This window comes from Duganella sp. Dugasp78, assembly GCF_059491455.1.
In genome coordinates this window covers 229904-340686 of sequence record NZ_CP168506.1, presented here as the reverse complement: position 1 = coordinate 340686, position 110783 = coordinate 229904, and the positions used below count along the sequence as shown (strand labels likewise).

At 63.8% G+C, this 110783-nt stretch carries 115 protein-coding genes and 1 other RNA gene (2 of these 116 running past the window's edge); 69 read left to right on the top strand and 47 right to left on the bottom strand.

Features of this window, described 5'->3' with window-relative positions; genetic code table 11:
- Positions 1–666, bottom strand: partial view of a glutamine--tRNA ligase/YqeY domain fusion protein gene (locus ACEN9O_RS01575; protein ID WP_495615912.1) — the 5' end (the start) only. 1101 nt of this gene lie to the left of the window's left edge; 666 of the gene's 1767 nt are visible here — the first part of the coding sequence; its start codon is at positions 664–666; the stop codon falls past the left edge of the window.
- Between the two features lie 167 nt (positions 667–833).
- Between ACEN9O_RS01575 and ACEN9O_RS01570 the strand changes: the two genes are divergently transcribed.
- From ACEN9O_RS01570 to ACEN9O_RS01555, 4 genes are read left to right on the top strand one after another with little or no spacing between them, the layout of a single operon-like run.
- Positions 834–1127 (top strand): DnaJ domain-containing protein, encoded by a 294-nt coding sequence (locus ACEN9O_RS01570; protein WP_117015446.1) that lies wholly within the window; start codon positions 834–836, stop codon positions 1125–1127.
- A 26-nt stretch (positions 1128–1153) separates the two neighbouring features.
- Positions 1154–1657, top strand: coding sequence for a hypothetical protein (locus ACEN9O_RS01565; protein ID WP_495615911.1), 504 nt, complete (start codon positions 1154–1156; stop codon positions 1655–1657).
- A 2-nt stretch (positions 1658–1659) separates the two neighbouring features.
- Positions 1660–2436, top strand: a complete 777-nt coding sequence (locus ACEN9O_RS01560; RefSeq protein ID WP_070267567.1) for a hypothetical protein — start codon at positions 1660–1662, stop codon at positions 2434–2436.
- Between the two features lie 14 nt (positions 2437–2450).
- A complete protein-coding gene (locus ACEN9O_RS01555) occupies positions 2451–3323 on the top strand; it encodes a hypothetical protein (RefSeq protein WP_495615910.1) in 873 nt (290 codons plus the stop codon).
- 111 nt (positions 3324–3434) lie between these two features.
- Here the strand turns inward: ACEN9O_RS01555 and ACEN9O_RS01550 are convergent, their stop codons facing one another.
- Positions 3435–4322 (bottom strand): LysR family transcriptional regulator, encoded by an 888-nt coding sequence (locus tag ACEN9O_RS01550; protein WP_495615909.1) that lies wholly within the window; start codon positions 4320–4322, stop codon positions 3435–3437.
- A gap of 99 nt (positions 4323–4421) precedes the next feature.
- On the opposite strand from ACEN9O_RS01550, the gene ACEN9O_RS01545 reads away from it, so the two are divergent.
- Positions 4422–5672 (top strand): MFS transporter, encoded by a 1251-nt coding sequence (locus tag ACEN9O_RS01545; protein WP_495615908.1) that lies wholly within the window; start codon positions 4422–4424, stop codon positions 5670–5672.
- On the opposite strand, the gene ACEN9O_RS01540 is transcribed toward ACEN9O_RS01545, so the two are convergent.
- Complete coding sequence (locus ACEN9O_RS01540) at positions 5673–6326, bottom strand: hypothetical protein (RefSeq protein WP_495615907.1); 654 nt, start codon at positions 6324–6326, stop codon at positions 5673–5675.
- Between the two features lie 119 nt (positions 6327–6445).
- On the opposite strand from ACEN9O_RS01540, the gene ACEN9O_RS01535 reads away from it, so the two are divergent.
- Positions 6446–7204, top strand: coding sequence for a DUF1223 domain-containing protein (locus ACEN9O_RS01535; RefSeq protein ID WP_495615906.1), 759 nt, complete (start codon positions 6446–6448; stop codon positions 7202–7204).
- Positions 7205–7333: 129 nt separating this feature from the next.
- Positions 7334–7669: a hypothetical protein gene (locus tag ACEN9O_RS01530; RefSeq protein ID WP_495615905.1), complete on the top strand. Its 336-nt coding sequence runs from the start codon at positions 7334–7336 to the stop codon at positions 7667–7669.
- A gap of 34 nt (positions 7670–7703) precedes the next feature.
- Here the strand turns inward: ACEN9O_RS01530 and ACEN9O_RS01525 are convergent, their stop codons facing one another.
- From ACEN9O_RS01525 to ACEN9O_RS01515, 3 genes are read right to left on the bottom strand one after another with little or no spacing between them, the layout of a single operon-like run.
- Positions 7704–8480, bottom strand: coding sequence for a hypothetical protein (locus tag ACEN9O_RS01525; protein ID WP_495615904.1), 777 nt, complete (start codon positions 8478–8480; stop codon positions 7704–7706).
- Entirely contained in the window at positions 8480–9709 is a 1230-nt protein-coding gene (locus tag ACEN9O_RS01520; RefSeq protein WP_495615903.1) for a CaiB/BaiF CoA transferase family protein, read from the bottom strand. Before ACEN9O_RS01520 ends, ACEN9O_RS01525 begins: the two co-directional genes overlap by 1 nt.
- A gap of 36 nt (positions 9710–9745) precedes the next feature.
- The gene (locus ACEN9O_RS01515) at positions 9746–10483 is read right to left on the bottom strand and encodes a M48 family metalloprotease (protein ID WP_495615902.1); all 738 of its coding nucleotides are present in this window, start codon (positions 10481–10483) and stop codon (positions 9746–9748) included.
- A gap of 83 nt (positions 10484–10566) precedes the next feature.
- On the opposite strand from ACEN9O_RS01515, the gene ugpQ reads away from it, so the two are divergent.
- The 6 genes from ugpQ to ACEN9O_RS01485 all read left to right on the top strand — a co-directional run bounded on the left by ugpQ (position 10567) and on the right by ACEN9O_RS01485 (position 18290).
- Positions 10567–11319, top strand: a complete 753-nt coding sequence (gene ugpQ / locus ACEN9O_RS01510; RefSeq protein WP_495615901.1) for a glycerophosphodiester phosphodiesterase — start codon at positions 10567–10569, stop codon at positions 11317–11319.
- A 67-nt stretch (positions 11320–11386) separates the two neighbouring features.
- A complete protein-coding gene (gene alaS / locus ACEN9O_RS01505; RefSeq protein WP_495615900.1) occupies positions 11387–13996 on the top strand; it encodes an alanine--tRNA ligase in 2610 nt (869 codons plus the stop codon).
- Between the two features lie 201 nt (positions 13997–14197).
- A complete protein-coding gene (locus ACEN9O_RS01500; protein ID WP_008445984.1) occupies positions 14198–14455 on the top strand; it encodes a sulfurtransferase TusA family protein in 258 nt (85 codons plus the stop codon).
- Between the two features lie 175 nt (positions 14456–14630).
- A complete protein-coding gene (locus ACEN9O_RS01495) occupies positions 14631–15380 on the top strand; it encodes an electron transfer flavoprotein subunit beta/FixA family protein (RefSeq protein WP_495615899.1) in 750 nt (249 codons plus the stop codon).
- 10 nt (positions 15381–15390) lie between these two features.
- The gene (locus tag ACEN9O_RS01490; protein ID WP_495615898.1) at positions 15391–16323 is read left to right on the top strand and encodes an electron transfer flavoprotein subunit alpha/FixB family protein; all 933 of its coding nucleotides are present in this window, start codon (positions 15391–15393) and stop codon (positions 16321–16323) included.
- A 176-nt stretch (positions 16324–16499) separates the two neighbouring features.
- Positions 16500–18290 carry an acyl-CoA dehydrogenase gene (locus ACEN9O_RS01485; protein ID WP_495615897.1) on the top strand — a complete coding sequence of 597 codons (1791 nt, stop codon included), beginning with the start codon at positions 16500–16502 and terminating at the stop codon, positions 18288–18290.
- Between the two features lie 119 nt (positions 18291–18409).
- Here ACEN9O_RS01485 and ACEN9O_RS01480 read toward each other — a convergent pair whose 3' ends face one another.
- The 3 genes from ACEN9O_RS01480 to ACEN9O_RS01470 all read right to left on the bottom strand — a co-directional run bounded on the left by ACEN9O_RS01480 (position 18410) and on the right by ACEN9O_RS01470 (position 20525).
- Positions 18410–19408 (bottom strand): proline dehydrogenase family protein, encoded by a 999-nt coding sequence (locus ACEN9O_RS01480; protein ID WP_495615896.1) that lies wholly within the window; start codon positions 19406–19408, stop codon positions 18410–18412.
- A gap of 82 nt (positions 19409–19490) precedes the next feature.
- On the bottom strand, positions 19491–20078 hold the full coding sequence (locus tag ACEN9O_RS01475; RefSeq protein ID WP_495615895.1) for an outer membrane lipoprotein: 588 nt from the start codon (positions 20076–20078) through the stop codon (positions 19491–19493).
- An 18-nt stretch (positions 20079–20096) separates the two neighbouring features.
- Positions 20097–20525 carry a TM2 domain-containing protein gene (locus tag ACEN9O_RS01470; protein WP_495615894.1) on the bottom strand — a complete coding sequence of 143 codons (429 nt, stop codon included), beginning with the start codon at positions 20523–20525 and terminating at the stop codon, positions 20097–20099.
- 218 nt (positions 20526–20743) lie between these two features.
- Between ACEN9O_RS01470 and rpsP the strand changes: the two genes are divergently transcribed.
- From rpsP to ACEN9O_RS01420, 10 genes are all read left to right on the top strand, one after another.
- The gene (rpsP, locus tag ACEN9O_RS01465; RefSeq protein ID WP_008446017.1) at positions 20744–20989 is read left to right on the top strand and encodes a 30S ribosomal protein S16; all 246 of its coding nucleotides are present in this window, start codon (positions 20744–20746) and stop codon (positions 20987–20989) included.
- 14 nt (positions 20990–21003) lie between these two features.
- Positions 21004–21564, top strand: coding sequence for a ribosome maturation factor RimM (rimM, locus tag ACEN9O_RS01460; protein WP_495615893.1), 561 nt, complete (start codon positions 21004–21006; stop codon positions 21562–21564).
- A gap of 21 nt (positions 21565–21585) precedes the next feature.
- Positions 21586–22332: a tRNA (guanosine(37)-N1)-methyltransferase TrmD gene (gene trmD / locus ACEN9O_RS01455; RefSeq protein ID WP_495615892.1), complete on the top strand. Its 747-nt coding sequence runs from the start codon at positions 21586–21588 to the stop codon at positions 22330–22332.
- Between the two features lie 113 nt (positions 22333–22445).
- Entirely contained in the window at positions 22446–22832 is a 387-nt protein-coding gene (rplS, locus tag ACEN9O_RS01450; RefSeq protein WP_008446022.1) for a 50S ribosomal protein L19, read from the top strand.
- Positions 22833–22963: 131 nt separating this feature from the next.
- A complete protein-coding gene (locus ACEN9O_RS01445) occupies positions 22964–23632 on the top strand; it encodes a CoA pyrophosphatase (RefSeq protein WP_495615891.1) in 669 nt (222 codons plus the stop codon).
- 56 nt (positions 23633–23688) lie between these two features.
- On the top strand, positions 23689–24657 hold the full coding sequence (locus tag ACEN9O_RS01440; protein WP_495615890.1) for a CobD/CbiB family protein: 969 nt from the start codon (positions 23689–23691) through the stop codon (positions 24655–24657).
- A gap of 223 nt (positions 24658–24880) precedes the next feature.
- Positions 24881–25216 carry a DUF3579 domain-containing protein gene (locus ACEN9O_RS01435; RefSeq protein ID WP_495615889.1) on the top strand — a complete coding sequence of 112 codons (336 nt, stop codon included), beginning with the start codon at positions 24881–24883 and terminating at the stop codon, positions 25214–25216.
- Positions 25217–25399: 183 nt separating this feature from the next.
- Complete coding sequence (locus ACEN9O_RS01430; RefSeq protein WP_495615888.1) at positions 25400–28150, top strand: M16 family metallopeptidase; 2751 nt, start codon at positions 25400–25402, stop codon at positions 28148–28150.
- Positions 28151–28201: 51 nt separating this feature from the next.
- The gene (locus tag ACEN9O_RS01425) at positions 28202–28753 is read left to right on the top strand and encodes a hypothetical protein (RefSeq protein WP_495615887.1); all 552 of its coding nucleotides are present in this window, start codon (positions 28202–28204) and stop codon (positions 28751–28753) included.
- A gap of 119 nt (positions 28754–28872) precedes the next feature.
- Entirely contained in the window at positions 28873–29148 is a 276-nt protein-coding gene (locus ACEN9O_RS01420; protein WP_495615886.1) for an acylphosphatase, read from the top strand.
- Between the two features lies 1 nt (position 29149).
- On the opposite strand, the gene ACEN9O_RS01415 is transcribed toward ACEN9O_RS01420, so the two are convergent.
- From ACEN9O_RS01415 to ACEN9O_RS01405, 3 genes are all read right to left on the bottom strand, one after another.
- Complete coding sequence (locus tag ACEN9O_RS01415) at positions 29150–30124, bottom strand: cupin-like domain-containing protein (protein WP_495615885.1); 975 nt, start codon at positions 30122–30124, stop codon at positions 29150–29152.
- Between the two features lie 81 nt (positions 30125–30205).
- Positions 30206–32947, bottom strand: coding sequence for a TonB-dependent receptor (locus ACEN9O_RS01410; RefSeq protein WP_495615884.1), 2742 nt, complete (start codon positions 32945–32947; stop codon positions 30206–30208).
- Positions 32948–33045: 98 nt separating this feature from the next.
- A complete protein-coding gene (locus tag ACEN9O_RS01405; protein ID WP_495615883.1) occupies positions 33046–33231 on the bottom strand; it encodes a hypothetical protein in 186 nt (61 codons plus the stop codon).
- A 132-nt stretch (positions 33232–33363) separates the two neighbouring features.
- On the opposite strand from ACEN9O_RS01405, the gene ACEN9O_RS01400 reads away from it, so the two are divergent.
- Positions 33364–34104 (top strand): GntR family transcriptional regulator, encoded by a 741-nt coding sequence (locus ACEN9O_RS01400; protein ID WP_495615882.1) that lies wholly within the window; start codon positions 33364–33366, stop codon positions 34102–34104.
- 13 nt (positions 34105–34117) lie between these two features.
- Complete coding sequence (locus tag ACEN9O_RS01395) at positions 34118–35413, top strand: glycoside hydrolase family 18 protein (RefSeq protein WP_495615881.1); 1296 nt, start codon at positions 34118–34120, stop codon at positions 35411–35413.
- Between the two features lie 119 nt (positions 35414–35532).
- Here the strand turns inward: ACEN9O_RS01395 and ACEN9O_RS01390 are convergent, their stop codons facing one another.
- The 11 genes from ACEN9O_RS01390 to ACEN9O_RS01340 form a co-directional block, all read right to left on the bottom strand.
- Positions 35533–36837 (bottom strand): hypothetical protein, encoded by a 1305-nt coding sequence (locus ACEN9O_RS01390; protein WP_495615880.1) that lies wholly within the window; start codon positions 36835–36837, stop codon positions 35533–35535.
- Positions 36838–36942: 105 nt separating this feature from the next.
- The gene (locus tag ACEN9O_RS01385) at positions 36943–38061 is read right to left on the bottom strand and encodes an ABC transporter ATP-binding protein (protein WP_495615879.1); all 1119 of its coding nucleotides are present in this window, start codon (positions 38059–38061) and stop codon (positions 36943–36945) included.
- Positions 38062–38065: 4 nt separating this feature from the next.
- Complete coding sequence (locus tag ACEN9O_RS01380; RefSeq protein WP_495615878.1) at positions 38066–39367, bottom strand: MFS transporter; 1302 nt, start codon at positions 39365–39367, stop codon at positions 38066–38068.
- Between the two features lie 96 nt (positions 39368–39463).
- Entirely contained in the window at positions 39464–40960 is a 1497-nt protein-coding gene (nagZ, locus tag ACEN9O_RS01375; RefSeq protein ID WP_495615877.1) for a beta-N-acetylhexosaminidase, read from the bottom strand.
- On the bottom strand, positions 40957–41763 hold the full coding sequence (locus ACEN9O_RS01370) for a carbohydrate ABC transporter permease (protein WP_495615876.1): 807 nt from the start codon (positions 41761–41763) through the stop codon (positions 40957–40959). The genes nagZ and ACEN9O_RS01370 overlap by 4 nt, the downstream gene beginning before the upstream one ends.
- The gene (locus ACEN9O_RS01365; RefSeq protein ID WP_495615875.1) at positions 41760–42611 is read right to left on the bottom strand and encodes a carbohydrate ABC transporter permease; all 852 of its coding nucleotides are present in this window, start codon (positions 42609–42611) and stop codon (positions 41760–41762) included. The genes ACEN9O_RS01370 and ACEN9O_RS01365 overlap by 4 nt, the downstream gene beginning before the upstream one ends.
- 130 nt (positions 42612–42741) lie before the next feature.
- Positions 42742–43956 carry an ABC transporter substrate-binding protein gene (locus ACEN9O_RS01360; protein WP_495615874.1) on the bottom strand — a complete coding sequence of 405 codons (1215 nt, stop codon included), beginning with the start codon at positions 43954–43956 and terminating at the stop codon, positions 42742–42744.
- A 127-nt stretch (positions 43957–44083) separates the two neighbouring features.
- Positions 44084–45097, bottom strand: coding sequence for an SIS domain-containing protein (locus ACEN9O_RS01355; protein ID WP_495615873.1), 1014 nt, complete (start codon positions 45095–45097; stop codon positions 44084–44086).
- Positions 45098–45102: 5 nt separating this feature from the next.
- On the bottom strand, positions 45103–46200 hold the full coding sequence (nagA, locus tag ACEN9O_RS01350; protein ID WP_495615872.1) for an N-acetylglucosamine-6-phosphate deacetylase: 1098 nt from the start codon (positions 46198–46200) through the stop codon (positions 45103–45105).
- A complete protein-coding gene (locus ACEN9O_RS01345) occupies positions 46197–46931 on the bottom strand; it encodes a GntR family transcriptional regulator (RefSeq protein ID WP_495615871.1) in 735 nt (244 codons plus the stop codon). The genes nagA and ACEN9O_RS01345 overlap by 4 nt, the downstream gene beginning before the upstream one ends.
- Before the next feature lie 4 nt (positions 46932–46935).
- A complete protein-coding gene (locus ACEN9O_RS01340) occupies positions 46936–47805 on the bottom strand; it encodes a glucosamine kinase nucleotide-binding domain-containing protein (RefSeq protein ID WP_495615870.1) in 870 nt (289 codons plus the stop codon).
- Between the two features lie 276 nt (positions 47806–48081).
- Here ACEN9O_RS01340 and ACEN9O_RS01335 point away from each other — a divergent pair, with 276 nt between their 5' ends.
- On the top strand, positions 48082–48351 hold the full coding sequence (locus ACEN9O_RS01335) for a hypothetical protein (RefSeq protein ID WP_495615869.1): 270 nt from the start codon (positions 48082–48084) through the stop codon (positions 48349–48351).
- 121 nt (positions 48352–48472) lie between these two features.
- Here the strand turns inward: ACEN9O_RS01335 and ACEN9O_RS01330 are convergent, their stop codons facing one another.
- The gene (locus ACEN9O_RS01330; RefSeq protein ID WP_495615868.1) at positions 48473–49816 is read right to left on the bottom strand and encodes a GIN domain-containing protein; all 1344 of its coding nucleotides are present in this window, start codon (positions 49814–49816) and stop codon (positions 48473–48475) included.
- Positions 49817–50032: 216 nt separating this feature from the next.
- On the opposite strand from ACEN9O_RS01330, the gene ACEN9O_RS01325 reads away from it, so the two are divergent.
- From ACEN9O_RS01325 to ACEN9O_RS01280, 10 genes are all read left to right on the top strand, one after another.
- Positions 50033–50218, top strand: a complete 186-nt coding sequence (locus ACEN9O_RS01325) for a hypothetical protein (RefSeq protein ID WP_117015534.1) — start codon at positions 50033–50035, stop codon at positions 50216–50218.
- The gene (locus ACEN9O_RS01320) at positions 50218–50733 is read left to right on the top strand and encodes a hypothetical protein (protein WP_495615867.1); all 516 of its coding nucleotides are present in this window, start codon (positions 50218–50220) and stop codon (positions 50731–50733) included. Before ACEN9O_RS01325 ends, ACEN9O_RS01320 begins: the two co-directional genes overlap by 1 nt.
- An 18-nt stretch (positions 50734–50751) precedes the next feature.
- Positions 50752–52449, top strand: a complete 1698-nt coding sequence (locus tag ACEN9O_RS01315; protein ID WP_495615866.1) for an AAA family ATPase — start codon at positions 50752–50754, stop codon at positions 52447–52449.
- 1 nt (position 52450) lies between these two features.
- Positions 52451–53101 (top strand): general secretion pathway protein GspB, encoded by a 651-nt coding sequence (locus tag ACEN9O_RS01310; RefSeq protein WP_495615865.1) that lies wholly within the window; start codon positions 52451–52453, stop codon positions 53099–53101.
- Between the two features lie 69 nt (positions 53102–53170).
- A complete protein-coding gene (locus ACEN9O_RS01305; RefSeq protein WP_495615864.1) occupies positions 53171–53365 on the top strand; it encodes a hypothetical protein in 195 nt (64 codons plus the stop codon).
- A 70-nt stretch (positions 53366–53435) separates the two neighbouring features.
- The gene (gene mobB / locus ACEN9O_RS01300) at positions 53436–53981 is read left to right on the top strand and encodes a molybdopterin-guanine dinucleotide biosynthesis protein B (protein WP_495615863.1); all 546 of its coding nucleotides are present in this window, start codon (positions 53436–53438) and stop codon (positions 53979–53981) included.
- A 53-nt stretch (positions 53982–54034) separates the two neighbouring features.
- Positions 54035–54235: a YjfB family protein gene (locus tag ACEN9O_RS01295; protein ID WP_161093236.1), complete on the top strand. Its 201-nt coding sequence runs from the start codon at positions 54035–54037 to the stop codon at positions 54233–54235.
- Positions 54236–54536: 301 nt separating this feature from the next.
- Positions 54537–54809, top strand: a complete 273-nt coding sequence (locus ACEN9O_RS01290; RefSeq protein WP_020705445.1) for a BufA1 family periplasmic bufferin-type metallophore — start codon at positions 54537–54539, stop codon at positions 54807–54809.
- A gap of 23 nt (positions 54810–54832) precedes the next feature.
- A complete protein-coding gene (gene bufB / locus ACEN9O_RS01285) occupies positions 54833–56485 on the top strand; it encodes an MNIO family bufferin maturase (RefSeq protein ID WP_495615862.1) in 1653 nt (550 codons plus the stop codon).
- Between the two features lie 30 nt (positions 56486–56515).
- On the top strand, positions 56516–56980 hold the full coding sequence (locus tag ACEN9O_RS01280) for a DoxX family protein (protein ID WP_495615861.1): 465 nt from the start codon (positions 56516–56518) through the stop codon (positions 56978–56980).
- On the opposite strand, the gene ACEN9O_RS01275 is transcribed toward ACEN9O_RS01280, so the two are convergent.
- Together ACEN9O_RS01275 and ACEN9O_RS01270 are read right to left on the bottom strand one after the other, a co-directional pair.
- Complete coding sequence (locus ACEN9O_RS01275; RefSeq protein WP_495615860.1) at positions 56977–57267, bottom strand: hypothetical protein; 291 nt, start codon at positions 57265–57267, stop codon at positions 56977–56979. The genes ACEN9O_RS01280 and ACEN9O_RS01275 overlap by 4 nt on opposite strands.
- Positions 57268–57420: 153 nt before the next feature.
- The gene (locus ACEN9O_RS01270) at positions 57421–57639 is read right to left on the bottom strand and encodes an RNA-binding S4 domain-containing protein (protein ID WP_495615859.1); all 219 of its coding nucleotides are present in this window, start codon (positions 57637–57639) and stop codon (positions 57421–57423) included.
- A 191-nt stretch (positions 57640–57830) separates the two neighbouring features.
- Between ACEN9O_RS01270 and ACEN9O_RS01265 the strand changes: the two genes are divergently transcribed.
- A complete protein-coding gene (locus tag ACEN9O_RS01265; protein ID WP_495615858.1) occupies positions 57831–58751 on the top strand; it encodes a hypothetical protein in 921 nt (306 codons plus the stop codon).
- A 108-nt stretch (positions 58752–58859) separates the two neighbouring features.
- Here ACEN9O_RS01265 and fumC read toward each other — a convergent pair whose 3' ends face one another.
- Positions 58860–60257: a class II fumarate hydratase gene (gene fumC, locus ACEN9O_RS01260; RefSeq protein ID WP_495615857.1), complete on the bottom strand. Its 1398-nt coding sequence runs from the start codon at positions 60255–60257 to the stop codon at positions 58860–58862.
- 154 nt (positions 60258–60411) lie between these two features.
- Here fumC and ACEN9O_RS01255 point away from each other — a divergent pair, with 154 nt between their 5' ends.
- Both ACEN9O_RS01255 and ACEN9O_RS01250 read left to right on the top strand, forming a co-directional pair.
- On the top strand, positions 60412–61875 hold the full coding sequence (locus tag ACEN9O_RS01255) for a type IV pilus assembly protein FimV (RefSeq protein WP_495615856.1): 1464 nt from the start codon (positions 60412–60414) through the stop codon (positions 61873–61875).
- Between the two features lie 90 nt (positions 61876–61965).
- On the top strand, positions 61966–63192 hold the full coding sequence (locus ACEN9O_RS01250; RefSeq protein WP_495615855.1) for an aspartate aminotransferase type Ic: 1227 nt from the start codon (positions 61966–61968) through the stop codon (positions 63190–63192).
- Between the two features lie 56 nt (positions 63193–63248).
- Here the strand turns inward: ACEN9O_RS01250 and ACEN9O_RS01245 are convergent, their stop codons facing one another.
- Together ACEN9O_RS01245 and ACEN9O_RS01240 are read right to left on the bottom strand one after the other, a co-directional pair.
- Entirely contained in the window at positions 63249–63527 is a 279-nt protein-coding gene (locus ACEN9O_RS01245) for a flagellar protein FliT (protein WP_495615854.1), read from the bottom strand.
- A 151-nt stretch (positions 63528–63678) separates the two neighbouring features.
- Complete coding sequence (locus tag ACEN9O_RS01240; protein ID WP_495615853.1) at positions 63679–64506, bottom strand: HDOD domain-containing protein; 828 nt, start codon at positions 64504–64506, stop codon at positions 63679–63681.
- Between the two features lie 231 nt (positions 64507–64737).
- Here ACEN9O_RS01240 and ACEN9O_RS01235 point away from each other — a divergent pair, with 231 nt between their 5' ends.
- The 3 genes from ACEN9O_RS01235 (at position 64738) to ACEN9O_RS01225 (ending at position 67747) form a co-directional block, all read left to right on the top strand.
- Positions 64738–66774: a M13 family metallopeptidase gene (locus ACEN9O_RS01235; RefSeq protein ID WP_495615852.1), complete on the top strand. Its 2037-nt coding sequence runs from the start codon at positions 64738–64740 to the stop codon at positions 66772–66774.
- A gap of 42 nt (positions 66775–66816) precedes the next feature.
- Complete coding sequence (locus ACEN9O_RS01230; protein WP_495615851.1) at positions 66817–67437, top strand: class I SAM-dependent methyltransferase; 621 nt, start codon at positions 66817–66819, stop codon at positions 67435–67437.
- Positions 67438–67555: 118 nt separating this feature from the next.
- The gene (locus tag ACEN9O_RS01225; protein ID WP_495615850.1) at positions 67556–67747 is read left to right on the top strand and encodes a CsbD family protein; all 192 of its coding nucleotides are present in this window, start codon (positions 67556–67558) and stop codon (positions 67745–67747) included.
- Between the two features lie 213 nt (positions 67748–67960).
- On the opposite strand, the gene ACEN9O_RS01220 is transcribed toward ACEN9O_RS01225, so the two are convergent.
- Both ACEN9O_RS01220 and ACEN9O_RS01215 read right to left on the bottom strand, forming a co-directional pair.
- Positions 67961–70174, bottom strand: a complete 2214-nt coding sequence (locus ACEN9O_RS01220) for a S9 family peptidase (protein ID WP_495615849.1) — start codon at positions 70172–70174, stop codon at positions 67961–67963.
- A 131-nt stretch (positions 70175–70305) separates the two neighbouring features.
- Positions 70306–71715 (bottom strand): MATE family efflux transporter, encoded by a 1410-nt coding sequence (locus ACEN9O_RS01215; RefSeq protein WP_495615848.1) that lies wholly within the window; start codon positions 71713–71715, stop codon positions 70306–70308.
- Between the two features lie 176 nt (positions 71716–71891).
- Between ACEN9O_RS01215 and ACEN9O_RS01210 the strand changes: the two genes are divergently transcribed.
- The 4 genes from ACEN9O_RS01210 (at position 71892) to ACEN9O_RS01195 (ending at position 74266) form a co-directional block, all read left to right on the top strand.
- Positions 71892–72566 carry a beta/gamma crystallin family protein gene (locus tag ACEN9O_RS01210; protein ID WP_495615847.1) on the top strand — a complete coding sequence of 225 codons (675 nt, stop codon included), beginning with the start codon at positions 71892–71894 and terminating at the stop codon, positions 72564–72566.
- 49 nt (positions 72567–72615) lie between these two features.
- The gene (locus ACEN9O_RS01205) at positions 72616–72951 is read left to right on the top strand and encodes a beta/gamma crystallin-related protein (RefSeq protein WP_495615846.1); all 336 of its coding nucleotides are present in this window, start codon (positions 72616–72618) and stop codon (positions 72949–72951) included.
- A 67-nt stretch (positions 72952–73018) separates the two neighbouring features.
- Positions 73019–73954, top strand: coding sequence for a DnaJ C-terminal domain-containing protein (locus ACEN9O_RS01200; RefSeq protein WP_495618411.1), 936 nt, complete (start codon positions 73019–73021; stop codon positions 73952–73954).
- 3 nt (positions 73955–73957) lie between these two features.
- A complete protein-coding gene (locus ACEN9O_RS01195) occupies positions 73958–74266 on the top strand; it encodes a chaperone modulator CbpM (RefSeq protein ID WP_495615845.1) in 309 nt (102 codons plus the stop codon).
- On the opposite strand, the gene ACEN9O_RS01190 is transcribed toward ACEN9O_RS01195, so the two are convergent.
- Positions 74244–75176 carry a LysR family transcriptional regulator gene (locus ACEN9O_RS01190; protein ID WP_495615844.1) on the bottom strand — a complete coding sequence of 311 codons (933 nt, stop codon included), beginning with the start codon at positions 75174–75176 and terminating at the stop codon, positions 74244–74246. The two genes, ACEN9O_RS01195 and ACEN9O_RS01190, sit on opposite strands and share 23 nt — an antisense overlap.
- A 128-nt stretch (positions 75177–75304) precedes the next feature.
- On the opposite strand from ACEN9O_RS01190, the gene ACEN9O_RS01185 reads away from it, so the two are divergent.
- From ACEN9O_RS01185 to ACEN9O_RS01170, 4 genes are all read left to right on the top strand, one after another.
- On the top strand, positions 75305–75916 hold the full coding sequence (locus ACEN9O_RS01185) for an FMN-dependent NADH-azoreductase (protein WP_495615843.1): 612 nt from the start codon (positions 75305–75307) through the stop codon (positions 75914–75916).
- A gap of 202 nt (positions 75917–76118) precedes the next feature.
- Positions 76119–77006, top strand: a complete 888-nt coding sequence (locus ACEN9O_RS01180; RefSeq protein WP_495615842.1) for a cysteine hydrolase family protein — start codon at positions 76119–76121, stop codon at positions 77004–77006.
- Positions 77003–78196, top strand: a complete 1194-nt coding sequence (gene pncB / locus ACEN9O_RS01175; RefSeq protein ID WP_495615841.1) for a nicotinate phosphoribosyltransferase — start codon at positions 77003–77005, stop codon at positions 78194–78196. Before ACEN9O_RS01180 ends, pncB begins: the two co-directional genes overlap by 4 nt.
- A gap of 1 nt (position 78197) precedes the next feature.
- Positions 78198–80483 (top strand): putative bifunctional diguanylate cyclase/phosphodiesterase, encoded by a 2286-nt coding sequence (locus tag ACEN9O_RS01170; RefSeq protein ID WP_495615840.1) that lies wholly within the window; start codon positions 78198–78200, stop codon positions 80481–80483.
- On the opposite strand, the gene ACEN9O_RS01165 is transcribed toward ACEN9O_RS01170, so the two are convergent.
- From ACEN9O_RS01165 to ACEN9O_RS01155, 3 genes are read right to left on the bottom strand one after another with little or no spacing between them, the layout of a single operon-like run.
- Positions 80484–80786 carry a hypothetical protein gene (locus ACEN9O_RS01165; protein WP_495615839.1) on the bottom strand — a complete coding sequence of 101 codons (303 nt, stop codon included), beginning with the start codon at positions 80784–80786 and terminating at the stop codon, positions 80484–80486.
- A 39-nt stretch (positions 80787–80825) separates the two neighbouring features.
- Positions 80826–81125, bottom strand: a complete 300-nt coding sequence (locus ACEN9O_RS01160) for an antibiotic biosynthesis monooxygenase family protein (protein ID WP_495615838.1) — start codon at positions 81123–81125, stop codon at positions 80826–80828.
- 25 nt (positions 81126–81150) lie between these two features.
- Complete coding sequence (locus tag ACEN9O_RS01155) at positions 81151–81789, bottom strand: TetR/AcrR family transcriptional regulator (protein ID WP_495615837.1); 639 nt, start codon at positions 81787–81789, stop codon at positions 81151–81153.
- A 188-nt stretch (positions 81790–81977) separates the two neighbouring features.
- Here ACEN9O_RS01155 and ACEN9O_RS01150 point away from each other — a divergent pair, with 188 nt between their 5' ends.
- From ACEN9O_RS01150 to ACEN9O_RS01125, 6 genes are all read left to right on the top strand, one after another.
- Positions 81978–82265 carry a hypothetical protein gene (locus ACEN9O_RS01150; RefSeq protein ID WP_495615836.1) on the top strand — a complete coding sequence of 96 codons (288 nt, stop codon included), beginning with the start codon at positions 81978–81980 and terminating at the stop codon, positions 82263–82265.
- A gap of 224 nt (positions 82266–82489) precedes the next feature.
- Positions 82490–82849, top strand: a transfer-messenger RNA (tmRNA) gene (gene ssrA / locus ACEN9O_RS01145).
- A 472-nt stretch (positions 82850–83321) separates the two neighbouring features.
- On the top strand, positions 83322–84341 hold the full coding sequence (locus tag ACEN9O_RS01140) for a hypothetical protein (protein ID WP_495615835.1): 1020 nt from the start codon (positions 83322–83324) through the stop codon (positions 84339–84341).
- Positions 84334–85662 (top strand): hypothetical protein, encoded by a 1329-nt coding sequence (locus ACEN9O_RS01135; protein ID WP_495615834.1) that lies wholly within the window; start codon positions 84334–84336, stop codon positions 85660–85662. Before ACEN9O_RS01140 ends, ACEN9O_RS01135 begins: the two co-directional genes overlap by 8 nt.
- A gap of 179 nt (positions 85663–85841) precedes the next feature.
- Complete coding sequence (locus tag ACEN9O_RS01130) at positions 85842–86951, top strand: DegT/DnrJ/EryC1/StrS family aminotransferase (RefSeq protein ID WP_495615833.1); 1110 nt, start codon at positions 85842–85844, stop codon at positions 86949–86951.
- 196 nt (positions 86952–87147) lie between these two features.
- The gene (locus ACEN9O_RS01125; protein ID WP_495615832.1) at positions 87148–87984 is read left to right on the top strand and encodes a nucleoid-associated protein; all 837 of its coding nucleotides are present in this window, start codon (positions 87148–87150) and stop codon (positions 87982–87984) included.
- 18 nt (positions 87985–88002) lie between these two features.
- Here ACEN9O_RS01125 and ACEN9O_RS01120 read toward each other — a convergent pair.
- Positions 88003–89261, bottom strand: a protein-coding gene (locus ACEN9O_RS01120; protein ID WP_495613664.1) for an IS3 family transposase whose coding sequence is annotated in 2 segments (ribosomal slippage) — positions 88003–88913 and positions 88913–89261 — 1260 coding nt in all. Because the reading frame shifts where the segments join, the coding sequence is not laid out codon by codon here.
- Positions 89262–89310: 49 nt separating this feature from the next.
- Between ACEN9O_RS01120 and ACEN9O_RS01115 the strand changes: the two genes are divergently transcribed.
- From ACEN9O_RS01115 to ACEN9O_RS01105, 3 genes are all read left to right on the top strand, one after another.
- Positions 89311–89712 (top strand): nucleoid-associated protein, encoded by a 402-nt coding sequence (locus tag ACEN9O_RS01115; protein WP_495615831.1) that lies wholly within the window; start codon positions 89311–89313, stop codon positions 89710–89712.
- A complete protein-coding gene (locus tag ACEN9O_RS01110; protein ID WP_495615830.1) occupies positions 89712–90929 on the top strand; it encodes a hypothetical protein in 1218 nt (405 codons plus the stop codon). The genes ACEN9O_RS01115 and ACEN9O_RS01110 overlap by 1 nt, the downstream gene beginning before the upstream one ends.
- Before the next feature lie 255 nt (positions 90930–91184).
- The gene (locus ACEN9O_RS01105; protein WP_495615829.1) at positions 91185–91913 is read left to right on the top strand and encodes a DegT/DnrJ/EryC1/StrS family aminotransferase; all 729 of its coding nucleotides are present in this window, start codon (positions 91185–91187) and stop codon (positions 91911–91913) included.
- Positions 91914–91917: 4 nt separating this feature from the next.
- Here the strand turns inward: ACEN9O_RS01105 and ACEN9O_RS01100 are convergent, their stop codons facing one another.
- Together ACEN9O_RS01100 and ACEN9O_RS01095 are read right to left on the bottom strand one after the other, a co-directional pair.
- Positions 91918–92382, bottom strand: a complete 465-nt coding sequence (locus ACEN9O_RS01100) for a carboxymuconolactone decarboxylase family protein (protein ID WP_495615828.1) — start codon at positions 92380–92382, stop codon at positions 91918–91920.
- 99 nt (positions 92383–92481) lie between these two features.
- Complete coding sequence (locus tag ACEN9O_RS01095) at positions 92482–93369, bottom strand: RNA polymerase sigma-70 factor (RefSeq protein ID WP_495615827.1); 888 nt, start codon at positions 93367–93369, stop codon at positions 92482–92484.
- Positions 93370–93602: 233 nt separating this feature from the next.
- Between ACEN9O_RS01095 and ACEN9O_RS01090 the strand changes: the two genes are divergently transcribed.
- Genes ACEN9O_RS01090 through ACEN9O_RS01045 form a run of 10 tightly spaced genes read left to right on the top strand, consistent with a single transcriptional unit; the run spans position 93603 to position 101047 of the window.
- Positions 93603–94736, top strand: coding sequence for a sigma-54 interaction domain-containing protein (locus ACEN9O_RS01090; protein ID WP_495615826.1), 1134 nt, complete (start codon positions 93603–93605; stop codon positions 94734–94736).
- On the top strand, positions 94736–95386 hold the full coding sequence (gene ccmA, locus ACEN9O_RS01085) for a cytochrome c biogenesis heme-transporting ATPase CcmA (RefSeq protein WP_495615825.1): 651 nt from the start codon (positions 94736–94738) through the stop codon (positions 95384–95386). Before ACEN9O_RS01090 ends, ccmA begins: the two co-directional genes overlap by 1 nt.
- Positions 95380–96048 (top strand): heme exporter protein CcmB, encoded by a 669-nt coding sequence (ccmB, locus tag ACEN9O_RS01080; RefSeq protein ID WP_495615824.1) that lies wholly within the window; start codon positions 95380–95382, stop codon positions 96046–96048. The genes ccmA and ccmB overlap by 7 nt, the downstream gene beginning before the upstream one ends.
- Positions 96049–96076: 28 nt before the next feature.
- Positions 96077–96853, top strand: a complete 777-nt coding sequence (gene ccmC / locus ACEN9O_RS01075) for a heme ABC transporter permease CcmC (protein ID WP_495618410.1) — start codon at positions 96077–96079, stop codon at positions 96851–96853.
- Positions 96850–97017 (top strand): heme exporter protein CcmD, encoded by a 168-nt coding sequence (ccmD, locus tag ACEN9O_RS01070; RefSeq protein ID WP_495615823.1) that lies wholly within the window; start codon positions 96850–96852, stop codon positions 97015–97017. The genes ccmC and ccmD overlap by 4 nt, the downstream gene beginning before the upstream one ends.
- The gene (ccmE, locus tag ACEN9O_RS01065) at positions 97014–97457 is read left to right on the top strand and encodes a cytochrome c maturation protein CcmE (RefSeq protein WP_495615822.1); all 444 of its coding nucleotides are present in this window, start codon (positions 97014–97016) and stop codon (positions 97455–97457) included. Before ccmD ends, ccmE begins: the two co-directional genes overlap by 4 nt.
- Entirely contained in the window at positions 97454–99427 is a 1974-nt protein-coding gene (locus ACEN9O_RS01060) for a heme lyase CcmF/NrfE family subunit (protein WP_495615821.1), read from the top strand. Before ccmE ends, ACEN9O_RS01060 begins: the two co-directional genes overlap by 4 nt.
- Before the next feature lie 12 nt (positions 99428–99439).
- Positions 99440–99967, top strand: coding sequence for a DsbE family thiol:disulfide interchange protein (locus tag ACEN9O_RS01055; RefSeq protein ID WP_495615820.1), 528 nt, complete (start codon positions 99440–99442; stop codon positions 99965–99967).
- Entirely contained in the window at positions 99960–100379 is a 420-nt protein-coding gene (locus ACEN9O_RS01050) for a cytochrome c-type biogenesis protein (RefSeq protein WP_495615819.1), read from the top strand. The genes ACEN9O_RS01055 and ACEN9O_RS01050 overlap by 8 nt, the downstream gene beginning before the upstream one ends.
- Positions 100376–101047 (top strand): tetratricopeptide repeat protein, encoded by a 672-nt coding sequence (locus ACEN9O_RS01045; protein WP_495615818.1) that lies wholly within the window; start codon positions 100376–100378, stop codon positions 101045–101047. The genes ACEN9O_RS01050 and ACEN9O_RS01045 overlap by 4 nt, the downstream gene beginning before the upstream one ends.
- A 24-nt stretch (positions 101048–101071) precedes the next feature.
- Here the strand turns inward: ACEN9O_RS01045 and ACEN9O_RS01040 are convergent, their stop codons facing one another.
- The 9 genes from ACEN9O_RS01040 to ACEN9O_RS01000 all read right to left on the bottom strand — a co-directional run.
- Positions 101072–101620: an FxDxF family PEP-CTERM protein gene (locus ACEN9O_RS01040; protein ID WP_495615817.1), complete on the bottom strand. Its 549-nt coding sequence runs from the start codon at positions 101618–101620 to the stop codon at positions 101072–101074.
- A 305-nt stretch (positions 101621–101925) separates the two neighbouring features.
- The gene (locus ACEN9O_RS01035; protein ID WP_495615816.1) at positions 101926–102642 is read right to left on the bottom strand and encodes a lectin; all 717 of its coding nucleotides are present in this window, start codon (positions 102640–102642) and stop codon (positions 101926–101928) included.
- A 2-nt stretch (positions 102643–102644) separates the two neighbouring features.
- The gene (locus ACEN9O_RS01030; protein ID WP_495615815.1) at positions 102645–103124 is read right to left on the bottom strand and encodes a c-type cytochrome; all 480 of its coding nucleotides are present in this window, start codon (positions 103122–103124) and stop codon (positions 102645–102647) included.
- A gap of 46 nt (positions 103125–103170) precedes the next feature.
- A complete protein-coding gene (locus ACEN9O_RS01025) occupies positions 103171–103761 on the bottom strand; it encodes a peroxiredoxin (RefSeq protein ID WP_495615814.1) in 591 nt (196 codons plus the stop codon).
- A 24-nt stretch (positions 103762–103785) separates the two neighbouring features.
- Positions 103786–104337 carry a c-type cytochrome gene (locus ACEN9O_RS01020; protein WP_495615813.1) on the bottom strand — a complete coding sequence of 184 codons (552 nt, stop codon included), beginning with the start codon at positions 104335–104337 and terminating at the stop codon, positions 103786–103788.
- A gap of 81 nt (positions 104338–104418) precedes the next feature.
- Positions 104419–104796: a hypothetical protein gene (locus ACEN9O_RS01015; protein WP_495615812.1), complete on the bottom strand. Its 378-nt coding sequence runs from the start codon at positions 104794–104796 to the stop codon at positions 104419–104421.
- A 7-nt stretch (positions 104797–104803) separates the two neighbouring features.
- Positions 104804–106261: a DUF1501 domain-containing protein gene (locus ACEN9O_RS01010; protein WP_495615811.1), complete on the bottom strand. Its 1458-nt coding sequence runs from the start codon at positions 106259–106261 to the stop codon at positions 104804–104806.
- 23 nt (positions 106262–106284) lie between these two features.
- Positions 106285–108594 (bottom strand): DUF1549 and DUF1553 domain-containing protein, encoded by a 2310-nt coding sequence (locus ACEN9O_RS01005; RefSeq protein ID WP_495615810.1) that lies wholly within the window; start codon positions 108592–108594, stop codon positions 106285–106287.
- A 193-nt stretch (positions 108595–108787) separates the two neighbouring features.
- On the bottom strand, positions 108788–110783 hold the 3' portion of the coding sequence (locus ACEN9O_RS01000; protein WP_495615809.1) for a TonB-dependent receptor. The gene runs 791 nt beyond the window's last position; 1996 of the gene's 2787 nt are visible here — the last part of the coding sequence; its start codon lies beyond the right edge, outside the window; its stop codon occupies positions 108788–108790.

Below are 110783 nucleotides of genomic sequence, written 5' to 3'. Positions count from 1 at the left end.
CACGTGGTGGGCGTGGCGGATGCGGTAGATGGCCGGGTCGCGCAGGTTCATGTTCGGCGAGGACATCGCGTCTGCGCTGGTCTTGGCGCGCAGGATGTGCTCGCCGTCGGCGTATTTGCCGGCCCTCATGTCGCGGAAGATCTGCAGCGATTCGGCGGCCGGACGGTCGCGGAACGGCGAATTCTTGCCCGGGGTGTTGAAATTGCCGCGGTTGGCCGCCATCTCGTCGGCCGACTGGCTGTCGACGTAGGCGTAGCCTTGCTCGATCAGGTACTCGGCCATCGCGTACAGCTGGTCGAAGTAGTCGGAGGCGTAGTGCAGGTGGTGCTCGACGCCGCCGTTGGCGGCCGGGTAGTCGTAGTCAAAGCCCAGCCATTTGACGCTGTCGATGATGGTGTCGACGTATTCCTGCTCTTCCTTGGCCGGGTTGGTGTCGTCGAAGCGCAGGTTGCAGCGGCCCTGGTAGTCGCGCGCCAGGCCGAAGTTCAGGCAGATCGATTTGGCGTGGCCGATGTGCAGGTAGCCGTTCGGCTCCGGCGGGAAGCGGGTGATCACGCTCGGCATCCCCGGGCGCACGTGGGTGCCGGCCGCCAGGTCGGATTCGACGATGGCGCGCAGGAAATTGGAGGTCAGGACGGGCGCTGGGCTGTTTTTGTCGTTGCTCATCTGAAAAGTTGGCTTTGCAAAAGTTCGAGTGAAGGGCATTTTACCGTATCCCCTCTATGACAGCGGCGAAAATGCTGCATTGCGGCGGGGGCACTGGGATTTTGCCTACCCGGCACAGGTATAATTCGTCTTTAATTGTTTCGGCATCACGGCCCGGAGTTTCCAAAATGGAAAATTACTACAACACGCTGGGTATCGCGCCTAACGCCACCGACGACGAGATCAAGAAGGTGTACCGCTCGCTGGCGATGCGCTTCCACCCGGACCGCAACCAGGCGCCCGGCGCGGAGGCGCGCTTCAAGGCCATCACCAAGGCCTATGAAATCCTGTCCGATCCGGTCAAGCGCGAGGAATACAACCAGAGCGTGAACCACCGCATCATCATCGACCCGGAAGCGGAAGCGTACCAGTTGTGGCGTTCGGTGTTCAACCTGCATGGCACCGTGCTGCCACCGGCCTGAGCCGGTCACACTACAGAAAGCAAGCAATGTCTAGAAAAGTACACCCTGAGTTCGCCTATCAATCGCGCGAGCTCGAAGGCCAGATCGAGGGCATCCTGGGCGACCCTCCCGACCGCAAGAACTACCAGCGCATGATAGACGCGCTGGTCTCCGAGTACGCCAGCGGCGGCGGCATCGAGGATGTCAACATGCTGGCCTTCGCGCTGGTCGACCACCTGGAGTTCAACAACCCGAAAGGCCTGCTGGCCGAGGCGGAAGACTACGAGTTCGGCGACGCCGGCCGCGTGTTCGCCATGGCCTCGTGCAAGGGGGAGGAAGCGGCGCGCATGTACGCGGCGCTGGAAGAGAATCTGCCGGACCTGGCGCGCCAGGCCATCATCACCGCTTTCCTGTACAAGCATCCGCGCAAGTGGGACGACGACGACCAGTCGCTGGACCAGTTGTCGGCCAACGACGACGGCGACGACGTCGAGGACGAAGACCAGGCGACCGACGACTTCGCCCAGATGTTCGATCAGGATGGAGACTGACCATGACTGAAAAAAGTAATCTGCCGGCGCTGAGCAAGCAAGTGACCGAGCTGGTGCTTGCCGGTTCGCTGAGCCACGCCGAACAAGCCTTCGCCGAGGCGGCCGACCAGTTCGGCGACCTGGCGGTGGTGGAAGTGCTCAACAACATTCCGCCGCAAGTGACGGCGCTGCACATGGCCGGCTTCGACGGCGGCAAGATGTCGCTGGCGACCCTGCTGGTGCCGCCCAAGGCCTGGGCCGACAGCCTGGCCTTCTTTGCCGCCACCTGGCCGGACGACCTGATCGAGGACGATCCCGAGCGCATCGCCGAGTCGTTGTTCGCGCACATCCACGGCGTGGTGTTTTCCACCGACGACGAAGAGCGCCGCAACGAGCTGCTGGCGGCCGCCTCGGCCACTGACCACGGTTCGACCGCGTTCGCCATCCTGTTCTCGATGGCGCCGAAGGAAATCCTGGAAGTGGCCGGCGAGATCATCTCCAAGGGCCCGTACCTGACCGGCCAGACCTCGTCCGACAACGACGTGGTTCCGCTGGCGATCGCGCTGGCGCAGGCCTCGGAAGACGGCTGGGACCGCGCGCTGTTCGAGCTGTTCCCGGAGTTCCGCCACAGCGCCGACCTGGCCGACGCCGAATTCAGCGACGACCCGGACGACGAGCCGACCTTCCTGCAGCGCTCCACCAAGGAATTGCTGTACCGCTTGCGCAAGCAGGTACCGTCCACGCGCAGCGCCGCCAAGCCTGGTTCGCGCCGCAGCCTGGGCACCGGCATTTTCTCGTGATGGATAACTGATACATGCTGCCAGCAATTGTCGTAGAAAATTTACCGCGCCTGACCCGCGCCATCCAGCAACTGGCGGCCCATCCCGACGATGACGCCGCCTACGCGCTGGCCGATGAACTGACCGGCATCACCGCCATGGTGGCCGAGAAGTTCACCAACGACCGCACCGCCGACGGCATCCAGAAAGCCATGCAGCTGACGGTGGGCGGCGTGTCGCTGGGCCTGGACCACGCGCTGATGCACGAGGGCGACCTCGCGGCACTGGACTTCCTGGTCGAGCACGGCGCCGAGCACGCGTTCCAGATCGGCTTCCGGATGATCAAGGAGCTGTCGGCCTTGCCGGAGGACGCGCTGGTCGGGGAGTACGATACCGATCCGGTGTATGCGGCACGGCGCCTGCGCGACCTGTTCATCGATTTGTGCCAGACCGATCCGAACCAGAACTGGAACGGCCTGGAGCGCTATGAAGTGCTGCTCAAGCAGCGCAAGGAAGTGCAGGCCGTGGTGCGCCTGGCCGGCTGGCTGCGCCGCCACAACAGCGAAGGCCCGGTCAGCGACACCGACCTCAACGCCGAGGGCGTGATCGCGCTGGCCATCATCTTCGCCATCGAAGGCGGCGGCCGCGTGGTGGCGCGCACCGGGCAGAAGGAGTTCGAGCGCTTCGTCAAGTCGGTGCGCAAGGCCAAGCCGGATTACGAGGAGGGCTGGGCCGCGCTGGTGGCCAAGGTGCCGGTGCAGCATCATCCGGTGCTGCTGGACCGCATCGCCAGCTACCGCAACAGCTGCACGGTGATCCAGAACATCAAAGGCCGCACGGCGATGAAAACGCTGTTTGCGGAACTGGAAAACTACGCCGGCTCCGAGCTCGACGCCGACTACAGCTGATACCGCGTCATTCCCCCCATTGGGGGAAATGACTTCCCGCGCACGCGGGAACCCATGCTGACTTGGTGTCGCCAGCGTTCTATGGATTCCCGCTTTCGCGGGAATGACGGCTCAGGCGGCCTCGGTCGCCACCGCGACGAAGGCCGCCACCAGCGGCGAGCTTTCGTCCTTGCGCTGCGCCAGCAGCAGCGTGGTGTTGGCTTCCGGATCGGCCAGTGGCCGGTAGCAGACGCCGCCCATGTGGATGATGTCGAACGAGCGCGGCAGCACCGAGATGCCGCAGCCGGCCGCCACCAGGCCGATGATGGTCGATGCTTCGTTGGCCTCCATCGCGATCGTCGGCATGAAGCCGGCAGCCCGGCACAACCGGAAAATCTGATGGTAGATTCCGGTGCCGGCCGTCTTTGGATACATCACGAACGGCAGGCCTTGCAGGTCGCTGATGGCGACCGCTTTCTTCTTCGCCAAGGGATGGCCCAGCGGCAGCACCAGCGTCAGCGGGTCGTGCCGCAGCACCGTCATGGCGACCGCGTCGGTCACCGCCACTTCCGGCGGGCGCACCAATCCCAGATCCAGTTCCCGCGCGGCGATGGCGTCGATCTGCGGCACCGTCGACATTTCGCGCAGGGTCAGCGTGACGCCCGGATAGCGCTGGCGGTAGCGGTTGACCACGGTCGCGAACAGCGGCGTCAACGGCGTGGAGAAGGTGAAGCCGACGCGCAGTTCGCCGGCCTCGCCGCGCTCGGCCCGGCGCGCGGTCTGCACCGCCTGCTCGGACAGCGACAGCACGCGGCGGGCGTCATCGAGGAACAGCTTGCCCGCTTCCGTCAGGCACACCCAGCGCTTGCTGCGCTCCAGCAGTTGCGCGCCCACTTCGGCCTCCAGCATCTGGATCTGGTGGCTCAGCGGCGGCTGGCCGATGTGCAGGCGCTCGGCGGCGCGGGTGAAGCTGAGCTCCTCGGCGACGGCAACGAAGTAGCGCAGGTGGCGGAGTTCCATTATCTTTTTAAAGTATGAGTAACGGCTTAAATATATATTGGACAGTGATTCGGTGCAATCCTAAGATGAAGACATCGTACCTCCCAAGAGATAGTCATCATGTCGTTGAGCGCCGCCGCCCTACCTGCCTTTCCCTCGCCATCCCGCGCCGTGCCGCACATTGCCGTCGGCAGTCCCGAATTCAAACGCAGCAGCCGTGCGCTGTTCTTCGGCGGCTTTTCGGCGTTTGCGCTGCTGTACAGCGTGCAGCCGCTGATGCCGGTGCTCTCGCACGAGTTCGCGCTGAGCGCGGCGCAGAGCAGCATGGTGCTGTCGGCATCGACCGGGGCGCTGGCGGTGTCGCTGGTGGCGTCGAGCGCGGTGTCGGAGCGCATGGGACGCAAGCCGCTGATGTTGGCGGCGATGGTGATCGCGGCGCTGCTGACGATCTTGTGCGCGTTTGCGCAGAGCTATACGCAATTGCTGCTGATGCGGGCCACGCTGGGCGTCGCGCTGGGCGGCATGCCGGCGATCGCCATGGCCTACCTGGGCGAGGAGATGGAGCCCGCTTCGCTGGGCGTGTCGATGGGTTTGTACATCAGCGGCAGCGCGTTTGGCGGCATGTCGGGGCGGGTGATCGCGTCGGTGTTGAGCGATTATTTTTCGTGGCGGGTGGCCTTGGCGGCGGTGGGTGTGGCTGGCTTGCTGGCGGCCTGGGAATTCTGGCGCTCGCTGCCGGCGTCGCGGCATTTCGTGGCAGTGCGCAGCGGCTGGCGTACTTTCCCGGCCGGCTTCAAGTTGCATCTGTCCGATGCCGGCATGCCCTGGTTGTTCTCGCTGTCCTTTTTGCTGATGGGGTGTTTTGTCAGCCTGTACAACTACATCGCCTACCGCTTGCTCGCCGCGCCGTTTCACCTGAGTCAGAGCCTGGTGGGCGCGGTGTCGTTCCTGTACCTGCTGGGGATTTACGGCTCGGTGTGGGCCGGGCGTCTGGCGGACCGCTACGGCCGCCGCCATGTGCTGTGGGCGGTGATGACCATCATGATCGCCGGCTTGCTGTTGACCTTGTCGAACTGGCTGCCGCTGATCGTGCTGGGCGTGGCGCTGTTCACCTACGGTTTCTTCGCTTCGCATTCGATCGCCAGCAGCTGGGTGGGGCGGCGCGCCAGCACCAACAAGGCGCTGGCGTCGGCGCTGTATTTGTTTTTCTATTACCTCGGTTCCAGCGTGGTTGGTTCGGCGAGCGGCGTCATGTGGGGGCGCGATGGCTGGCCTGGCGTGGTGATGGTGCTGAGCGGCTTCCTGGGCCTGGCATTCCTGGTGGCGTTGCGCCTGCGTCGCCTGGCGCCGCTGGGGCAGGCCGAGCGTTGATCATTTTGGGCAAAGGCCGTAACTCTTGGCGCCGTCCGGGCGGATAGAGATGCAGTAGGTGCCAAGGCCGGTGACGATCTTGTAGACGCGGGTTTTGTTTTCGCCGTCGGGCGTGGTCAGTTCGATGATCTTTGCGCCCTGGTACCACTTCGGCGGCACCGCGTCGTGCGCGGCGTTGATGCCGCGTTCCAGACGGGCCTGCTTGCTGTCCGGTGGCGGCACCGGCGCGCGCTCGGGATAGGCGGCGCGCAATTCCTTGTCGATTCTTCTCACGTCCAGCTTGGCCTGGCTCAGGATGTCGCTGGCGCTGGACGGATGCTGCGCGGCCGGCGCCTGGGCGAAGGGATCGTCGGGGATGCTGGCCGGTGCTGGCGTTGGCGCGGTTGCGGGTGCTGCCGGGCTTTCGTCGGCTTTGGGTGGCGTAATGGTTTTCGGCGCCGGCGTGACCCTGGCCGGGGAGGCGGGCTTGACCTGCGGCTTCGGTGGGGGCTTGGCCACCGGCCGTGCCATCGGCAGCAGCCACTGGATTGCGTCGCGCGGCGCGCGTGGCGTGTCGGCGGCATGCTGGCGCTGCAGGAATGCGTAGATGATCGCTACGTGCAGCACTCCGGTGATGAGTAATCCCGGCAGATGGCGTGGTCGATGTCTGATCATGCAGGGAGGATAGCTTGTAAATTGAATACGTGTTGATTTTGTAACAAGTCTTTACAAAGCCTGTAAGTTTGCCGCCGGCGGCGCGACCAAGTTGCATCACTTATCGCCCTGGAGACGCTGTGAGACATTTAATCCTGAGCCTGGCCGCTGCGGCCTCGCTGAACATTTCGCCGGCGCTGGCCGCTGCTTGCAGCGCGCAAAGCCCGGCCTACCGCATCGCCTTGCTGGAGTTGTACACCTCCGAAGGATGCAGCAGCTGTCCACCGGCGGATCAGTATGTCAGCGGCTTGCGTGCCGATGGCGTGACGGCGCAGCAGGCGGTGGTGCTGTCCGAGCATGTCGACTATTGGAACTACATCGGCTGGAAGGACCCGTTTTCCAGCAAGACCTACACCGATCGCCAGCGCTGGTTGAGCGACCTGGCCGGTTCGCGCACCATCTACACGCCGGAGATTTTTGTCGGCGGCAAGGAACATCGCGGTTGGCCGCGCGGCGTGGCTGACACGGTCAAGCGCATCAATGGTTTGGCGGCGCAGGCCGATATCGGCATCACGCTGGACGCGGCCAGCGCGGGCGGGCTGGCGGTCAGTGTGACGGCCAAGTCCGCGCGGGAAGGCAAGCTGTATGTCGCGTTGGTCGAGAGCGGCGTTGCCAGCCAGGTGAAGGCGGGCGAGAACAGCGGCCGTCTGCTGCGTCATGATTTCGTGGTGCGCGAGTGGCTGGCGCCAGTGCCGTTGGCGTCGGGCGGTGCGGTGCTCAGCCGGACGCTGGCGCTGCCGGTCGGCGCGGCGGCGCGCAAGCTGGGCATCAGCGCCTTCGTGCAGACGGACAAGGGCGAGGTGTTGCAGGCGCTGTCATTGCCGGTTTGCGGCGGCTAAATTTGACTGCGCGCTGATCTGCATCAGCGCGCCATGGCTTAGCGTCCGGTTCGCTGAAACCGGCGGCTGCCTCCACTGTCGAACTTCCTTGGCACGCCTGTGCCTGATAAAACAGAGGAGGAGTTCATCATGCTGCAAACGAACGATATCCATCACCGGTTTCATTTGTTGGAGCAAGCGATAGGGCAGGCTGCGCAAGCCTGTTCGGCCGAGCCGCAAGTACCCGGCGAACTGCGCGACAGCATCCAGCGACTGGACCGCCAGTCCGATACGGCGAAGGAAGTGCTGCTGTCGCAGGACCAGCTTCGCATCCACAAGCTGATGCGCGAAATGGAGCGGCTCTCCGAGCGTGCCCGGCAAGTCTGCATCAATGTCCCGTACCTGTCGTCGCACATGCGCGGCGCGGTGAGCTATATGCACGGACAAGTCCTGGAGCTGAAGCGGGATATGCGTATCAGTTCGTAGACAAAGCGCAGGCCGTCTGCGGACGGCCTGTTGCTTAGTGCGGAATCACATGCCTGAACGTCGGCTCGATGTTTTTGGCGTGCAGGTGCTGGATGATGTCTTCCAGCGTCGCATCTTTCAACAGCAGGCCGGCCGGGGCTGCATGCGCTGCCGGTTTGTGCGGACGTTCCTTGCCTTGCGGCGGATTCATGGTGTTGATGGCGTGCGTGAATTGCTTGTCGCTGATGCTTTGCAGTCCCTCCAGGAACGCCGTTTGCGCGGAGTAGGGCGGCATCATTTCCAATCCTGTTTCATCGGCGAACGAGGCGCCCATGCCGGGATTGATGAAGGCGGCCCATGTATTGCTGGCCACATGCAGACACGGCGGCAGCTCGGCCGTCGTGCTGGTCAGCGTATCCGGCCGCAGGCCGATCTCTTCGTTCGGTATGTCGGGGAAGTAGGTCTTGCGCAGCAAGTGCAGGAAGTGCTGCGCCTGGTTCAGCGGCACCGGCGTCTCCAGCGACAGCCACAAGCAATAGCCATTGCCGCCGCTGATGCTTACCGCCGGCGCCGGCAGGCCCAGCTGGTCTTGCAGCGCGTTCGCCACGCCGCACAGGCGGTCCCAGTGCTGCAAGGCCGGCGCGTCGCCCATGCGGTTGAACTCGACGATCAGCGCGCGCACCAGGCCGTTGTCCGAGACCAGGTTGATGGCGCGGGTCTGCTCGCCGCCCAGGTGTTGCGCCAGCATGTCCGGCGTCAGCGCGCCGGCCGGGAAGCACTCCTGGTCGTCGAGCAGGTACAGCCGCTTCAGTTCCGCGATCAGCTTGTCCATCACAGCACTCCCTGCGCGCGCAGCGCGGCGATGTCCTCGTCGCTCTGGCCCAGCAGGCCGCGCAGGATCTCGTCGGTATGCTGGCCCAGCAGCGGCGGCGCCAGCGCGTTGTCGGTTGGCGTGAGCGACATCTTCATCGGGCTGCGCACCAGCTTGGTGCTGCCTGCGGTTGGATGCGGCACATCCATCACCAGCTCGCGCGCCAGCACCTGCGGATTCTTGTAGACGTCGTCGAGGTTGTTGATCGGGCCGCAGGGCACGCCGACCGCTTCCAGCTGGTCGATCCAGAAATCGCGCGGCTGCGCCAGCACCATCTTGGCCAGCAGCGGCACCAGCTCGTCGCGGTGCTGCACGCGCAGCGGGTTGGTGGCGTAGCGTTCGTGCGTGGCGAGGTCGGCGCGGCCGCCCACTTCGACAAACTTCTGATACTGGCCGTCGTTGCCGGTGGCGACGATGATGTAGCCGTCCGCGCACTGGAATGTCTGGTACGGCACGATGTTCGGATGCGCGTTGCCCCAGCGCTTGGGCGGCTTGCCGCTGTTGAGGTAGTTGCTGCCCATATTGGCCAGCATCGCCACCTGCACGTCCAGCAGTGCCATGTCGATGTACTGGCCTTCGCCGCTGCGGTCGCGATGCGTCAGCGCGGCCAGGATGGCGATGGTGGCGTACATGCCGGTCATCAGGTCGGTCAGCGCCACGCCGGCTTTCTGCGGGCCGCCGCCGGGCAGGTCGTCGCGCTCGCCGGTGACGGACATCAGGCCGCCCATGCCCTGGATCAGGAAGTCGTAGCCGGCGCGGTGCGCGTACGGGCCGTCCTGGCCGAAGCCGGTCACCGAGCAGTAGACCAGGTCGGGCTTGATGGCCTTCAGCGATTCATAGTCGAGGCCGTAGCGCTTGAGCTGGCCCACCTTGAAGTTCTCCAGCACCACGTCGCAGTGGCTGGCCAGTTCGCGGATCAGGGCCTGGCCGTCGGCGCTGGCGATGTCGATCGTGACCGAGCGCTTGCCGCGGTTGGCGGCCAGGTAGTAGGCCGCTTCGGTGGTGTCGTGGCCTTCGGCGTCCCTGGCGTACGGCGGACCCCAGGCGCGGGTGTCGTCGCCGCTGCCGGGCCGTTCGATCTTGATGACGTCGGCGCCGAGGTCGGCCAGGTTCTGCGAGCACCACGGTCCCGCCAGCACGCGGCTGAGGTCGAGGACGCGGATATGGCCGAGCGCTTTTGGAGCTGTCATGATGAGTGTAACCTTTTGAGTAATCCGATCAGGCCGCTAGTGTAGTGGCTCAGTCGGCGCTTGCACATAATTTTTTTGCAAGGTGGCGGCCAGCTCGCGCGCGGCCTGCCAGCGTTGCAGCGGCGATGGATAGTCGGGCTTGCTGCGGCGCGGCGCGGCGCTTTCCCGGAACATTTTCCTGAAGTAGCCCGCCAGCTGCGCAGCCGGCCAGCCGGCCCGCCAGGCCAGCAGCATGCCTTCGCGGTCGGCTTCGACTTCCTGGGCATAGTTGGTGGGCGCCAGTTGGTCGATCAACGCGCTGTCGTGGTCGACCGCGTGTTCCAGCTCCAGGAAGGGGCGCCCGGCCCGGCGCGGCTCCAGCCGCAGCGCCTCGCGGTATTCCTTCAGGTTGTGGTGCAGGGCGGCGTGCTCGATTTCATGCGCCAGCAGCATGGCCAGCTCGGCGTCGCCCAGTTCCAGGCGCTGCACGTAGGCCAGGCTGACCAGGATTTTTCCGCCCGCCATGCAGTCGGCGTTCTGGTCGGGCTCGTTGGTGGTGTGGACTTCCCAGGCCCAGCCTGCGGTGTCGGGATAGTCGTGCCTGGCGCGGGCGATCAGCGTGGCGGCGATGGCGTTGACGCGGGTGGCGAAGCGCGCGTCGCCGTCCAGCACGTGGTCGTTCAGGCGGGTGGCGTAGACCTCGGCGGCGCGGGCGATGAGCAGTTGCTGCGTCAGGGCGGCGGCGTCCTGCGCGGCCACAGTGGCGGGCGCGCCGGCCAGCAGGGCACCCAGCACTGCCCAACACCGCGTATTTGCCGCGATCCGCATTCGTGATAATGTTGACATCGTTTCCCTAACTAGCTTTCGAGGCATCCACCATGTGGCCCTACCCAAAAATCGTTGCACACCGCGGCGGCGGCACGCTGGCGCCGGAAAACACCATCGCCGGCCTGCGCGCCGGCCTGGCCTACGGCTTTCACGCGGTCGAGTTCGACGTCATGCTGTCGCGCGACGGCATCGGCATGGTGATGCACGATCCCGAGTTCGGCCGCACGGTGGCGGGGCGGGGCAGCGTGGCCGGGACCGATGCCATCGAGCTGTCCGGCATGGATGCGGGCAGCTGGTTCGGGCCGCAATTTCGTGACGAGCCGGTGCCATTCTTCACCCAGTTCATCGATTATTGCAAGCAGCAGCGCATCTGGATGAACGTGGAAATCAAGCCGGCCGACGGTTTCGAGCGCGAGACCGGCGCCTGGGTTGCAAAAATAACACGGGAACATTATGCGGCCGAGATCGCGGCGGGCGACCCGGCCGCGGTTCCGCTGCTGTCCTCGTTCAGCTTCGAGGCGCTGGCCGCCGCCCGCGACGCGGCGCCGGAACTGCCGCGTGGCTACCTGCTGGACCGCATCCCCGCCGATTGGCAGGCGCAGGCGCGCGAGCTGGGCGCTGTGGCCATCCACACCAACCAGAAGCATCTGACGCCTGAGCTGGCGGCGCAGATCAAGGCGGCCGGCTACGGCTTGTTTTGCTACACCGTCAACGATGCCGAACGGGGCAGGGAGATCCTGTCCTGGGGCGTGGACGGATTCTGCACCGACCGCATCGATTTGATCGGCCCGACCTTCGCCTGAGACCCTGTGGCCCCCACGGTCATATATAATCAACCCTTTGCATTTGCCAGCTACCACTGCTTACGACATGAAATCATCTGAAATCCGCGACAAATTCCTCAAGTTTTTTGAATCCAAGGGTCATTCGATTGTCCGTTCCAGCTCCCTGGTGCCTGGCAACGACCCGACCCTGCTGCTGACCAACAGCGGCATGGTGCAGTTCAAGGACGTGTTCACCGGTACCGACAGCCGTCCGTACACCCGTGCCACCTCCGTGCAGCGCTGCGTGCGCGCCGGCGGCAAGCACAACGATCTGGAAAACGTCGGCTACACCGCCCGTCACCATACTTTCTTCGAAATGCTGGGCAACTTCAGCTTCGGCGACTACTTCAAGCGCGACGCCATCAGCTTCGCGTGGGAACTGCTGACCAAGGTCTACGGCCTGCCGGTTGAGAAGCTGACCGTGACCGTCTACCAGGAAGACGACGAAGCCTACGACATCTGGGCCAAGGAAATTGGTGTGCCGACCGAGCGCATCATCCGCATCGGCGACAACAAGGGCGCGCGCTACGCGTCGGACAACTTCTGGCAGATGGCCGACACCGGCCCATGCGGTCCGTGCACCGAGATTTTCTACGACCACGGCGCCGAGATTCCAGGCGGCCCTCCAGGCTCGCCTGACGAAGACGGCGACCGCTTCATCGAAATCTGGAACCTGGTCTTCATGCAGTTCAACCGCGACGAAGCGGGCGTGATGCACAAGCTGCCGAAGCCATGCGTGGATACTGGCATGGGCATGGAGCGCCTGGCCGCCGTGCTGCAGCACGTGCACTCGAACTACGAGATCGACCTGTTCCAGCACCTGATCAAGGCCGCCGCCCGTGAAACCGGCGCCACCGACCTGGAAAACAAATCGCTGCGCGTGATCGCCGACCACATCCGCGCTGCCGCCTTCATGATCGTCGACGGTGTGATTCCCGGCAGCGAAGGCCGTGCCTACGTCCTGCGCCGCATCATCCGCCGCGCGCTGCGTCACGGCCACAAGCTGGGCCAGACCAAGCCGTTCTTCTTCAAGCTGGTGGCCGACCTGGCGATCGAGATGGGCGCCGCCTATCCCGAGCTGGAAGAAGCCAAGGACCGCGTGGCCCAGATGCTCAAGGCCGAGGAAGAGCGCTTCGGCGAGACGCTGGAAACCGGCATGAAAGTGCTGGAAGCCCAGCTGGCCAAGGACGGCAAGGGCATCGACGGTGCCACCGCCTTCACCTTGTACGAAACCTACGGCTTCCCGCCGGACCTGACCGCCGACATCTGCCGCGAACGCAATATCGAGTTCGACCAGGCCGGCTACGACGCCGCGCTGAAGGAAAGCCAGGAACTGTCGCGCAAGGGCGGCAAGACCACCAAGGACGCCAAGGTCGAGTACTCCGGCGAGAAAAACAAATTCGTCGGCTACGACAACCTGAGCCACAGCAGCAAGATCGTCGCGCTGTACGCGGCCGGCACGCCGGTGCAGGAACTCAAGGCTGGCCAGGCCGGCATCGTGGTGCTGGACACCACGCCGTTCTACGCCGAATCCGGCGGCCAGGTGGGCGACCAGGGCGTGATCGGCACGGGCGCGGCGCAGTTCAGCGTCAGCGATACGTTGAAGATTCAAGCCGACGTGTTCGGCCACCACGGCGTGCTGGAATCGGGCTCGCTGAAAGTGGGCGACGCGGTCAGCGCCAACGTGGACGAAGCCAAGCGTGCGCGCACCATCCGCAACCACTCGGCCACCCACCTGATGCACAAGGCCCTGCGCGAAGTGCTGGGCTCGCACGTGGCACAGAAGGGCTCGCTGGTCGATCCTGACAAGACCCGTTTCGACTTCAGCCACAACGCGCCGCTGACGGCCGAGCAGATCGCCGAAGTGGAAACCAAGGTCAATAAAGAGATCCTGGAAAACCAGGCGACCAAGGCGCAGCACATGTCCTTTGACGACGCGGTCAAGCACGGCGCGATGGCGCTGTTCGGCGAGAAATACGGCGACGAAGTGCGCGTGCTTGACATCGGCTCGTCCAAAGAGCTGTGCGGCGGCGTGCACGTGCACCGCACCGGCGACATCGGCCTGTTCAAGATCATCGGCGAAGGCGGCGTCGCAGCGGGTATCCGCCGTGTCGAAGCCGTGACCGGCGAGGGCGCGCTGGCGCTGGTGCAGGCGATGAACCGCCGCCTGCTGGACGCTTCGGCCGCGCTGAAGTCGACGCCGGACGAACTGACCGCGCGTATCGGCCAGGTGCAGGACCACGTCAAGGCGCTGGAGAAGGAACTGGCCGCGCTGAAATCGAAGCTGGCTTCGGGCCAGGGCGACGAGCTGGCCACGCAGGCGGTGGACGTCAACGGCGTCAAGGTGCTGGCGGCGGTGCTGGAAGGCGCCGACGTCGCCCGCCTGCGCGAAACCATGGACAAGCTGAAGGACAAGCTGAAGACCGCCGCCATCGTGCTGGCCAGCGTGGCCGACGGTAAGGTGAGCCTGATCGCGGGCGTGACGGCGGACGCCACGTCCAAGGTCAAGGCCGGCGAGCTGGTGAACTTTGTCGCACAACAAGTGGGCGGAAAAGGCGGCGGACGCCCCGATATGGCGCAGGCCGGCGGCACCGATCCTAGCGGTTTGCCAGCGGCGCTGGCGGCTGTTCCGGGCTGGGTGGGCGAGCGCGCCTGAGTTGCCTGAAAGCCTTGTAATGCAGTAACTATGCGGCCTGCGTACCCCACGCAGGCCGTTGTTGTCTGGGACGAGCTGTTGTATACTTGCCAGTTCCCGTTGCAAACTTGCAACGTAGTACGAACTATTTTGGTGCAGCGCGTCATTCGATCCGTTTTGGAGTAGACTGGCGTCAGTCCTAACAAAACATGCGGGTTCTTGATGAGCGACACGATACTTGAAAACGAAATCATGGAATTCCACAAAGAACTCGACGCACGCGGCCTGAACTGCCCGCTGCCGATACTCAAGGCTAAAAAAGCCTTGTCCGAGTTGCAAAGTGGCGAAGTCCTGCGCATCATGGCGACGGACCCAGGTTCGGTGCGGGATTTCCAGGCGTTTGCCAAGCAAACCGGCAATGCCCTGTTGTCGCATGTTCAAACCGGCCGTGAATTTGTCTTTTTGATGCAGCGCAAATAAGCCTGCTGCATCTTTTTCCATAGAAACATCGTCTGAGAGATTTATTTTTTAGACGATTTCTACTAGCTAAAAAACGCACGATCGTGCTTTATTTTCTTGTGTGAGCTGAATTTCTCATATAATCTAGCCCACATAATTTAGTCCCGAATTCTTTAATTTTTCCAAAGGCACAGCTATGAAAGTCTTGGTACCCGTCAAACGCGTGGTCGACTACAACGTCAAAGTGCGCGTCAAGTCCGACGGCACTGGCGTCGATATCGCCAACGTCAAAATGTCGATGAATCCATTCGATGAAATCGCGCTGGAAGAAGCGATGCGCCTCAAGGAAGCCGGTAAAGTCACCGAAGTGGTCGCCGTGTCGTGCGGCGTGACCCAGTGCCAGGAAACCCTGCGCACCGGCATGGCGATCGGCGCCGACCGCGGCATCCTGGTGGAAACCGCTGTCGAGCTGGAGCCGCTGGCGGTTGCCAAGCTGCTCAAGGCGCTGGCTGAGAAAGAGCAGCCGCAGCTGATCATCCTGGGCAAGCAGGCCATCGACGACGACTCGAACCAGACCGGCCAGATGCTGGCAGCCCTGCTGGGTTGGCCGCAAGCGACGTTCGCGTCGAAAGTGGTGCTGGAAGACGGCAAAGTCACTGTGACCCGCGAAGTGGACGGCGGCCTGGAAACCCTGGCGCTGACCCTGCCTGCCATCGTCACCACCGACCTGCGTTTGAACGAGCCACGCTATGTGACCCTGCCGAACATCATGAAGGCCAAGAAAAAACCGCTGGATGTGACCAAGCCGGAAGACCTGGGCGTCGACGTGACCCCGCGTCTGAAAACCCTGAAAGTCGTCGAGCCGGCAAAACGCTCGGCCGGCATCAAGGTAGCAGACGTCGCCACCCTGGTCGCAAAACTGCGCACCGAAGCTAAAGTCATCTAAAGGATAAATCATGGTCGCATTAGTTATTGCAGAACACGACAACGCTAGCCTGAAAGGCAGCACCCTCCACACCGTGACCGCCGCAGCCCAATGCGGTGGCGACGTGCACGTCCTGGTTGCTGGCTCGAACGCCGGCGCCGCCGCTGCCGCTGCCGCGCAAATCGCCGGCGTGTCGAAAGTCATCGTGGCGGACGCCGCTTACTTCGCCGACGGCCTGGCCGAGAACATCGCCGAGCAAGTGCTGGCGCTGGCAGGTTCGTACAGCCACATCCTGGCTCCGGCCACCGCCTACGGCAAGAACATTCTGCCGCGCGTGGCCGCCAAGCTGGACGTGGCACAGATTTCGGAAATCACCAAGGTCGACTCGCCGGACACCTTCGAGCGTCCTATCTACGCCGGTAACGCCATCGCCTACGTGCAATCGTCGGACAAGATCAAGGTCATCACCGTGCGTTCGACCGGCTTCGATGCCGCTGCCGCCACCGGTGGTTCGGCCGCGACCGAGACCGTCGCCGCTGTTGCCGACATCGGCAAATCGGCCTTCGTTGGTCGCGAGCTGGCCAAGTCGGACCGTCCGGAACTGACCGCCGCCAAGATCATCGTTTCCGGTGGCCGCGGCATGGGCTCGGGCGAAGCGTTCAAGATCCTGGAACCGCTGGCAGACAAGCTGAACGCCGCCATGGGCGCGTCGCGCGCAGCGGTCGACGCCGGCTACGTGCCGAACGACTGGCAAGTCGGCCAGACCGGCAAGATCGTCGCGCCTACGCTGTACATCGCCGTCGGCATCTCGGGCGCGATCCAGCACTTGGCCGGTATGAAGGATTCCAAAGTGATCGTCGCGGTCAACAAGGACCCTGAAGCGCCGATCTTCTCCGTTGCCGACTACGGCATCGTGGGCGATCTGTTTGAAATCGTGCCGCAACTGGTTGCAGAACTGGGCTAATTTACGCAAGAAAAAGACGAGCCACGCTGGTTTGGGCGCTCGCCCGGCCACCGTGGCTTTTTTAATCGCCGCCACGTCGTTCCCGCGCAGGCGGGAACCCATGCTGAGCGAGCACGCTGGTGTTCTATGGATTCCCGCCTGCGCGGGAACGACGCCGGCGAATCTGGAGACATGAGATGCCATATCAAGCACCCCTGAAAGACATGCTGTTCGTGATGAACGAACTGGCCGACCTGGCCGGCGTCAACGCGCTGCCGGGCAATGAGGACGCCACTCCGGACACGGCCGAAGCCGTGCTGGAGGAAAACGCGAAGTTCGTCGCCAACGTGGTCGCGCCGCTGAACAACCCCAGCGACAAGGAGCCGAGCTTCTGGCACGACGGCCAGGTCACCACCTCCAAGGGCTTCAAGGACGCCTTCAAGGCGTTTGCCGAGGCTGGCTGGCAAGGTGTGCAGCATCCGGTGGAATTCGGCGGCCAGGGTCTGCCCAAACTGCTGGCGACGCCGTGCATTGAAATGCTCAACGCCGGCAGCATCTCGTTCGCGCTGTGCGCGCTGCTGTCGGACGGCGCGATCGAAGCGCTGCTGACCGCCGGCAGCGACGCGCAAAAAGCCATCTACCTGGAAAACCTGGTGTCGGGCAAATGGACCGGCACCATGAACCTGACCGAGCCGCAAGCCGGCTCCGACCTGGCCGCCGTGCGCACCCGCGCCGTGCCGCAGGACGACGGCACGTATAAAGTGTTCGGCACCAAGATCTTCATCACCTACGGCGAGCACGACTTCACCGAGAACATCGTGCACCTGGTGCTGGCGCGCACGCCGGATGCGCCTGCGGGCGTGAAGGGGATTTCGCTGTTCATCGTGCCGAAGTTCCTGGTCAACGCCGACGGCTCGCTGGGCGCGCGCAACGATGCGCATTGCGTGTCGATCGAGCACAAGCTGGGCATCAAGGCCAGCCCGACCGCCGTGCTGCAATTCGGCGACCACGGCGGCGCCATCGGCACGCTGGTGGGCGAAGAGAACCGCGGCCTGGAATACATGTTCATCATGATGAACGCGGCCCGCTTCGGCGTCGGCCTGCAGGGCATCGGCCTGGCCGAGCGCGCTTACCAGAAGGCTGTGGCCTTCGCCAAGGACCGCGTGCAGTCGCGCGACCTGGCCGGTTCGGCGGGCCCGGTTTCGATCATTCATCATCCGGACGTGCGCCGCATGCTGATGTCCATGCGTTCGCAGACGGAAGCGGCGCGTGCGCTGGCCTACGTCGGCGCCGGCATCAGCGACGTGGCGCACAGCCACGCCGACGCCGAAGTGCGCAAGGCCAACCTGGCGGTGTACGAGTACCTGGTGCCGGTGATCAAGGGCTGGTCGACCGAGATGTCGCAGGACGTGACCCGCGACGGCGTGCAGGTGCACGGCGGCATGGGCTTCATCGAAGAGACCGGCGCGGCGCAGCACTACCGCGATGCGAAGATCCTGACGATCTACGAAGGCACGACCGCGATCCAGGCCAACGACCTGGTCGGCCGCAAGACCGTGCGTGACGGCGGCGCCGTGGCGAAGAGCATCATCGCCCAGGTGCGCGCGACCGAGGCGCAGCTGGCCGGCGTGGATAACGTTGATTTCAAGGCCATCCTGGCGCAGCTTTCGTCCGGCAGCAAGGACCTGGAAGCGGTGGTGGACTACGTGGTCGCCAACATGAAGAGCGATATCAAGGGTGTGTTCTCCGGCAGTGTGCTGTACCTGAAGCTGGCCGGCCTGGTGCTGGGCGGCTGGCAGATGGCGCGCGCGGCCCTGGTGGCGCAGCAGAAGCTGGATGCCAACGAGGGCGACGCCAGCTTCTACAAAGCCAAGATCGCCACCGCGCGCTTCTTCGCCGACCACATCCTGTCGCAAGCGTCGAGCCTGCGCATCGCCATCATCGACGGCAGCGCCGGCGTGCTGGCCTTGAGCGAAGACCAGTTCTAAACGCGTCCTAAAACGCCGGAACGCCGGGGTCAAGTCTGACATTCGGACACGAGCTCTACTCTAAGTGACTGCTTAGAGTAGAGCTCGTGTCCGAATGTCAGACTTGACCCCATTTTCGCTTATGTGGACATCGCGGCCTGATCTGGCTCCATCACATCGATGATGGCCTGATACACGCGCACCGGCTCTTCGGCGATGCGGTTGAGCACATACAGGAAGTGTTCCTCGCCAAAGACGGCGTACTCGCGCGTGGGGAAGCCGCGCGCTTGCAGCTCGGCGATCTGCTCGGTGCCCAAACCGATCAGCGATTCGAATTCGAACCAGCGCGGGTCGATGCGCTCTTTCAGGATCAGCGCGCTGACGTCTTGCTGGATGCCGCGGTCGTGCGTGGCGATCGAACACTTGTGGCCGCTCAGCAGCAGCTCCTGTGCGTAGCGGCGGTAGGCCGCGGCCAGCTCCGGGCTGTTGCGGTGATGCGAGACGTCCTCCGGCTCCAGGAAGGCGCCTTTCACCAGGTGGATACGGCCGGGGATCTTCATCAGCGCCGGCAGGTCCTGCGCCGTGCGGTGGCGCTTGGCCGGCACCGTGATGCCGACGTTGTGCAAGCCTTCCTCCTTGTGCAGACGCGCGTAGATGGCGTAGATGTCGTCGGCGCGGTCGCTGCCTTCCATCGAGATCATCACTTCACGGTTGATCTCGGCCGCCGCCAGCGCAATGCGGCGGGCGTTGCGGAAACCCAGTTCCCTGTCCACCGTCAGGCCCACGTGCGACAGGTCGAACGAGACCGAGCAGTTCAGGTTGCGCTGGCCGATGGCGCGCGTCAGCTCCATGAACACCTCGGTCTCGGCCATCGCGAAGCCTTCGTCGCGCACGCTCTCGCCCATGTACTCGACCGAGGCCGCATGGCCCTGGGTAATGATGTGCTCGACACGTTGCAAGGCCTCGGCCACGGTCTGGCCGGCCACGTAGCGCTGCGACACCTTGTGCATGTAGGGGCGCAGCAGCGGATCGTTGCAGAATTTTTCCTTGGCGCTCTCGTCGAGCGCCAGCGTGCGCAGGGCGGTGGCGGCCTGGTCTACCAGCGGCTGCCATTGGACGGGGAAGGCGGGTGGGTGCACGGGATCTCCAGTAGTGGTCGAATGAGCAAGATGTTGTGGCGAGGGGCGAAAAAAAACAGCCCTGAGGCTGTTTTTATTTTGTCTAGTTGCGGACCAGGTTGCCGTTGTCGTTGCGGACCCGGTCGCCGCTCATCATGCGCGGATCGTGGTCGAAGTTGAAGCTGACCTGCTTGCCGTCGTCGTACCGCACATGCACGGTCCACTGCTTGGTGGACTTGGCCTTTTCCTCGATCTTCTTGCCGGCGTAGGCGCCGCCCGCCGCGCCGGCCACGGTGGCCAGTTCGCGGCCGTGGCCGCTGCCGACCTGGTTGCCCAGCAGGGCGCCTGCTACGCCGCCGGCGATCACGCCTAGCGCGCTGCCTTCGCCTTCCTTCTCGCTGACCACCACCGAGGTGACCTTGCCGCATTCCATGCAGCTGCCCGGCTTGGCTGGGCTGGCTTTGAGCTGGGCCTTGGCCAGCGCCAGCGATTTGTCGTATTCGGATTTGGCGTCGCGCGTGCATTGCATGCGGGCGGCCGAGTTGCTTTCTTCCGCGCACAGCTTCTTGTCTTCCGCGTAGCGGGCGGCGATGCGCTTGGATTCTGCGTTGAATTGCTCTTTGGGTGTTTGCGCCTGGGCCGACGAGGCCAGGCCGGCCAGCATCAGTGCTGCCAGAATAGAACGGTTCATGCTTTTTCTCCTTATTTATTAACCGTAGGAACCGCCAGTGTACAACAAGTCAAATAAGCGGGAGATCGTGGCGATCAGGCTGCCCGCGCCCACCATCATGCTGGCCACCAGCACCACGGCCAGCGGCCAGTGGGTGTCCGACTGCTTGCCGGAGCCGGGGTTGAAGCGGGCATCCCATTTTTCGTCCGACATCAGGCCCAGCACCAACGCCTCCAGGAAGCCGGCCAGGCCGGAGACCATGATGGGCAGCAGCTTGTAGAAGCCGTCGGCGTCCGGCCAGGCGGCGGCGATGGCGGCGGACGCCGGCAGCGCCGCCAGGTGGGCCCACAGCCACGGGTCGCGCGGGCCGCGCAAGTACAGCCGCTGCAGGCCCAGGCCGCCGACCAGGAAGGCCAGCAGGGCGGCGAAGGTCTTGTTTTTGTGCGATGTGTGGTGCAAAACAGTCATAGTTGTCGGACAGTGGACGGAAAACATGCAGTATCGGTCATAATACGGCCCCCGGCGGAGCTTTTTTATGGACGAGGCTATTGCCCCGCACGCCGGTTCAGGGGATAATCTTCGATTACCCCAATCTGCCCGATTATTTCATTAACGCTTGCTGCTTCGCGGCAAAGCGCGCTATAATTTGCGGCTTTTTCCGTCCTAGCACACTTTTTGGAAATATTATGGTCGTTATTCGTTTAGCTCGTGGAGGCGCCAAGAAGCGTCCGTTCTTCAACATCGTTGCAACCGACTCGCGCAATCGTCGCGATGGCCGTTTCATCGAGCGCATCGGTTTCTACAACCCGATGGCATCCGGTGGCGAAGTGCCACTGCGCATCACCGCTGACCGTCTGGCTCACTGGCAATCGGTTGGCGCACAACTGTCGCCTACCGTGGCTCGCCTGGTAGCTTCGAACAAAGCTGCTTAAGTCTGGTTGCTGGTTTGACCGATAAGAATGCATCCGGGGTGCAAGTCCCCGACGATCTGGCACAGGTAGGCTTTGTCTTCGGTGCTTACGGCGTTGCTGGCTGGGTGAGGATACGTCCTTTCTCGGAAGATGCGGATGCACTCCTGTCGGTAAAAACCTGGTGGATCGACAAGCCAGGCTTGCGCGATGTCGAAGTCAAGCAGTGCAAGCTGCATGGCGGCGACGTGGTTGCACAGCTGGCGGGAGTGACCGATCGGGACGTCGCAGAAGCGCTGAAGGGCGCGGCTGTTTCGGTTCCGCGCAGTCGTTTCCCGGCCTTGTCCGACGACGAGTTTTACTGGGCCGAGTTGATCGGTCTGGATGTAGAGAATTTGCAAGGTGAGCACCTCGGTACGGTGACTGACATGATGAGCAATGGTCCGCAGTCGATCTTGCGCATACAGCCAGCCGCGACGCCGGATGCAGATCCCGAGGTTACGGCGCAGGAGCGCCTGATTCCATTTGTGGACGCGTTTGTCATCAAGGTAGACAAGGCCGCAAAGAAGATCACTGTCGACTGGGGCCTTGATTACTAAAGAACATAAGGGCGGCCCGCCATGCAATTCGATGTCGTGACCCTGTTCCCTGAAATGTTCGCCGCACTGACGCAGTCGGGTGTCACCCGGCGCGCGTTTGAACAGAATAAATGTGGCCTGTCGTTGTGGAATCCGCGTGATTTCACGACCGACAATCACCGCACCGTGGATGACCGCCCCTATGGCGGCGGCCCCGGCATGGTGATGCTGGCCAAACCCCTGGAAGCGACGCTCAACGCGGCGAAGCAGCGCCAGACCGACGCCGGTCTGCCGACGCCCCGCGTGGTGTTCATGTCGCCCCAGGGCAAGCAGTTGACGCACGAGCGCGTGATGCAGCTGAAGCAGGAGCCCGGTCTGGTGATCCTGTGCGGCCGCTACGAAGCCGTGGACCAGCGTCTGCTGGACCGCTGCATCGACGAGGAAATCAGCCTCGGCGATTTCGTGCTGTCCGGCGGCGAGCTGCCGGCGATGGCCTTGATGGATGCCGTGATCCGCCAGATTCCCGGCGTGCTGAACACGGATGCGTCGGCGATCGAGGACAGCTTCGTCAACGGCCTGCTGGATTCGCCGCATTACACGCGGCCGGAAACGTATGAAGGTGTGGGTGTGCCGCCGGTGCTGATGGGCGGCAACCACGCCGAGATCGAGAAATGGCGCCGCCAGCGCATGCTGGAAGCGACCGCGCGCAAGCGCCCGGATTTGCTGGTCAAGGCACGTGAGGCAGGGCTGCTCACCAAGCTTGATGAAAAGTTTTTGGCAGGTTTGTAAACCTGTTGTTGTAGCTAGCGGGCATGTCGCCCGCGTGTTTTAACCCCATCCTCTACTGGGCAACGAGCTTCGGCTCATAGCGCGCCAGCATGATGGTTTATGGAGTCATAAAAATGAATCTGATTCAACAACTCGAGCAAGAAGAAATCGCTCGCCTGGGCAAAAGCATCCCTGACTTTGCACCTGGCGATACCGTGATCGTCAACGTTAACGTAGTCGAAGGCACCCGCAAGCGCGCCCAGGCATACGAAGGCGTGGTCATCTCCCGTCGTAACCGTGGCCTGAACTCGAACTTCATCGTTCGTAAGATCTCGTCCGGCGAAGGCGTCGAGCGTACCTTCCAGCTGTACTCCCCGCTGATCGCTTCGATCGAAGTGAAACGCCGCGGTGACGTACGTCGCGCTAAACTGTACTACCTGCGTGATCGTTCCGGTAAATCGGCACGTATCAAGGAAAAACTGCCAAACCGTCGCCCAGTGGCGAAAGCAACCGCCGCTTAATAGCTGCGTTTGTGTTTGGATAGAAGGGGCGCCGGTGGCGCCCTTTTTTTTACCCCGCAATGCGGCCCAGGGGTCGGACCCCGTACGGGGTCCGACCCCGCCTCGGTTCGGGGGATCTTCTGGAGGTGACTTTGGCCAAACCGCTGTTCGACCCGCAACAACTTCCCGTGGACGCCATCGCCGGCGAGCCCGCCGTCGCGCCGGAGCGCCTGACGCCCGCGTGGCTGCGCGGCCGCTTCATCGAGCAGCCGGCCTGGACGCCCGAGGGCGCCGAGGAATCGCTGGGCAGCCTGTCGCAGCGGCCGACGCCGACGCCGGCCTCGGTGCTGATCCCGCTGGTGCCGCGCGAGGGCGGCCTGACCATCCTGCTGACCCAGCGCACCGCGCACCTGACCGACCACGGCGGCCAGATCAGCTTCCCAGGCGGTCGCGCCGAGGACTACGACAGCGACGCGGTCGACACGGCGTTGCGCGAGTCGGAGGAGGAGATCGGCCTGGCGCGCCGCCACGTCGATGTGCTGGGCACCTTGCCCAAGTATCTCACCGGCACCGGTTATTGCGTCACGCCAGTGGTGGGCCTGATCGCGCCGCCGTTCGAGCTGACCGCCGATCCGTCCGAGGTGGCGGAAATCTTCGAGGTGCCGCTGGCCTTCCTGATGGATGGCCTAAACCACCAGCGCCTGTCGGTGCAATTGCCGGGTGGGCGGCGCAGCTTCTACGCCATGCCGTATGGCGACTATTACATCTGGGGCGCGACAGCCGGCATGCTGCGCAACCTGTTCCATTTCTTGCGCGCATAGTCACACTTAGGCTATCGTAGCGGGCATCGAGGCATTGCCGACTCAAAGGATTCTTAATGACTTTTCTTTCCATTCTATGCGCGCTGCTGATCGAGCAAATGAAGCCGCTGCGCGCAGACAATCCGATCTACGCCGAAATCAAGCGCCTGGCGTTGCGGATGGAGATCTGGTTTAACGCCGGCGATTCGACCCACGGCCGCATGGGCTGGTTCCTGATGATGGCCATGCTGATGGTGCCGACCGCGCTGATCTACTGGGTGCTGAAGCACTACAACTGGTTCCTGGCGGCCTTCGCCTGGAACGTGCTGATCGTCTACCTGACGCTGGGCTTCCGCCACTACAGCCACTATTTCACCTCGATCCAGCTGGCCCTTAGCGCCGGCGACGAGGCCGCGGCGCGCGCGCTGCTGGCCGAATGGACGCGGCAGGACACGGTGGGCATGGAGGCGTCCGAGATCGCCCGCCTGGCCGTCGAGAAGTCGCTGATCACCACCCACCGCAACGTGTTCGGCGTGTTCTTCTGGTTCCTGATGCCGCTGGGCCCTGCCTGCGCCGTGATGTACCGCGTGGCCGAACACCTGGCGCGCGCCTGGAACGAGCCTGAGCACATGCGCAACGAGGCCTTCGGCCAGTTCGCCGCGCGCGCCTTCTACTGGATCGACTGGATACCGGTGCGCCTGACGGCCGTGGCCTTCGCCGTGGTCGGCAACTTCGAGGATGCGATCTACGCCTGGCGCAACTTCGCCCACCGCTGGGCGGACGAGGCGATCGGCATCATCCTGTCGGCCGGCGGCGGCGCCATGGGCGTGCGCCTGGGCTCGCCGGCGGAAAACGCTCCCAAGGTGCTGCCGGCCGACGCCGCCACCGTGGACAGCGGCGACGAGGAGCCGGACATGCTGCCGGGCGAGGAGCCGAGCGTGCGCGCGCTGCAAAGCACGGTGGGCCTGGTGTGGCGCGCCTTGCTGCTGTGGATGATGTTGTTATTGCTGTTGTCGGGCGCGGTCTGGCTCGGGGCGACTCCCTAAGCAGGTACAATAGCGGCATTGCTGTGGTGCGGAATGATGATTATTCTGCACCAAAGTGGTTAATCGCGTTGGAATGTGGATTGAAATCAATGACTTACGTATTCAGGTCTTCTATAAGATATAATACGTAAGAATCTTACAGAATGATATCCGCCCGACCCACTCGTCGGGGTCTTCCACGCATTCTTGTTACCAACAAGTACCTACTCAGAAGCAGCCGCCTATGGCAGAGTCAGCGCAAAAACCGTCAGAACAGCAGGATTCGTTCTTCATCCTCGGCCAGACCAGCAATGGCAGGCAGTTCCGTCCCAGCGACTGGGCCGAGCGCCTGTGCGGCGTGATGTCCTGCTTTAAGCCGGAAGGCTATGGCGGCGGCCGCGACTCCCATCTGCAGTTCTCGCCGTATGTCACGCCGACCGTCATCAATGGCGTTAAGTCGGTGGTGGTCAACGGCAAGCTGCGCCAGCTCGAACCGCTGGCCTATCACTTCGTCATCTCCTTCGCCAAGGATAACGACCTGCAGATGGTCGATGCTTGCATCCTGCCTGAAAAGGCCTGAGTTTTACCCCGCACCCCCATGCGGGGTCTGACCCCGCGGGGTCAGACCCCTAAGCGGTGACGCTGGCGTCTCGCTGGTCGCGTGCGGGGTTGGTCCCCCCCATTAAAATTTGCTTAAGCGTCTACCCACGGGGGCGGGGTAGGGCGTATGCTGCCTGTTCTTCAGTTTTTTTCGCGAGAGACCATGAACAACAGCCGTTTGAAACACGTCGCCGCCGCCAGCTTGCTGCTGTGCGGCTTGTCCTTTGTCGCCACCGGCAGCGCGTGGGCGCAGGCCTTGCCGGCCGGCGTGGTCAAGGGACCGTCGGTCGAGGGCATCAGCGAGTACCGGCTGCCGAACGGCTTGAAGGTGCTGCTGTTCCCCGACGCGTCCAAGCCGACGGTGACGGTCAACGTCACCTACCTGGTCGGCTCGCGGCACGAAAACTACGGCGAGACCGGCATGGCCCACCTGCTGGAGCACATGATGTTCAAGGGCGCGCCGAAGAACCGCAGCATCCCGCAGGAATTCGCCAACCGCGGCATGGAATTCAACGGCACCACTTCCTACGACCGCACCAACTACTACGAGGTGTTCCAGGCCGGCCAGGATAACCTGAAGTGGGCGCTGGACATGGAGGCCGACCGCATGGTGCACTCCTTCATCGCCCGCAAGGATCTCGATTCCGAAATGACGGTGGTGCGCAACGAGTACGAGAGCGGCGAGAACGATCCCTTCTCGGTGCTGCTCAAGCGTATGCAGAGCGTGGCCTATGACTGGCATGCGTATGGCCGTTCCACCATCGGCAACCGCAGCGACATCGAGAATGTGCGCATCGAGAATCTGCAGGCCTTCTATCGCACCTACTACCAGCCGGACAACGCGGTGCTGCTGGTGGCCGGCAAATTCGATCCCTCGCAGACGCTGGCGTGGATCAGCAAATCGTTCGGCGCGATCCCGAAACCCAAGCGCAGCCTGCCGCCGTTCTGGACGGTCGAGCCGACGCAGGACGGCGAGCGCAGCTTCGTGGTGCGCCGCAAGGGCGACATGCAGGTGATCGCGCTGGGCTACAAGATTCCGTCGGCCTTGCAGCAGGATAGCGACGCGCTCAGTTTCATGTCCGAGATCCTGGGCGATACGCCGACCGGCCGCCTGCACAAGGCGCTGGTGGAGAGCGGCAAGGCGGCGCAGGTGTTCAGCTTTGGCCAGACCGGCTATGCGCCGGGCTTGCAGATCATCGGCGCGGTGGTGAAGGCGGGCCAGCCGCTGGAGCCGGTGCGCGATGCGCTGATCGCGACGGTGGAGGGCTTCGCCGCGACGCCGCCGACGGCGGAAGAGATGGAGCGTGCGCGGCGCAACTTCGCCAACGGGATCGAGAAGTCGCTCAACGATCCGCAGCGGGTGGGCGTGAGCCTGTCCGAGGAGATCGCGCTGGGCGACTGGCGCCTGCTGTTCGAGGGCCGCGACAAGCTGCCCACCATCACGCCGGAGCAGGTGGCCGCGGCGGCGGGGCGCTATCTGAAGCGCGACAACCGCGTGGTCGGCAGCTTCGTGCCGGAGGATGCGCCGCAGCGCGCCGAGATCCCGCCCGCGCCATCGGTGGCGGAGGTGATGAAGGACTTCAAGGGCAAGGACAGCGTGCTGACGTCGGAGGTGTTCGATCCCAGCCAGGACAACATCAACGCGCGCACGGAGCTCAAGACCATCGGCGGCTTGAAGGTCGCGCTGTTGAGCAAGAAGAATCGCGGCGAGGCGGTGTCGGTGGACCTGCAGCTGCATTGGGGCGACGAGAAAAACCTGTTCAACACCGCGATCGTCTCGAACGCGGCCAACGAGATGCTGATGCGCGGCACCAGCAAGTACAGCCGTGAGCAGCTGGCCGACGCCTTCGCCAAGTTGAAGATCAGCGGCAGCCTGTATCGCTTCGATACCACGGGACCGAACCTGGACGCGGCCTTGCGGCTGGTCGCGCACGTGCTGAAGGAGGCCAGCTTCCCGGCGGCGGAGTTCGAGCAGATGCGCCAGCAATGGCTGGTGGGGATCGAGGCCTCGCGCAACGAGCCGCAATCGCTGGCGCGCACGGAGGTGGACCTGTATTTCAACCACTATCCGAAGGGCGATGTGCGCGCGCCGATGACGGTCGATGAGCAGCTGGCGGCGGTGAAGGCGCTCAAGCTGGAGGACGTGATCGCCTTCCATCGCGACTACTACGGCGCCAATCACGGCGAGCTGGCCATCGTCGGCGATTTCGACAAGGCTGCGATCAGCAAGACCATCGCCGACAGTTTCGGCGGCTGGGACAGCAAGGTCGCTTATGCGCCGATCAAGTCGACCAACGAGGACAAGGCGCCGCTGCACAAGATGATCAATGCGCCGGACAAGGAAAACGGGTTCTACACCGCGCGCCTGAACCTGGACCTGAACGTCAATGATCCTGATTATCCCCTGCTGGATCTGGCGAACTACATCTTCGGCGAGGGTGGCTTGAAATCGCGCCTGATGGACCGCATCCGCCAGAAGGATGGCTTGTCCTATGGCGGCGGCTCGGGCCTGCAGCCGGGCGAGATCGACCGCGCCGGCAGCTTCGGCATCGACGCCATTGCCGCGCCGCAGAACCTGAAGAAGCTGGAGGCGGCGATCCGGCAGGAGCTGGAGCGGGCGGTGAAGGACGGCTTCACCGCGGCCGAACTGGCGGGCGCCAAATCGGGCTTGCTGCAGCAGCGGGTGCAGAACCGCTCCAAGGACAACGTGCTGGCCGCCGGCTGGACGCGCAACCTGTACATGAACCGCACCTACAGCTGGAGCAAGGAGTATGAGGACAAGCTGAAGGCGGCCACGCTGGCGCAGGTCAACGCCGCCTTCCGAAAGGCCATCGATCCGGCCAAGCTGACGGTGGTGATGGCGGGCGACGAGGCCAAGGCGAAAGCTGCCGTATCTGCGGCGGCTGCCAAATAACTCGAATGCGTGCTGGCGTCCCGCTGTTGCGGTGACGTCAGTGATATCCTCGTGAACACTTGGTTCAACGCACAATCAAAGGATGCCATGGCGCGCTTCATCGATCGTCTCAAGTCGCTGCTTGGATATGGCGACTCTCCCGTGAGTGCTGACCCGTTAGACTACGAACAGGTCGTCATTCTGGACGCTGAAAATCTGGCGGAACAGGGCATCCTGACAGCGTACAAAGAATTGTCAGCGCGAATCGAACCGTACTCGCCATCACCGCTTGAAGTCACGGAAGTCATGGACAACGAGGGATTGGGGTACTCGGTATATGCCGGTGAGCAGCGATATGTCATCTGGGAAGTGATCGATGGCGTACAGAACAAAGATGGCTGGGAACGCGCTACCTGTGCCTTCTTCCAAATCGTGAATGCCAGGCTAGGCAATTCCTCCCACCGCTTCTACGCGCTCTACGGCGGCAATGATCTCTTTGGTATATTCCTCACCGAAGAGGAGTTCGCCGCCGCCAGGCGCGCCATCCCCAAGCGCTCCAACTGGCCCTGGATGCCAGATAACGCGCAGCCGGATTATGGCTTTCCTGTCGAGGATGCGGTCTGATCGGGTATTAGGCTATTGGGGTCAAGTCTGACATTCGGACACGGCCTCTGCCGTAGCGGCCGCTACGGCAGAGGCCGTGTCCGAATGTCAGACTTGACCCCCACCATTTTGGAGGTGCTGTGATACGACTGATGATAGAAGGCCGGGTGCAGGGTGTCGGCTATCGCGCTTCGTTTGCGGAGCAGGCGAGGGCGCTGGGCTTGGCCGGCTGGGTGCGCAATCGGCGTGATGGTTCGGTGGAGGCTGCGGTGGAGGGCGAGGCGCACGCCATTGAGGCCATCGTGACCTGGGCCAGGCGCGGGCCGCCTGCCTCCAAGGTGACGCATGTCGGCGTCGAAGATATGGCGGCGCAGACGGACATGGACGGCGACTTCAAGATCCTGCCGACGTTGTAAGTCAGGATTTTGGTTGCTGTGGACGGGCGTTTTGCAGCACGCCTTGCTTGTGCTCGGGGATGTGCGCGGACGGGTCTTGCGCCGGATCGAACACGTAGTGCCGGAAGATAGCGCCCCAGGCCGCGCGCAGTGCCGGCGGCTGGTGCTTCATGCTTTGCAGCGTGGCCACCAGCGCCTCGAAGGTGGTGCCGGCATCCGGCGCTGGCTCCTCATTTTTCCACCAGTAGTTCACCATCATGTTCAGGATGCCGTTGGACTGCACGTGATGCCACCACAGCGACGGGATGAACAACGCGTCGCCCGGCAGCAGGTCGGCCACCTGCGCCGCTTCCAGCGCCTGCCGGAAGCGCGGGTGCCGCGCGTAATCCGGATCGCAGAAATTGACCATGCTGATCGGCGTCGGCGTCGGCGCGAAATCCAGCGGGCCGATATACAGGTTGCCGACCTGCTCGGGCGGGAACAGCGTGAAGCGCCGCTCGCCGCTGACCACGCAGGCCAGGTTGTACGATTCATCAAAGTGCGCCGGCGTGGTGATGGTGTTGCCCAGCCAGATGCGCGGCCGCACCGACGGCGGCAGCGCGGGCGCTACGTTGTGCAGCGCGAATTGCGGCAGGCAGTCGTCGATCAGCGCACTCTGGATCGCCACCGAGGGCGGCGCCTCGAACTGCGAGTAGCGCGCCAGCTGTTCGATCACCCTCGATACCGGCACCTTGTTGCGGACGAAGTTGAAGCCCTCCATATCCGGCTTGTAGAACAGCCGGCCGCGCTGGTCCGGCGGCGTCATGACGGCGTCGACCTCGTGTCCGCTGTCGAACCCCATCAGGTACTGGCACAGCGCTTCCGGCGCCTGCCGCGCTTTGTGCACGGCCGGCCAGTGACGCACGAAGCCGCGCAGGATGGCGGGCCGGTAGCTGCCGGCGATCTCTTGGTCAAAGCGCGCCGGGTCGAGGTCCTGGTATTCGATGATCTGGTTCATGATCGTATGATGGCATAAAAAAACCCGCCAGGGCCGGGGAAGCCGTGGCGGGAACAGACTACACAATGAAGCGGTTACGGATTAATACTTGATATGCAGGCCAGCGTAGTACTGCGCGCCGTTGGCATAGAAGCGTGCCGGTTGATCCTTGTTGAAGATGTAGTTCTTCAGGATCGGGTTGTTCAGGTTCTGGCCACTGAGCGTCAGCACGATGTTCTTGCTGATGTTGTAGTTGAACGAGGCAGACAGGGTGCCCGATGCGTCCTGGTACAGCGGGGTGCCGCGGTCCTGGGCTGCCAGGAACGACGAGCGCCATGCGTAGCTCAGACGGACGTTGAACTTGTCGTTTTCGTAGTACACGCCGGCGTTGGCCGTGGTCTTCGAAGCGCCCAGCATGTCGCATGGATCGCCGGAGGTGGCGGTCTGCATCGCCGGGCAGGCGCCGAAGTCCAGGTGCGAGTCGGCGAAGGTGGCGTTGGCGTCGAAGCCGTAGCCCATGCCGACCGGTACCTGTGCCGCCAGTTCCATGCCCTTGACCTTGGCGCCGACGTTGATCGGCGAGGTGATGCTGTAGGTCGCGAACACTGGCTTCTTCTGTTCCTGCGAAGCGCGGGTGTCGATGAAGGTGCCGGTGCTGGTGCCGTAGCCGACGTAGTCATGCAGGTCCATGAAGAACACGCCGGCCGACAGCAGGGCGCGCGGTGCAAAGTACCATTGCAGGCTGGCGTCCAGGTTGTTCGACTTGACCGGTTTCAGCGCCGAGTTGCCGCCGTTGCCGGTGTGGGTTTCGTCGGTCAGGATCACGGCGCCGCCCAAGGCGCCGTAGTCCGGACGGGTCATGGTGCGCGACAGGCCGATACGGGCCACCAGGTCCGAACGCAGGTCGAACTTCAGGTTCAGGCTAGGCAGCGGGATGGTGCTGTTGTTGTCGATCGCGGTCTTCTTGACGAAACCGCCCCATGGATACGCCGGCAGCGTTTCGCCGCTTGGCTGGTTCGGCAGGATCTGGTAGCCGTTCGAGGTGCCTTCGGTGCGCACGATGCGCAGGCCGACGTTGCCGTTCCAGCCTTCGCCTTCCATCTCGCCCTGGACGTAGATCGCCTTGGTGTTTTCCTTCAGGTCGAACATGTCCTGGTAGTAGGTGCGCGAGACGTCGCGGTTCGAGTGCAGGTCGCCCCATGCGTTCAGGATCGCAGGGTCCAGCAGCCAGACGTTTTTAGGGAAGTCGCCGCCCAGGTCCTTGCCGAAGTTGCCAGGATAGGTGGTGCCGTTCCATGCCGGGTTGGTGGTGTTGCCGCCGACGTCGGTGTTGGACCAGTTAGGACCCTGCGCCACTTCGAAGTTGGAGCGGGTGTGGTGCGAGCCGCGCACGCCGAATTTGATTTCGCGGAACACGCCGCTGTCCAGCGCGAAGGCCGCGTCGATCTGGCCATAGCTTTCCTTGTCGTCGGTGGTGGCCGGCGAGACGCCGAACACCCAGTCCAGCGGGGTGCCGGTGAACTTGGAGACGTCGATGGCGGGGAACTTGACGTTGGCCGGGCTGCCCAGGCCATTCAACTGGTAGCTGGCGCCGGAGTTGTTGACGTCGCCCTCGAACACGCCCTGGCTCGGGGTCACGCCCTTGCCCTTGGTGGCGCCGGCCTTGGCGGTGAACACCAGCTTGTCGGTGGCGCGCCATTTGCCGTCCAGGTCGAAGAATTCGGTCTGCGCGTAGGCGCCTTCGCGGACGATGTCGTCGACGATGCCGTAGCGCAGCGGCTTGGCGGCCGTGCCCTTGTTGGCGAACGATGCCGACACCAGCGTGCCGTTGCGGATCACGTAGCCCGGATCAGGCGCGACGCCCGAACCCAGCATGCCGGAACCGTTCATGTCGGTCATGTAGTTGGTGTTGAAGTTGGAGGCGTCCATCTTCGAACGGAAGTAGGTCGCTTCCAGGCTCAGGTCGCGGCTAGGCTTGAATTGCAGGTCGACCAGGCCGCCCTTGCGCTTGCGCTCCTGCTGGAACAGCGAGGAGCCGATCAGGCGCGGGAACCAGACGTTGGCCAGGTCCGGATTGGTCTTGACGGCAGCGTTGGTCGGTGCGACCTGGGTCCACTGCAGCAGCTCCTGGCCGTCGCGGCGCAGGCTGCGTTTTTCCGAGAAGCCTTGCACCATCAGGCCGAGCGTGCCGGCTTCGTTTTTCCAGTTGAACAGCGCGCTCACTTGCGGATCGGTTTTTTCTGGCAGCGTGGCGTACACCGCCTGCACGGTCGCCTCCATCGCGATCGGCTGCTTGAAGTCCAGCGGGTGACGGGTGCGGATGTCGATCGAGCCGCTCGAACCGCCTTCGATCTGGTCGGCGGTCGGCGCCTTGTAGACCACCACCTGGCCGACGATTTCCGACGGCAGCAGCGAGTACGAAGCGGAACGGCCGACGGCGCCGCCCACCTGGTCCAGCACGAACCAGTCGCCCGACGAGACGGCGTGGCCGTTGATCAGGGTCTGGGTCAGCGAAGGGGCGGTGCCGCGCATCGAAACGCGGTCGTTTTCGTCGAAGCCGCCCGAACCGGCGCCCGAGGTGGAGATGTTCACGCCTGGGATGCGCTGCAGCGAGTCGGCGACGTTCTTGTCCGGCATCTTGCCGACGTCTTCGGCGGTGATCACGTCGACGTTGCTCGACGCGTTGCGCTTGACCGACAGCGATTGTTGCAGCGAGCCGCGGATGCCGCTCACGACGACGACTTCAGGCTCTTTTTCTGCCGCGGCCTGTTGAGCCTGAGCGGTCATCGAGACGCTCAGCGCCAGGATGGCAGCTGCGGTCGCGATGGGCGTCAGTTTGGACATTTTAGTGTTATTCGAATTGTGATACATGTTCCCTCCCGTTGATGCGGGCTCCGCCGAGCCCACTGATTGTTGATGCCGTTCACTTCGTTACAAACCACTTACAAAACCAATCCAACGCCAATATACCCGTCTTTTAATACCAGATCACTACCACTTTCAAATTCTTTTTTGTTATGTTGTATGCCGCATACAGAGTGTTTCTTCGGCAACATCATAATACCGCTGTGAAGCCGGTATGGACCACGCTTGTGGCGATCTGCAACAGGCTGTAAGCCAGTATTCATGTGGGTTTGCGGGGTTTTGTGAAAAATATTTGCGGACTCGGAGGGTTGCGGCTGCTGCGCGGTGGTCTTTTTTTGGTATTATCAATTGACAACGACGAACAGGATGCCTGCAGCCTTATGGAAAGCGATCCCATGACCCCACTGGTACACATCCGGGCGCACCTCAATGAGACCAGTAACCTCCCGCTGTACCAGCGCCTGCAACGGGCTTTGCGCTCGGCCATCGAGCAGCATCTGCTCAAGCCGGAGGACGCCTTGCCGGCCGAGCGGCAGCTGGCGGCGGACCTGGCGGTCTCGCGCATCACGGTGCGCAAGGCCATCGACGGCCTGGTCGGCGAGGGCGTGCTGGTGCGCCGGCCCGGCTCCGGCAACTTCATCAACACGCGCATCGAGAAGAACTTCGCCAAGCTGACCTCGTTTTCCGAGGACATGCGGGCGCGCGGACGCACGCCGCGCAGCGTGTGGCTCAAGCGCTCGGAGGGCACGGTCACGCCGGACGAGGCGATGCGGCTGCGGCTCAGTCCCGGCGCGGCGGTCTACCGCTTCCACCGCATGCGCTACGCCGACGACGTGCCGATGTGCCTGGAGTACGCGACCATCGTGGCCTCCTGCCTGCCGTCGCTGGAGGCGGTCGACGTGTCGATGTACGACGCGCTGGAGCGCGCCGGCAACCGTCCGGTGCGCGCCTTGCAGCGGCTGTCGGCGCTGCTGCTCAACGCCGAGCAGGCCGCGCTGCTGCAGGCGAAGGAGGGCGATGCCGGCCTGTCGGTCGAGCGGCTCGGCTTCTTGCGCGACGGCCGCGCGGTGGAGTTCTGCCGCTCCTACTTCCGTGGCGACATGTACGACTTTGTGGCGGAACTGAACGCCAGCTAACCTTGAAGGATCTATGAACACGCATCACCTGAAACGCTGGGCCATGGCGACGGCGCTCGCCGCCGCCTTGCCCGGCACCGCCACCGCCGCACCTGAAATCGTCGGCTACTATCCCGGCTGGAAGTCGGACGCCTTCCCCGTCACCGCCGCCAACGTCGACGCGGGCAAGCTGACGATGGCCTTGTACGCCTTCCTCGACGTCTGCTGGAACGGCCAGCACGGCAACCCCGAACCCTCGGTCAACTACGTGGCGGCTTGCCAGGACGCGGCCGGCGACGCTGCCTCGGCCAACGGCGCGCTGGTGTTCCGCGACGCAGCCAGGGACGGCGCCAACCTGCGCGCGCTGGTGGCGCTGAAAAAAGGCCATCCGCAGTTCAAGGTGGTGGTGTCGGTCGGCGGGTGGGACTGGTCGAATCAGTTTTCCAACGTGGCCGACAGCGCGCCGGCGCGCGCCAGCTTCGTCGCCTCGTCGGTGAAGCTGATGCGGCGCTTCGGTTTGGACGGTGTCGATATCGACTGGGAGTATCCGGGCGAGGCCGGCGTGCCTTGCGTGGCCGGCGCCGTGTGCGCGCGGCCGGCCGACAAGCAGAACTTCATCCAGCTGGCGCGCGAGCTGCGCGCGGCCTTCGACGCCGCCGGCCAGCAGGACCGCAAGCATTACAGCATCACCATCGCGGCCGGCGGCAACGCCAACTACGTCAACCACGGCGGGGCCGCCAGCGACTGGACCGCGCAGCTGTCGCAGAGCCTGGACTGGATCAACATCATGGCCTACGACTACCACATGCCGTGGGAGAAAAACAGCGGCCACCACGCGGCGCTGTCGGCCGACGCCGGCGACCCGGTGACGGCCGGCGGCCTGTACGCGGCGGGCTCAGTGCAGCGCTACCTGCAAGCCGGCGTGGCGGCGGACAAGCTGGTGCTGGGCGTGCCGTTCTATGGCTATGGCTGGAAAGGCTGCGCGCCCGGCGTGGCCGGCGACGGCCAGTACCAGCCCTGCGACGGCGGCGTCACCGACGGCGTGGATGGCGGCAATTCGTATGGCTTCGGCCTTCTGCTCAAGCGGGGCTACCTGACGGCGGCATACGAGGGCGGCCAGGGCTTCAAGCGCCACTGGAACGGCGCGGCCCAAGCGCCCTACCTGTACCGCGCGGCGGACGGCGTCTGGATCAGCTACGAGGACCCCGCCTCGCTCGGGGAGAAGGCCCGCTACATCAAGGCGCAGGGGTTGCGCGGCGCGATGTTCTGGGAGCTCAGCGCCGACGGCGGCCATCAGATGATGCGCGCCCTGTCGGCGGCGATGCGATAACCCCGCGTGCCTGAGCGATACGCCGGCTGCGCCACTTAGGGGGCGGACCCCGTACGGGGTCCGACCCCGCCTGGCGGTGCGGGGTAAAAAAAAACCGGCGCGAGGCCGGTTTCGTTGGATTACTTGGCTTCCGCCGGTGCTGCCTTCGGCGGGTTCTGGTACATGATCCAGTAGCGCGCCAGGTCGCCGCGGCCGTCGTTGCCGCTGATGGTTTCCAGCAGCTTGATCGACTCGTCCTTCTTGCCGGCGATGGCCAGCGCGTAGGCCAGGCGCAGCTTGGCGTCTTCAGGATTCTTGTTCACGCCCTTGGCGATACCTTGCTTCATCAGCTCGATGCCCTTGTCGGCCTGGCCCATCGTCACGTAGTTGTAGCCCAGGTTGACCAGGCCGACGCCGTCCTTCGACTTGTTCGCGGACTCGATGCCCTTGTCGATGTTCTTCGCATCGTCGGCGGCACCCTTGTTGGCGCTGTCGCGGATCTTCTGCAGCGCGGCCTTGTTCTTGTCGGCCGGGATGGCGCCTGGGTAGCCCTTGTCCATGGCGATCTTCGCTTCGGTGAAGAAGCCGCCCAGCACGGCCAGCTCGCCGATTTCCGCGTAGTCTTCCGGTTCCATCTTGCCCGGCGCGGTCAGCGCCTTCAGGCGGGCGATGTCCAGGTCCAGGCGCGACGCGTAGGCTTTCTTGCCGCGGGTGCGGTTCAGCAGGTCGAACCAGTAGTCTTCGCTTGGATAGAAGCGGACCAGCTCTTCCACCGCTTGCAGATACAGTTCGGTGTCCTTGGTCTTGATGCCGACGTTGCCCAGCAGGTTAAGCTCGTCCTTCGGTGGCGCGACGCCCGATTGCTTGGCGGCGGCGATGTCCTTCAGCGCCTCGGCCTTGGCGGTGGCGAAATCGTCCTTGAAGAAGTAGGAGCGCACGATGTACTGGCGCTGCTTGAGGGTGTCGCCCGACTCGGTGCCGTAGCGGGTGAACCAGGCGATGGCCTGGTCGTAGTCCTTGATGTTGCTGTAGTAGATGCCGGCGATGGCGTCGATGAAGCGCAGCTTGTCTTCCGGCTTGAGGCGACCGGAGTCGATCATGGCGCCCAGCGCCTTGACGGTGGCCTGGTGGTCGCCGGTGGCCTGGCCCAGCTGCACGCGCATCTGGTTCAGGATGAAGTCTTCGTACGGCGTCACGTTCGGCATCGCGGCGGCGCTGTCGATGCGGTTCTTGAATTCGGCGTAGTTCTTGGCTACCAGCAGTTCCTTGGTCTGGGCCGGGTCGATCAGCTTGTAGATCTCGGGACGCACTGCATCCTTCGGCGGCTCGGCCGGCTTGGCGGCTTCGGCGGCGTAGACAGGGGACATGCCCAGCATGGCTGGTGCGGCGTTCAGGCCGATGGCGGCCAGGATCAGGCTAAGACGAACGAGACGAATGTGGGACATGAATTATCCTTCTATCAAACAATTTAGAGGGCCGGCGGGTACGCCATGCCATCGCGACAGTGTAAACCTGCGTATTGTTACATAAAACCGCTGGTAAATACGAATTCAAGCGTGTGCCGGCCCGCGCGCCAGCGCCTGGCCGGCGGCGTTAAACAGCAGGCAACGGGACGGCGGCAAATGCACGCGGGCGCGGTCGCCGGCATGCAGCGGCGGCGCTTCGGCGCCCCGCTTGACGGCGACCATTTCGCCGGCGCCGGCCAGCGTGGCGTAGACGATGGACTGGTCGCCCAGATACTCCACGTGGCCGATGCCGACGTCGATGGTGTTGGCCGCGGCGTCGGCGCCGGCGATGGTCAGGTGCTCGGCGCGCACGCCCAGCGTGACGCGGTCGCCGCGCTGCGGGCCACGGCCGGAAGCTTGCACCTCCACCTCGGCAATGGCGCCGCCGGGCAGCAGCACGCTGGCGTGCCGCGCGGCGATCGCGATGATCTCGCCGGCGATGAAGTTCATCTTCGGCGTGCCGAGGAAGCCGGCCACGAACAGGTTGGCCGGATGGTTGTACAGCTCATGCGGCGTGCCGACCTGCTCGATGCGGCCGGCGTTGAACACCGCGATGCGCTGGCCCAGCGTCATCGCCTCGACCTGGTCGTGGGTGACGTAGATCATGGTGGTCTTGAGTTCCTGGTGCAGGCGGCTGATCTCTACCCGCATCTGCACGCGCAGGCTGGCATCGAGGTTGGACAGCGGCTCGTCGAACAGGAACACCTCCGGCGTGCGCACGATGGCGCGGCCGATGGCGACGCGCTGGCGCTGGCCGCCGGACAGCTCCTTCGGCCGGCGCTTGAGCAGCGGCGCGATCTGCAGGATGGCCGCCGCGCGCTCCACCGCCGCCGCCACCTCGGCCGGCTTGTGGCCGGCCAGCTTGAGCGCGAAGGCCATGTTTTCATACACCGTCATGTGCGGGTACAGCGCATAGGACTGGAACACCATCGCCAGCCTGCGCTGCGCCGGTGCGATGTCGTTGGCCAGCACGCCGCCGATGTGCAGCGTGCCGCCGCTGATGTTTTCCAGGCCCGCGATCATGCGCAGCAGCGTGGACTTGCCGCAGCCGGACGGGCCGACGAAGACCATGAATTCGCCATCGGCGATATCGAGGTCGACGCCGTGGATGACCGGGGTTTTGTCGTAGCTCTTAACGACGCGATGGAGGCTGACGCTGGCCATCCGCTTAACCCGCGCGCATGGCTTGCGGCGCCGGCTCTTCCTCTGCCTGCGGGCGCGCCGTCATCGGAATGATCTGCGACAGCACCGCCACCGGGATCGCGCACAGCATCACCCACACGAAGAAGTGCTGGTAACCCAGCGACAGCTGGATGTCGCCGCTGAACAGTTTGAACAGCACAAAGCCCAGCTGCATGATGCCGGTCGAGAAGGCGTAGTGCGCGGTCTGGTATTTGCCTGGTGCGACCACCTGCATCATGTACAGGATCAGGCCGACGAAGCCGAAGCCGTAGCCGAACATCTCCACGCTGAGCGCCACGCCGATCACCGACAGCTCGGTGGGCTGGAACACTGACAGCAGGTAGAACGCGACGTTGGGCAGGTTGACCGCGAGGATCAGCCACAGGATGGCGCGCTTGAGGCTGAGCCACGAGGTGAAGTAGCCGCCGGCGATGCTGCCCACCACGAAGGCCACGGTGCCGACGGTGCCGTACACGGCGCCCACTTCGGCGGTGGTCAGCCCCAGGCCGCCGAGGTTGCGCGCCTCGCGCAGGAACAGCGGGCCGATCGACTGCACCTGCGCCTCGCCGGCGCGGAACAGGATGATGAACACGATCGAGACCCAGATGCCGGGCTTCTTGAAAAACTCGACGATCACTTCCCACAGCGTGCGGGCGATGGCGCCGGCGTTGGTGTCGGCCGTGACGGCGTTCTTCGCGGTCGGCAGCGCCCAGCTGTTGTACAGGCCCAGCGCCACCATGATGACCGCCAGGATGCAGAAGCTGATGGTCCATGCCGGCACCACGCCCAGCGTCTTCTCGAAGTGGCCGGCCAGCAGCAGCAGGCCGCCGGTGGTCAAGAACTTGCCGGCGTTGAAGAAGGTGCCCGTCCAGCCGGCGTATTGGGCCTGGCCTTTTTCATCGAGGCTGGCGATGTACAAGCCGTCGCACGAGATGTCGTGCGTGGCCGATGAAATGCCGACCAGCGCAAGCATCGCCATGCAGGCCGCGAACCAGAACGGCGCGTGCAGCGCCAGCGCCACGCCGCCCAGGCACAAGCCGCCGAAGATCTGGAAGCCGACCACCACCAGCTTCTTGCTGCTGGCCAGTTCCATGAAGGGGCTCCACAGCGGCTTGAGCACCCAGGCGAAGCCGATCAAGCTGGTCCAGTGATTGAGCTCGTCGTTGGGCACGCCCATGCTCTTCAACATCTGGTTGGCGACGATGGCCACCGCGAAGTACGGCAGGCCCTGCGCCAGGTACAGGCTGGGGACCCAAAATCTCGGGTCGCGTATTTTGTTGTTGTCCATATTACTTCCTCCCCGTTGCCCGTCGTTCCCGCGAAAGCGGGAATCCATACTCAGCATGGGTTCCCGCTTTCGCGGGAACGACGGTGATCGTTGTACTTACTTGTCGAAGCCGGGCACCGGTGCGTTGCCGGTCGCTTCCAGTTCGCCGCACAGCCAGCCGTTGACCGCGTCCAGCGCCGGCTGGGCGAAGCCGTAGGTCATCAGCGATGGCGACTGGATGTCCAGCGCCTGGTACGGATTCCACAAGGCCAGGTGCAGGTCCGGCTTCCACGTCGCGCGGGCGTGCTCGCCGTAGCGCAGGCGCGAGGTCGAGGCCAGGATCGTGTAGCGGCCATCCTGCGGCAGCGCGCTCCAGTCGAAGGTGTCGGCGTCGGCGAAGGTGACCAGTTCGACGTCGTACAGCCGGCGCAGCGACGCGGCCACGCCTTCGGCCGGCACGCCGGCTTCGGACACGCCGTCGCTGACCACGTCCTGGCGCACCACCAGCCGCACCCGCGCGCCCTTGGCCGGGCGGGTGGGCGCGCCATAGGCGGTCAGGCTGCGGCGCCAGCCCTCGGCCATCACCACGCGGTCGGCGGCGTCTTCCTTGTAGGAGCGCGGCTTGCATGGATAGGCCAGCGCCAGCGATGCCAGGCGGTCCAGGCGCAGCTTGATCTCGTCCATGGACAGCTCGCCCGATGCGATGGCGGCGGCGATGGAGTCCAGCGTTTCGTTCTGCGTTTCGGTGGTACCCAGCGCCATCACCATGTCGGCGCCGGCGGTCAGCGCGCGCACGGCGGCGTTGCCCACGCCGTAGCGGCCGGCGATGGCGTGCATGTCCATGCCGTCGGTGATGACCACGCCCTTGTACTGCCATTCCTCGCGCAGCAGGCCGGTGAGGATGCGGCGCGACATCGTGGCCGGATTGTCCGGGTCCAGCGTCGGGTAGACGATGTGCGCGGTCATCATGGCCGGGGCGGCGCCGGAGGCGATGCGGAATGGTGCCAGCTCCATGCGGTCCAGTTCCTCGACCGGCTTGTTCACGGTCGGCAGGTCGCGGTGCGAGTCGACGTTGGTGTCGCCGTGGCCGGGGAAGTGCTTGACGCAGCAGGACACGCCTTCCGCATGACTGCCGGCCATCCACGCCATCGCCAGTTCGGCGGCGCGTTGCGGCTCGGCGCCGAAGGAGCGCTCGGCGATCACCGGGTTGTGCGGGTTGTTGTTCAGGTCCAGCACCGGCGCGAAGTTCCAGTTGAAGCCCAGCGCCTTGACCGCGCGCGCCACGGCGGCGCCGGTGCGGTAGGCCAGGTCGGTGTCGTTGGCCGCGCCCAGGCCCATCGCGGCCGGCGGCGCCGGCACCCAGGTCGAGCGCACCACGGCGCCGCCTTCCTGGTCGATGCCGATCAGCGATTCCGGGCCCATGACGGCGCGCAGGTCGGCGGTCAGCTTGGCCAGTTGTTCGGAGTCGGTCATGTTCCCGCGGAACAGGCAGACGGCGCGGATGCCGTTGGCCTTGATGAAGTCCGCGGTGGCGGCATCGAGCACGGTGCCGGGGAAGCGGATCATGATCAGCTGGCCGGCGATTTTTCTGAGGTCGTTTTGGGTTGGGGTCATTTCACAGCTCCGTCCATGCCACGCATGAAGAATCGTTGAGTAAAGAGGAAGGCTGCCAGCGTGGGCAGGATGGTCAATATGGTGCCGGCGGCGATCACGCGCGTGCTGCTGCCGAAGGTGCCGCGCAAATACAGCACGCCCACCGACAGCGGGAATTCGTCGGGCTTGCTCATCACGATGGATGGCCAGATGTATTCGTTCCAGGCCTCGACCGCCGTCAGGATGCCGACCGTGGCCAGCCACGGCGCGATCAGCGGCAGCATGATCTTGCTGAAGATGGTCCATTCGGAGGCACCGTCGACGCGCGCGGCGTCGATCAGGTCCTGCGGCACTTCCTCGAAGGCTTGCTTGAGCAGCAGGATGGCGACCGCCGTGACGACGTTGGGCAGGATCACGCCGGTGTAGGTGTCGACCAAGCTCAGTTTCGTCACGGTGATGAAGTTGACCAGGAAGTTCACTTCCGAAGGCAGCACCAGCGTGGCGAGGATCAGGCCGAACACCAGCTTGCGTCCCTTGAAGTGCATGCGCGCCAGCGGGTAGGCGGCTGCGGAGCACAGTGCCAGCTTCCAGAACACGGTGCAGGCGGCGATGAAGACCGAGTTGCGGAAGAAGGACCAGATAGGAATCGCCTTGAACACTTCGATGAAGTTATCGAACGACGGCTGCTTCGGCCAGAAGGTCGGCGGAAAGGCGAAGATGTTGCCCTCGGTGGAGATGGCTGTCACCAGCGTCCACCAGAACGGGAACACGCAGACCACCGCGATCGCGCAAAGCAGCAGATAGTGGGCTAGGGTCTTCATCATCGGTGCTTCGGCTTTATGTAGCGCAGGCAGAGCAGGGCGATGCCGATGCAGAAGATGGACATGACGAAGCTGGCGGCCAATGCGCGCGGCAGCTTCAGGTGCTTGAGGCCCTGGTCGTAGGCGTAATACAGGCCGGTGAAGGTGGAGTTCATCGGGCCGCCCTGGGTCAGCACGTCCACTTCCTGGTAGGCCTTCAACGCGGCCAGCACGGACAGGATGGTGCAGACCATGATGGTGGGGCGCAGCATCGGCACGGTGATCCGCCAGAAACGCTGCCAGCGGTTGGCGCCATCGAGGATGGCGGCTTCCTGCATGTCGGCGGGGACGGCTTGCAGCGCGGCCAGGTACATCACCATGTACCAGCCCAGGCCGCGCCACAGCGTGACGAACATGATGGCGAACAGCGCCAGGCTGTCGTTGGAGAGCCAGCCGACTGGTGCGCCGACCAGTCGCATCGTCATCAGCACGTAATTGAGCGCGCCCTGCTCGTGGAACATGAAGCCCCACATGATGCCGACCACCGATACCGTGGTCACCACCGGCACGTAGAAGGCGGCGCGGAAGTAGCGGATGCCGGGCAGCTGGTTGTTGACCAGTACCGCGAGACTGAGCGCGCCGATCTGCACGAAGGGCACCATCAGCAGGAAGATCAGCGAGTTTTTCAGGCCGGTGACGAACATCTCGTTGTCGAAGATGTAGCGGAAGTTGTCCAGGCCGACCCAGTGCGTTTCGCGTATCAGGCTGTAGTCGGTGAAGGCCAGTAGGGAGCCATAGGCCACGGGCCAGAACGAGAACACCGCTAGCAGCGCCAGCGCGGGGGCGAGGAACAGCCAGGCGGTGAGGTTCACGCGTCGCGAGCCGTCAGCCCCGTCAGCGCCGTCATTCCCGCGCACGCGGGAATCCATAGAACCTATCCGCTCAGGCTCAGCATGGGTTCCCGCCTGCGCGGGAACGACGGCGGTGGGGGCGCGTTCCATATCAGTGGCTCCGCTGCGCGGTGAGTTTCCTGTTCCAGATCGTCACCGCCTGGTCCAGCGCCTGCTTCACGTCCTGCTTGCCGGTGACGCCGGCTTCGACGGCCTTCACCAGATAGCGGCGCAGTTCGTCGTAGTCGGTGATGCCGGCCACGTACAGCGTGTGCGAATGCGGCATCGACACGGCGCCCGCAGATACGGCCTTCTCGGCCGCGCCGGCGCCCGGCGGCACGGTCCTGAAGAAGGGATCGTTGGCCGCCTGCGCCATCGCCGGATACACGCTGGCCTGCCTGGCGAAGGCCAGCTGGTTGGCGTCGTTGGTCAGGTAGCGCGCGAACTTGCCGACCGCCGGCAGCAGCTTGGCGTCGACGTTCTTCGGCACGGCGAAGTGGATCAGCCAACCGCCGTCGGCGATGCCGGTGGGACCCAGCGGCGCGGGGGCGACGTCGGTGATGGCGTAGATGTCCTTGGCGTCGCTCTGGATGCGCTTGACGGCAGTTGGCGGCGCCAGCAGCATGCCGAGACGGCCGCCCTTGTAGGCGTCGATCGCGGCGGGGAAGTTATCTTCGGCGAACAGCGCGTCCTTCAGCAGGCCGCCGGCCTTGTAGGTCTCGGCGAGCTTGTTGATCAGCGCGATGTGGGCGGGCGAGTTGAATACGGCCTTGCCATCCTTGATGACGGCCAGCCCCTGCTGCATCATCAGGCCGTCGATCTTGGACAGCGCGGGGCACAGGCCGGCCTTGCCGGTGCGGGCGGCGATCTGGCGCGCGAACAGCAGCTGCTCGTCGAGATCGCGCGGCGCGTGTGCGATGCCGGCGGCTTTGAAAATCTGGGTGTTGTAGGCGATGACGGCGACGTTGCTGTACATCGGGAAGCCGTAGGTTTTTCCGCCGAAGGTCAGGTCCTGCAGTGTGCTGGGTAGGTAGCGCGGACGGGTGTCGCCGAGCAGGTCGTCGACTGGCGTGAGCAAACCGTCGCGGGCGAATTCGTCGGCCCAGGGCACGTTCAGGTTGACCAGCGCGGGCGGGGTGCCGGCGACGATGCGCGTCACCAGCTTGGTCTGGATGACGTCCCACGGGAAGTCGACCCATTCCACTTTTACTCCCGGATTGCCGGCTTCGTAGTTTTTCACCAGCGTCTCGAAATAGGGAGTGAATTTGGGCTTCATGCTGAAGGTCCAGAATTCGATTTTCTCGGGCGCCGCGAGGGCGACGGACATGGCCATCGCCGCCGTCATTCCGCATCGGCGGACCGCCGCGAAGGCGGGAATCCATGCTGAGCGTGCACGCCGCTTCAGTATGGATTCCCGCGTGCGCGGGAATGACGGGGTTACTGGCAGCATTGCTTTAATTGGTCTTGGTGACTTTGCTCAGGTGGCGCGGCGCATCCGGGTCCATGCCGCGCGCCGCCGACAGCTGGGCCGCCATCACGTAGAAGGCCTGGATCGCCACGATAGGATCCAGGTCCGGCGTCACCGCCACTGGCAACGTCAGATCGCGCTCGGCGACGTCGGCCGGCGCGGCCAGCAGCACGCGCGCGCCACGGCCGCGCATCTCGGTCGCCAGTTGCAGCAGGCTCGCTTGCGTCGGGCCACGGGTGGCGAAGATCACCAGCGGATAGCCTTCTTCGATCAGCGCCATCGGGCCGTGCTTGATCTCGGCGCCGCTGAAGGCCTCAGCCTGCAGGGCCGACGTCTCCTTGAATTTCAGGGAAGCCTCCAGCGCCACCGGGAAGCTGATGCCGCGGCCCACCACCATGATGTTGCGGGCCGGCGCCAGCACTTCGATGGCCGAGGTCCAGTCTTCCTGGGCCGCTGCGCGCAGCGAATCGGGCAGGGCTTCCAGGCCGGCCAGCAGCTCGGGGTCGTTCTGCCATGCGGCGACCAGACGGGCTCCGGCCACCATGCTGGTGATGAAGCTCTTGGTGGCGGCCACGCTCTGCTCTTTGCCGGCGCGCAGCGGGATCGCCCATTCGGCGGCGTGCGCCAGCGGCGAGTCGATGTCGTTGACCAGCGCGATGGTGGTGGCGCCGCCGTCGCGGAAGTAGCGGATCGGCTCGACCACGTCCGGGCTTTGCCCCGACTGCGAGATCGAGATGGCCAGCGTGTCACGGGTGATCAGCGGCGATTTGTTCAGCGTCACCAGCGACATCGGCAGCGAGGCCACCACGCGGCCCAGGCGCGCCATGATCAGGTAGGCGGCGTAGGCGCAGGCGTGGTCGGAGCTGCCGCGTGCGATGGTCAGCGCGGTCGAGAAGGACGTGCTCCTCAATTTGCGGCCCAGCTCCGCGTAACGGTCTCCGTCGCTGGCCAGCTGCAGGGCGACGCAATCGGCGGCGGACAGGGCTTCTTTCAACATCATTGAGGTCACAACAATTCTCCTTCGATATAGACGGCTTTGAGATTCAGGTCACGGTCGAGCACCACAAAGTCGGCGTAGGCGCCGGGGGCCAGGCGGCCCCGCTCTTGCAGGCCGAGATAATCGGCCGCATACGTTGAGACCCGTGCCGAGGCGTCCGCCAGATCGAGGCCGAGTCCGACCAGGTTGCGCAGCGCCTGGTCCATGGTGAGGGTGCTGCCGGCCAGCGTGCCGTCGGGCAGGCGCACGCCGCCCATGCACTTCATGACGGTGTGGCGGCCCAACATGTACTCGCCGTCCGGCATGCCGGTGGCGGCGGTCGAATCGGTCACGCAGTACAGGTGCGGGATGCAGCGCAGCGCGGTGCGGATGGCGCCAGGGTGCACGTGCAGCAGGTCGGGAATGAATTCGGCGTACTGCGCATGGGCCAGCGCGGCGCCGACCATGCCGGGCTCGCGGTGATGCAGGCCGGTCATGGCGTTGAACAGGTGGGTGAAGCCGTGCGCGCCGTGCTCCAGCGCGGCCACGCCGTCCTCGTAGGTGCCGAGGGTGTGGCCGATCTGCACGCGCATGCCGGCGTCGGACAGTTCGCGCACCAGCGCCAGGTGGCCGCCGATTTCCGGCGCCACGGTGATCAGCTTGATCGGCGCGATCGCCTCCAGGCGCTCGACGTCGGCCAGCTTGGCGGAGCGCGCGTACGGCGGCTGCGCCCCCAGCTTGCCGGAGTTGATGAACGGGCCTTCCAGGTGCACACCCAGCACGCGCGCTTCGCCCTTGCCGCGTTGGGCGGCGGCCTTGCCGATGCCTTGCAGCGCCAGGTCGATGTCTTCCGGCGGCGCCGTCATGGTGGTGGCCAGCATGCTGGTGGTGCCGTGTCTGGCGTGGATGGCGGCGATGGTGTGGACGGCGTCGCCGCCCTCCATCACGTCCTTGCCGCCGCCGCCGTGCACGTGCAGGTCGATAAAGCCAGGCAGGATATAGGCGTCTGCGTTGTTGGACGGGTCGGTGCTGCTGCCGTGGATGGCGGCGATGCGGTCGCTGAAGGTGATCTCGCCGCGGACCCAGCCCGCCGACGTCAGGATATTGCCTTGGATTGCACTGCTCATCTGCGCGACTCCGCTACGAATTCATAATAATCACTGCGGCAATACGAGTGGGTCAGTTCCACCGCTGCGCCGCTGTCGAGATAACTGACGCGGGTGATGTGCAGCATGGCGGCACCCGCAGGTATGTTGGCCAGGCGCGCTTGCTCCACGCTGGCGTTGACGGCGCGGATATGCTGCAGCGCGCGCATCGGGATGGTGCCGTTGGCTTCCAGGTAGCCGTACAGCGAATCGATCACGCTGTGCGGGTTGGGCATGTACTGGGCCGGGATGGTGGTGGTTTCGATCGCCATCACCACGTCGTCGGCGGTGCGCAGGCGCTTCAGGCGCGCCACCGGCATGTTGGGCGACAGGCCGAGCGACAGCAGCTCCACCGGCGAGGCGATGCCGATGTCGCGCTGCAGCCAGCGCGAGCCGGCCGTGAAGCCGCGTTCGCGCAGCTCCTCGGAAAAGCTGGTCAGGCGGGACAGGGGCTGCTCCAGCTTGGGCGTGATGTAGGTGCCGGAGCCGCGCTTGCGGGTCAGCATGCCGCGCTCGCACAGCATGTCGATCGCCTTGCGGGCCGTCACGCGCGAGATGTGCAGCATGTCCGACAGCACGCGCTCGGACGGCAGTGCCTCGTTGGCGCGCCAGTCGCCGGCGGCGATCCCGTCGGACAGCTTGTTCGCCAGCTGCATGTAGAGCGGGGTGTCGCTGTCGGCATCGGGCTGGAAATCGCTCAACTGGGCTAGCACGGGCTTACTCCTTCAGGCGTTGTTGGATCAGCCGCAAGGCACCTGCTGCGGAATCGCCCTGCGGCGTGACGATTCGCTTCAATATCGAGGCCGGCAGGTAGGGGCGCAGGGGCGTAGCCAGTCCGCCGCACAGCGCGATCGGCAGCTGGCCGCCGGCGTCGAGCGCGTTGCCCATCAACTCCACCTGGCGTCCCGCCTCCAGCAGGATGGCGCGCGCGATGTCGTTCGATTCGCCGTGCTGCAGCACGATGCGCGCCAGTTGCGCGTAGCTGGTCTGGTTGGCCTTGGCCAGCCAGTTCTGCAGCGCGTCGCGGCCGTCGCCGCAGGCTTGCGCCAGGTCGGCGCTGAAGGCGTTGGCCGGCATGCGGCCGTCCAGCACCTGCTGCATGTGGTTGACGGCGCGCAGGCCGATCCAGGCGCCGCTGGCTTCGTCGCCGGCCGGGAAGCCCCAGCCGCCGACTTCGACGTGGACGCCGTCCGCGCGCTTGATCTCGCCGACGCTGCCGGTGCCCAGCGCGATGATGGCGCCCGGCTGGCCGCGGTGGGCGCCCAGCACGGTGGTGTGGCCGTCGGTTTCCAGCGCGACGCGGGCGTAGCCGGGATTGGCGGCGACGAATTCCGCCGCCCAGGCGCGGTTGTGCACGCCGGCCAGGCCGAGGCCGATGGCCACTTGTGCTTTGGCGGGGATGGGCAGTTCGGCGGCGCGGAAGGCCATGCCGGCCGCATCTTCGACGGCGGCCCAGGCGTTGGCGATGCCGTGGATCAGGCCGGACGGGCCGCTGACGCCTTCGGCCAATTCGAGGCCGTCGATGCGGGCCAGGCGCACCCTGGTGCCGGTGCCGCCGCCGTCTACGCCGATGAGAAATTCGATCATGATTATCCGAGAATGCTGTGCCGGGATCCCCCGTGTTGAGGGCACTATATGGTTGGCAAACCAGCTTGTCAACAGGTATTTAACTGGTATTATAAAATATTGAAGTGGACTGGCGTTGTTGACTTTGAATGGTTTTTTAAGTGTTTGTTTTTGTTGATTATTTCTGGAATTTTCGACAAGTGGTCGGGTGTCGTATTTGCATGCCACTTTGGTCTGGTTTTGGTAGGGGGAAGGGCGAGGGAGTACACTACGGCTTTAGTGCACTTTGAAAGCAAGATGATGAACGACTACTGGGACGACTGGCAGAAGGAAGCGTTGGCTGCCGGCGTAAAGGCGCCGCTGGCCAAGCTGGGGATGGAAGTGATGAAGGCGAACCGCAAGAATCGCTGGCCCAAGCATTTCCTGGGCCGCATGGAGGATGGGCCGATGATGCTGGCGATGTGTCTGGAAGAACCGGATGAGACGGAGCTGTTATTTGTCGAGAACCTCTATCCCTACGACGCCAAACTGATCGCCGCCACCAAGAAGCGCCTCTGCTTCGATTAAACCACGGGGGTCAAGTCTGACATTAACCACGGGGGTCAAGTCTGACATTCGGACACGAGCTCTTCCGTAATGCACGCTTACGGCAGAGCTCGTGTCCGAATGTCAGACTTGACCCCGTTTTTTAGTCGCGGCGGTTCATGCCTTTGCGGTCGTAGGTGACGGCTTTGTCGGCGACGTTGACTACCGCGTTGCCGGGACCGCTTACCTTGACGTCGGCTTGGCTGGTCCACAGCTGGCGGGCGTGCAGGCTGCCGGAACCGCTCAGCTGCGCGACCAGGGTGTCGGTCTTGCCTTCGAGCTTGACTTCGCCCGGTCCGTGCATGTTGAGCTTGACGTTCTTGCAGGCGGCGGTGGCGCTCAGGTCGCCTGAGCCGCTGAGCTCGGCGTCGAGCGCGTCGCTGACCTTGCTCAGGATGATGTTGCCGGGACCGCGGCTGCGCGTGACCGCGCGCGCCACCTGCAGCGATTGCCCCTCCAGGTCGCCCGATCCGCTCACTTCCGCGCTGAGCACGCCCACGCTGCCCGACAGGTTCATATTGCCCGGCCCGCTGAGCAGGGCGCGCGCGCTCGGCGCCTGCAGGCCGCGCACCGTCAGGTCGCCCGAGCCGTGCACTTCCGCTTCGAATTTCTTGATGGCGCCGGCCAGGCAGGCCTCGCCGGGGCCGTGCAGGATGGCGCTGGCCGCTTCGGTGTTGAGCGAGCACGCTTCCAGGTCGCCCGAGCCGGCCACTTCGGCGCGGATTTCCTTGCTCGAGCCCTGCAGCGACACCGAGCCCGGCCCGTGCATCGAGGCGTTGATCTTGTTCGCGTGCAGGTCGTTGAGGTCGAGGTCGCCCGAGCCGCTGACGGTCAGGTTGACATCCTGCGTCATGCCGCCGGCGTTGACGTCGCCGGGGCCGCTCATCATCAGGTTCAGGCTGGCCGCTTTCAGCGTGCGCAGGTCGAGGTCGCCGCTGCCGGAGGCGGTGACGGTCAGCTCGCGCACGCTGCCGCTGGCGTGCACGTCGCCCGGGCCTTCCGAGGTCAGGCTCAGTTGCTGGCCCTGGAACTGTTGCAGATCAACATCACCGCTGCCGGAGTTGCGAAGGCTTTTCAGGCCGGCCGCGCTGATGCGGATGGTCATCGGCGGCTTGTTGTCCTTGCCCCAGCTGAAGTTGAACACCCAGCCCTTGTTTTTGCGCGGCTGGCGCACGGTGAGGGTGTCGCCGCTGACCGAGGTTTCGATGTCGGCAAACTGGCGGCGCAGGCCGGACAGCTCGATGGCGTTGCCCGGCTGCGCCGTGACGATCACCTTGAACGGGCCGCTGATGGCCAGGTTGCTGAAGGCGGCGACGGTGCGGGTTTCGGTGCCGATGCTGTCGTCTGCTTTGCTATCCTGCTTGGTGTCGGCCAAGGCGGTGACGCTGGCCAGGGAGGCCAGCATCAGTGCGGAAACCAGCGCGGTGTGTTTGATCGTCTGCTTCATTTTTTATCTCGATTATCGGAAGTGGCGAGGATTGAACGATAAGACAAATGGCGCCGGCCGGCGCGCGGAATGGGACGGACGCGCGGAATGGGGGGATCAGCTGCAAAAAAACGGTGATGAACCGTCATTCAACTTCAGTGCGGCACGACCGTTAATGTCATAATGGACGTAAGGATGTATTGCCGGGGAACACCTGCGCAGATCAAAGGAGTGCACATGATCAGGTACATGGGGACCAAAAATACGGAAGATGGCTCGGTGCTGTATATTTTTTTGATTAACGGCTTGCAGAAGGAAATTCGGGAAAGCGCCTTGAAACAATATCCTGGCTGTTACGAAGCCCTTCCGGCCACCGCCAAGGCGCGCATCAGCGCCAACCGGTCCTGGCTGTCGAAATTATAATGCCGTCATTCCCGGGCATGTCGCGCGGCGTCCTGGCCGCCGTGCTGGTGGCGGTTTGCTGCGCCGCCGGCGCGCAGTCGGTGCCGACCACCTTCGGCACCATCGTCGGCAACGGCCTGCTGTGCCGCGACCAGACCGACAACCTGTACTACTACGACTACCTGCTCAAGGCCTTCGGCCCGGCGTACAAGCACGACGGCGGCGCCTACTGGTTCAAGACCGACGGCGCCAGCCTGTGGGGCACGCCGATTTCCGAGGTCATGGTCAGCGACGACACCAGCACCTATATCTTTGTCGGCGCCGTGGCCGAGGCCACGCCGGAGGCGCTGGAGCAGGCCATCATCACCCAGGTCGGCCTGCATTATGCGAGAATCGACAGCTCGGCCTATCCGGTGCGCGAGGCCAAGCCGGCCAGCCGCATCGTGTATTTCGATACCAAATCCAAGATTTACTGCGCCAAGTTCAAGCCCTTGCCGCCGGTGCAGCCGCCGCCGGTGCGCCAGCGCTTGAAGTAGCGCATCGCCAGGGTCTTCATGTACACGCATTTTTTTAATCTGAAGCAGTCGCCGTTTTCCATCGCGCCCGATCCCCGCTACCTGTTCATGAGCGAACGCCATCGCGAGGCGCTGGCGCATCTGCTGTACGGCGTCGGCAGCGGCGGCGGCTTCGTGCTGCTGACCGGCGAGATCGGCGCCGGCAAGACCACCGTGTGCCGCTGCTTCATGGAGCAGATCCCGGAGAACTGCAAGCTGGCCTATATCTTCAACCCCAAGCTGTCGGTGGAGGAGCTGCTGCTGTCGATCTGCGACGAGTTCGGCATCGCGCTGGCGCCGCCGGGCGCGGGGGCGGTCAGCGTCAAGGGCTATGTGGATGCGATCAATACCTATCTGCTGGCCAGCCATGCGCAGGGCCGCAACAACGTGCTGATCATCGACGAGGCGCAGAACCTGTCGGCGGAGGTGCTGGAGCAGCTGCGCCTGCTGACCAATCTGGAGACCAGCGAGCGCAAGCTGCTGCAGATCATTCTGATCGGCCAGCCGGAGCTGCGCGCGATGGTGGCGCGGCCGGAGCTGGAGCAGCTGGCGCAGCGGGTGATCGCCCGCTACCACCTGGGCTCGCTGAGCGAGGCGGAGACCGGCGCGTACATCGAGCACCGGCTGGCGGTGGCGGGCGCGGCGGCGATCGCGCCGTTTCCGCGTGGCCTGATGGGGCTGGTGCACAAGCTGGCCAAGGGCGTGCCGCGCCGTGTCAATCTGCTGTGCGACCGGGCGTTGCTGGGGGCGTATGTCGAGAACCAGGCGCAGGTGACGCGCACCATCCTGCGCAGGGCGGCGGCCGAGGTGTTTGCCCGGCCGGATGCTGTGATCGGCGGCGAGGGCGCGCGTGCGGGCGGCGCGCGCTGGCCGCTGGTGGCGGCCGGGGTGCTGGGCGGCGTGTTGTTGAGTGTGGTGGCATGGCAGTTGGCCGCGCATGATGCGAAGCCGGCTTTGCAGGGCGCGCAGGCGGCTTCGGTGGCGGCGCGCGTGACGCCGTCCAAGACGGCTGCGCCGGCGCCCGGGGCTGCGGCCGTGCCGGCAACAGCCGCTGCGTCGGCGTCTGCGCTGGTGCCGGTGGCTGCGCCGGTTGGTGGCAGCGCGCCGGCCTTGCGGCAGCTGGCGGCGATCTGGGGGCTGGCGTTGCCGGACGGCGAGCCTTGCCCGACGGCGGCGCGCCTGAATCTGCGCTGCTTGCAGGTCAAGGGCAGCGTCGCTGAGCTGCGTTTGCTGGATCGTCCGGCAATGCTGACCCTGCACGACGATCCCACCGCGCCCAACTATGTGCTGCTGACGGCGATGGATGAGCGCAGCGCGACCATCGCCGCGCCCGGCGGCAAGCCGCAAAGCATCAGCCTGGACGCGCTGGCGGCGCGCTTCGACGGCGAGTTCACGACGTTCTGGCGTGCGCCGCGCAGTTGGCGCGACGAGGTCTCCGGCGGCGATCACGGTCCCGATGTGGATTGGCTGGCGCGGCGGCTGGCGCAGATCTATGGCTTGAAAAAGCCGCAGGAGGATCAGCCGCTGAGCTCAGGCCTGCGCGCGCGCCTGACCGAGTTCCAGGCTGAACAACATCTCAAGGCCGACGGCGTGGCCGGTCCGAAAACTTTCATCCGGCTGTATCAGCTGGGCGGCGTGCAGGAGCCGCGCTTGCTGGCCCGCGCGGACGCCGGCGTCGACAGCGGAGCAGGGAAATAATATGTCTTATATTTTGGAAGCGTTGAAGAAGGCGCAGGCGGAACGTCAGCTGGGCAGTGCGCCGACGCTGCACGCGCCGACCCTGCATGCGGCGGACGGGGCGGCGACGGGCGGCGCCTTGAAGAAGATTATCGTGCTGTCGCTGCTGGCGATGGGCGTGGCGATCGTGGTGCTGCTGGTGCTGGTGCTGCGTCCCGCGCGGCAGCTGCAGCCGGCAGGCGCGGTGCCGGTCGCGCCCGTAGTCGCGCCCCCTGCGCCGGCAGTCGCGCCCTCCGCACCGGCGGCCAGTCCGCCGCTGGCGGCCGCCTTGCCGCCGCCGGTGGCGACGGTGACGCCGGTGCCGCGTGCGCAACCGGCGCCGGAGCCGGTCGAGGCGGCGCCTGCGGCCGATAAGTCCGCCAAGCCGGCGGTCGCGCAGGAAGAGCCGGTCCAGAACCTGCGCGACCTGCCGGAGCCGATACAGCGCGCTATCCCGCACATCACCGTCGGCGGCTACATTTACTCCAAGAATCCCGCCGACCGGCTGCTGTTAATCGACAAGATACTGCGTCACGAAGGCGAGGAGGTCGCCCCAGGCCTGATCCTGGACAAGCTGCAACCGCGCGAGGCGGTGTTCAACTTCAAGGGCTATCGCTACCGCATTCCGTATTGAAAGCTGTCACGCGCTCGTCATGTTGAAATGATATTTTCCTATCATTGATATTCATGCACGGGAAACACGATGAAATACCTGAAATTGCTGCCGCTGCTGATCGCCGCAGCCTTCTCCGTTCCGCGCGCCCACGCTGCCGGGCAGGCGCACCAAGTCCAGCAGGACACCGGCTATCCTGCCGCCGGCCTGATCAGCATCGGTTTGCTGCTGCTGGGCGCGGGCCGCACCCGCAGCGAACGTTTCAAGGCCTTGAACGAAGAGTAATCCGCCGCCGTCCCCGGTCCCATGTTGCTGCGTATAATGGCGGCAACAAGATGCTGTGGAGAGTCAGGCAATGCAGAGAGCAATTCCCGCGCGCGAGCGCACTGTGCTGGCGGTCACCGGGACCTCGGGCAGCGGCAAGACCACGCTGCTGGAGTTTCTCATCGCCGGACTGGCCGGGCAGGGGTTGAAAGTCAATGTCATCAAGCACAGCCACCACGACCTGGAGCTGGAGCCGCCGCACAAGGACAGCTCGCGGCTGCGCCGGGCCGGCGCGGCCGAGGTGATGGTGGCTTCGCCGTTCCGGGTGGCGATCGTGCGCGAACTGCGCGGCGCGCCCGAACCGTCGCTGGACGAGCAGCTGGCCCGGCTGGCGCCCGCCGACCTGACCCTGCTGGAAGGTTTCAAATCCTACCCGGTGGCCAAGCTGGAGGTGTATCGCGCCGCGACCGGCAAGCCGCCGTTGTATCCCGGCGACCCCTGCGTGATCGCGGTCGCCTCGGACCAGCCGGCGCCGGCGGACCTGCGGCCTGGCCTGGCCTGGCTGGACCTGAACCAGCCGCAGGCCGTGCTGGCCTGGCTGGGCGGCCATCTGAAAAAAGTTTCGGCAAACGCCTAAAGTTACGTCAGGAACGTCCGTAAAAGAAGTGATACGCCTTATTGGAGAATCACATGGACATTTCAGGCATTGCTCAAGTGGCAACCACAATCGCTGACACCGGCACCAAGCAGGCGGTCGGCGTCGCGGTATTGAAAAAAGCCCAGGATATCCAGGCGTCGAGCGCGGCTGCCCTGATCGAGGCGATTCCTCCGGTGCCATCGGCGCCGAATCTGCCTTCGCATCTCGGCAACACCATCAACACGACTGCCTGAACGGCATCGGCGCGGCCCGCCCGGCGCCGCGTGACCGCTCTGCGCGCCGGCCGGTGCGCGGCATGACGGGGCGCGCTTGCGCCCGCCGCATTCTCCCTCCCCCGCGTCTCCCGGTTTGAATTTAGTCAACAGAATGATGCGTGGACGCGTTATTGCTGGTACGCTGCAACTGCTGACGGACCTTGCGAAAAAAAATCTCAAAAAAAGTGTAAGGCCGTGGTGCTGTTTGCCGACTACCGTACAGTTGCAGACGATTTTCGTTGCACGTTGAACTTAACTTCCACCATTGAGGAGACTTACCATGAACAAACGTCAAGCCCTGATCGCCGCCGCCCTGGCAACCGTATGCGCCGCTTCCGTCGGCACCGCTTCCGCCGCTGCCGCGTCGGCCTCCGCTGAAAAAGAGAAGTGCTTCGGCATCGCCAAGGCTGGCCAGAACGATTGCGCCGCCGCCAATGGTGCGCACTCCTGCGCCGGCCAGTCGAAGACCGACAACGGCGCCGCCGAGTGGAAATACGTGGCCAAGGGCACCTGCGAAAAAGCCGGCGGCAAAACCGCAGCGCCAGCCAAGTAATCGCAGCAGCCGGTCGCGGAGCCATGTCCTTGCCAGGTCCAGCGCAGTCGTTGCCGGGCGTGGGCGTGGGGCTGAGGGCTCCGCATTACCGGCAGTTTGTCGAGCAGCGGCCCAGCGTCGCCTGGCTCGAGGTTCATACCGAAAATTATCTCGATCAAGCCGGCTGGGACTGGCACGTGTTGCAGCAACTGCGACGCGATTATCCGATCAGCCTGCATGGCGTCGGGCTCGGACTGGGCGCGGCGCGCGGCTTCTCCGAGCATCATCTCGAACGCGTGCGCAGCCTGGTGGACCGGGTGCAACCGGTGCTGGTGTCCGAACACCTGTGCTGGGGCGCCATCGGCGACCGCCAGCTCAACGACCTGTTGCCGCTGACCCTGGACCAGGCCGCGCTCGACCTGCTGTGCGCGCGCGTCAACCGCGTGCAGGACACGCTCAAGCGCCAGCTGCTGCTGGAAAACGTGTCGACCTATGTGCGCTTCCGCCAGGACGCCATGAGCGAGGCGGAATTCATGGCGGCGTTGGCGGCGCGCACCGGCTGCGGGCTGCTGCTGGACATTAACAATCTCTACGTCAATCAATGCAACCACGGCGAGGACGCGCTGGCCGCGCTGGCCGCGATCCGTCCCGGCATGGTGGGCGAGATGCATCTGGCCGGCCATCTGGTGACGCCGCAGGCGGTGATCGACCATCACGGCGACACGGTGGCCGAGCCGGTCTGGCACCTGTACCAGGCGGCCCTGCAGCGTTTCGGCGCGGTGCCGACGCTGATCGAGTGGGATACCGACATTCCCGAACTGAGCGTGCTGCTGGGCGAGGCGGAGAAGGCCGACCTGCTGCAGCGCCGCCACACTGCGCTGGCGCAGGCGGTGGCCGGGGCGCCGCGCGCGGCGGTGGCGATGGACGAGCAGGCGCCGGCGCTGGCCGCCAGCCAGCAGGTGTTCGCCGGCGCGCTGTTCGACGCGCGGCAGACGCCGGCGGCGCTGGCCTTGTTCAAAGGCGAGCACAACGAGCACCGCTACGCGCTGTATCGCGGCAATCTCAGCGCCACCTGGAGCAAGACGCTGGGCGCGGCCTATCCGGTGATCCAGATGCTGGTGGGCGAGGAATTCTTCGGCGGCCTGGCGCAGGCCTACGGCCGCGAGCATCCGTCCGACAGTGGCGACCTGAACCGCTTCGGCGCGCACTTCGCCGCCTTCCTGAGTACCTTCCCGCATGTGGCCGACCTGCCGTACCTGCCGGACATGGCGACGCTGGAGTGGACCTTGCACCGCGCCCATTACGCGCCGTCGGCCGAGGGCGTGACGGCGCAGCAGATGGCGGCGCTGACGCCGGAGCAGATCGAGACCGCGCGGCTGCAGCTGCATCCGGCCTGCACGCTGCTGGCGTCGGACTGGGCGACGGTGGCGCTGTGGCAGGCGCACCAGTCCGGCAGCGGCGTGGCCTTTCCGGACGAGCTGGCGACGCCGTGCCACGGCCTGGTCACGCGGCCGCGCTGGAAGACCCAGGTCCTGCCCTTGAGCGCGGCCAGCCACGCGGCGCTGTCGGTGCTGGCCGCGGGCGGCGAGCTGGGCGCGGCGCTCGATGCGGCGTTCGAGCTGGACGAGGACTACGATTTCGCCGCCAATTTGCAGCTATGGATAGATTTCGCCTTGATTGTCAGGATAGAGATCTGATGGCGACTAACTAATTTTGGAAGCGTTAAGATGAAAACTATCCTCGGACTGCACCAACAATTATCCCGCTACGACGCGGCACTGACCGCGTGGGGCGGTTCACTGATGAGCCTGGCTCTGCGCTGCTATGTGGGCTGGCAATTCTTCAAGGCCGGCATGATCAAGGTGAGCGACTGGAGCGCGACGCTGGCGCTGTTCCACGACGAGTACATGGTGCCGCTGCTGCCGCCCGACCTGGCCGCCTACCTGGGCGCGGCCGGCGAGCTGGCGTTGCCGCTGCTGCTGTGGGTGGGCCTGGTGTCGCGGCCGGCGGCGCTGGCCTTGTTCCTGGTGAACGCGATGGCGGTGATCTCCTACCCGCAGCTGCTGAGCTTTGAATGCCCGGCCGCGATCAACGATCATTTCTACTGGGGGGCGATGCTGCTGGCGCTGGTGGCCTTCGGCCCGGGCAAGTTTTCGCTCGATGCGTGGCTGGCCGGCCGACGGGCCGCTTAAGTCGTCCGGAAGGCGCGCATCAGCTTGGCCTCGCCGGTCAGGTCCCGGTGCAGGCGGCTGGCGGCGGCGGTCAGCTCGATCATGCGGGCGAGCTGGGTGTCCTCGAAGCGCGCCAGCTCCTCGGTCGCGGTCAGCAGCGCCTGCGCCAGCTTGGCGCGGGCCGCCTGATACAAGGTGCCGTCGTACTGGTCGGTGTTCTTGAGCAGTTCCTCGGCGTTTTCGATCACTTGCCGCAGGTCGTCGAGCAGGCGTTCCTGTGTTTGCATATTGTGTGCAGGATCGTCCATGACGTTCCCCTGGTCATAAAACTGGTTGAACAAGCCGGGTAGCAGGCCATCCCAATATATCGGCGCTCAGGTCCGCCCGTTTGCGCCGGATCAAACGCGCCTTCCCGCCATTCTCTTCAGCTTAGGTCGTTATTGCCCAAATGCAAGATCAATTCACGCGCCTTCGACGCTGATGCGGATGTCGGCCACGGTCACTTGCTGGCCGGCGCGGATCTTGGCGGTCTTGCGTAATTCCTGCTTGCCGTCGACCTTGACGCCGCCGCTGGCGACCATCATCTTGCCGGCGCCGCCGCTGTCGCACAGGCCGACCAGCTTGAGCAGCTGATTCAGCTCAACGAATTCCCCGCTCAATTCAAAACTTACTTTCTGCATTTTATCCTCTGTTGCTATGATGTGAAATCGGCGCCGGCGCCTGCTTTCAGTAGTGTAGCGGCATTCCGACAGGGTCGCAGTTTACTCCATGAATACCTTACGGTTGAGGTTGCCGTCGAGAAAAAAAATTGCTATTCTGAGTTAACTGCTGAATTTTTGTGCAGCGAGGTTTGCCCTCAGTGAGTTGCATCATGAATAAGCTCTATTGGCCAGTCGCAGTCCTGATTTGTCCGCTTTCCGGCTTGGCGGGCGCTGCCGCATCCGATCCCTTTTCCCTGCAAAAACCGCCACCCGCGTTTGAAAAACGGGCCAATTCGGCCTTGCTGTTCGACGCGGCGGACCGGCAGTCGGCGCTGAGCGAGCAGTTGCAGAACGACGCCGCGCCGCGCTACGGCGCCGCCTACGCCGGCGTGCCGCGCCTGCATTTCGGCGCCTTGCCGGACAATCTGGCGCTGCTCGATCCGCTGGGCCCCATGCTCAACGAATACAGCAAGCGCTTCCTGACCAGCGCGGATTTCGAAAAGAAAATGGGCCGCGCGGTCGGCATCCTGACCATCGGCATCCTGCGCGAGACCGGTTCGGCGCTGGGCTCGCAGCAGACGCCGGCGCTGGCCATGAACACCCGGCCGACCACCACCTTCACCTCGCTCTCGCTGGGCTATGCGCTCAGTTCGCGCAGTGCGCTGATGTTGATGGCGTCCTACGGCAAGACCGAGGGCATCGGCAATCCCGACAGCCTGATCGCGCAGGTGTCGTCGGTGCGGACCATGGCATTCAGCGTGGGCTTGTCGACCCGCCAGGTGTTCAACAGCCATGACCGCTTCGCGGTGACCTTGTCGATCCCGGCCAAGGTGCGCTCCGGCACGCTGCAATACAGCGGCTCGGCGCCGCAGTCCGGCGACCCGGGCGCGCCGGCCTTCGGCGCGCCGACCTTGAACCTGCGGCCGACCGCCACCGAGCGCGACCTGGAGTTCGGCTACACCACCTCGTTCGGCCGCGATGGCCGCGGCGGCAAGCTGACCGGCGCCGTGATGTGGCGGGTCAACCCCGGCCACGACGCCAGCGCCCGGCCGGACTGGCTCACCGGGGTGCGCTACTCCTACGGTTTTTGAGAAGGCGCCTCAAAATGACCGTGGCGTCGTTGCGGCTCCTTGCCGTGCAGGCGCACTGTCTTCGTCGCCGCGCCTAGCCACGCTCATTTTGAGCCACCTTCTTCTTAGTTAGCCTTTCGCGCCGGGACGGGTCATCTCCAGCGGCACGATCCACTGCTCGAACTGCTCGGCGCTGACGTAGCCCAGCGCCAGCGCGGCCTCCTTCAGCGTCGTCCCTTCATGCTGGGCCTGCTTGGCGATGGTGGCGGCCTTGTCGTAGCCGATGTGCGGCGCCAGCGCGGTGACCAGCATCAGCGAGCGTTCCATCAGCTCGGCGATGCGGCCGCGGTTGGGCTCGATGCCGTGCACGCAGTGCTCCTCGAAGCTGCGCATGCCGTCGGCCAGCAGGCGCGCGCTTTGCAGGAAGTTGTGGGCGATCAGCGGCTTGTACACATTCAGTTCGAAGTTGCCGGAGGCGCCGCCGATGGTGATGGCGACGTCGTTGCCGAACACCTGGCAGCACAGCATGGTGAGCGCCTCGCACTGGGTGGGGTTGACCTTGCCCGGCATGATGGAGCTGCCCGGTTCGTTTTCCGGGATGCTGATCTCGCCCAGGCCGGAGCGCGGGCCGGAGGCCATCCAGCGCACGTCGTTGGCGATCTTCATCAGCGCGGCGGCCAGGGTCTTGAGCGCGCCGTGCGCCGAGAGCAGGGCGTCGTGGCCGGCCAGCGCGGCGAACTTGTTGTCGGCGCTGCGGAAGGGCAGGGCCAGCGTGTGCTCCAGCTCGGCGGCGATGCGGTGCGCGTATTCGGGGTGGGCGTTGAGGCCGGTGCCGACCGCGGTGCCGCCGGCCGCCAGCTGCAGCACGCCGGGCAGGGCGGTGCTGATGGCGCGCTCGGCGAAGTCGAGGTGGGCGACGTAGCCGGAGAATTCCTGGCCCAAGGTCAGCGGCGTGGCGTCCTGCAGGTGGGTGCGGCCGATCTTGACGATGTCGGCGTAGGCCTCGGCCTTGGCGTGCAGGCTGTCGCGCAGCGCGCGCAGCGCTGGCAGCACCTTGCCGGCCAGCGCCTGGGCGGCCGCCACGTGGATGGCGGTGGGGAAGATGTCGTTGGACGACTGGCCCTTGTTGACGTCGTCGTTGGGGTGCAGCTTGCGCGCTTCGCCGCGCACGCCGCCCATCAGCTCGGAGCCGCGGTTGGCCAGCACTTCGTTCATGTTCATATTGGACTGGGTGCCGGAGCCGGTCTGCCACACGGCCAGCGGGAATTCGCTGGCGTGCTTGCCGGCCAGCACCTCGTCGGCGGCCTGGGTGATGGCGATGGCCTTGGCGCCTTCCAGCAGGCCCAGGTCCAGGTTGACGCGGGCGGCGGCGCGCTTGACGCTGGCCAGCGCGTGGATCAGCTCGGGCGGCATGCGCTCGCTGGAGATGTGGAAGTGTTCCAGCGAGCGCTGGGTTTGCGCGCCCCACAACTGGTGCTCGGGGACGTCGATCGGGCCAAAACTGTCACGTTCACTTCTGGTGTTCATGGTTTTTCCTTTGCGCGCGGAGGCAATCATGTGAGTTTGCTAAGTGCCTGCCAGTGTAGCGCAGTCCTGAAAAATTAACCTAGGGCTACAAAACCGGGAAAATCAGCCGTTATAGCTGATACACTTTAAGAATTCGCGTCCAAGCGACCCCGACATGCAGCGCACACCATTCCTGACCACGATTTTTGCTTGCGCCGGCGCCTTGCTGCTGGCTGCCGCCGCGCCGGCGGCGGAGCTGGGCGATATCGCCGTGCGCTCCTTTATCGGTCAGCCGCTGGCGGCCGATATCGAGCTGGTGCAGCTGGCGCCGGACGAGGTGTCGGGCTTGCAGGTCCGGCTGGCGCCGCAGGATGTGTTCCGGGGCGCGAGCATCAGCATGAACCCGGCACTGGCCACGCTGCACCTGTCGGTGGTGCGGCGCGATGGCCGGCAGTTCCTGCACATCACCACCACCCGCAATATCGATGCCGACTATGTCCATTTGTTCTTTGAGCTGAGCGCCGCCGGGCGCCAGGACGTGCGTGCCGCGACCGTGTGGCTGCAGGCTGATCCGAATCCGGCGCCGCCGCCACCGCCGGCCCTGACGGCGGCGCAGGCTGCCGCGTTGGCGCGCACCGAGCGGGCGGCCAGGGAGGCCAGGGAGGCTGCAGCGGCAGCGGCCGCCGCTCCGGTGGCGGAGGCGGCGCCCGTGGCACCGGTGCGCGACCGGACGCGGCCGGCGCCGATGCCGTCGACGCATGAATCCGAAGTGGGCGAGCCGGCTGGTTTGCATGGTGGCGCGCCATCGCGGCGGGCGGCACTGGCGGTGCGCAATTTGCCGGAACGCATAGCCGATGCGATGGGGGCGACGCCGCGCAAGGCGCCGGCCAAACCGTCGGCCAGCAGCGAGGCGGCGCAGGCCGATGGCGGCGTGCCGCTGGGCGTGGCGCAGGCTTTGTTGCCGTTGCCGCCGCTGCCGCTGCCCAAGGGCGTGAAGCGGCCGGCGGCTCCGGCTGCGTGCACGCCGTCGGGCATGAGCGCGAAGGAATGCGCGGCGCTGGATACGCACAGCGTGGAGTTGTCCAGCAAGCTGGTTGAGTTGGAGGGCAAGGTCAAGCTGCTGCAGGGCGCTTTGGCGGCGAAGGCCGGGGCGGCCAGTGCGGCGGCGCCGGCTGCGTCGGGAGCGCGCGGCGGCGGGGCGAACGGCGAGGCTGCGGCGAGACATGCAGCGGCTGCTTCGGCGTCGCACGCGGCATCGGCGCCGGCGTCGGCGCAGGCATCGGCACCGGCCGCCGCGCATAGTGCTTCGGCTTCGGCTTCGGCTTCCGCTTCCGCGCCGGCCTCCGCGGAGGCATCGGCGCCGGTCAAGAAGGTACGCGTGCTGCCCAAGCTGAAGTACAAAAAGGAAAAACCGCCGGAACCGGCCTCCAGCAATACGATGCTGGTCGCCGCTGGCGCGGGTGTGCTGGCCTTGTTGCTGGGCGCCGGCGGCTACCTGTATCTGCGCAAGAAACGCGGCAGCGGGCCGCTGCAGATCTGGCAGGGATTCCGCAAGAAAAAGCCGGCCGGCGAGGGCGATCAGCCGATGGAGGCGCCGCCGCTGCACGAAGTCACGCCGGAATCCATGATGCAGCAGTAATAAGTATATAACTGTACGCTCTTATCGGGGTCAGGCAATCTGGGGTATAGTATTCGACGCCCACCGTCTTCCCCATACTGAAAGAGCGCTATGACCGCAGTCGATCTCCCTTCTCAGCACCACGAGCAATACCAGGCTTTCAAACAACTCGGCCTGAAACTGGACATGTCCCGTGGCAAGCCAGCCCCCGAACAACTGGATCTGTCGAACGCCCTGATGGGCGCGCTGGACGGCTACAAGGCCGCCGACGGCACCGATGGCCGCAACTACGGCGGCACCATCGGCCTGCCGGAAGCGCGCGAGCTGTTCGGCAAGCTGCTGGACGTGCCGGCCGCGCAGGTGGTGGTCGACAGCAGCGCCAGCCTGTCGCTGATGCATGACGTGATCATCTACAGCCTGCTCAACGGCACGCCCGGCAACGCGCCGTGGGTGCGCGAGCCGGTGACCTTCCTGTGCCCGGTGCCGGGCTATGACCGCCACTTCGCCATCTGCGAGGCGCGCGGCATCAAGATGATCAACATCCCGATGACCGAAGCCGGCCTGGACATGGACCTGGTGGAAAAACTGGTGGCCGAGGATGCCAGCATCAAGGGCATGTGGTGCGTGCCGAAGTACAGCAATCCGGGCGGCGTGGTGTATTCCGATGCCGTGGTGGCCCGCCTGGCGGCGATGAAGACGGCGGCGCCGGACTTCCGCCTGATGTGGGACGACGCTTACCGTTTCCATCATCTGGGCGAGCAGAAGCTGGAAGTGACCAACATCCTGGACGCCTGCGCCAAGGCCGGCAATCCGGACCGCGCGATCGTGTTCGCGTCGTCGTCGAAGGTGAGCTGGGCCGGTTCGGGCGTTGCCGCGCTGGCCGCGTCGCCGGCCAATATCGCCTGGTGGACCAAGCATGCGGGCATCCGCAGCATCGGCCCGGACAAGATCAACCAGCTGCGCCACGTGCGTTTCCTGAAGGACCTGCCGACCTTGGAGGCCCTGATGGAGCAGCACCGCCTGCTGCTGAAGCCGAAGTTCGACGCGGTGCTGGCGCAGTTCGAGCACTACCTGGCCGATGTGCCGGGCGTGTCGTGGACGCGTCCGCAGGGCGGCTACTTCATCGACCTGGTGACGCCGGCCGGTTCGGCCAAGCGCACCGTGGCGCTGGCCAAGGAGGCGGGCATCACGCTGACGCCGGCTGGTGCGGCTTTCCCGTACGGTAATGATCCCAAGGATAGCCACATCCGTATCGCGCCGAGTTTCCCGTCGCTGGACGAGATCACCCAGGCCGCGCAGGGTATCGCCTTGTCGCTGAAGGTAGCGCTGGCGGGCTGATTGCCCTAAAAGCAAAAAAGCGCCTTAGGGCGCTTTTTTTATTGGGCTGACGGTTTTTACTGGCGCGGCATGCCGGGCACGTTGTTGGCCCAAGGTTCGGTGACGTCGCGGATGGCGCGGTCGTTGGCCAGGATTTGTTTCAGCAGGTCGATCTTGCGCAGGCGCGGCGCGCCGCTCAGGGCCGGTACGCCGGTGCTCACTGCGCGGGCTTCGCTGGTGCACTGCGCTTCCAGGCGGCTCAGGCCGTCGAAATCACCCAGACGTGCGGCGGCGGCCATTTGATTGGTCAAACCGGCAATGTTTTCGTACATCGAGAGGACTTCGGTGGAGGTCATGTTCTCACCCTGGCTAGTTATAACGGATTACCGCATGTCCTGATTAACGTCGCCTTAAATGGGAACTTTAGGGTGTTTTGAAAAAATATTTAAAAAAAAAGCCGCGCGGCACGAAACCGGCGGCTTTCCATAGTCTTTAAAACAAGCTGGCTTATTTGACCAGCTCTTCCAGGCCGGCGCTCAGTTCGTCCGGCGATGGCATTTCGTCGATAAGGGCGTTGTCGTCCAGGCCCAGTTCTTCGGCCAGGTCGGCCGGATAGCAGGCGGCGATTTCGTCCTCGCTCAAGCCGGCCTGCTCGACGCGCGCGCGCCAGGCGGCCAGCGAGACAACGGCGGCCAGGCGGTTCAGCTCGCCGTTGTGGTGCGGCTCGGGGAAGGCCAGGATGGTTTCCGAGAACGTCAGCGGGAACTTCCAGCGCTTGGCCAGCTCGGCGCCGACGTCGGCGAAGGTGTAGCCGAACGAGGCCTGCTCGGCGTCCAGGCGGCGCGCGTCCAGCGGGCCGGCCACCTTGTCGAGCGCCATCGCCTGCTCGGCCATCGCCGAGTGGATCACCAGCTGGCCGATGGCGTGCATCATGCCGATGGTGAAGGCGAGGTCGGTGTTTTCCTTGGTTTTCTTGGCAATCCACTTGGCCGACACTGCGGTGTGCAGGCTGTAACGCCAGAATTGCTTGAGGTCGAGGCCGGGCACGGTCTTGAAGCCGCTGACCAGGCCGGAGCTGATGACCAGCGTGCGCACGGTCACGAAGCCGAGCATCAGTACCGCATCCTCCACCGTGCCGATGCTGCGCGAGACGTGGTAGTAGGCCGAGTTGGCCAGGCGCAGCAGCTTGGCGCTCAGCACCGGATCGGTCGACAGCTTCTTCGCGATCTCTTCGGTCGAAACGCTGGCCTTGTCGAAACTGCTGATCAGCTCTTCCACGACTTTAGGCGCAGTGGGCAACGCAGTTGGATTCTGGAACAGGGCATCAAGTTTCATATTTATCTCCTGGGTAATTAGCGCGTTGCTATAGGCTAACTATATAGCGATTCGCCCAATGAATGAAGCGATTTGCTGGGCAGGCGTCTCTTTTCTGCCGAGTTGCTACCGTCTGTTCCGCCAAATCCGCCGTTCGTCGCAAAGCCGCGCCATCTGGCATGGCGCGACGATAAAGTGCAGGCTGGCGTACCACGCCTGCCGTTCAACCAGATCCACGACCAAGGGACATCCATGCACCCATCTGCAAGCAAGTTAAGCCTGGCCGTTTGCGCCGCCCTGATGCTGGCCGCGCCGCTGCGCGCCGAGCCGACCTCCGCCGCCCCATCGACCGCCGCCGCCAAAAGCGCCGTGCTGCCGGGCGACGATTTTTTTGACTACGTCAACGCCGACTGGCTCAACAGCGTCGAGATCCCGGCCGACCGCAGCGGCTGGGGCGTGGGCAACGCCCTGATCGAGGACACCAACCAGCGCATCGTGAAATTGATCCAGGCAATGGCGCAGCAGCCGGCCGACGCCGAGGCCAGGAAAATCGCCGACTATTACGCCGCCTTCATGGACGAGGCGGGCATCGAGGCCCGGGGCCTCGCGCCGTTGCAGCCGCTGTTGAAACAGATCGCCGCCATCGGCGACAAGCGCGCGCTGGCCCAGGCGCTGGGCGGCTCGCTGCAGGCCGACGTCGATCCGCTCAACGCCACCAACTTCTCCACTGAAAACCTGTTCGGCCTGTGGATCGCGCAAGGCCTGAAGGACTCGGCGCACTACACGCCTTACCTGCTGCAGGGCGGACTGGGCATGCCGGACCGCGCCTACTACCTGGACGACACGCCGGCCATGCAAAAGCTGCGCGGCCAATACCAGGCGCACATCGCCGCCACCTTCAGGCTGGCCGGCATCGCCGACGCGGAAGCGCGCGCGGCGCGCGTGGTCGAACTGGAACGCCAGATCGCGACGGCGCACGCCAGCCGCGAGGATTCGGCCGATGTGCTGAAGGCCAACAACAACTGGAGCGCCGCCGATTTCGCGCGCAAGGCGCCGGGCCTGGACTGGAGCGCCTTCTTCGCCAGCGCCGGCCTGGGCGCGCAGAAAAAATTCATCGTCTGGCATCCGACCGCCATCGTCGGCGCGGCCAGGCTGGTGCAGTCGGTGCCGCTGGAAACGTGGAAGGATTTCCTCGCCTTCCACCGCATCAACCAAGTCAGCAGCGCGCTGCCGAAGGCGCTGGCCGACCAGCATTTCGATTTTTATGGCCGCACGCTGAGCGGCACGCCGGAGCAATCGGCGCGCTGGAAGCGCAGCCTGGCCGCCGTCAATGCGGCGATGCCCGATGCGCTGGGCAAGGTCTATGTGGCCAAGTATTTCCCGCCGGAGTCCAAGCAGCGCTTGCAGCAGATGGTGGGCAAGATTGTCGACGCCTTCCACACCCGCATCGACCAGCTGGAGTGGATGGCGCCGGCCACCAAAAAAGAAGCGCATGCCAAGCTGAAGACCTTGTACGTGGGCATAGGCTATCCCGAAAAGTGGGCCAGCTACGACCAGCTGGACGTGGTGCCGGGCGATGCGCTGGGCAACCTGCTGCGCGCGCAACGCGTGCATACGCAGCAGCAGCTGGCCAAGCTGCACCAGCCGGTGGACCGCGCCGAGTGGTGCATGCCGGCGCAGCTGGTCAACGCGGTGAACATGCCGATGCAGAACGCGATCAACTTCCCGGCCGCGATCCTGCAGCCGCCGTACTTTGATCCGAACGCCAGCGACGCGATGAACTACGGCGGCATCGGCGCCACCATCGGCCACGAGATCAGCCACAGCTTCGATGACCAGGGCGCGCAGTTCGATTCGCAAGGCCGCCTGCGCGACTGGTGGACTGCGTCGGACGGCCAGCATTTCAAGCAGGCGTCGGCGGCGTTGGCGGCGCAGTATTCCGCGTACAAGCCGTTCCCGGACCTGGCCATCAACGGCCAGCAGACCCTGAGCGAGAACCTGGCCGATCTGGCCGGGCTGGCGGCATCATACGACGCTTATCACACCACGCTGGACAACAAGCGCGTGACGGCGGAAGCGGACCAGCAGTTCTTCATCGGCTATGCGATGAGCTGGCGCGAGAAGCAGCGCGATGCCGCGCTGCGCCGCGCGATCCTGACCGACGGCCACGCGCCGGACAAGTGGCGCACCGCCACCGTCCGCAACATGGACGCTTGGTACCAGGCCTTCAACGTGCAGCCGGGACAGACCTTGTACCTCGCACCGAAGGACCGGGTGCGCGTCTGGTAAGCCGGGCAGGAAGGGTTCCATGCAGCCGTATATACTGGCGGCATGGAATCCGACCCTATCGAGCAGATCACTCAGACCACGCTGCAGCATTACGAGCGCAACGCCGAGCAGTTTTTCGCCGGCACCATCGACCACGACGTCAGCCAGAACATCGCCGCCTTGCTGGAGGCGATACAAGCCCCCGCGCCATACCGCCTGCTGGACCTGGGCTGCGGCCCCGGCCGCGACCTGAAGACCTTCAAGAGCATGGGCCACGAAGCGATCGGCGTGGACGGCTCGGCGCGATTCGTCGAGATGGCGCGCGCCTACAGCGGCTGCGAAGCGTGGCAGCAGGACTTCGTCCACCTCGATCTGCCCGCCGGTTTTTTCGACGGCATCTACGCCAACGCCTCGCTGTTCCACGTGCCCAGCGCGGCGCTGCCGAAAGTACTGCGCGACCTGCATGCCGCGCTGAAAACCGGCGGCGTGCTGTTCAGCTCCAACCCGCGCGGCGACAACCGCGAAGGCTGGAACGGCCCGCGCTACGGCAGCTACTACGATTACGAAACCTGGGAGCGTTACCTGCTGGCAGCGGGATTTATCGCCGTCCAACATTACTACCGACCCCCGGGCTTGCCGCGCGATCAGCAGCCCTGGCTGGCCAGCGTCTGGCGCAGAGCCTGATTGCCGCCTTGGTGCGCAAGCGCACAGAATGCCAGCCGGCGTCTGCCTATAGTGGGCCTCATGCACACAGCATTGCGCTGCGTGTCCTGTAGCTTCATCACCCACCAAGGAGTGCATCATGAACAAGGATCAAGTGAAAGGTACGGCGAAAGACATCGGCGGCAAAATCCAGCAAGAGGCTGGCAAGCTGGTCGGCAGCTCGGAGCAGCAAGCCAAGGGCCTGAACAAGCAGGCTGAAGGCAAGCTGCAAAAAGGCCTGGGCGATGCCAAGGAGGCCGTGAAGGACATCTCCAAAGGCAACCGCAACTAATCGTTGCATCGCTGCGCTTGAAATAAAAACAGCCGCTTGCAGCGTAATGCCGTTCAGTTAAGCTTGAGTCGCCCGCCGTCATTCCCGCGAAAGCGGGAATCCATACAGCGCCTGCGAGACAAGCTCCGCATGGGTTCCCGCTTTCGCGGGAACGACTACCCTTAACTGAACGGCATTACCGCTTGCAGCGGCTGTTTTTATTATAAGAACGATTTATTTCGTTTCCGGCATCAGGTTCTTCTTGAAGAAGGCCTCGATGTTGCCGTACACATGGCGCTGCGGCGCGCGCCCCGAGATGCCGTGCTTGGCGCCCGGATAGGTCATCAGCTCGAAGTGCACATTGCGCTTGACCAGCGCGTCGATCATGCGCGTGGTGTTGGTGAACAGCACGTTGTCGTCGGCCATGCCATGCATCAGCAGCAGCGGCGATTTCAGCCCGTCCAGGTGCGAGTACACGCCGCCCGATTCATAGCCGGCCGCGTTTTCTTTCGGCGTGCCCATGAACTGCTCGGTGTAGTGGGTGTCGTACAGCGACCAGTCGGTCACCGGCGCCACCGACACGCCCATCGCGATCTTGTCCGACGCCTCGGCCAGCAGGCGCAAGGTCATGAAGCCGCCGTAGCTCCAGCCGAACACGCCCACGCGCCTGGCGTCGACGAAGCTCTGCTTGCCCAGCCACTCGATGCCGGTGATCTGGTCTTCGACCTCGACCTTGCCGAGGTTGTGGTAGTTGGCGTCGGTGAACACGCGCTCGCGGCGCGACGAGCCGCGGTTATCCAGGCGCCACACCACGAAGCCTTGCTGCGCCATGTACTGGTCGAAGAAGTTGCCCCAGCGGCGAGCCACGTGCTGCGAGTGCGGGCCGCCGTAGGTCGACAGGTAGACCGGGTATTTCTTCGAGGCGTCAAAGCCGCTTGGCTTGATCATCGAGTAGTACAGGGTCTGGCCGTCCTTGGCCTTCAGGGTGCCGTACTCGGTGTGCAGGTGGGCGTCCAGGTACTTGCCGTACGGGTGGGAGGCGTTGAGCTCGTTGTGCTCCAGCCAGCTGATCATGGCGCCGTCCGGGCGGCGGATGCTGACCTGCGGCGGGGTGTCCGGATCGGAGTAGGTGTCGACAAACACTTCGCCGTTGCGGGCGAACGAGGAGTCGTGCCAGCCGTCGCCCTGGGTGATGCGCTGCGGCTTGTCGGCGCTGCTGCCGTCGAGCTTGAGCGCGTAGGTCTGGCTGTCGATCACGGCGTCGCGGTTCGACTGCACGAACACGCGGCCGCCTTTTTCGTCCAGCGCCAGCACGCGGTCGATGCCCCATGCGCCGCTGGAGATGGCGTGCTGCAGCTTGCCGTTCATGTCGTACTGGTACAGGTGCTTGCGGCCGCTGCGCTCGGACGACCAGATGAAGCCCTTGTCGTTGGCCAGGAAACGCAGGTCGTCGAAGATGCTGACCCAGGTCGGCGAGGTTTCGGTGATCAGCACCTTCTGCGCCAGCGTGGCCGCGTCCACCGACACCAGCTCCAGCGTCTTCTGGTCGCGGCTCTGGCGCTGGAACAGCAGGGCTTTGGCGCTGCCGCTCCAGTCGGCGCGCACCAGGTAGATGTCGGCGTTGGCGCCGAGCTCGACGTTGCGGGTCTCGCCGCTGACCGGCGACACGATCTTCAGCTGTACCAGCACGTTGGCATCGCCGGCGGCCGGGTAGCGCTGCTCGACCACGTCGGTGCGGTCGGCGAAGATCTCGAAGCGGCGCACCACCGGCACCGGCGCCTCGTCGTAGCGCTTGTAGGCGATGGCGGAGTCGTCCGGTGCCCAGAAGTAGCCGCTGGTCTGGCCCATCTCCTCCTGCGCCACGAACTCGGCCTCGGCGTTGTGGATGGTGCCCGCGCCGTCGGTGGTCAGCTGCTTTTCCTTGCCGGTGGAAAGGTCGATCACGTACAGGTTCTGCTCGCGCACGAAGGAGACGTAGCGGCCGCGCGGCGAAATCTTCGGATCGATCACATTGCCCGAGGCCACCATGCGCGCGGCGTCCGGCTTGCTGGCGTCGATCAGGTACAGATTGCCGGCGATCGGCACCAGCAGCTGCTTGCCGTCCGGCGACCAGCTGTAGCTGAGGATGCCCTTCAGGCTGGCGGTGCGCTCGCGCTCGCGGCGGGCCTTCTCGGCGTCCGACAGCTGCTCCTCCGGCACCAGGATTTTGGAATCGACCAGGCGGTGCGTGGTCTTGTTCTTCAGGTTGTATTCCCACAGGTCGAGCTGGAACTGGTTGTCGTCGCGGCCGCGCAGGAAGGTCACGCGGGCGCCGTCCGGCGACACCTTCAGGCTGCGCACGCCGGGGCCGCTGAGCGACGGGTCGGCGTGCAAACGGTCCAGGGTGAGTTTTTCGGCGGAGGCGTGGGCGCCGGCCAGCAGGGCGAGGAAGCAGAGGATGAAGCGCATGGAGGGGAGTGTCTCTTGGTTATCGGAAGCCAAGACGATACCAGAGCGGCCCGCTCGTGGCGAGACGGCAATGTTCTGAATCCGCGCGGGAAAACCGTTTTTCCTTCGGTGCCGGTGCCGGCCATATTGCCTCAGCCGGTCCGCGCCCCGGCCGCCCGCACCTCGGTGGCCCGCGCCAGCGACAGCCGCTGCAGCGCCCAGCTCAGCAGCACCGCCGCCACCGTCAGCCCGATCACCAGGCCGATCCAGAAGCCGGCCGCCGCCATCGGCTGCGCCGGCGTCCACGGCAGCCAGCGCGGCGCCAGCCCCAGCCAGCAGCCCAGCGGCAGCGCGAAGCCCCAGAACGCCAGCAGCTGGATCTGCATCGGCTGGCGCGTGACCTTGTAGCCGCGGATCGCGCACGAGGTCGCGACCTGGGTGGCGTCCGACAGCTGGAACAGCGCGGCAAACAGCAGCAGCTGCACGCACACCGCCTGCACCGCCGGGTCGGAGGTGTAGGCCTGGGCGATCTGCTGGCGGAACACCACGATGAACAGCGCCGACAGCACGGCAAACGCCAGCGACATCGCCACCCCGGTCCAGGCCACGAAGCGCGCCCGCCCCGGATTGCCTTCGCCCACCGCCTGGCCGACGCGGGTGATCAGCGCGATGCCAAAGCTGAGCGGCACCATGAACACCAGCGAGGAAAAGTTCAGCGCGATCTGGTGCGCGGAGATCTGCACCACGCCGTAGCGCGCGATCAGCAGGCTGACCGCGCCGAACGCGCTGACCTCGGCGAAATAGGTGACGCCGATCGGCAGGCCCAGCCGCAGCATCGAGCGGATCTCCGGCCAGTGCGGCCACTCCCAGTGGGTGAACGGATAGGTGGCGCGGTAGGCCGGCGCCACCCGCATCCAGGCCAGCATGGCGGCCAGCATCAGCCACATGCACAGGCCGGTGGACACCGCGCAGCCCACCCCGCCCAGCCTGGGCAGGCCCCAGTGGCCGAAGATCAGCAGCCAGTTGACCAGCACGTTGAAGCACAGGCCCAGCAGGGCGATCAGCATCACCGGCTTGGTCTGGTTGATGCTGGTGCTGTAGCCGTACAGCGCGCGGTAGGCCGCGAACGGCGGCAGGCCGATGCTGATCACGTGCACGAACAACTCGGCCTGGCGCTGCACGTACGGCGTCAGGTACAGGTGCTCGAACAGCAGGGTCGCCAGGTTGGCCAGCAGCATCGCCGCCACGCCCACGCCCAGCGCCTTCCACAGCGATTGCCGCACCGCGTGCGGGATCCGTTCCAGCGCGCCGGCGCCGACGTCGTGCGCCACCACGCTGTTAATCGCCATCATGGTGCCGCTGACGGTGACCAGGATGATGGTCCAGATCGACGCCCCCAGCGACACCGCACCCAGCTCGTCGGCGCTGGCGTGGCCGGTCATTGCCACGTCGGCCACGCCCATGCCCACCGTGGCCAGCTGGCCGATCAGCATCGGCCAGGCCAGGCGCCACAGGGCGGCGGTTTCCAGTCGGAGCTTGGGCAGGGTGAGGGCGTGGGGCATGCGCGGCGGTCAAGGATAGGGCGGGGCGACAATTCTACCCCGGTCCGCTTCAGTCCGCCGCGCTGTATCATTACATTTTCTTGCAATTTAGCCATATTGACTTGTCGGCCGACGCGCTAGCATACGCGTTGTCCGTGCATGGCACTGACTGATCAACATTTTACCGGGGCTCCATCATGAAATCCATCCTGCACCGCCTGACCCGCGCCGCCCTCCTGCTGGCAGTGCCCTTGCTGGCCGCCGCCGCCCACGCGGGCGAGCTGACGCTGTACACCCACGCCAACTTCGCCGGCCCGCCGCTGACCCTGCGCGGCACCACGCCCGACCTGGGGCCGCTCGGCTTCAACGACCGCGCTTCGTCGGTGATCGTGCGCTCGGGCACCTGGCAGCTGTGCGAGCACGCCAATTTCCAGGGCCGCTGCATGCTGGTCGAACGCGGCGAGTATCCGGTGCTGGACGGCTTCAACGACGTCATCTCGTCGGTGCGCGAAGTCAACGGCGCCGGCCGCGACGAGCGCGGCGGGTATGGCGATCGTGATCGTGGCGACCACGGCGGCAGACGCTCGGACCGCGACGACGACCGCGGCTACGGCCAACGCGGCGAGGCGATCGTGCTGTTTTCCAAGCCGCGCTTCAACGGCGCCAGGCTGGAGCTGCACAACAACGAAGTGCGCACGCTGGACCGCTACGACTTCAACGACCAGGCCAGCTCCGTCATCGTCAACGAAGGCCGCTGGGAACTGTGCGAGCACGCCGACTTCGGCGGCCGCTGCATCGTGCTCGAGCCGGGCCGCTACGAGTTCCTCGACGACATGAACAACCGCATCTCCTCGCTGCGCCGGATGCGCTGACCGCCATGCGCTATCATGCAGGCCACCGCCCCGAAATGGAGACTTGGCAATGAACCGACTTCTGTGCGCCACCCTGCTGGGCGCCGCCGCGGCGGCGCAGGCGGGCGACATCACGCTGTACACGCGCGAGCATTTCGGCGGCCCGGCCCTGCAGCTGCACGGCTCCGAGCCCGACCTCGACAAGCTGGGCTTCAACGACAAGACCTCCAGCGTGATCGTGCAGAACGGCACCTGGGAGGTCTGCGAGAACAAGCACTACAAGGGGCGCTGCCTGGTGCTGGAAAAGGGCGAGTACGCCGAACTGAAAAATTTCAACGACATGATGTCGTCGGTGCGGGAAATCGAAGCCAGGCCGGCCGCCAGGGACAAGCGCGAGCGCAAGTGAAGAGGCGGACGCCGCCCGCGCCGGATTGGCGCTAGACTGTGACACACGCATGACGGGAGCGCGCAACGTGGAATACAAGGATTACTACCAGACCCTGGGCGTGGCCAAGACCGCCACCGAGGACGAGATCAAGAAGGCCTACCGCAAGCTGGTGCGGAAATACCATCCGGACGTCAGCCAGGAGGCCGACGCGCAGCGCAAGACCCAGGAACTCAACGAAGCCTACGGCGTGCTGGGCGACGCCGAGAAGCGCGCCGCCTACGACGAGCTGGGGCGCGGCCACCAGTACCGCGCCGGCCAGGAGTTCCGCCCGCCGCCGGACTGGGGCCGCGGCTTCGGCAACGGCGGGGCCGGCGCCGGCAGCTTCGGCGGCGACGCCATGGGCAGCGACTTTTTCGCCGACCTGTTCGCCAACCTGGGCGGCGGCCGCCGGCGCCAGGCGCCGCCGCGGCGCGGCGAGGACAGCCACGCCAGCATCACCATCGACCTGGCCGACAGCTACCAGGGCGCCACCCGCACCATCGGCCTGACGGTGGCCGAGCGCGACGCCCAGGACCGCATCATCACGCGCGAGCGCAACCTCAGCGTCAACATCCCCAAGGGCGTGACGGCCGGCCAGCAGCTGCGCCTGTCGGGCCAGGGCCAGCCGGGCGCGGCCGGGCCGGGCGACCTCTACCTGGAAATCCAGTTCCGCCCCAACGCCCGCTACCGCATCGACGGCCGCGACGTCTACGAGACCGTGCCGGTGGCGCCGTGGGAACTGGCGCTGGGCGGCGAGATCGACGTCGCCACGCCGTCCGGCAAGGTCACCGTCACGGTGCCGGCCGGTTCGCAGAGCGGGCGCAAGCTGCGCCTGCGCGGGCGCGGCATCCCCGGCAAGGAGGCGGGCGACCTCTACCTGCTGCTGGAGGTGGTGCTGCCGCCGGCCAACAGCGACAAGGCACGCGAACTGTATCAAACGATGGCGCGCGAACTGGCGTTCAACCCGCGCGCGGGAGGATGAACCATGGGACAGGCAATCTTGAACCCGGTGCTGGTCGATGAGGCCGCGCTGACCGTGGAGGAGCTGGCGCAGGCCTGCGCCGTCGAGCCGGACTGGGTGGTGCAGCGGGTGCGCACCGGCATCCTGCGCGACAGCGCCGACGGCGACCACATCGCGTGGCGCTTCACCAGCGCCGACCTGGTGCGCGCGCGGCGGCTGTGCCAGATCGAGCGCGACTTCGACGCCAACGACGACGTCGCCGCGCTGGTGGTCGACCTGTCGGAGGAAATCCGCCGCCTGCGCCGCAAGCTCAGCGCCGCCGGAGTGAAATAGGCGAGGGCGCGCCGGCCTGCTCCAGCTCCAGGAACTGCTGCATCAGCCAGCGCGTGGCCGGCCCCGGCTCCTCGTCGCCGCGCCAGATCACATACAGCGGGAAGCTGAACGCGTTGCCCTCGGCGATGTGCAGCTGCACCAGCCGCCCCGCGTCCAGGTCCGCCTGCACGAACTCGACCGGCATATTGCCCCAGCCGATGCCGCTGCGCAGCAGCGCGTGCTTGGAGCTGAGGTCGCCCAGACGCCAGTCGCGCAGGGCCAGCACGCCGAAGTCCTGGCCCTTGGTCAGCGTGCTGCGGTCGGTCAGCACCAGCTGGGTGTGTTCGCGCAGCAGCGCGCTGGGGATGATGCCGGCGATCTGCGCCAGCGGATGCCCGGGCGCGGCCACCGGCACCATGGTGACGAAGCCGCAGCTCTGGCGCTCGATGATGTCCTGGGTGCCCGGCATCCAGCCGCTGATGCCGATGTGGCACTCCTGCTCCAGCACCAGCTGGGTGACGGCGCCCAGCGCCTCGGTGCGCAGGCGCATCGCCACGGTCGGGAATTCCGTCTGGAAGGCGTGCAGGATGCGCACCAGCTTGCAGGTCGAGAACATCACGTCCACCACCACCGACACCTCCGCCTCCAGCCCGGCCGACATGGCCTTGGCGCGGGCCCGCATGCCGTCCACCTTGAGCGACACCGCGCGGGCGTCGGCCAGCAGCGCCTTGCCGGCCTCGGTCAGCACCGGCTTGCGCTTGCTGCGGTCCAGCAGCTCGACGTTGAGCTGCTCCTCCAGGTTGGCGATGGTATAGCTGATCACCGACTGCGTGCGGTGCAGCGCGCGTGCCGCGTGGGCGAAGCCGCCATGGTCGATGACGGCGATAAACACGCGCAGCTGGTCGAGGGAGGGCAGGCCGGGGTCGCGCATACAGTACCTTGTTGTGGGATTGATATCGAATATATCGATAGGTAGGATTTAAATTTACCTAGTTTCATCGATATTAAACTCGTTCTATGATGAGTGCAATCCCTCCCCACCCGAAAGGAAACAACATTATGGCAACCGTACTTCACATCAACAGCAGCGTGCGTCAAAACGGCTCCCTGTCGCGTCAGCTCGGCGGCGAGTTCGTGGCAAAATGGCAAGCGGCCAACCCGTCCGGCACGGTCATCACCCGCGACCTGGCCACCAGCCCGGTGCCGCACCTGACCGAGCAGATGATGGGTGCCTACTTCACCCCGGCCGAGCAGCGCAACGCCGAGCAGGCCCACACCATCAAGACCTCGGACACGCTGGTCGACGAACTGCTGGCCGCCGACACCATCGTCATCGGCGCGCCGATGTACAACTTCTCGGTCACCTCCGGCCTGAAGGCGTGGATCGACCACGTGGCGCGTGCCGGCCGCACCTTCAAGTACGGCGCCAACGGCCCTGAAGGCCTGGTGCACGGCAAGAAAGTGATCGTGTTTGTCGCCAGCGGCGGCGTCTACAGCGAAGGCCCTGCCGCCGCCTACGACCACGTCACCACCTACCTGCGCTCGGTGCTGGGCTTCCTGGGCATGACCGACGTCACCTTCGTGGTCGCCGAAGGCGTGGCCATGGGCGAGGAAGCGGTCGCCGCAGCGGTCGCCAAGGGCCGCTCGAAGATCGACGCCATCGCCGCCTGAAGCGCGGCTCCGCCGAACCCGCAACGCAAGGCGGGGTCTGACCCGTACGGGGTCAGACCCCTAAGCGGCGCAGCTGGCGCGGAGCCGAGGCCTCCCGGGGTTGATTTGTTGCGCAAATGCGCGCGGCTTAGCAGATAATCATCACTGTCTGCCCGCACTATCGGGCAAAATCATATACAGTGAAGCAAGCCTCGGAGCCCCAATGAAACGTAACCTGCATTTGCTGGTCATCGACCCGCAAAACGATTTTTGCGACCTGCCGGCCAGCTACCTCCCGCTCAACCCGGCCACGCGCGCGCCGCACGCGCCGGCGCTGCCGGTGCCCGGCGCCCACCAGGACATGCTGCGCCTTGCCGGCCTGATCAACCGCGGCCGCGCCGGCCTGACCGCCATCAGCATCACGCTGGACTCGCACCACCGCTTCGACATCGCCCACCCCACCTTCTGGATCGCCCGCGACGGCACGCCGGTGGCGCCGTTCACGCAGATCAGCGCGGCCGACGTGCGCGCCGAAAAATTCCTGCCGCGCCATCCGGCCGCCCTGCCGCTGGCGCTGAACTACCTCGACAAGCTGGAGGCGGCCGGCCGCTACCAGCTGATGGTGTGGCCGGTGCACTGCGAAATCGGCACCTGGGGCAACAACGTCCACGAAGACGTGCGCGCCGCCTACGGCGCCTGGGAAGACGCCGCCCTGGGCATCGTCGCCAAGCTGGCCAAGGGCTCCAATCCGTGGACCGAGCACTATTCCGCCGTCATGGCCGAGGTGCCGGACGCCGACGACCCGGATACCCAGCTCAACCGCAAATTCATCGCCACCCTGGCCGAGGCCGACCAGGTCTACATCGCCGGCGAGGCCGGCAGCCACTGCGTCAAGGCCACCGTCGAGCACATCGCCGAGCACCTGGGCCAGCCCTTGTCCAAGCTGGTCCTGATCACCGACTGCATCAGCCCGGTCACCGGCTTCGAGCCGCACTACCAGGCCTTCCTGCAGGCCATGCAGGCGCGCGGCGTGCAGCTGATGCAAACGGCCGACGTGCTGCCAGAACTGCTGGCCAACGCCAGCCGCGCGCTGGGAGCGGACCCCGCATGAACCAGCCCATCGTCCGCAGCCTGCTGGAAACGGACCTCTACAAGTTCACCATGTGGCAGGCGCTGCTGCACGGCCATCCGAACTCGCACACCGAGTACGAGTTCGTCTGCCGCAACGCCACCGCCTATCCGCTGACCGAGCTGTTGCTGGACGTCGAACGCGAGCTCGACCACCTGTGCTCGATGAGCTTTCGCGACGAGGAGCTCAGCTACCTGCGCTCGCTGCGCTACATCAAGAGCGACTTCGTCGACTTCCTCACGGTGTTCCGCTTCCAGCGCAAATTCATCGAGGTGCGCGCCGACGGCGCCACGCTGGTGATCCACGCCAGCGGCCCGCAGGTGCACGTGATGGGCTTCGAGATCTATGTGCTGTACATCGTCAACGAGCTGTACTTCCGCCGCTTCGACGGCGCCGCCGCGCTGGAGCAGGGGCGCGCGCGCCTGAGCGCCAAGATCGCCGCGCTGAAAGCCTTCGGCGCCGAGCCGGCCCGGCGCCACCCCTTCGAGTTCTCCGACTTCGGCACGCGCCGCCGCTACTCCAGCGCCTGGCACGACGAAGTGGTGCAGCGCCTGGCGCGCGAGGTGCCGCAATACTTCAAGGGCACCTCCAACGTCTACCAGGCAATGAAGTTCGGCCTGGTGCCGATCGGCACCATGGCGCACGAATACATGCAATCGTTCCAGGCCTTCGGCGTGCGCCTGCGCGACTTCCAGAAAGCCTCGCTGGAAGCGTGGGTGCAGGAATACCGGGGCGACCTCGGCGTCGCCCTGACCGACGTGGTCGGCATGGACGCCTTCCTCGACGACTTCGACCTGTACTTCGCCAAGCTGTTCGACGGCCTGCGCCACGACTCCGGCGACCCGCTGGTGTGGGGCGAGAAGGCGCTGGCCCACTACGGCGCGCTGCGCGTCGACGCCAACACCAAGCGCTTGGTGTTCTCGGACGGCCTGAACCTGGAGACCGCGTTCGCGCTGTACCGCCACTTCGCCGACCGCATCATGACCGGCTTCGGCATCGGCACCCACCTGACCAACGACGTCGGCCTGACGCCGCTGAACATCGTCATGAAACTGGTGTGCTGCAACGGCCAGTCGGTGGCCAAGCTGTCCGACTCGCCCGGCAAGACACTGTGCAAGGACGAGACCTTCCTGGCGTATCTGCGGCAAGTATTCAACCACCCGGCGGCCTGACATGGACAACATGAGCTACCTGTACCTGATCAACGCCGCCATGTTCGTCGTCATCGGCGTGGCTCTGTTGCTGGTCTGGCGGCGCCACCGCGGCCAGGTCTTCGCCCACCACATGGGCTGCTCGACGCTGTTCGCCGCGCTGATGCCGTTCGGTTCCCTGATCCACGCGGCGTTGCCGGCGCCGTTCAGCATGCTGGGCCTGCTGCTGGTGCTGGCTGGCGCCATCCCCAACCTGCTGTTCCTCGGCTCCGGCGTGATGCAGCTGGCCGGCCGCCGCCTGCCGCGCGGTGCCGCCGTCGGCATCGGCCTGGCCGCCGTCGCCGCGCTGGCGGTGCCGGGCGCCGCTGGCAAGCTTTTCTATTGGCCGCTGTGCGACCTGCTGGTGCTGTGCGCGCTGGGCATACTGGCCACGCGCTGGCTGTGGCCCACCCACGCGCTGGAGCGCCTGGTCGGTCCCCTGCTGATCCTGCTGGGCCTGAACCAGCTGCTGCCCATGCTGTACGGCGAGCAGGGCGTCGCCACCAACATCGTCCTCGCCACCGTGCTGCGGGCCGCGATCGGCACCGTCTTCGTGCTCAGCGCGCTGGACGGCGCGCTGCGCGAGGCCGGCAAGCTGGCCGCCCGCTTCCAGCTGCTGACCGAGCACTCGGTGCAGGGCGTGGTGGTCACCGACGGCCAGCGCATCCTGTACGCCAACCCGGCGGTGCGCGGCATCTACGGCATGCCGCTGGGGCAGGGCAACTTCGTGGTGATCGCCGACCTGCCGCCGGACAGCTTCAGCGACGAGCAACTGCAGCGCCAGCACCGCCTGCTGCAGCAGGGCCAGCTCGACATCGCCAACTGGGAGGGCCGGCGCGAGGTGGCCGGCGGCCGCGAGCTCGAGCTGCGCTTCGAGGCGTGGCGGGTGGAATGGGACGGCGTCGGCGCCACCCAGATCCTGATCACCGACGACACCGAGCGCAACGCCAGCGCCCGCGCGCTGGTGCACCAGGCCACGCACGACAAGCTCACCGGCCTGCCCAACCGCGCCGTGCTGATGCAGCGCCTCAAGGAATACTGCTACCTGGCAGACGGCTCGCTGCACTGCACGCTGGTGGTGCTCAACATCGACCGCTTCAAGCTGTTCAACCAGAGCCAGGGCCATGTGACGGGCGACCACGTGCTCAAGGCCTTCGCTGCCAAGCTCAAGGACGCGCTTGGCGCGCGCGCCGAGCTGATACGGCTGGGCGGCGACGAGTTCGCCATCGTCGACCCCGACGAGAGCAACGCGCACGACATCGGCGAGCGCCTGACCAACGCCTGCGTGCAGGCGCTCAAGGTGCCGGGCGGCGAATACTTCATCGACGCCTCGATGGGCATGGCGGTGTTCCCCGACAACGCCGGCAACGCCGAGGCGCTGCTGCGCGCTGCCAACGCCGCCATGTACCAGGCCAAGTGCACGCCGGGCACGGCGCTGGCGATGGCCGAGCAGCGCTTCGAGCAGATGTCGAGCCAGACGCTGGACAACGAGCAGGCGCTGCGCAAAGGCATCAAGAACCACGAGATCTACCTGGACTACCAGCCCAAGATCGACGCCGTGACCGGCAAGCTGCTGGGCTTTGAGGCGCTGGCGCGCTGGGTGCGGCCGGGGATCGGCTGGGTCAGTCCGGTGGAATTCATCGCCATCGCCGAGCGCACCGGGCTGATCCCGGAACTGGGCGCCATGCTGCTGGAGCAGGCCTGCCGCCAGATCGCCGCCTGGTGCGCCGAGCTGGGCGACTGCGTGCCGGTGGCGGTCAACGTCTCGCCGATGCAGCTGCTCAACCGCGGCTTCCTGCAGATCGTCGAGCAGACGCTGCGCGACACCGCCATCCCGCCGCGCTGCCTGACGCTGGAGATCACCGAAAGCGCCGCGGTCGACAACCTCGACGACACCCGGCTGCAGCTGCAGCATCTGAGCACGCTGGGCATCGACGTCGCGATGGACGATTTCGGCACGGGCTTCTCGTCGCTGAGCATGCTGCGCCAACTGCCCTTGAGCACGGTGAAAATCGACCGCGGCCTGATCGATCCGCTGCCTGCGGTGGACGCGGTGGCGGTGGTCAAGGCGATCTGCCAGCTGGCCGCCGCGCTGGATTTGCAGGTGGTAGCCGAGGGCATCGAAACGCTGGAGCAAGCGGTGGCCGCGCGCGACGCCGGCTGCCACGCCCTGCAGGGATTCTTCTACGCGCGGGCGCTGACCGTGGCGGACGCGGGCGAATGGATGCGGCGCCAGCAAGCCGAAGCGGCCGGCCTGCTGGCCAGTTGATCAGGCCGCGGTAGCGCCGAAGTCCTTCATGATGGCATCGGCCTTGGCGCCCTCGTCCTCATCGTAGATATCGATGGTCAGCATGGCGCCGCTGCGCTGGCGCGCGTGCGCGGCGGCGGCCGGGCCGCCCGGCGTCAGCGAGTCGAGCAGGTTGCCGACCATGCTGGTCGACACGCTGGGCGGCAGCGACAGATGCTTAGTCAGCTTGACGCAGGACGGCGGGAAGCCGCTCGAGAGCAGCGCGCTGCGGGCGCTCTCGGCGTCCGTCACCTGGTCGAAATTGCGATGGATGGTGCGTGTCATGATGAGCCTCCGTTTTGAGACTGGACATCGATGGGCGGCTTAAAAGCCGGGGACCACGGTTTCAAAATGTTCCACTTTCGGTGGCAGGGCGAAATGGCCGCCCACCAGCCCGCGCCAGACCAGGAAGCCCTGGCTGGCGCGGAAATCGACCAGATGGTTGTCCAGCGTTTCCCAGCCCACCACCAGATGATACGTGTCCGGCACTTCGATGTCGCGGTCCAGGCGCATCGACAGGCAGCCGGTGGCGGCGCGGAACACGGGCACCGCCTCGGCTACTGCTGCCTGGAAGGCGGCGTGGGAATCGGGTTTGATGTACAACTCGGCGATTTCATAGATCATGGGGCATTCCTTTTAAGATACGCCTCTATTGTGCCTCAAGCGCGGCCGGCGTGCGCAAGATGAAGCGCATTGCCTGCTGGGCCAGTTGCGGGACGTCGACGCCGCAGCCGGGCTTATACCACTGCACCGTCCAGTTCAGCGCGCCGAAGATCAGCAGGCGGTCGAATTGCGAGGGCATGGCCCAGTCGCCGGAGCGGTGCAGCGCGGCGATGGTGTGGTCCCACACGGCCTCGTAGCGGTCCTTGAGCGCGACGATGCGCGCGCGCGACGACTCGTCCAGCGAGCGCCACTCGTACAACAGCACGGCGACGAAATGGTGGTCGGGCGCCAGCAGCGTCTGCAGATGGGCCTCGACCAGCTGGCGCAGCAGGTCGCAGGGCGGCAGCGGCTGGCGGGCGATGGCTTCGATCTCGGCCAGCGAGCGTGCCAGGCCTTGCTCCATGACGGCGGCCAGGATCTCCTGCTTGGTCTTGAAATGGTAGAACCAGCTGCCGGCCTGGATGCCGGCGGCGGCTGCGATCTCGCGCACGGTGGTGTTGTCGTAGCCCTTGGTGCGGAACAGCTGGGCCGACTTCTCCAGCAATTCGGCGCGCAGGCCGCCGCCTTCCCCCTTGTGGGGCCGCCCGCGTTTCTTGGGAGAGGGAGCAGCAACGGCATCGGACATGGCGTAGGTCGGGTGCGTAGAGTGTGGCTTTCATTTTAATGCAGCGTCAGTCTCGCACTCAAAAAAACCATGCGGAACGCGCAGTTCTGCTGCATTGCAACAACGCCGCGCAAGGAGGGGTTTGAGACAGATCAAATGTGTCGTTTAAGGTAGGTATTAAGGTGGGTTCGGACTGCCGGGGAGGGCATATGGACGAGGATATTGAGATATTGAGGCGTGAAATAAGTGCCGGCTTCAGCGCCGTCATGGCGCGGATGGATTGCGTGCGTAGCGAAGCTGCGGAAAACCACAGACGGCTCGGGGAAAAGATCGAGCAAATTCGGATGGAGCAGCGTCGAATGGAGTCAAATGCGGCCACCAGGGCGGCAGATGCCAGGATCGAGGAAATCAGAAGAGAAGGAGACGAACGCAGTCGCAGAGTGCATGAGCAAATCTGCGCGATACAGGCGGAGAGCTCTCGTCACGTGGCTAGGTGAAGACGTCGATGATGTTCGGCTGGGCGGCCGTCTGACGAGTGGGGGTGTTGGTGCCGGTATATTTCCCGACCGCCGGCGCCGGTAGTAGCCGCCTCTGGGAGGCGCTAAAAAGTCGTTCTGTGTGAGAACTGCGCTTATCATAACGGGCAAATATGACCGGCGTTTGACGTGCTTTTCAGGGGAGGGTGCGTCGGTGGGCAAAGTGCGGTAGAATGGAGTTCTGTGGGGTCGACCTGGTTTCGACGTGGGTTGCAAAGCAGAGCAGGGCATACCGAGGGCTGGTTACCTCGTAAATACACCCAGAAAAACTTAACTGCAAACGATAACTCGTACGCACTGGCAGCTTAATTGCTGTTAGCTCCTAAACGCTTCTTCCCTGGGGCGGACCGTTAAAAGTCATGGAGTCATTTACAGGGAATCGCGCTGTGAGGGGTCACTTCAATCCGCGCTAAATCTAAGGTGAATCGCTAGTCCAAAACGTGCACGTCCGTGTTGTACTGGTTAAATTAAATGATAGTGCTAAGTATGTAGAACTGTCTGTAGAGTGCTTGCGGACGCGGGTTCGATTCCCGCCGACTCCACCACTGGATTAAAAATAAAGCCCTGCCAGGCGAAAGCCTGGCGGGGCTTTATTTTTAATCCTATTGCTGGCGCTGGTCGGGAATCGAAACCGCGTCCGGTACGGACGTTGGGGCGTAGCGGGGACTTCGCCCCGCATGCGGGGCGCCCGCGCAGCGGGTTGCGCTTGCAAGCGCAACCCTCTCCGATTCGGCTGATCTCAAAATCGCCTTTGGCGGTTTTGCGGTGGCGTCATCTATAAAAAAAACGCCGGAGGCGATTTTTACTTCTGGCATCAAATTCCACACAGAATCTATAGGTGGAATGGACGAGCTGCTATCGTTAGCCCCTGCTCTAGTGATACCGGGCTGACTAACGCTGGGGTTAACTGCTTGGCGGGGCACAGTGTTGCTCAGCGCAGAGAACAGTTGCGCAAGGAGAATTGATGCTAAAATGCTAGCACTAATTTCAACGGGAAGAATTCCTTCAGGCAACCACATGGCGACAAATATCACTTTCCGCACTCAGCTGCTTGGCGGGGTTGCTGAGTTCTGCGCAGCGTGCAATCTTGGCCTGTTTGGCAATCCGATCAATCTTGTTGAGATGATCGTATCCCTCTCTCGCTACACAGAAGAAGGAGTACGACTTATCCCGCAGGTCTACGTGACAAGTAGCATTGATGCTTTGACTGCAATGCTGCCTGATGGGGAACGACTCAAGATCGGCGTTTCGACCGCAGATGCACGCGGCATCAAAGACGCCTTGAAAAAAACTGCACCACTAGCAACTGATGGTTGGTCAATTTACTTGCAGGATTCAAACGGGATAGAGTTCGGTGTGTTTCGCGGGTCAGGAAATCCGCTGTCAGTAGCGATTGATGATATTCTTCTCGTGGGAACTCGCCCTCTTCTAATTGTCAAGGTGTTTAACGTGGCGGAGTCGTGTGTGGAAATACGTGCGAATAACGGTGAATTCCATCATGTTTTCCTCGACCATCGTAAAGATGACTCGCCGCCGCCACTTCAGTATCTTGAGAAGCTTGTCGCAGCTGTGGTAATAAATGCTTCATCAGATGTTAAAGAAGCTTTGACTAGTTTTCTAAAGAAATTACTATTTACTGCTTTGCGTGAATCGCATGGCTGTTTGATCGCGGTTACGAATATGAAGAAGATCCCTGAGTTTCTTGCTAGTGACGGAGTTATTCTGGATAACCCGATCGACTTCTCTGACTTCGTTCGCCAACTTAAGAAAGGCGATATTGATCCTACTGTACTGACAAATAAAGGATCGCTATTGAAAGGAATGCTGAATTCCGATGGAATTATTTTGTTTGACGACAAAGGCAGGCTTTTAGCATATAACTGTTTTGTAAAAGTAAAACAAGACAGTGCCGTTGTGGGTGGCGCTCGGCGTCGTGCGTTTGCTGCGATGCAAGGTAAAGTCGGATCTGGTTTGGCCGCAGCGTTTATGCAGTCGCAAGATGGTTGGACTGAGTTTAAAGGAGCAGAGCATGTCTAGTGAATTAGTTCTTTGGCAGCCAGATAGTGGACAGCTAATTCCTAAGGAAGCGAAGACAGCTACTCAGATAGCTGTCTTCGCTGCACAATTAAGTCCTAAAGATCGGAAGCAGATAGTTTCTGCTTTTGAGTCGGAACACTATGAGATGGGAATGACTTATCTCTGGGGGAAAACTGTAACTGCTTTAAAGAAGGAACTTTCTACAGTTGGCGTTGGTTTGTTAGGAGAGATGCTCGGACGATCCGATGTTGACGAAGATAGTGATATAGATGACATATTAACGACGCGTGATGCAATTCGGTTGGCCGGAGAGCTTGGCGTTGTTTCTTCTACCGATACACTAAGACTACAACATACTTATGAAATCGTAACTCATTTTTCGCAATTAAATCCAAATGAAAGCGATTTGGAAGATATAGACGAAACCGAAGCTCTCTCAGCCTTAAAGGCATGTATTAAAGGAGTACTTGGTCGTCCTAAAGTAGAGGTTGCAAAGAAATTTGTTGAGTTCCGTGACGCTTTGGAAGGTGAAACTTTATCTGCTGAAGATCCACATGTTGAAATGCTAAAAGGATCGCCATATTTCTTCTGTAAGCTGACAATAAATGTTTTGATGAGTGCGGCGAAACGTAATATTGGTGCACAATTAGAACACGTTCTTGCTAATATCAATACTTTACTCCCGGTGATTTGGGAAAAACTTAGAGATACTGAGCGGTGGCAAGTTGGTATAACTTACGCAGATGCATACGCAAATGGAAAATCTATAGCGGTAAGCGGTTTAAAAAGCGCACTCTTGAAAGTACATGGTTTCGATTTCGTTCCTGAAAATCTTCGTAGTGAGACTTTTATTAAAGCAGCGGAAGCGGTAATAAAAGCGCATGAGGAATTCAATAATTTTTATAATGAGGCCGCTCCCGTTAATAATTTAGCTAAGCTTGGAACGACCATACCTACTCCTGCGCTTCCTGCTTGTGCAACTGCTTTACTTTGTGTATGTCTAGGAAATCGTTATGGAATTTCTAGAGCTGCTCATTCCGATGCGGATCGATTGCTCACCCAGTTAAGCTTGGATCGTTGGCAATATTACTTAAATCAAGTATTGCCAGGGGATATAAGGATACTATCAAAGCTAAGTGATGATCGGCCTAATGCAAATTGGATCGCACTAGTTAAAAAATTGAACCTAATTGATTCGCAAATTAAACATAAGACTGTTCAAAAACTAATTCGCGCCTCTACTGCAGGTGAAGTTGCAAAAGTGAAGGATGCAGCAGGTGCCTTAGTTATTGAGTTTTATGGTAAAGCCAATCAGAAATAATATTTTTCACACGGAATAAACCCGCAGCTTTTTCGGCTGCGGGTTTATGTACGGTGCAGGAAAAATCTGATCTATCGTGACACCGGCATCTTGACGACTGGAGGCAATCTCTTCTCAGTTCATGTGAAGACCTTGTCCCGGCAAGCACAGCGATAGCGATGCACTGGTAGAATCCCCGCATGCTCAAATTCGCCCAACCCCAACTCGATGAAGACACCATTCAGGCCGTAGCCGCTGTGCTGCGCTCGAACTGGATCGCCACCGGCCCCAATGTGACCGAACTTGAACGCGCCTTATCGGAAAGCTTCAACGGCCGCCCAACGCGCGTGCTGACGTCGGCCACGGGCGCGATGGAGATCGCGCTGCAAGTCTGCGGCATCGGTCCCGGCGACGAGGTGATCACCTCCGCGCAAAGCTTCTTCTCCGCGATGAACATGATCGTCAAGGTCGGGGCCACGCCGGTGTTCGTCGATTGCGAGCTGCACACCCGCTCCATCGACCTGGCGCAAGTGGAGGAGGCCATCACGCCGCGCACCAAGGCCATCATGCCGACCCACTTCCCCGGCGCGCTGGGGGACATCGACGCCTTGTACGCGCTGGCCAAGCGCCACCAGCTGCGCGTGATCGAAGACGCCGCGCTGGTGCAAGGCTCGTACTGGAAAGACCAGCCGATTGGAGGCTTCGGCGACATCGCCACCTTCAGCTTCCACCCGAATAAGAACATGACCACCATCGAAGGCGGCGCCATCGTCGTCGCCAGCGAGGACGAAGCCAAACTGGTGGACCTGCTGCGCTTCCACGGCATCAAGCGCCTGCCGGACGACACGCGTGACGTCGCCGTCGCCGCCGGCAAATTCAATATGTCCGATGTGTCGGCGGTGATCGGCATCCATCAACTCAAGCAGCTGCCGCGCTTCCTGGCGCAGCGCGCCGCTCTGGTCGAACGCTACTTCGAAAAATTCCCGCAGGTGCCCGGCGTCGTGCTGCCGCCGCAAGGCGTGCCGCGCCAGAGCTGGAATATGTTCAACCTGCTGATCCCCTACGAACAGTTCGGCCACACGCGCAAGAGTTTCCGCGCCGCCTTGCAGGAGCAGGGCGTCGGCACGGGCATGTCGTACGAAGCCTGCCACCTGACCTCCGTCGGCCGCAGCTACGGCTACACCGACGGCCAGTTCCCCAATGCCGAACGCATCGCGCGCGAGACCGTCACCCTGCCGCTGCACGCGGCGATGACGCCGGAAGACGTTGAGCACGTCTGCGCCGTGGTCGCGCACGTCCTCAAGCTTTGATTACAAATCCTCAGATAAGAGTTGAATTCCTGCTGGGCGGACCAAACAAGCGGCCTACATTGATAGCAGGCGCCCACGTGTGCTATTCACGACTGGTTGTGTTATCGCCACAGAAGTTTCCGAAGATTTGGAACTGGAGTGTTGCCTAAAAATAACAATCGAATCATAATGGTCTTATATTTCTTATAGGATATTTATGGGTCTCGAACTTACGCACGCGATCATTCACAAGATAGTTAAGTTGAAAAATCAAACGGTGCTCGGTCCCGTCACGAAGAAACAAGTCCTACTTCCGACAACGAATGCTGCAGTTGTACACTTGGTGACCAGTGTAAACGGCATCTTGGGAAAACCTGGAAATATCCTCAGCTATGGTCAATTCGGCACGGACATGCGGCAGGGTACATTCCCTAACGATTTCTCTGCATACAATTTGATACGAGGCGACGGAGCTAGGCTGGCAGAGCAAATTGTTCCGCTTGGGGAAGAGAAGGAGGCATTAAAGCGCGCGGACGACGCTCAACGCGCAACCGCCGCTGCTTTTCTCGCTATCAGCCATGCTGCAGTGGACCAGCTTGCTGGACAAGCCGTGCTACAGTCTCTAGCGACTGGCGGACACATATTGGTCGCTGCATATTTAAGCGAATCAAAGCCATTCTTTCTGCTGGCAATGATCAAAGAACGCGATGGTATTCAACTTGATAATAATTTTGTGCCGAAGTCGATAGTTGAAGTAGACATTACGCATGTGCATCAAGCTGCCAGAATAAACATAACTCGGTATGACGAGGTAAGTGACCTGCCTCCTCCAATCGAAGAGGCTGATGTTCCTGCCGAAGATCGAACCTATCTATCTTTTTTGGGCGCTAAGTCTGAAAATGCCGCTGCAGGTTATTTTGTCCTAGCGCTAGGCTGTACCAAAGGGCTCCCCTCATCGCGCGCCACTAGCAATGTGATCACCGCTGTGAATGAGTTTTTTAAAGGCGATCTCCGACAATATCGGACTCAGGCACGTGATCTTGCCCCCGTATAACCGGACACAGCTTATCGCTTAGTTAGCGCCGCTTTCCTGAGCCCGGCGCGCCAGCTCCCTCCTGAACAAGCGAGGCGATTTCAACTTCAACGACGAGTGCGGATGAACCTCATTGAAATGCAAAAAAGCGTCTGGCAGTTGAGCGAGAACGACTTTGGCATTGCTGCGGTCCATCAGGCTGACGTAGTCCCGTTTAAACGTGTTCACGAAGCTCTCGGCGATCCCGTTCGACTGCGGGCTGCACACTGGTGTATGAATCGGCTCCAAGCCCAATGCGCGCACCAGAGCATGCGTTTCATGGGCCCGGTAGGCGCCGCCATTGTCGCTCAAGAATTCCAGCTTCGCAGAGCCGATGCTGGCCTGGCCAAACCGAGCCTCGACCGCTTCCACCAACATGTCGCGTACTGGCTCGCCAGGCAAGCCACGTTCAGCCCAGGCACGCCACGCAATGATTTCGCGATCACAGCAGTCCTTCATGAACACACCTGTGACCACCTCTCCATTGTCGCAAGCGATCTCGAATCCGTCCGAACACCAGCGCTGATTCGGCTCGGCCACGGCCACGACGCCGTCGTGAACGCGGTTGCTGACGCGGCGTTTAGGCGCCTTCGGCAGCAACAGGCGGTGCTCCTTCATTACCCGATAAAATCGCTTGTGGTTGATCGACTGCAGGCCCATCAAAGCACGTGTTCGATTCACCAAGGCACCCGCCCTGCGATAGCCGTAAGTCGGCAGTGCCGTGATTTCGGCGCGCACCGCGTCGACCAAGATGGCGTCGGCAGGCTGGTGGAACGTCTGCACGGTACGGCCGTCAACCCAGTCGGTCGGGCGCGCCGCCCTGGTGCATACATTCGAGCGCGCCACGCCCAGTGCCGAACAGACCGCCTTTACTGGCCGTCCTTGTCTAACAAGGGCGAGCGCGCAATCCACTTTTTTTCGCGAGCGAACTCGACTGCCTCCTTCAGGATCTCCGCTTCCATCGTCTTCTTACCCAGCATCCGTTGCAGCTGGGCGATCTGGGCGCGGGCCGCAGCCAGCTCGCTTGCCGGCACCACCGATTCACCTGCAGAGACCGCTGTGAGCGCGCCTTCGCGCTCCAGCTTGCGCCAGTTGAACAGCTGGCTGGCGCCGACGCCGTGCTTGCGGGCGACCAGCGAGACGGTCATGCCTGGCTCGTATGTCTCGCGCACCAGCGCCGCCTTCTCATCGGCTGACCAGCGCCTGCGGCGCTCCTGGCTAATCGTTACAACCTCGATTGTTTGCTTGTTCCTAGTCATATGCACAGTCCTATTCCTATCCGTAAGAATAGCGCATAGGCTGTGTCCGGTGAATCAGGGGGCTATTTCAGCACGCAACGCTGTCACGAACTATCTGCATAAGCAGTTGGAGTCGGGGCATGACGCCAAATTAAGTGATATCGCATATTGCGCGACTGGATTTCTCAAAGAAAGACAGGAAGAAATTGTAGAGACGTTACGAGTATATTTAAATAGTGAAGAGGTTAAGGTCCCAGCTGCTTTTCGGGTACACAAAACCACTTTGGTGAAGAACACTCGGATAAGAGCAGAGACTGGCGATTGGAGTATGCAGTTTGAAAGGCAGCTTCTTGGTGATACCAAGAATTCTGTGATCTATTTTGATGCCAAGAAGAAAACTCTTACATTTAGTGATGTGGCACCGGAAACTATAAAAGAGATTGAGGCCGAGCTTGCGCTTCGGAAGATTTGATGTTTAATCTCGTGGTGGACCTTTATAGATTGTTGGGAATGCCGAAAGTCGAAGGGAATTCATTCGAATACGTCGGACCGATGACTGCTGCACAATCAGAACTTGTGAAGTCGGTTAAAAATATCTCGGATGAATACGGTTATATTGAATACTACCAGTGCGAAAATGATCAGTGTGAGTTAAAGTTCAGGTTGCCTGGATCCGAAAGTGGACGATTTTATCCCGACCTAGGAAGATTTATTTCAACTTCTCCTTCACTGAACTTCGGAAAGTTCCCTGAAAACTATTACATTGTCGATCTGGATTACTATAGTGGCGATCCACAGCCAAATCCACGCATTGATGCTTTAGCAAAGTTGACTCGCTTCATTGATGCTCTGTCGCTCTTGGCCGCCGAGGGCGGTGACGCTAAGTCACAAGATGATGGCGAGAATCGTCTTCTTTTTGTCGTTTCCGCAGACGGAAAGTCTCCGACTAAGACTATTGGGATCGTCGTCAATATCGATGAGCAATTGCTCAATTCGGACTTGTATCATTTACGCTTGCTTGAGCTGATGGTTTCCAAGGATAAAAAAGATAAGTTGAATATGGAAGAGCGCCGCAGCATTATGCGCGCGGCGATCGCTGAGCTGATGTCTAATGTGGAAGATAAGGATGAGATGTTTGGAGTTCTGGTCAAACAATGGCGATCAGTCTTGAAAGATTACTGGCACAATTTCCTCGCTTTCGTCCATCAATATTCCTTTGAAAAAGTTCGCAAGGAGATAGCCGCCGCGCAGGTGGACCATGCGACGAAATTGAGCGCAGTGCTAGGTGATATAGCCGGAAAATTATTAGCTCTTCCCGTATCCTTTGCCGCGATACTATTATTGCGGAAAGCATCTAACCTTGAAGAGTTTTGGATTGGCTTCGCAGGCATGGTAACTGTATCCATAATATTTTTGGGGATATTGGGAAATCAATGGCTGCAAGTGAAAAGGATACGATCAAGTTTTGATTTTATATTTGGACAGTACAGCGAAGGGGCATTTCCGAAAAAACTGCAAGCGCCTGTTCAAGACGCGAAACGAAATATTAAAGTTCAATATTGCGTCTTGGGATGGACGTTCGCTATTTTTAGTTTACTTGCAATTGCTCCTGCTTTAGCAGCGATCTACGTTTTGATGACACCAGTGCCTTTAGCTTTAATAGATGCGTGCCTACTCTTCGCTAAGTGAGTTCTGAAATTAATCTTGGCTGGGCGGATGACCTCAGGTTTACGTATATAGGTTCAATCTGTTACGCGGTTATCGCCATGTGAGGGAGAAGCCCGGGCGTGCTCCAGAGCATGTTTATTCGCGTTGACTTCACTCACTGTATCTGATTCGGAAGAAAGTCCTGAGATAAGGGTTCGATTCCCGCCGTCTCCACCACTGGATTAAAAATAAAGCCTCGTCAGGCGTAAACTTGGCGGGGCTTTATTTTTAATCCTATTGCTGGCGCTGGACGACATCGACGCCTTGTACGCGCTGGCCAAGCGCCACCAGCTGCGCGTGATCGAAGACGCCGCGCTGGTGCAAGGCTCGTACTGGAAAGACCAACCGGTGGGCGGCTTCGGCGACATCGCCACCTTCAGCTTCCACCCGAATAAAAACATGACCACCATCGAAGGCGGCGCCATCGTCGTCGCCAGCGAGGACGAAGCCAAACTGGTGGACCTGCTGCGCTTCCACGGCATCCAGCGCCTGCCGGACGACACGCGCGATGTCGCCGTCGCCGCCGGCAAATTCAATATGTCCGATGTGTCGGCGGTGATCGGCGTCCATCAACTCAAGCAGCTGCCGCGCTTCCTGGCGCAGCGCGCCGCTCTGGTAGAACGCTACTTCGAAAAATTCCCGAAGGTGCCCGGCGTCGTGCTGCCGCCGCAAGGCGTGCCGCGCCAGAGCTGGAACATGTTCAACGTGCTGATCCCCTACGAACAGTTCGGCCACACGCGCAAGAGCTTCCGCGCCGCCTTGCAGGAGCAGGGCGTCGGCACCGGCATGTCGTACGAAGCCTGCCACCTGACCACCGTCGGCCGCAGCTACGGCTACACCGACGGCCAATTCCCCAACGCCGAACGCATCGCGCGCGAAACCGTCACCCTGCCGCTGCACGCGGCGATGACCATGGAGGACGTCGACCACGTCTGCGCCGTGGTCGCGCAAGTCCTCCAGCACTGAGAACTTACATGCCAGGTGCCGGTACTTCCGGGATCTGGTTGCGCAGGCTGGCGTTGATGGTGTTCCAACCCTTGATCACGGCGATGGTGTAGCTGATCTCGGCGATTTCGTTTTCGGTGAAATGCTGCTGCAGCAGGGCGAAATCCTCGTCGCTTGGATGGCTGTGAGGGATCGCATTGGCCGCCTCGGCCCAGTTCAGCGCAGCGCGTTCGCGGTCGCTGAAGAACGGCGCTTCGCGCCAGCCGGCGACGGCGTTCAGATGACGCGGATTGGCTTCCTGCTTGATCAGATCACGCCAGTGCATGTCGATGCACATGCCGCAGCCGTTGATCTGCGATACGCGCAGGTTGATCAGCTCCACCAGGCGTGCGCCCAGCGAACTTTTCTTGACGGTGCCGGACAGCGCGATCATCGCGTGCAGGTTGGCCGGTGCCAGTTGGAAGAATGGAATGCGTGCGGAGTGGTTCATGATGGCGCCTTTCAGTCAGTGGGAGGGCACACCATTGCGCCCTTCATACCTGTAAGACGCCCCGGCTTCGCGTTCTGTGACAGCTTTTTTAAAAAAATCTCAAATAAATTGCGGCACGCCGGTCAGCTTGTCCGGATTACGCACGATGAAGATCGCGGCGATGCGGCCATCCTCCACCTGGAAGGACTGCGCCGATTCCAGCTTGCCATCCACGTAGCGCACCAGTCCCGGCACGCCGTTGACGCGCGCCTGCCGGTAGTCGACCTTGTTCGGATTCTGATGCTCCAGCGACCAGTACGACCCGGCCACGCGACCGGCGCCGTGCAGGATGTGCAGATAGGAGTTGACCTTGCCGCCGCCGTCGGCCACCAGCTGCACGTCGCCGACCATCATCGCCTTCATGGCCGCGCGGTCGCCGACCTTGGCCGCCTCCATGAACTTGACCAGCAAATCGCGATGCTGCTCCTTCGGCACGTCGAAGCGCGGCTTCTGCTGCTGCACGCGTTCCTGCGCGCGGTGCACCATCTGCCGGCAGGTCGACTCGCTCTTGCCCAGCATGCCCGCGATATCCGCGTAATCCTGGTCGAACACCTGCCGCATCAGGAAGGCCGCGCGCTCCTCCGGCGACAAGCGCTCCAGCACCCACAGGAAGGCCATCGACACCTCGCTCGCCATCTCCGCGCTGCTCTCCGGCGTGCGCTCGTCCAGTTCGACGATGGGTTCCGGCAGCCACCAGCCGACATAGGACTCGCGCTCCGCCATGCGCGAGCGCAGGCGGTCGATGGCGAGACGGGTGGTGATGGTCACCAGCCAGGCCTCGGCCGATTGCACCGCCTGCTGTTCGCTGCCGTGCCAGCGCAGCCAGGCGTCCTGCACCACATCCTCGGCGTCGGCGCGCGTGCCGAGCATGCGGTAGGCGATGGAGAACAGCCGCGGGCGCAGCGCGGCGAAGGTGGCCAGTTCGGCGGAGGAGGTGGTCTCGGTCATGGCAGGTAAAAGTAGTGGTCGTCGAGCTTAGACGCGACGGCATCCGGTTTTGTGACAGGTTACAACACTACGCACGAAAATATTTTACGTTCTTCCCCCAAGCCGCGCCACTCCACAGTAGGCGGCGTGTGTCGTTATCCAGAATGTGAATTTAGATGTACGTAATGATTCGTGTGCACCGCAACAAATTCGCCTTACGCTGGCTTAACTCCTCAACAATAACAGGAATCGCCGTGGACAAACTACTGACCTTCCCCGACCAGTCCGGGATGACCTTGTCGATCCGCGCCAAGGCCATGCTGTTTCACGATCCGCGCTCGTCGGAGCTGTTGCAGCAAGTGGAGCGCATCGCGCGCAGCGACGCCACGACGTTGATCATCGGCGAGACCGGCACCGGCAAGGAGCTGATCGCGCGCCACATCCATACGCAGAGCGGGCGGCGCGGTCCCTTCGTCGCCGTCAACTGCGGCGCCTTCAGCGAATCGCTGATCGACGCGGAGCTGTTCGGCCACGAGGCCGGCGCCTTCACCGGCGCCACGCAGGCGCGCTCCGGCTGGTTCGAAGCGGCCAACGGCGGCACCCTGTTCCTCGACGAGATCGGCGACCTGTCGCTGGCGCTGCAAGTGAAGCTGCTGCGCGTGCTGCAGGAACGGCAGGTGGTGCGCCTCGGCGCGCGCCAGCCTATCCCGCTGAACGTGCGGCTGGTGGCGGCCACCAACGTCGACCTGCACAAGGCGATAGCGGCCGACCGCTTCCGCTCGGACTTGTACTACCGCCTCGGCGTGGCGACCGTGCACCTGCCGCCGCTGAGCGAACGCACCGGCGACATCCTGCCGCTGGCGCGTCACTTCATCGACGTCTATAGCGGCAAGCTCAATCTGGAGGGCGTGACGATCGCGGCGGATGCCAGGACGGCGCTGCTGGCCTACGAATGGCCGGGCAATATCCGCGAACTGGAAAACGTCATCCACTTCGCGCTGATCGTCTGCCGCGACAACCAGATCCAGGCCGAAGACCTGAAGCTGACCGGCATCTCGCACCGCCATCACAGTCATCACGCGCGGCAGGCGCCGTCCGCGCCGCCGCGTCCCGATGCAGACACCTTCCAGCAGCAGCTTTCCGCGCTGGTCAACAGCATGATCGACAGCGACCAGCCGGACCTGTTCGATCGCTTCGAGGAAGGCGTGGTGCGTACCGCCTTCGACACCTGCCATCGCAACCAGGTACAGACGGCGCGTGTGCTGGGCATCAGTCGCAACATCCTGCGCACTCACCTGAAGCGCTTTGGCCTGATCGGCTTCGAGACGGCGGGCGAGTTGGGCGCGGTGGGCGGCGCGGCCGGCCACGGCGAACTGCTGCAGCATTGATGGAGGCCGCGACCATGCGTCTGCAGGCGCACAGGCTGGCGTGCGCGCGCGGCGAGCGGCAGCTGTTCAGCGATCTGAATTTCGAGCTGCAAAGCGGCGAGGCCTTGTGGCTCAAGGGCGGCAACGGCAGCGGCAAAACCAGCCTGCTGCGATTGTTGTGCGGCCTGGGACGACCGCTGGCGGGTGAGGTGCGCTGGAACGGCCATCCCATCCAGCAGCTGCGCGAAGACTATCACCGCCAGTTGATCTACTGCGGTCACGCCAGCGCCGTCAAGGACGACCTGTCGGCGTGGGAGAACGTGGCGGCCGCCAGCACCTTGTCCGGCACCGCGTGCAGCCGTGAGCAGGCCGTGGTGGCGCTGGTCAGCGTGGGCCTGGGCCGCGCGGCGGATCTGCCGGCGCGCGCGCTGTCGCAGGGGCAGCGGCGCCGGGTGGCGCTGGCGCGGCTGGCGATCGATCCGCTGCCACCCTTGCTGCTGCTGGATGAACCGTTCGTCGCGCTGGACCAGACGGCGGTGCAGGCCTTGTGCCGCACGCTGAACCGGCACCTGGCGGACGGGGGGATGCTGGTCTACACCACGCACCAGGCGCAGGCGCTGCAGGCGCGGCGTCTGGAGCAGTTCGACCTGGATCGGTTGCTGCCATGCTGAACGCGCTGACGTATGTGATACGGCGCGACCTGCTGCTGGCGTTCCGCCGCCGCACCGACATTTTGAGCACGCTGACGTTCTTCGTCATCGTCTGCGCCCTGTTCCCGCTGGGCGTGGGGCCGGAGCCGGAACTGCTGCGAACACTGGGCCCCGGCGTGCTGTGGGTAGCGGCGCTGCTGGCCAGCACGCTGGCGCTGAACCGCCTGTTTGGCCTGGATCACGCTGACGGCACGCTGGAGCAGATGCTGCTGTCGTCCGAGCCGCTGGTGCTGATCGTGGCCGGCAAGGTGGTCGCGCACTGGCTGGTCAGCGGCCTGCCGCTGGTGTTGCTGACGCCTGTACTGGCCTTGCAGTTCGGCTTGAGCGGGGAGGCGACGACGGCGCTGGCGCTTAGCCTGCTGGTCGGCACACCGGCACTGAGCCTGGTAGGCGCCATCGGCGCGGCGCTCACGCTGGACGTGCGCGGCGGCGGCGTGCTGGTGGCCTTGCTGGTGTTGCCGCTGTATGCGCCGGTGCTGATTTTCGGCGCCGGCGCCGCAGTGGCCGATGCCGGCAGCAGCACGGCCGAGGCCAACCTGCTGCTGTTGGGCGCACTGCTGGCCGGCGCTGCGGCGCTGGCACCGTGGGCCACCGCATCGGCGCTGCGAATTTCGTTGGAATGACTGAAAAAGGAACACCATTGTGCTGAGCATCCGAACCTCCTACACCACTGGCGCCGAGCAGCAGCGCACCGTCAGCTGGCTGCGCTACGCCGCGCCGCAAGCCTTCTTCCCGGTGGCTGGCAGGCTGATACCGTGGCTGCTGGCCACCGCAGTGCTGCTGTCGGCGGCGGGCCTGTATATCGGCCTGTTCGCCGCGCCCACCGACTTCCAGCAGGGCGACGCCTACCGCATCATCTTCGTCCACGTTCCAGCGGCGTGGCTGTCGATGCTGATCTATCTGGCGATGGCCTTTTGGGCCGCCGTCGGGCTGGTGCTGAATACGCGGCTGTCGTCGATGATGGCCAGCGCACTGGCACCAACCGGTGCCTTGTTCACCTTCCTGGCCTTGTGGACCGGCGCGCTGTGGGGCAAGCCGACGTGGGGCGCGTGGTGGGTGTGGGATGCGCGCCTGACGTCGGAGCTGATCCTGCTGTTCCTCTATATCGGCTTCATGGCGCTGCAAGCGGCGATATCCGATCCGCGCCGCGCCGACCGCGCCGGCGCTGTGCTGGCGTTGGTGGGCGTAGTCAACGTGCCGGTGATTTATTTTTCCGTCCGGTGGTGGAACACGCTGCACCAGGGTTCGTCGGTGTCGCTGCGCAGCGCGCCGACGATGGCAACGCTGATGCTGCAAGGGATGCTGATCATGACGCTGGCGTTGTGGGCCTATGCCATCGCCGCCACGCTGCAAAGACTACGCGCCATCGTGCTGGAACGCGAACGGCACACGGAATGGGTACAACGTTACATCACGGAGCAACGATGATTTGGGATAGCTGGAGCGATTTGATCGCGATGGGTGGATATGCGAAGTACGTATGGGGTTCGTTCGCCGTCGTTGCGGCGGCGCTGATCGGCGAGCAGGTCGCGCTGGCATTGCGTCACCGCGCCGCGCTCAAGGCCGCGCGCGTGGCGGGAGAACGCTCATGACGCGCCGTCAACAGCGCCTGGTGCTGCTGGCTGCGGCACTGAGCGCGCTGCTGGTGGCGGCATGGCTGATACTGTCGGCCTTCCAGAAAAACCTAGTCTTCTTCTTCACTCCCAGCCAGGTGCTGGCTGGCGAAGCGCCGCGCAACAAGAGCTTCCGCATGGGCGGCATGGTCGAACCGGACAGCCTGAAGCGCGAGGCGGACGGCATCACCGTCAGCTTCATCGTCACCGATACCGTGCAGCGCCTGCCGGTGCATTATCGCGGCATCCTGCCGGACCTGTTCAAGGAAGGCAAAGGCGTGGTCGCACAGGGAAAGCTGGGCGACGACCACCGCTTCGTGGCCGACGAAGTCCTTGCCAAGCACGATGAAAACTACATGCCGCCGGACGCCGCTTACGCGTTGAAAAAAGGCAGGCAAACCGCCAAGGTGGACAAATGATCGCCGAACTGGGTAACTTCGCGCTGATGCTGGCCCTGTGCCTGGCGCTGGTACAGGGCAGCCTGCCGGTGCTTGGCGCCTGGCGCGGCAAGCAGCGCTGGATCGCGCTGGCGCGGCCGGCGGCGGCCGGCCAGTTCGTGTTTGTCAGCTTCGCCTTCGGCTGCCTGCTGGCCGCGTTTATCGGCAACGACTTCTCGGTCGCCTATGTGGCGTCCAACTCCAATTCCATGCTGCCGCTTTACTATCGCGTGGCGGCCGTGTGGGGCGGCCATGAGGGATCGCTGCTGCTGTGGGTGCAGATACTGGCCGTGTGGACCGCCGCGGTGACGGCATTCAGCCGCCGCCTGCCCGCCGCGATGACCGCGCGTGTGCTGGCCGTGATGGCGTGGATCAGCATCGGCTTCCTGCTCTTCATGCTGTTCACTTCCAATCCGTTCGACCGCCTGCTGCCCGCCGCCCGCGACGGCCGCGATCTCAATCCGCTGTTGCAGGACTTTGGCATGATCATCCATCCGCCTTTGCTGTACATGGGCTACGTCGGCTTTTCGGTGGCGTTCGGGTTTGCCGTCGCGGCGCTGCTGAGCGGCAAACTGGACGCGGCCTGGGCGCGCTGGTCGCGGCCCTGGACGCTGGTGGCATGGGCCTTCCTCACGCTGGGCATCTTCATGGGCAGCTTCTGGGCCTACTATGAACTGGGCTGGGGCGGCTGGTGGTTCTGGGACGCGGTGGAAAACGCCTCCTTCATGCCTTGGCTGGTCGGCACGGCCTTGATCCACTCGCTGGCGGTGACGGAGAAGCGCGGCAGCTTCAAGAACTGGACCGTGCTGCTGGCAATCGTCGCGTTCTCGCTGTCGCTGCTGGGAACCTTCCTGGTGCGCTCGGGCGTGCTGACATCGGTGCATGCGTTTGCAACCGATCCACGTCGCGGCTTGTTCATCCTTGTCTTCCTGGCGATCGTCATCGGCGGCTCGCTGGCGCTGTACGCGTGGCGCGCGCCGTCGGTGGGGCTGGGCGGACGCTTCGCGCTGTTCTCGCGCGAATCGCTGCTGTTGCTGAATAACGTGCTGTTGCTGACGGCGGCGGCGACAGTCCTGCTGGGTACTTTGTATCCCTTGTTCCTGGATGCGCTGGACCTGGGCAAGATATCGGTGGGTGCGCCGTACTTCGAGTCGGTGTTTGTGCCGCTGATGCTGCCGGTGCTGGTCTTGATGGCAGCTGCGCCTTTCGTCGAATGGAAGTCGGCGGCTCTGCGGCCGGTGCTGGCGCGGCTGTCGCGTATCGCGCAGACGTCGCTGCTGTTTGGCCTGGCGGCCTGGCTGGCCTGGAAGATGACACCCGCCGTGGCGGGCGGCTTGATGCTGGCGGTGTGGATTTTGCTCGGCACGGCACTGCATCTGTACCAGCGCGTTGCGGCGGCCGGGCAGGGCGCCACGCTTGGACACCATCTGGGCAAGCAGCCGTTGAGCTACTGGGGCATGTTGGCCGCGCACGCGGGCGTGGCGGTGTTCGTGGTTGGCGTCACGCTGGTCAAGGGGGGCGAGGTCTCCGAGGACGCCAGCATGCGGGTCGGCGACAGCATCGTCAGCAGCGGTTGGCGCTACAGCTTTACCGCGTTGGAGAAGGTCGATGGCCCGAACTATATCGCTGCCCGCGCAACCTTCGAGGTGCGCGTCGGGGATGGCCAGGCACTGACACTGCATCCGGAAAAGCGCTACTACACGGTGCAGCAAATGCCGATGACGGAGGCGGCCATCGATCGCGGCTTTACACGCGACATCTACCTGTCGCTGGGCGAACCATCCGATGACGGTGCCTGGGCGGTGCGCATGCAGCGCAAGCCGTTTGTCGGTTGGATCTGGGCCGGCTGCCTGATTATCGCCGCCGGCGGCTTGTTGGCCGCATCCGACAAACGTTACCGGCTGGCGCGGCAGGCGACAGCCTTGCCACCCGCCACAGCGATTCCCATTTAACCCGGAGCGAAGATGAAACGATACATACTGCCGCTGGGCGGCTTCCTGATACTACTGGTCTTCCTGGGCATAGGCCTGCGTCTCAAGCCCCAGGAGATACCGTCGCCGTTGATCGGCAAGCGCGCGCCGGTGTTCTCGCTGCCGCAGGTCGAGGACGCGGGGCGCAACTTCAATTCGAAGGACATGGAAGGCAAGGTCTGGGTGCTGAATGTCTGGGCGTCGTGGTGCGCACCATGCCGCGCCGAGCATCCCGTATTGCTGGAGTTTTCCCGACTGGCTGCGGCGCCGGTCGTGGGGCTGAACTACAACGATGCGCGCGGCGACAGCCAGAAGTGGCTGAAGGAGTTTGGCAATCCCTACCAGGTATCCGCCTTTGACGGCGACGGCAAGACCGGTATCGAGTTCGGCGTCTACGGCGTGCCGGAGACCTTCGTCATTGACAAGCAAGGGCAAATACGGCTGAAGCTTACCGGCCCGCTGACATCGGAGCTGATACGCGAGAAACTGCTGCCCATCATCCAGGAGCTCAATCATGCCTGAGCTGCGCCGCCAGCTGGCTTGCCTCGTCGTGGCGTGGCCGTTGCTTGCGCAAGCAGCGCCTTCTGCCGCCGATGCAGCTTTGGAGCTGCGTATCCAGCATGTGGCCGAGCAGCTCAGGTGCCTGGTTTGCCAGAACCAGACCATCGCCGACTCGCACGCCCAACTGGCGCTGGACCTGAAGAAGGAAGCGCGCGTCCAGTTGGCCCAAGGCCGTTCGGAACAGGACGTGATTGAGTTCATGGTGCAGCGCTATGGCGACTTTGTGCTGTACCGGCCACCGTTCAAGGCCGCCACCTGGCTGCTGTGGCTTGGGCCTTTTGCGCTGCTTGCCGCCGGTCTGCTGGCGCTCTTATACCAATTACGGCAACGCGGTCTTGCGGAAGGCGAGCTCGCAGCGGAGGAATACGAATGACACGCTTTATCCTGATCGCCGGCGCCATGCTGGTTTGCAGTCTGCTGTTTGTACTGCCTCCGTTGTGGCGCCGTGAGGCGGGAGGCGCCGCGCGAGCGGCACTGCCGCGCCAACGATGGCCAGTGATATTGGTGGCGCTGCTGGTGCCGCTACTGGCGGCGTCCCTGTATGCGGTGCTGGGCAATCCCAAGGGGCTGGAGCCGCCGCCCGAGGTCGTGGTTGGCCCGGAACAAATCGAAGGCATGGTCGCCCGCCTGACCCAACGCCTCGCCAAGGAGCCGAACGATGCGGATGGCTGGCGCATGCTGGCGCGCTCCGATGAAACACTGCGCCGCTTCGACCAGGCCGCCGACGCATATCGTCATCTGCTCGCGCTGGTGCCGGAAAATCCCGAACTGCTGGTGGACTACGCGGTAGTACTGGGCATGACGCTGAATTCTTCGCTGGTCGGCGAACCTGAAGCCCTGATCGCCCGCGCGCTGGCGATCGATCCGAATCATATTCAAGCGTTGGCGTTGTCGGGAAGCGCGGCACTGGAGCGCGGCGACTATACCGCTGCCGTGAAACCGTGGAAGAAGATACTGGCGCTGATACCGGCGGATTCGGATATGGGAAGGTCGATTTTGGAAAACATCGCCAAAGCGGAAGCGCAGGCGCAGCGGCGATAGCGCCGCGCCTGCGCTATTTTTTGCTTAACGGCGGCGGCGGGCAGCGACGCCGATCAGGGCCATACCGGCCAGCATCATGGCGTAGGTTTCCGGTTCTGGTACGGCGTTGGCGAACTGCACCTCGCTGGCGAACACCCAGGAGTTGTTGCGCACGAAGGTGACGTTCAGGTCGTTGCCGGTGAAGCCGACGCCGTTGGCGGTGAACCAGAAGGGCGCACTGCCGGCAGGGTCGGCGACGGCATAGGTGTTGCCGTTGATGATGACGGCGGCCGGTGCGCTGACGCCGCCAGCGCCATTGGCGTCGTCAAAATGGATCTTGACGGTGTCGACAGTGGTGGACGCATTGAAGTGGAACTTGATGGTGGGGTCGATTGTCCAGCCGACATACGGACCATGGCCCGGCGCTTCGGTGACATACCAGTTGTCGCTGGCGACGATACCGTCGGTCAGCTGGCCCAGGCCGCCGCTCAGGCTGGCGTTGTCGCAGGTAACGCAGCCAGCACCCGAATAAGTGTCATCCCAGTAATGATAGCTGCCGGTATTGCCGTTGAGCATCTCATAGGAATCCGCCACGGGAGTGGCCGCAGTAGCCAGGGTGGAGGCACAGCAAATCGCAAACGCGGTGCAAAGACGCACGTATTTCATGTTTTTATCTCCGTGGTAAGGGCGCCGGCATGGCAGGATTTCTGAAGGCTCGGCGCAGCAGAATTGTTTTTTTGACTGCATCCTTAGTGTAGAGCTGGCGCAGTCAATGTCAACCAGAACGCCAATCGAACAGGCCGGAAATTCTGGTGCTGTGGTGTGACCGAAACATGACCGCGCCGCCGGCGGAAGGCAATTGCTGCTAGGAATCTAGCTCACGATGCCCTTCGCCGTCGTTAGTTGGCGGCGAAGCAGTAGAGCAGGCCGGCGCCGCCGGTGGCCACCAGGTTAGGCTGGCCGCAACCACGGCTAGGATGCGCAGCGTTCCAGGACGAATTGCCGCCGCCGGTGCGGTCGAAGTGGCCCAGTTGCGTGGAACCGTCGGCGGCGCTGCTGGTGTAGTTCTTGCACGTATGGTCGGCTGCATCGGTAAAGGCGCGGCCGTCCGGCTGCGAGCCGGTGATGATGTCATGCTCGTTCGGCTTGTCGCCCGCTCCCTTCACCGGTTCGTTCTTTTCGGTGAAGACGGTGGTGCGCGTCAGGTTGTTGCCGATGCGGGCGGCGTCCAGCGTGTCGCCATGCAGGTGTGCTACGTCGCGGGCCACCACGGCGCCGCGCGTGTTGAACCAAGGCCCGTTGCCGATGCGGTCGCGCGCATTGATCGCCGGTTTGCCGTCCGCCGCCTGCGTGCTCAGATATGCGCGCCAGGTCTGCTTGCCCGCGCCGACTGATTCGGCTAGCTTCTGGCAGTGTGCATCGGCGCCGGCCAGGCCGCCGAGGTCCGCGCCTTTGCCCAGTCCTTCGCTGGTGACGAAAAAGCTCAGTGGCTTGGCCGGATCGGTGGAGCGCGCGGTGTTCGGCTGCGTGGGCGCGGGCGTTTGCGCCAGCGCGGCATGGGACAGGCACAGCGCCGCGATGGCGCCGCAAAGCAGGGTTGTTTTATGAGTGTTCATGGTCAGTCTTTTGATTTGAAATCGTCGTGGCAGGATTTGCAGGTACGTTGTACTTTGCCGAATTGGGCTTTGATGGCGGCGACGTCGCCGCCGCCGGCCACGGTCGCCAGCTCGGTGGCCTCCTTGCCGAAGTTGGCGCTAAGTTCAGCGAAGTGCTTGCCGTCCTTGAACAACTCCGGCTTGGCGCTGGTGTCGTGCCAGCCCTTGCCTTGCTCGGTGCCTGCCGCGAACAAGCCTCCCAGGCCGGAGTTGGCGATGGCGGCAATGGTATTGGCCGCCCGCTGCACTTCGTCCTTGTTGTACTGCCCCTCGACCGATGCCTTGATGCGGCCGGCGTTCCAGGCCACCACCTGAAACGCCGACTGGCGCCACTTGATCAGGTTCTCCGGCTTCGGCGCCTGCTGCGCCAGCACGCTGGTGGAACCGGCGAGGAGGGCAATCGCCAGTGTGGAGCTGAGTGCTTTCTTGAGTTTTTGTGTCATCTGCTTTCCTTCGTCGGGTTGAAAAATCTTGTTCATGTTTCGCTCTTCAGGATTTCTTGGCCAGCCGCTGGGCCAGTTGCTGCACCGCCGCCAGTGCTTTCTCCACATTGGCTTCCGGCGTCAGGCCGCCCACGGCGGCGGCGATCCGGCCGTCCGGGGTGATGACGAAGGTGGTGCGTTCGGCTGCGGCGTGGTCGATCTCGATGCCGCGCGTGTCCTTCTTGCCGGCGGCGATTTCGCGGATCGCCAGTTCATAGGATTTGGCGATGTCGCCGTTGATATCGGCCGCCACCGGGAATTTGCCGGCGCAGTAGTTCGGATCGGCGGAGAACTCGTTCAGCCGCGCGATACTATCGAGCGAAACGCCGACCACGGTGGCACCGGCGGCGCTGAATTTGTCGTGATTGACGGCGAAGGTATGCGCCTGGATATTGCAGCCCCCGGTGAAGGCGGACGGATAGAAGTACACCACCACCGGCCCTTTCTTCAGCGCGTCCTTGAGCGAGAAGGAGAAGGCCTTGCCGGCCTGCGATGCCTGCGCTTTGAAAGCCGGCGCCGCGTCGCCCTCCTTGAGCGCGGCGGTGGCCGGTAGCGCGACAACAGTCGCCAGCAGCGATGCGATTAACGTGCGTTTCATTGGTACTCCTGTTTGGTTAGTGGACTACATCTCGGATACATAGCGCGCCAGCGCTTCGATCTCGTCGTCGCTGAGCGGCGCCGCCAGTTGGTTCATCACGCCGCCGGCGCTGTTGTTGCGGCTTCCATTGCGCCAGTCATGCAGCTGCTGCGCCAGATAACGCTGGCCCTGGCCGCCGATGACCGGGCCAACACCCGCCGAGCCCTTGCCGCCTTCACCGTGACAGCTGGCGCAGGCGGGAAGCTGCCGCGCCGGATCGCCCTGCACGTAGAGCTGCTGTGCTGCCGCCGATACCGGCTGCGGCGCGGACCTGGCCGGCATCGGCGGCAGCGTGGCAAAGTAGGCGGCGATGTCGGCCAGGTCGGCGTCGCTGATCCCGGTGGCCATCATCTTCATGAATTCATGCTTGCGTCGACCGCTGCGAAAATCCTGTATCTGCTTGATGATGTACTCCGGGTATTGACCGCCCAACTTGGCGAACTTGCCGTCCGTGCCGACGCTGAAGCCCTGGCCTTCGCCGCTGGCGCCGTGGCATTCCAGGCAGCGTTCGGTGTCCGCCTTTTCCTTGCCAATCACCGGATCTCCCGGCCTGGCTGAAGCAGGAATCAGCACCAGCAACGACACCAGCGTGGCCGCTTGCAATGCTCTGTAAATACGCTACTCCTTCTTGTAGAACGTGTGGCAGGTGCGGCAGGTGCGTGACAGCGTGGTGGCTGCCGTGGTGGCCGATTCAAAATTATTGGCCGCCACGTAGCCGACGATTTCCGTCGACAGGTCCTTGCTCTGCTTCGCAAGGTCCACCGCGTTCTTCGCATCGCCCTTGTGGTCGAAGAAGGTCTCGACTTGCGCAAACATCTGCGTCAGCTCCTTCGCATCCGCCGTGGCGGCCTGCTTGTTACTGAGGGCGATATTCGAAGACAGGCTTTTGTTGGTGTCCTCAATCGACTGCATCAGGTCCACGCTCAACTCCTCCGCCGACCGGACACCGGCCGACAGCGCCATCGAGACTCCAAATAACAAAATGACTTTACGCATCGAAAGGTCAGGCCAGCAGCTCTTTGATCACTTTGCCGTAGACGACAGTCGGACGTTCCGAGCGGCCGTTGTTGAGGAAAGTGGTCTTCAGATGGTCGAGGCCCAGCAGCTGCAGCACCGTCGCGTGCAGGTCGTAGGTGTCGACCGCCTTGTCCTTGTCCGCCACTTGCAGGCCGATTTCGTCGGTCGCGCCATAGGTGCTGCCGGCCTTGATGCCGCCGCCAGCCACCCACTGCGTGTAGCCCCAGGGGTTGTGGTCGCGGCCGTTGCCGCTTTGGCCGTAGGAGGTGCGGCCGAATTCCGAAGTCCACACCACCAGCGTCGATTCGAGCAGTCCTCGCGACTCCAGGTCCGCCAGCAGGCCGGCGATCGGCTTGTCGACCATGCGGGCGTTGACGCTGTGGTTCTTTTCCAGATCGCTGTGCGCATCCCAGCTGGTGATCTCGGTCTGGCCGTCCGGCGCGCCGGATACCACCTGGATGAAGCGCACGCCGCGCTCCACCAGCCGGCGCGCGCGCAGCAGCGTGGTGCCGTAGCTGGCGCTGGTCTCGTCGTTCAGGCCATACAGTTCCTTGGTGGCGTCGCTTTCCTTGGTCAGGTCCACGGCTTCGGGCGCGGCGACCTGCATGCGATCGGCCAGTTCGTAGGAGCGCACGCGGGCTTTCAGCTCGGTGTCGGCCGAGTAGCGCGCGGCGCCTTCGCTGTTGAGGCGCTTGAGCAGGTCCAGCGATGCGCGCTGCTGCGACGCGGTGCGCAGCTCCGGGCGCTCCAGGTACAGGATGGGTGACGCGCCGGGACGGAAGGCCGTGCCTTGGTACACCGCCGGCAGGAAGCCGGAGTTCCAGTTGACCGAGCCTGCGCTGGGCTCGCTCTTGCCGTTGTAGAGCACCACGTAAGGCGGCAGGTCGGGATTGGCCGAGCCCAGTGCGTAGCTGACCCACGCGCCCAGCGATGGACGGCCGGGACTCAGGTCGCCGGTGTTCAGCTTGAGGATCGAGATGTCGTGGGTGGCGCCCACCGTCACGCTGGATTTGATGAAGGCGATCTTGTCGGACTGGGTGGCGATGTTGGGCACCAGGTCCGAGAACCATGAGCCGCTGTCGCCATGCTGGCTCCAGGTGCGGTTGGAGGCATACAGCTTGCCGACGCCGCCCTGGGTGCTGGTCTTGATCCCTTTCAGGAAGGAGGCCGGCACGTCCTGGCCCGCCAGCTTGATCAGGTCCGGCTTGTAGTCGAACAGGTCCAACGTGCTCGGTGCGCCGTTCATGTGCAGCCAGATGACGGATTTGACCTTGGCAGGGAAGTTAGGCTGCTTCGGCGCCAGCGGGTCGGCTAAAGGGTTGGCCAAATCCGCAGCGCTGGCCGCGTGCAGCAGGCCGCCGCCGGGCAGTACGCCGGTGAGGGCGCCGGCGCCCAGGCCAAGGCCGGATTTAAGCAGGAAGTCGCGACGTGTATTGATGCTCATGGTGCTGTCCTTTTTTAGTAGTGTTAGAAGCGGTATGCAAAGTCGTTGGAGTTGGAAACCGCATGCACCAGGTCGACGAAGGCCGCCGCCCGCACCGGGTTCACTTGCTGTTTCTCGTTCAGGCCGGACGGCACGGCGATTTCGAACTTGCCCTCCGCGTTCTTGGCCAGGATGATTTTTTCTTCCTTGTCGAGGAAGTCCCTCAGCGCCGCCTTCTCCGACTTGTTCGGCGCGCGGGCAAACAGGATCTCGTACAGCCGGTTCAGCTGCGCCGATTCATCCTTGCCGGCCTCGCGGATCACGCGGCCGGCCAGCGCCTGCGACCAGCCGAACACCACGTCGCTGTTGAACAGCGTCAGCGCCTGCAACGGCGTGGTGGTGACATCGCGCTTGTGGTGTGCGTGCGAAGGGTCGGCCAGGTCGAAGCTCTGCATCAGCGGATACGGCACGCTGCGGCGCACGAACACGTAGACGCTGCGGCGGTTCTGCTCAGCCGGATCGGCGGACGGCGTCCACAGGTTGCCGGCGTTGAAGTTGGTTGGCACCGGCGGGAATACAGCAGGGCCGCCGATCTTGTCTTCCAGCTTGCCCGAGGCGGCCAGCAGCGAATCGCGGATCTCTTCGGCTTCCAGGCGCTTGCGCGGGTAGACCGCCAGCAGCTTGTTGTCCGGATCGACCTTCAGCACATCGTCACGCTGGCTGGAGGACTGGCGATAGACGCTCGACAGCAGGATCTGGCGGTGCAGCTTCTTGACGCTCCAGCCCTGCTTGACGAAGTCGGTGGCCAGGTAGTCCAGCAGTTCGGGATGCGTGGGCTTCTGGCCTGCGCGGCCGAAGTCCGCCACCGTGGCGACGATGCCGTTGGCGAAGTACTGGCTCCACACGCGGTTGACGAACACGCGCGCCGTCAGCGGGTTCTCCGGACTGGCCAGCCAGTTGGCCAGCGCGGTGCGGCGGCCCGACGATGTGGCGGTAGGCTTGATTTCCACCTTGGCGTTGGCGCCGGCCCACAGCGCCGGCAGCGCCGGCTGCACTTCTTCTGTCGGACGCTCATGCACGCCGCCGAAGCGCACGAAGGTGGCCGGCGCATCGGCGTGACCCAGTTCGGTGGCGGTGGTCAGCGTCAGGCTGCCTTTTTCGGGCTTCAGCTTCTCGAACTTTTTCAGGTCCGCGGTCAGCTTCTGGTACTGCTTCCACTTGTCGACGTTGGCCGGGGTGAAGTCGGCGCTGTCCTTGTCTTCGGCGGTCAGCTTCAGGTAGGCCACCACGTCCTGCTCGGTGCTGACGGACTTCAGGCGGAAGTTAACCCAGCGGTCCATCGCCGTCCATTCGGATTCCGGCTTGAAGATCGCCTCGCGGCTGTCGGTCAGGTAGCGCTCCTTATGATATTTGACGGCCACCGTGCGGATGGTGTCGAGGATGGCCTTCTGCTGCGTGCGGATATCCTTGGTCGCTTCGCGGTAGGCGGCCTGCTGCTTCTCATACGCCAGTTCGGCCTCACCCTTGATGGCGGGCGCCTTCTCGTCGAAGCTGGTGTTGGCGAAGAAGGCCTGCAGCTGGAAGTACTCTTTCTGCGTGACCTTGTCCGCCTTGTGGTTGTGGCAGCGCGCGCAGCCGACGGTGGCGGCCAGAAAGGTCTCTCCCACCAGGTCCGTCATGTCGGTGGCGATCTGGTATTTGCGCTGCACCAGGTCGCGCGAGTTTGAGTTGTCCGGATAGCCGGCCAGGAAACCGGTGGCGATCTTCGCTTCCTGGCTGTCCGGCCACAGCTCGTCGCCTGCCAGCTGTTCCTTGATGAAGCGGTCGAACGGCTTGTCGGCGTTGAAGCCGTTGATGACGTAGTCGCGATAGCGGTAGTTGTTCGGACGCGTGGTGTCGTTCTGGAAGCCGGCGCTGTCGGCGTAGCGCGCCAGGTCCAGCCAGCGGCGCGCCTGGCGTTCGCCATAGTGCGGCGATGACAGCAGGCGGTCGGCCAGCTTCTCGTAGGCGTCCGGCGACTTGTCGTTGACGAAGGCGTGCACTTCCTCCGGCGTCGGGATCAGGCCCCAGGTGTCGAGCGTGGCGCGGCGGATGAAGGTGGCGCGGTCCGCGTCCGGCGACGGCTTCAGGCCTTTTTCCTCCAGCTTGGCCAGCACGAAGGCGTCGACCGGCGTGCGCACCCAGCTTTTCAATTTGACGATGGGCGCGGATGGCTGCTGCGGCGTGGTGTATGCCCATGCCTTGCTGCTGGCTGGCGCCGCGGGCTTGGTGGTGTCGTCTGGCGCAGCCGACAGCACTGCGGAAAAGCACAGCAGCACGGCGATCGATAGCGTCTTTATGGCGGGCTTGTTCACTGACTTGCTCCTTCTGTATGCGTGGACGAGATAAGGTGTTACTGCTTTAGATAGCAACTATCGGACCAGCAGTCGCATCGCATCCATGTGTTTGATTTGATTGGGAATTGCGTCGCAGGCGGGAAGGGCGCCTGCTGCTGCGCGGTCAGTTGCGGCGGCCTGCTGTTGAATCGGCAGCAGGCCGCTGCTGCGATTACAGCTTGCCGCTGAAGGTTATGCCAAACCAGCGCGGATACGGATTCGGCGCATAGCTGGTCCACGCCGGTTCGTGCGCGCGGTTGTCGGTGGCGTTCTTCACGATCAGGCTGACGTCGAAGCCGCTCTTGAAGGTCAGGCCCAGTGACACGTCGGTGATGGCGTTGCCCGGCACGTAGCCATAGTCCGACAGCGTATCCGTGTTGTTATAGCGGCTGGTGAAGGCCGTGGTGAAGCTGGTGTGGAACTGCTTGTCGCCCCACACCGGCAGGCGGTATTCGGCGCCGACGTTGCCGGTCCACTTGGCCACGCCCGGCAGCGTCAGGCCGCTCTGGTCGACGTACGGCGCCGCCAGGTAGGCCAGTTCGTCCGGCTTGGCCGCCAGCGGGAAGCTGATGTAGCGCGCGTCCGTGTAGGCGCCGGCCACGCGGATGCTGAGGTTCTGGATGCCGGAATAGATCGCGTCCAGTTCCAGCCCGCGCGCCCGCACCTTGGGCACGTTGCCTTGCGCCGTCACATACGCGGTCGGATTGGCCTGGCCGTTGGCGATGTTGGTCTGCGTGGTGAAGTCGTCCACCACCCGCACCGTCGACTGGTAGTCGCGGATATTCATCTGGAACAGGTCGGCGTTGAGTATCAGTGTGTTATGCAGCAGGCTCGATTTTAGGCCGACTTCGAAGGCATTGGTCTTCTCAGGCCGCACGTTGGCCGACAGGCCGTTGACGTTGAGCGCGGAGCCGGATTTCTCGCCATATTGCCACGACGTATAGCCGGTGACGTTGTCGCTGAAGCGGTAGCTGGGGCTCAGGGTGGCGGTAACCAGGTTGTCGTCGTAATGGCTGGTGATACCGCCGATGAGTTGTCCGACCTGGCCGGCGCGCAGCGCCTTGGCGGCGGCCACCTGCGCCAGTTGCGCGGCGCTCAGCGCGCCATACGAGGCGGCGCCGAAGTAGCGGTTGGCCACCGCGTCAGCCAGCGCCACCTGCGCGGCGCTGTTGCCGGCGGCGAGCGCGCCGCTGGCGGTGGAGCTGAAGCCGCCCAGCTGCACGCCGCGTACCGCCACCGGATTGAGCGCTGCGCCGGCGCCGTTGGCGGTCAGCACGCGCAGGTCGGTGGTGGTGCGGTTCTCGTGCGTCAGCCGCAGGCCCGCGTTCAGGCTGACGGCATCGGTGGCGTGCCAGGTGCCGTTGCCGTAGATGGCGCTGCTCTTGGTGTCGACCAGGGTGTCGCCCTTGACCAGCGTATCGTCCAGCGCATCCTTCAGCAGCGCCAGGCCGGCGCCGCGATTGGTGCCCGCCAGGCGGTCCAGCGTGTTGTATTGCGCGGTGGTGGCGAACCATGCGCCGGCGTCCGAGCCCCAGCCGGATTTCGAGGCGATATCGTCTTTCGTCTTCAGGTAGAACAGCCCGGCCACGTAGTCGAATACGCCGCCGGGTTTGGACTTGAGCTTGAGCTCCTGGCTGAACTGCTGGTAGTCGACTCCGCCGCCGCCGTTGCGGTTGATGTCGAACGGCGTGCCTTCGTCGTTATGCGCGTCGAAGGTGTATTTGCGGGTGGCAGTGATGGAGGTCAGCGTGTGGTTGGGCAGGTTCCAGGTCAGGTCGATCTGGCCGCCTTTGTTGTGGACTATCTGGCCTTGGTTCTCGTTGAAGTTCAGCTTGTTGTCGCCGATGTAGTTGTTGGCGTAGGTGTAGGGCGTGCCGTTGAAATCGCGGCCTGCGAACCACGCGCGGCCCGATGTGTAGGCGCCGCTGGCGTTGGTGTAGCCGGCCAGCTTGGCGCGCGTGGTGGTGCCGCTAGGGTCGGTCAGCGAGCCGTCGGCGAAGCGGTCCGGCTGGTCCTTGTAGAAGGTCAGGCCGTTCTGCACTTGCGGCGCGTGCGGCTCCAGGTCGAAGCTGATGCGGGCGTTGAAATCGGCGCTGGGCGTGAACAGGAACTGCGTACGGCCGCTGACGCGGTTCTTGTTATACAGGCTGTAGTTGCTGTCGAAGTTG

Excerpts from the sequence above, each read along its gene's own strand:
- ACEN9O_RS01570 (WP_117015446.1), top strand. The coding sequence starts at position 834 with ATGGAAAATTACTACAACACGCTGGGTATCGCGCCTAACGCCACCGAC.
- ACEN9O_RS01565 (WP_495615911.1), top strand. The coding sequence starts at position 1,154 with ATGTCTAGAAAAGTACACCCTGAGTTCGCCTATCAATCGCGCGAGCTC.
- ACEN9O_RS01560 (WP_070267567.1), top strand. The coding sequence starts at position 1,660 with ATGACTGAAAAAAGTAATCTGCCGGCGCTGAGCAAGCAAGTGACCGAG.
- ACEN9O_RS01555 (WP_495615910.1), top strand. The coding sequence starts at position 2,451 with ATGCTGCCAGCAATTGTCGTAGAAAATTTACCGCGCCTGACCCGCGCC.
- ACEN9O_RS01550 (WP_495615909.1), bottom strand. The coding sequence starts at position 4,322 with ATGGAACTCCGCCACCTGCGCTACTTCGTTGCCGTCGCCGAGGAGCTC.
- ACEN9O_RS01545 (WP_495615908.1), top strand. The coding sequence starts at position 4,422 with ATGTCGTTGAGCGCCGCCGCCCTACCTGCCTTTCCCTCGCCATCCCGC.
- ACEN9O_RS01540 (WP_495615907.1), bottom strand. The coding sequence starts at position 6,326 with ATGATCAGACATCGACCACGCCATCTGCCGGGATTACTCATCACCGGA.
- ACEN9O_RS01530 (WP_495615905.1), top strand. The coding sequence starts at position 7,334 with ATGCTGCAAACGAACGATATCCATCACCGGTTTCATTTGTTGGAGCAA.
- ACEN9O_RS01525 (WP_495615904.1), bottom strand. The coding sequence starts at position 8,480 with ATGGACAAGCTGATCGCGGAACTGAAGCGGCTGTACCTGCTCGACGAC.
- ACEN9O_RS01520 (WP_495615903.1), bottom strand. The coding sequence starts at position 9,709 with ATGACAGCTCCAAAAGCGCTCGGCCATATCCGCGTCCTCGACCTCAGC.
- ugpQ (WP_495615901.1), top strand. The coding sequence starts at position 10,567 with ATGTGGCCCTACCCAAAAATCGTTGCACACCGCGGCGGCGGCACGCTG.
- alaS (WP_495615900.1), top strand. The coding sequence starts at position 11,387 with ATGAAATCATCTGAAATCCGCGACAAATTCCTCAAGTTTTTTGAATCC.
- ACEN9O_RS01500 (WP_008445984.1), top strand. The coding sequence starts at position 14,198 with ATGAGCGACACGATACTTGAAAACGAAATCATGGAATTCCACAAAGAA.
- ACEN9O_RS01495 (WP_495615899.1), top strand. The coding sequence starts at position 14,631 with ATGAAAGTCTTGGTACCCGTCAAACGCGTGGTCGACTACAACGTCAAA.
- ACEN9O_RS01490 (WP_495615898.1), top strand. The coding sequence starts at position 15,391 with ATGGTCGCATTAGTTATTGCAGAACACGACAACGCTAGCCTGAAAGGC.
- ACEN9O_RS01485 (WP_495615897.1), top strand. The coding sequence starts at position 16,500 with ATGCCATATCAAGCACCCCTGAAAGACATGCTGTTCGTGATGAACGAA.
- ACEN9O_RS01475 (WP_495615895.1), bottom strand. The coding sequence starts at position 20,078 with ATGAACCGTTCTATTCTGGCAGCACTGATGCTGGCCGGCCTGGCCTCG.
- ACEN9O_RS01470 (WP_495615894.1), bottom strand. The coding sequence starts at position 20,525 with ATGACTGTTTTGCACCACACATCGCACAAAAACAAGACCTTCGCCGCC.
- rpsP (WP_008446017.1), top strand. The coding sequence starts at position 20,744 with ATGGTCGTTATTCGTTTAGCTCGTGGAGGCGCCAAGAAGCGTCCGTTC.
- trmD (WP_495615892.1), top strand. The coding sequence starts at position 21,586 with ATGCAATTCGATGTCGTGACCCTGTTCCCTGAAATGTTCGCCGCACTG.
- rplS (WP_008446022.1), top strand. The coding sequence starts at position 22,446 with ATGAATCTGATTCAACAACTCGAGCAAGAAGAAATCGCTCGCCTGGGC.
- ACEN9O_RS01440 (WP_495615890.1), top strand. The coding sequence starts at position 23,689 with ATGACTTTTCTTTCCATTCTATGCGCGCTGCTGATCGAGCAAATGAAG.
- ACEN9O_RS01435 (WP_495615889.1), top strand. The coding sequence starts at position 24,881 with ATGGCAGAGTCAGCGCAAAAACCGTCAGAACAGCAGGATTCGTTCTTC.
- ACEN9O_RS01430 (WP_495615888.1), top strand. The coding sequence starts at position 25,400 with ATGAACAACAGCCGTTTGAAACACGTCGCCGCCGCCAGCTTGCTGCTG.
- ACEN9O_RS01415 (WP_495615885.1), bottom strand. The coding sequence starts at position 30,124 with ATGAACCAGATCATCGAATACCAGGACCTCGACCCGGCGCGCTTTGAC.
- ACEN9O_RS01410 (WP_495615884.1), bottom strand. The coding sequence starts at position 32,947 with ATGTCCAAACTGACGCCCATCGCGACCGCAGCTGCCATCCTGGCGCTG.
- ACEN9O_RS01405 (WP_495615883.1), bottom strand. The coding sequence starts at position 33,231 with ATGAATACTGGCTTACAGCCTGTTGCAGATCGCCACAAGCGTGGTCCA.
- ACEN9O_RS01400 (WP_495615882.1), top strand. The coding sequence starts at position 33,364 with ATGACCCCACTGGTACACATCCGGGCGCACCTCAATGAGACCAGTAAC.
- ACEN9O_RS01395 (WP_495615881.1), top strand. The coding sequence starts at position 34,118 with ATGAACACGCATCACCTGAAACGCTGGGCCATGGCGACGGCGCTCGCC.
- ACEN9O_RS01390 (WP_495615880.1), bottom strand. The coding sequence starts at position 36,837 with ATGTCCCACATTCGTCTCGTTCGTCTTAGCCTGATCCTGGCCGCCATC.
- ACEN9O_RS01385 (WP_495615879.1), bottom strand. The coding sequence starts at position 38,061 with ATGGCCAGCGTCAGCCTCCATCGCGTCGTTAAGAGCTACGACAAAACC.
- ACEN9O_RS01380 (WP_495615878.1), bottom strand. The coding sequence starts at position 39,367 with ATGGACAACAACAAAATACGCGACCCGAGATTTTGGGTCCCCAGCCTG.
- nagZ (WP_495615877.1), bottom strand. The coding sequence starts at position 40,960 with ATGACCCCAACCCAAAACGACCTCAGAAAAATCGCCGGCCAGCTGATC.
- ACEN9O_RS01370 (WP_495615876.1), bottom strand. The coding sequence starts at position 41,763 with ATGATGAAGACCCTAGCCCACTATCTGCTGCTTTGCGCGATCGCGGTG.
- ACEN9O_RS01360 (WP_495615874.1), bottom strand. The coding sequence starts at position 43,956 with ATGTCCGTCGCCCTCGCGGCGCCCGAGAAAATCGAATTCTGGACCTTC.
- ACEN9O_RS01355 (WP_495615873.1), bottom strand. The coding sequence starts at position 45,097 with ATGATGTTGAAAGAAGCCCTGTCCGCCGCCGATTGCGTCGCCCTGCAG.
- nagA (WP_495615872.1), bottom strand. The coding sequence starts at position 46,200 with ATGAGCAGTGCAATCCAAGGCAATATCCTGACGTCGGCGGGCTGGGTC.
- ACEN9O_RS01340 (WP_495615870.1), bottom strand. The coding sequence starts at position 47,805 with ATGATCGAATTTCTCATCGGCGTAGACGGCGGCGGCACCGGCACCAGG.
- ACEN9O_RS01335 (WP_495615869.1), top strand. The coding sequence starts at position 48,082 with ATGATGAACGACTACTGGGACGACTGGCAGAAGGAAGCGTTGGCTGCC.
- ACEN9O_RS01330 (WP_495615868.1), bottom strand. The coding sequence starts at position 49,816 with ATGAAGCAGACGATCAAACACACCGCGCTGGTTTCCGCACTGATGCTG.
- ACEN9O_RS01325 (WP_117015534.1), top strand. The coding sequence starts at position 50,033 with ATGATCAGGTACATGGGGACCAAAAATACGGAAGATGGCTCGGTGCTG.
- ACEN9O_RS01320 (WP_495615867.1), top strand. The coding sequence starts at position 50,218 with ATGCCGTCATTCCCGGGCATGTCGCGCGGCGTCCTGGCCGCCGTGCTG.
- ACEN9O_RS01315 (WP_495615866.1), top strand. The coding sequence starts at position 50,752 with ATGTACACGCATTTTTTTAATCTGAAGCAGTCGCCGTTTTCCATCGCG.
- ACEN9O_RS01310 (WP_495615865.1), top strand. The coding sequence starts at position 52,451 with ATGTCTTATATTTTGGAAGCGTTGAAGAAGGCGCAGGCGGAACGTCAG.
- ACEN9O_RS01305 (WP_495615864.1), top strand. The coding sequence starts at position 53,171 with ATGAAATACCTGAAATTGCTGCCGCTGCTGATCGCCGCAGCCTTCTCC.
- mobB (WP_495615863.1), top strand. The coding sequence starts at position 53,436 with ATGCAGAGAGCAATTCCCGCGCGCGAGCGCACTGTGCTGGCGGTCACC.
- ACEN9O_RS01295 (WP_161093236.1), top strand. The coding sequence starts at position 54,035 with ATGGACATTTCAGGCATTGCTCAAGTGGCAACCACAATCGCTGACACC.
- ACEN9O_RS01290 (WP_020705445.1), top strand. The coding sequence starts at position 54,537 with ATGAACAAACGTCAAGCCCTGATCGCCGCCGCCCTGGCAACCGTATGC.
- bufB (WP_495615862.1), top strand. The coding sequence starts at position 54,833 with ATGTCCTTGCCAGGTCCAGCGCAGTCGTTGCCGGGCGTGGGCGTGGGG.
- ACEN9O_RS01280 (WP_495615861.1), top strand. The coding sequence starts at position 56,516 with ATGAAAACTATCCTCGGACTGCACCAACAATTATCCCGCTACGACGCG.
- ACEN9O_RS01275 (WP_495615860.1), bottom strand. The coding sequence starts at position 57,267 with ATGGACGATCCTGCACACAATATGCAAACACAGGAACGCCTGCTCGAC.
- ACEN9O_RS01270 (WP_495615859.1), bottom strand. The coding sequence starts at position 57,639 with ATGCAGAAAGTAAGTTTTGAATTGAGCGGGGAATTCGTTGAGCTGAAT.
- ACEN9O_RS01265 (WP_495615858.1), top strand. The coding sequence starts at position 57,831 with ATGAATAAGCTCTATTGGCCAGTCGCAGTCCTGATTTGTCCGCTTTCC.
- fumC (WP_495615857.1), bottom strand. The coding sequence starts at position 60,257 with ATGAACACCAGAAGTGAACGTGACAGTTTTGGCCCGATCGACGTCCCC.
- ACEN9O_RS01255 (WP_495615856.1), top strand. The coding sequence starts at position 60,412 with ATGCAGCGCACACCATTCCTGACCACGATTTTTGCTTGCGCCGGCGCC.
- ACEN9O_RS01250 (WP_495615855.1), top strand. The coding sequence starts at position 61,966 with ATGACCGCAGTCGATCTCCCTTCTCAGCACCACGAGCAATACCAGGCT.
- ACEN9O_RS01245 (WP_495615854.1), bottom strand. The coding sequence starts at position 63,527 with ATGACCTCCACCGAAGTCCTCTCGATGTACGAAAACATTGCCGGTTTG.
- ACEN9O_RS01240 (WP_495615853.1), bottom strand. The coding sequence starts at position 64,506 with ATGAAACTTGATGCCCTGTTCCAGAATCCAACTGCGTTGCCCACTGCG.
- ACEN9O_RS01235 (WP_495615852.1), top strand. The coding sequence starts at position 64,738 with ATGCACCCATCTGCAAGCAAGTTAAGCCTGGCCGTTTGCGCCGCCCTG.
- ACEN9O_RS01230 (WP_495615851.1), top strand. The coding sequence starts at position 66,817 with ATGGAATCCGACCCTATCGAGCAGATCACTCAGACCACGCTGCAGCAT.
- ACEN9O_RS01225 (WP_495615850.1), top strand. The coding sequence starts at position 67,556 with ATGAACAAGGATCAAGTGAAAGGTACGGCGAAAGACATCGGCGGCAAA.
- ACEN9O_RS01220 (WP_495615849.1), bottom strand. The coding sequence starts at position 70,174 with ATGCGCTTCATCCTCTGCTTCCTCGCCCTGCTGGCCGGCGCCCACGCC.
- ACEN9O_RS01215 (WP_495615848.1), bottom strand. The coding sequence starts at position 71,715 with ATGCCCCACGCCCTCACCCTGCCCAAGCTCCGACTGGAAACCGCCGCC.
- ACEN9O_RS01210 (WP_495615847.1), top strand. The coding sequence starts at position 71,892 with ATGAAATCCATCCTGCACCGCCTGACCCGCGCCGCCCTCCTGCTGGCA.
- ACEN9O_RS01205 (WP_495615846.1), top strand. The coding sequence starts at position 72,616 with ATGAACCGACTTCTGTGCGCCACCCTGCTGGGCGCCGCCGCGGCGGCG.
- ACEN9O_RS01195 (WP_495615845.1), top strand. The coding sequence starts at position 73,958 with ATGGGACAGGCAATCTTGAACCCGGTGCTGGTCGATGAGGCCGCGCTG.
- ACEN9O_RS01190 (WP_495615844.1), bottom strand. The coding sequence starts at position 75,176 with ATGCGCGACCCCGGCCTGCCCTCCCTCGACCAGCTGCGCGTGTTTATC.
- ACEN9O_RS01185 (WP_495615843.1), top strand. The coding sequence starts at position 75,305 with ATGGCAACCGTACTTCACATCAACAGCAGCGTGCGTCAAAACGGCTCC.
- ACEN9O_RS01180 (WP_495615842.1), top strand. The coding sequence starts at position 76,119 with ATGAAACGTAACCTGCATTTGCTGGTCATCGACCCGCAAAACGATTTT.
- pncB (WP_495615841.1), top strand. The coding sequence starts at position 77,003 with ATGAACCAGCCCATCGTCCGCAGCCTGCTGGAAACGGACCTCTACAAG.
- ACEN9O_RS01170 (WP_495615840.1), top strand. The coding sequence starts at position 78,198 with ATGGACAACATGAGCTACCTGTACCTGATCAACGCCGCCATGTTCGTC.
- ACEN9O_RS01165 (WP_495615839.1), bottom strand. The coding sequence starts at position 80,786 with ATGACACGCACCATCCATCGCAATTTCGACCAGGTGACGGACGCCGAG.
- ACEN9O_RS01160 (WP_495615838.1), bottom strand. The coding sequence starts at position 81,125 with ATGATCTATGAAATCGCCGAGTTGTACATCAAACCCGATTCCCACGCC.
- ACEN9O_RS01155 (WP_495615837.1), bottom strand. The coding sequence starts at position 81,789 with ATGTCCGATGCCGTTGCTGCTCCCTCTCCCAAGAAACGCGGGCGGCCC.
- ACEN9O_RS01150 (WP_495615836.1), top strand. The coding sequence starts at position 81,978 with ATGGACGAGGATATTGAGATATTGAGGCGTGAAATAAGTGCCGGCTTC.
- ACEN9O_RS01140 (WP_495615835.1), top strand. The coding sequence starts at position 83,322 with ATGGCGACAAATATCACTTTCCGCACTCAGCTGCTTGGCGGGGTTGCT.
- ACEN9O_RS01135 (WP_495615834.1), top strand. The coding sequence starts at position 84,334 with ATGTCTAGTGAATTAGTTCTTTGGCAGCCAGATAGTGGACAGCTAATT.
- ACEN9O_RS01130 (WP_495615833.1), top strand. The coding sequence starts at position 85,842 with ATGCTCAAATTCGCCCAACCCCAACTCGATGAAGACACCATTCAGGCC.
- ACEN9O_RS01125 (WP_495615832.1), top strand. The coding sequence starts at position 87,148 with ATGGGTCTCGAACTTACGCACGCGATCATTCACAAGATAGTTAAGTTG.
- ACEN9O_RS01110 (WP_495615830.1), top strand. The coding sequence starts at position 89,712 with ATGTTTAATCTCGTGGTGGACCTTTATAGATTGTTGGGAATGCCGAAA.
- ACEN9O_RS01100 (WP_495615828.1), bottom strand. The coding sequence starts at position 92,382 with ATGAACCACTCCGCACGCATTCCATTCTTCCAACTGGCACCGGCCAAC.
- ACEN9O_RS01095 (WP_495615827.1), bottom strand. The coding sequence starts at position 93,369 with ATGACCGAGACCACCTCCTCCGCCGAACTGGCCACCTTCGCCGCGCTG.
- ccmA (WP_495615825.1), top strand. The coding sequence starts at position 94,736 with ATGGAGGCCGCGACCATGCGTCTGCAGGCGCACAGGCTGGCGTGCGCG.
- ccmB (WP_495615824.1), top strand. The coding sequence starts at position 95,380 with ATGCTGAACGCGCTGACGTATGTGATACGGCGCGACCTGCTGCTGGCG.
- ccmD (WP_495615823.1), top strand. The coding sequence starts at position 96,850 with ATGATTTGGGATAGCTGGAGCGATTTGATCGCGATGGGTGGATATGCG.
- ccmE (WP_495615822.1), top strand. The coding sequence starts at position 97,014 with ATGACGCGCCGTCAACAGCGCCTGGTGCTGCTGGCTGCGGCACTGAGC.
- ACEN9O_RS01060 (WP_495615821.1), top strand. The coding sequence starts at position 97,454 with ATGATCGCCGAACTGGGTAACTTCGCGCTGATGCTGGCCCTGTGCCTG.
- ACEN9O_RS01055 (WP_495615820.1), top strand. The coding sequence starts at position 99,440 with ATGAAACGATACATACTGCCGCTGGGCGGCTTCCTGATACTACTGGTC.
- ACEN9O_RS01050 (WP_495615819.1), top strand. The coding sequence starts at position 99,960 with ATGCCTGAGCTGCGCCGCCAGCTGGCTTGCCTCGTCGTGGCGTGGCCG.
- ACEN9O_RS01045 (WP_495615818.1), top strand. The coding sequence starts at position 100,376 with ATGACACGCTTTATCCTGATCGCCGGCGCCATGCTGGTTTGCAGTCTG.
- ACEN9O_RS01035 (WP_495615816.1), bottom strand. The coding sequence starts at position 102,642 with ATGAACACTCATAAAACAACCCTGCTTTGCGGCGCCATCGCGGCGCTG.
- ACEN9O_RS01030 (WP_495615815.1), bottom strand. The coding sequence starts at position 103,124 with ATGACACAAAAACTCAAGAAAGCACTCAGCTCCACACTGGCGATTGCC.
- ACEN9O_RS01025 (WP_495615814.1), bottom strand. The coding sequence starts at position 103,761 with ATGAAACGCACGTTAATCGCATCGCTGCTGGCGACTGTTGTCGCGCTA.
- ACEN9O_RS01015 (WP_495615812.1), bottom strand. The coding sequence starts at position 104,796 with ATGCGTAAAGTCATTTTGTTATTTGGAGTCTCGATGGCGCTGTCGGCC.
- ACEN9O_RS01010 (WP_495615811.1), bottom strand. The coding sequence starts at position 106,261 with ATGAGCATCAATACACGTCGCGACTTCCTGCTTAAATCCGGCCTTGGC.